This window comes from Streptomyces sp. NPDC085927, from assembly GCF_044540975.1.
GTDB classification, from domain to species: domain Bacteria; phylum Actinomycetota; class Actinomycetes; order Streptomycetales; family Streptomycetaceae; genus Streptomyces; species Streptomyces hirsutus.
This window is the reverse complement of record NZ_JBITSN010000007.1, coordinates 285355-371935: the sequence shown is the minus strand read 5'-3', so window position 1 is coordinate 371935 and position 86581 is coordinate 285355. Positions and strand designations below refer to the sequence as shown.

The window sequence follows — 86581 nt, the reverse complement described above, 5'->3', positions numbered from 1 at the left end:
GCGGGGCCCCCGCCCGCCCCCCCGATTCTGGGGTTGCCCGCGGGCCGCGGGGCGGGGGGCAAACCCCCCCCCCCCCCCCCCCGGGCCGGGGGGCGCCCCCCCCGGGGGCGCCCCCCCCCCGCGGTCCTCTGCGTGTCCGATCGAGCTGCCGGCGCCGGCGCCCCGTGGCTCTCAGCGGGAGAGCGGCGGGCGGGGTCCTTGCGGGAAGTCGCCCGGCGTGGCCCCGGGCTCGTCCCGGATCACCTCGCCCTGGACGACCTTGCCGTCGGGCCGGTGGATACGCGCCTGCTGGAAGGCGTCGCCCAGGGAGCCCCGGGTGGCCTCGCGGAGCTTGTGCTCGAGAGTGCGCTCGGCGTAGCGGCTCACGGCCTTCTGCACCGGGGGCACGAGCAGGAGCAGACCGACCGCGTCGGAGATCAGGCCGGGGATGATCAGCAGCAGTCCGCCCAGCATCATCAGGCCGTTGCCCTCGCTGCTCGGCCGCGGCTCGGCCAGCACGCCGTTCTGCTGCTGTTGCAGCGTCTCGGTGAGGCTCTTGAAGGCGCGCCGGCCGGCCCGCTTGATGACCACCGAGCCGAGAGCCAGACCGGCCAGCAGCACCAGAAGGACCACCAGCCCGTTCGACGCCCCGGCGACGACCGTGAGCAGCCAGATCTCCAGCACCAGCCACGCGGCGACGCCGAGCGGCAGGAAGGTACGCAGCCTGGAGCGTCGGGGCCGGGCGGTGTTCGGGGTCTGAGCGCCAGTCGTCATACTCCCAGTGTGCCGAACGCCGGCTCAGTACGGGATAAGCGGGACCTCCGGAACAGCGGGCCGCCCGGGGCACGCCCCGCGGGACGGTCCGACCGAACAGGCGGGGCCTACGACTTGGCCTGCTCCGTATGTCCGGACCGCTCCTTATGTCCGGACCGCTCCGCCTCCGTCGGCCCCGCGGTCCGCTCGCCCGGCTTCGGCTGCCCGGCCCGCCTGTCGTCCTCGCGTCCGAGGACCTTGCCGACCCTCTCCCCCACACCCCACGCCGTGACCCGCCACAGCGCCTCGACGAGGATGTCGCGGCTCATCTTCGAATCGCCGAGTTCCCGCTCGACGAAGGTGATGGGCACCTCGACGACGTGGTAGCCGGCCTTGACCGCGCGACGGGCGAGGTCGACCTGGAAGCAGTAGCCCTGGGAGGCCACCTCGTCCAGGCCGAGACCCTCCAGGGTCTCGCGCCGGAACGCGCGGAAGCCGCCGGTGATGTCACGCAGCGGCAGATCGAGCGCCATGCGCGAGTAGAGGCTGCCGCCGCGCGAGATGTACTCACGGGACTTGGGCCAGTTGACCACCCGGCCGCCGGGCACCCAGCGCGAACCGAGCACCAGGTCGGCGCCCTTGAGCGCGGTGAGCAGCCGGGGCAGTTCCTCGGGCTGGTGGGAGCCGTCGGCGTCCATCTCGACCAGTACGCCGTAGCCGTGCTCCGCGCCCCAGTGGAAGCCCGCGAGGTAGGCGGCGCCCAGGCCCTCCTTGCCCTTGCGGTGCAGCACCTGGACCTGGTCGTCCTCGGCGGCCAGTTCGTCGGCGAGCGCGCCGGTGCCGTCGGGGCTGTTGTCGTCGGCCACGAGAACGTCCGCCTCGGGAACGGCCTTGCGCACCCGTCCGACGATCGCCTTGATGTTGTCCGCCTCGTTGTAGGTCGGAATGATCACCAAGGCCTTGCCGAGCGGGCCGAAGGTCCTCCCCTGGGCATCCGCCGCGCGGGTCCCGTCGCCGTCGTTCACTGCAGCCCCTTCATCTCCTGTGCAGGGTCCCACCATAGTGGTCGCAGCACCTGCGATGACGTGAAAGGACGTTCGTACGGTGCTGTGGATTTCCGAGGGTCTGCCGGGGGCCGGGCAGCAGCGTGTTGTTGCGTGTACGGCGGAGGGGGCCCGGCGCCCTTCGGGCCGACCTGGGACCCGCTGGCTGCGAGTCGACCTGAAGCCGTTGTCTACTGAGCGACCGGGCCCCACCCGGGGTCACACCTTCCCGACCCGCCGGAACGTTCCCTCGGCGTCGCGCCGGCGCTGAGCCGGCTCCCAGTGGCGATGGACCGTGCGGCACACCGTCCCTGACCCAGCGGCGCCGCCGCGAGTGAGCGGAAGTTCCCGGTCGGGCGTCGGTGTCCCCGGCCGAACCTACCGGCCCCCCGCCGCCGTCTGTCAACAACCGTGCGACCCGCGCCCCGTGGTTCCCTGCCCGGTCGCCGGGAGGACGCGCAGGTCGCGCGGCGGGGGTACGCCACATGCTCGTCGCCGGACGACCGGCGTGGATCACTCGCCCGGCCGTACGAAGACCGTGCGTCCGCCGACCACCGTGCGCCGGCAGACGGGCAGGTCACCGCCCGGGGTCAGGTCCGGCAGGCCGGGGGTGCCGGAGCGGGGGTCGGTGGACCAGCGTGCCACCCGGTCGTCCGGCGCCTGCACCACGAGAGCGCCGGTGTGCCAGACGGCGTAGTCGGCGGGCGCGCCCGGCACCAGGACGCCCGCGTCGTCACGCCCGATCGCCCGCCAGCCGCCGCGCGTGTGCGCGGTGAACGCGGCGCGCACGGAGACGCGGTGCTCCGGCGTGCGGTGGAAGGCGGCAGCCCGGACGGTGCCCCACGGGTCGAGAGGGGTGACCGGGCTGTCGGAGCCGAAGGCGAGCGGGACACCGGCGCGCAGCAGGGCCGCGAAGGGGTTCAGGGTGCGGGCCCGCTCCGTGCCCAGGCGCCGGGCGTACATGCCGTCCTCGCCGCCCCACAGGGCGTCGAAGGCGGGCTGGACGGAGGCGGTCAGGCCGAGTTCGGCGAAGGCGGCGATGGTCGAGGGGGTGAGCATCTCGGCGTGTTCGACACGGTGCCGGGCGGCGCGGATGCGGTCGAGGCCGACCTTCCCTGCGGCGGCGCGCATTCCCCCGGTCACCGCGGCGACGGCGGCGTCGCCGATGGCGTGGAAGCCCGCCTGGAGGCCCGCCTCGGTGCAGTCGACGACGTGGTCGGCGATCGCGGCGGCATCGAGGTGGGCGGTGCCGGTGTGGCCGGCGTCGGCGTACGGGGCGTGCAGGCACGCGGTGTGCGAGCCGAGGGCGCCGTCGGCGAACAGGTCGCCCGCGGCGCCGGCCGCGCCCAGTTCCCGCGCCTTGGCGACGTTCCGCTCGGCCCAGTAGCCGACGACGCGCGGGCCGGGGCCCTCGGCGGCGAGCCGCAGCAGGCCGGTGAAGTCGTCCTCGAAGGAGATCTCCGGCCCGCCGCACTCGTGGACGGTGCCGATGCCGAGTGAGGCGGCGTGCGCCAGCGCGGCGCGCTGGGCCTCGGTGCGCTGGGCGGACCTGACGGCGCCCAGGGCGGCGGCGCGGACGGCGTGGTGGGCGTCGCCGGTGAGAGGTCCGTCCTCGCGGGCGACCTCGCCGGCGCCCTCGCGGGCGACGAGGTCGAGCAGCGCGGTGCTGACCACCGCGGAGTGGACGTCGATCCGGCTCAGGTACAGGGGGCGCCCGCCGGTGGCCGCGTCGAGTTCGGCACGGGTCGGCGGACGGCCGCCGGGCCAGCGGGCGGCGTCCCAGCCGTGGCCGAGCAGGACCCTGTCGGCCGGCCGGGCGACGGCGAACTCCCGCACCCCGGCCAGCGCGGCCTCCAGGGAGGGTGCCCCGGACAGGTCGAGGCCGGTGAGCGCCAGTCCGGTGGCCGTGGTGTGCACATGAGCGTCGGTGAACGCCGGGGTGACCAGCGCCCCGTCGAGGTCGATCACCTCGTCCACCCCGTCCGCGAAGGAGTCGGCGGCACCCTCGGAACCGACCCAGGCGACCTGACCGCCCTCGACGACCATCGCGGTGGCGAAGGGGTCGGCGGGGCTGTGGACCTCTCCGCGGCGGAGCAGGACGGTGCGCGGCGGGTCTGTGTGCTGCGGGGCGGTGCGTTCGCTCATAGCCCTCAGTCTCGCCCCTCGGAGGGCCCGGCCCGCACCCAGGGCCGCCGTTCACGCCCTGGGCGCGTCCTGTACGCCCGCGCACACCGGCGCTCCCGCGTGGGTGACGGTTTCAGACGCGTGGCGGCCGGGCCTCGTACGGCGTGGACAGGACCACGGTCGTCCGGGTGGAGACACCCGCCAGCGAACGCACCCGCGCGAGCAGTTCCTCCAGTTGGTGCGGGGTGGCCACGCGCACCTTGAGGATGTAGTTCTCGTCGCCCGCGACGCTGTGGCAGGCCTCGATCTCGGGCACGCCGGCGAGGCGGTCCGCGATGTCGTCGGGGGCACTGGGATCGAACGGTTTGACCGAGATGAAGGCGGTCATGGGCAGGCCGACGGCATCCGGGTCGACCACTGCGGCGTAGCCGCGGATGACTCCACGCTGTTCCAGTCTGCGCACCCGCTGGTGCACGGCCGACGTGGACAGGCCCGTGGCCTTGCCCAGGTCTGTGTAGCTCATCCGCCCGTCCTTGACGAGCAGCTGCACGATCTGTCGGTCCAGCTCCTCCATGGCGCAAGAACCTACAGTGCCGTTGATCCCGTCGGATACCTGAGCTGTCCAGGTCATGGCCGGTTCGTGATGTGCCGGGCGCCCGTCCCGTCCCGGACGGGGGACAAAGCCGTCGCAGGGGGCACCTGAGGTCGACGTGTGACGAACACCACAGCGTTCGAACGTTCTCCGTGATGTTCTCGTGATTACCCCCCACGGGGGACGGGAAGTGCTTGCTGTGGTCGAGGCCGCAGCGCCTTCACGGCCCAGCCCGAGGGGGAGAACCCATGCAGAGTCTTAAGCGCCCTGATCGCAGCACGCCCAAGCGGCAGCCGGTCGTCGAACTCGTCCCGGAGTACGTCGATCCCGACGCGCTCGACGACGAACTCGACGCGTACGACACCTTCGAGATGTACCGGGTCGTGTGCCCGGACTGCGCGCAGCCGATCGCCCTGCTCGCGGACGAGGAGGTCCTGCCGGAGCACGCGCTGTGCGCCACCCCGTGGAACCCGTTCGGGCTGACGGTCTGCGCCGGTACGGGCCGCAGCGCCGACGACGCCCGGCCGGCGGACGAGTCCGCGACGCCCCAGGAGCAGGACACCGCCCTGCTGCTGACGCTCCCTCAGGGACTCGACTGGCGCACCCAGCCGTTCTCGCACGTCGGAGGCCCGGCTTCGCGCCCGATGAGGGTCCCCGCCATGCGGCGCCACGCGGCCTGAGCCGCCCCGGCCGCCCCGCCCGGCGCCGAGTCGGCCCACGGACGCGCGCCGGACCTGCCGGGCGCACCCGGCGCACGCGCGTCGCTCCCGCCGCGCGCACCGCGACCGGCACTGCGGTGCGCCACCGGGCTCCGGGTGCGCCCGGGGCCGTCCGGTCGGCCGCGAACGCACGCACTATTCGGGCGGTCGGTGACCTGCCCGGCCGCTCCCGCGTTGCCCAGGCATGACGACCCCCACGCACTCGAGGACCGGGCGTCAACGACTCGCCCTCGCCCCGCCGTCCGCACCGCGGCCCGTGGCCCGCACCGCGGTCGCGCCGCTGACCGTGCCCGTTGCGCCGCCGCCACCGCCCCGGCTGCCGGATCCGCCGATCTACCGGGAACTGATGCGGGCCTGGGCCGACGAGGGCCGCGCCCTGCCCGGACGGCACGACCCGGAGTGGGCCCGGCTCGCGGCGCCCTGGCGGGGACTCGGCCGGTTCAGCTCGTCTGCGGCCCCGCGAGATGGCGGGCGATGACCATGCGCTGGATCTGGTTCGTTCCCTCGACGATCTGCAGGACCTTGGCCTCACGCATGTAGCGCTCGGCCGGGAAGTCCGCGGTGTAGCCGTAGCCGCCGAGGATCTGGACGGCGTCGGTGGTGACCCGCATCGCCGTGTCGGTGCAGTGCAGCTTCGCCATGGCCGCCTGCTTGGCGAACGGCCGTCCGGCGTCGCGCAGTCGGGCCGCTGCGAGATACAGCGCGCGCCCGGCCTCGATCTGGGTGGCCATGTCCGCGAGCATGAACCGCAGCCCCTGGAAGTCGGCGATCGGCCGTCCGAACTGCCGTCGCCCGGACGCGTAACCGAGCGCCTCGTCGAGTGCGGCCTGCGCCAGGCCGATCGCACAGGCCGCGATGCCGAGCCGCCCGCCGTCCAGCGCAGACAGGGCGATCGCGAAGCCCTGCCCCTCCTCGCCGATCCGCCGGTCGTCGGAGACCCGTACGCCGTCGAAGTGGACCTGCGCGGTGGGCGAACCCTTCATGCCCATCTTCTTCTCCGGCACGGCCGCGCTCAGCCCTTCGGCGTCGCCGGGGACCAGGAACGCGGTGATTCCGCGCGGGCCCTCCTCACCGGTGCGGGCCATGACGGTGTAGAAGTCCGCGATGCCGCCGTGCGTGATCCACGCCTTGGTGCCGGTGAGCGTCCAGTCTCCCCCGCCGTCACGCACCGCCCTGGTACGCAGTGAGGCCGCGTCCGACCCGGAGGAGGGCTCGGAGAGGCAGTAGGCGCCGAGCAGATCCCCGCCGAGCATCGCCGGCAGGTACTCGGCCTGCTGCTCCTTGGTTCCGTGGGTGGCGAGCGCGTAACAGGCGAGGGTGTGCACGCTGACCCCGAGGCCGACGGTCAGGCGGGCCGCGGCAAGCTCCTCGAGGACCTGGAGGTAGACCTCGTACGGCTGCTCCCCGCCGCCGTACGCGGAGTCGTAGGGCAGGCCGAGCAGTCCGGAGCCGGAGAGCAGGGCGAAGGCCTCGCGCGGGAAGCGGGCCGCGTCCTCCTCCTCCGCCGCCTTCGGGGCGATCTCGCGCTGCGCGATGTCGCGGACGAGCGAGATCAGGTCCCGCGCCTCGTCCGTGGGCAGTTGCCGGTCCACCGGCTGCGGGGCGTGGTCGGACATGGCGACGCTCTCCTCCCTGTTCGGGAACGCCGGCGGCTCTGCGCCTCGGGTGGGGGCGGCTCCGCCGGGGTCGTTCCGGCGCCTGGCCGAGGGATGGTCTCCGGGTCTCGGAGGCAGCCGACCAGCCGCTGTGAGCTGTGAGTATGCCCGATCGAGCAGGGCACGTCACTTGTTAACGACCGCTTACTCCAAGAATTTTCCGGACGCCGAAATTGGTCCGCACCATTGACCACACTGGTCTAGTCCTCCTACTGTTTCGCTCCACCGAGTCACCGCGTTCATGCCAAGCGACTCGCGTTTCCCCTCCCCCACGAGGAGACACACCGGATGCCGTCCCCCCACCGCCACCGCCCCCTGCGGGCACTCGTGTCCGCCGCCTGCGCCGCCGCGCTCGGCGCCGGACTGCTCGCCGGCGCGGGCACCTCGACCGTCGCCGCGGCGGCCCCGGCTCAGGAGGCCGCCGCAGGTTCCAAGGTCATCGGGTACTTCACCGAATGGGGTACCTACGACCGCGCGTACCACGTCAAGAACATCGAGACCTCGGGCTCCGCGGACAGGCTCACGCACATCAACTACGCCTTCGGCAACGTCACCGGCGGCAAGTGCGCGATGGGCGACAACTACGCGGCCACCGAGCGGGCCTACACCGCCGCCGAGTCCGTCGACGGCGTGGCCGACACCTGGGACCAGCCGCTGCGCGGCACCTTCAACCAGCTGCGCGAGCTGAAGCGGAAGCACCCCGACCTGAAGGTGCTGTGGTCGTTCGGCGGCTGGACCTGGTCCGGCGGCTTCGGCGAGGCCGCGAAGGACCCGGCCGCGTTCGCCCGGTCCTGCTACGACCTGGTCGAGAACTCGAAGTGGGCCGACGTCTTCGACGGCATCGACATCGACTGGGAGTACCCGAACGCCTGCGGCGCCACCTGCGACACCAGCGGCCGGGAGTCCTTCACGGACCTGATGTCCGCGCTGCGCTCCACGTTCGGCTCCGGCAACCTGGTCACCGCGGCGATCACCGCCGACGCCACGGCCGGCGGCAGGATCGACGCGGCGGACTACGCCGGCGCCGCCGGGTACGTCGACTGGTACAACCCGATGACGTACGACTTCTTCGGCGCCTGGGACGCCGCCGGCCCCACCGCCCCGCACTCGCCGCTGACCGCCTACGACGGCATCCCCAAGGCCGACACGCACACCGCGGCGACCATCGCGAAGCTCAAGGGCCTCGGCATCCCGGCCTCCAAGCTGCTGCTCGGCATCGGCTTCTACGGCCGCGGCTGGACGGGCGTCACGCGGTCCGAGCCCGGCGGCACCGCGACCGGTCCGGCGACGGGTACGTACGAGCCGGGCATCGACGACTACAAGGTGCTCAAGGAGAAGTGCCCGGCGACCGGCACGGTGGGCGGCACCGCCTACGCCAAGTGCGGCGACGACTGGTGGAGTTACGACACCCCGGCCACCGTCGCGACCAAGATGGACTACAAGGACCGGCAGGGTCTCGCCGGCACCTTCTTCTGGGAACTGAGCGGCGACACCCCGGACGGTGAACTGATCGACGCGATCAGGTAACCGCGGGCGGGCGCGCCGGGGGCGGAGGTTCCACGGGGGGCCCTCCGCCCCCGGCGCGGCGCCCGTCGTGTCAGGCGTCGCGGCGGGCGGGCTCCGGGGCCGGATGCGCGGGGTCCAGTTCCTCGATGGCGCGCATGGCTCCGCCGAGCGTCTTCACCAGCAGCTCGCACATGGTCTCGCGGGGCAGCCCGGGGCGGCCGATCCAGTCGAGGGTGGCGCCCTCGACGCTGCAGACCCAGGACAGCAGGCCCATCCGCGCCACGGGCGTGATGTCGGCGGTCCCGTACGCGCCTTCGGCGATGGTCGCGACGATCGCCTCGCGCACCCCGTCCCGGACGGCGTGCACCTCGGCGTCGAAGCCGACGCCGCCGCTGACGATCGTGCGGTACGCGGCCTGGTTGTGCTCGGCGTAGCGCAGATAGCTGTCGACGGTGCGGTGCACCCGCTGGGCGGGCGGCAGTTCGACGCCGCCCGCGGCGAAGGCGACCAGGCCTGCGACCGAGTCCTGGATGATGGCGAGGTAGTAGCCCCGCTTGGAGTGGAAGTAGTAGTAGATCAGCCCTTTGGCAACATGCGCCTGACGTGCGATGTCGTCCATGGAGAGCGCGTCGTACGAGGTGTCGGCGAACAGTTTCCTGCCGATGGCGATGAGTTCGGCACGACGTGCCAGCGAACGCTCGGTGCTGCGCGCTCCGGAACGCACGGCGGATTGCTGACTGATGTTCAATCCTCACCTGGTTTCCTGCGGAGGGCGGGACATCCGCAGTATGGCAGGCCGGCCTCGGGGGAGGCCGGAACGGTCCGAAGGCCGGAACGGTCCGAAGGTCAGAGCAGTCCGAGCTGCGTCACGAACATCGCGACGACCACGACGAGGGTCCATCCCATGAGGTGCTCGAGGATCTTCGGGCCGTCCTCCCGGGGGCCTCCGGTGCGGGCACCGGGGACGGCGGCAGGGGCGGTGACGGCGGCTGCGTTCACGGTCATGGCTTCTCGCTGGTCTCGGAGGAGGCCGTGGACTCCCCCACGGCGCTGTCCACCTTGCCACCGCGAGCGGCTTTTGCGGCCGAGAGCTTGGTCACACGGTATGCGCCGGGCGGGCTCCAGTCCGCGGTGGGCCGCGCTTGCCGACGGCCCACCGCACGCCGTCGTGCCGGAGGAGCATCGACTCGCCGGCCGGGACGCACCCGGCCTCAGCGAGCCGGCGGCCGGTCCCCGGGCATCCGGCCGCGTCAAGACCGAGGTGCGTCCACAGCGCTACGCCGAGCACGCGGGCTTCGCCCCGGAGGTGTGCGGCACCACCACCGACCGGTGGTCAGGTCAGTCCGAGCGACCGCAGAACGCGCTGCTGACGCGGTGTCGGGCGGACGGGCCAGAAGATGTAGCAGACTCCACCCGTACCCCCTCTGACCTGTCCGTTCGCGTCGTACCGCTTCGTCCGCAGCCAGATGTTCTCCCACTCGCGGCGCCGGTAGACGCGGCGGACCGACGCGTTGTCCGGGGATGCGGGGTCGTTGGCGATGACGTCGCCGTCGGGAGTGAAGCCGATCACGGTCATGAGGTGCCCGGCGGTGCCGTACCCCGCTCCGGTCAGCTCCTCCTCCCGGAAGGACTGGGACGTGATGACCGGGATGCCCGCCGCGATCAGCGTCTCCAGGTCGGTCAGCGAACCGAGCCGGGTGACGACGCCCTGAAGGCCCTCGAAGGTGGCCGCGTAGGCCGCGTTGAACGGCCAGTTGCCACAGCCCGCGTACTGGTGGTCGTAGGTGTGGCGGGCCGCGTGGCACACCTGCGGGTCGGCGTAGGACGGGTCGACCCAGGCCAGTTGCTCCTCGGTGAGCCGGCCGCCCCAGTACTCGACGATCATCTGCGAGGAGGTCGGACTGCACCAGGCCTCGCCGCCGTTGTCGTACTCCGGGTACTGGCCCTTGTGGATCTCCTGCGAGTAGCGCGGGACGGTCAGCTCCCGGGCCGTGCCGGGCGTGGAGGCCGGGACGGTGAAGCGGTCGGGGACGTCGGAGCCCATCGCCCCGAGCCGCCACACGGTCGGGGTGAGCTTCATGCCGGGACGGCGGTAAAGGGTCAGCCGCAGCCGGTACGAGACCAGGCGCAGGCCCGAGGCCGCGTCGTCGACGGCGAGGGTGTCGGTCCACACCGTGCTCCGGCCGTCGCTCTGGTCGTCCACCGAGGTGCGCCGGATGTCCTGGTCGCCGGCCGCCCAACGGCCCATCACGTACCAGGGTGTGCCGGTGCCGTCCGTGTACGTGCCCTGCAGCTCGGCCTGGATCCAGGTGCCGTCGGGAGTGCGCGCGTTCCAGGAGACGATGGCCTCCGTCGCCGGCACGGCGAGCCGGTGGACGGGCGAGGTCCAGGTCGCGTACTCCCATGCGGCGGTGCGGCCGGTGTGCGGATCGGTGTAGTCGGTGGTGCCGGCCGGCTTCGCGACCACCAGGCCGGGGCGGACGCCCGCGACGGCGCGGGTACCCTCGGCACGGCCGGCGCGCCAGTCGCCGTACGAGGTCCAGGCCCGGTTGTCGACGCGGCGGGCCGCGGCCGCTCCGGGGTCCGCGGAGCCGCCTGCCGTGCCGGCGGACCGGCCGGTCGCGGTGCCGGCGGAGGCCGGGCTCGCGCTCGACGCGACGGCGGCGACGACCGCGGCGGCCAGGAGGGTTCTGCGGGACGGCTGTTCGGCTCTGCTCATGGGTGAAGAACCCCCCAGGTGTCGGAGTCGGACTCGGAATCGCCCCACCCGGTGGACGCGGGTCGGAGGGACCGTGTCCACCGGGTGGAGCGACGCCCGCCCACTATGGACGTACCGGAGCGGGCCCGCCAGCACCCCGGACCGTGCCGCGCCGACCGTCATCGGACTCGACCAATGGCACGCGCGGCGGCAGCCGGTGTTTCGGTGAGTCCGGCGGCCCGGCGGCCCGTCGGCCCGTCGGCCCGTCGGCCCGTCGGCCGTGCGGATCGTTCCGGGAGGGCGGGCAGGTCCTAGAGTGGGACTCCGTCACCGTCTCTCCCTCGCCCCGACCCGTCTCACCCCGGAACCCGTCATGCACGCTCTCGTCTCCCGCATTCGCCGGCTCGCCCCCTCCTGCGGACCGGTCCGGCTGGTCGGTGTCGACGGCCACGCCGGCTCCGGGAAGTCCACGTTCGCCGGGCGGCTGGCCGACGGACTGGACGGCGCCCCCGTGCTGCGGCTCGACGACATCGCCAGCCACGAGGAGCTGTTCGGCTGGACCGGGCGGCTGTTGAGCCAGGTGATCGGTCCGCTCGGCCGCGGAGAGCAGGCGTCCTACACCCCCTACGACTGGCGGGCCCGTGCCTTCGGGCCGCCGTTCCCGCTGCCGCCCGCCCCGGTGGTCGTCGTCGAGGGCGTCGGCGCGGGACGGCGGGCGCTCCGGCCGCATCTGGCGCTGCTGCTGTGGATGGATCTGTCCGCGGAGGCCTCCTGGTCGCGGGGGCGGGCGCGGGACGGTGAGGAGCAGCGGGGCTTCTGGGACGGCTGGGTCGGGGCGGAGCAGCGGCACTTCGCCGACGACCCGTCACGTCCCTTTGCCGACCATCTGGTTCGGGAGCGCGGGAAGGGATATGAGGTGCTTCCCGGACCTGCCGGGACTGCCGATCCGAACCCGCCCCTCACGCACGGTGACGGGTCGTCCGCGGTGTGTTGAACTTGTGAAGATCCTCTCCCGGCAAGTCGCCGGAGTGCTCCAACTCCGCTTGACCGGGGGACCGTGCAGGTCTTACGTTCTCAATGTGCGGCCATTCGGAGCCGCCCGCAGACACGAAGCCCCCGGTTGTTCCCCCGTGATCGGGGGCTTCGTTCTGCCTTCTTCCCCTCTTCCGGGCGCCGAGCGGCATATGACGATCACCCTCGGTCACGGTGCGGTGCGGACGTTCTCCTTCCCCCGTCGTCCCCCTGCGGGTACGGCCCTCTACGGAGGTCGCGGCGCCGCAGGTACGATGCCTTCGGTGCGACCTACGGACGCTGCTTCGCGCACCGTGCAACTCCGGTCCGCGGCACAGCGGTTCGCCCCAGGGCAGCCGGCGGGCGAGGGCCGGTAAGGCATACCGACGGGGCACGGTTTGTGGGGGACGTGATGGACTTCGGCACGCAGGGCCCGCAGGCCCCTGCCGACCTCGCCTGGCTGCGGGGCGTGGACGCCTACACGATGGGCGCCTATCCACAGGCCGAGGAGGAGTTCCGGGCCGCGGTGCGGATCGACCCGGGGATGGCGGACGGCTGGCTCGGGCTGCACGCGCTGCGTGTCGACACGACGGCCTCGCTGCTGCGGATGTTCCGGCACCGGGACCGCTTCGGCGAACAGCGCGCCCGGCACCACCGCACCCTCAACTCCTGGTACTGGCTCGGCTGGTGGGTGCAGCCGGTGCTGGAGAGCCCGCGCGATCTGCTGCTCGCGCACGCCTCCCACTGGCTGGACGGCCGCCATGTCCCCGAGCTGGACCGCGCCCTTGCCGGACTCCCTCCGGTGGACACCGACCCGCAGGTCCGCTTCCTGCACGCCTGCCGCGCCTATCTGGTCAAGGACTGGGAGCAGTTGGTCCGGCACACCGACCCACTGCACGGTGATCCGCTGCTCGGGATCGAGACGGGTCTGTTCGGCGGGATGGCCCGGGTGCGTCTGGAGATGTACGGACAGGCCGAACCGTTGCTGTCGGCGGCCCTGATGCGCTGCCGCAGCGAGCAGCCGCAGCGCAAGGAACTGCGCTACTGGCTGGCGCGCGCCCACGAGGGCACCGGCCGCAGCGCCGCCGCGCTCCCCCTGTACCGGGCGGTGCACCGGGTCGATCCCGCGTTCATGGACACGTCGGCCCGGCTCGCCGCCATCGCCGAAGGGGACGGCTACGACGACTCGGCCGACCTCGGCACGGTCCCGCTCGGCGGTGCGGGCGGGGATCTGCTGGACGGCCCGGACACCCTCGACCCGCTGTTCGACACCGAGGGCCGCGATCTGATGCTGTCCGAGGAGGAGCCGCCCGCGCCCGTGCTGCCGGTCACGGGCCCCTCGGTGCGCGCGAGGACGGGCGACCCGGTGACGCCGCTGCCGACCGGCCCCACCGATCCCGCCTTACTGGAGGAAGCGCTCGCCGAGCTGGAGCGCATGGTCGGCCTGGAACCGGTGAAGCGCCAGGTCAAGGCGTTGTCGGCGCAGCTGAACATGGCGCGGCTGCGGGCCGGGCAGGGGCTGCCGGTGCAGCCGCCGAAACGGCACTTCGTCTTCTCCGGGCCGTCCGGCACCGGCAAGACCACCGTGGCCCGCATCCTGGGCCGGGTCTTCTACGCTCTCGGGCTGCTCGGCGGTGACCATCTCGTGGAGGCCCAGCGGGCAGATCTGGTCGGCGAGTACCTGGGACAGACGGCGGTGAAGGCCAACGAGCTGATCGACTCCGCGCTCGGCGGGGTCCTCTTCGTCGACGAGGCCTACGCACTCTCCAACTCCGGCTACGGCAAGGGCGACGCCTACGGCGACGAGGCTCTCCAGGTCCTGCTGAAGCGGGCCGAGGACAACCGCGACCATCTGGTGGTCATACTGGCCGGCTATCCGGAGGGCATGGACCGCCTCCTGGGTGCCAACCCCGGTCTGTCCTCCCGTTTCACCACCCGCGTCGATTTCCCCTCCTACCGGCCCCTCGAACTCACCGCGATCGGCGAGGTACTGGCCACCGAGAACGGCGACGTGTGGGACGAGGAGGCGCTGGACGAACTGCGGTCCATCGCCGGACACGTGGTGGACCAGGGGTGGATCGACGAGTTGGGCAACGGGCGCTTCCTGCGGACCCTGTACGAGAAGAGCTGCGCGTACCGGGATCTGCGGCTGTCGGCGTATCCGGCGTATCCGGGCACGCTGACCCGGGAGGACCTGGCGACGCTGCGGCTGCCGGATCTGATGCAGGCGTACGGCGAGGTGCTGTCCGGGCGGGGGCCGCAGGACCCTCCGGCGGCGTGACACCGACGGGTCCCCACGGCTCCTGCCCGGCCTCCCCGCCGGTGCGCACTCCGGCGCTTGCTTCCGGAGCACCGCGCTCCTGACGTCAGCCGGCGAGCGCTCCCTTCTGGGCGCCCTCCCTGGGTTCGGTCACCCCGACAGCCGCTCCCGTGCCGGACTGCGCCCCGTTGTCCGGCGGCGATCCGGTGCCGGGACGCGTTCCGGGGTCCGGCCGCGGTCCGGTGCCGGGACGCGTCGCGCCGTTCGCCCGCGTGCCCGGTCCCTCGCGGTGCGCCGGGTCCCGGACCTCGCCCACCAGCAGTTCCAGGACGTCCTCCAGGGCCACCAGGCCCCGTACCCGGCCGGACGTGTCGGCCACCTGGGCGAGGTGGGTGGCGGCGCGGCGCATCACGGTGAGGGCGTCGTCGAGCGGGACTTCGGGCCCGAGGGTCGGCATGCGCCGCCAGAGGCGCTGCGGCACCGCCCGGTCGGGCTCCTCCAGGTCGAGTACGTCCTTGACGTGCAGGTAGCCCATGAAGGCGCCGTCGGGTACGGCGACCGGGAACCGGGAGTAGCCGGTACGGGCGGTGAGTTCCACGATCCGGGCCGGGGTGACCCCGGGACCGACCGTCACCAGTGACTCGCGGGGCAGCAGTACGTCCGTCACCGGGCGGGAGCCCAGTTCCAGGGCGTCCTCCAGGCGCTCCGCCTCCTCGGGGTCGAGGAGACCCGCCTGGCCGGCGTCCTCGACGAGCCGGTTGAGCTGCTCGCTGGTGAAGACGGCCTCGATCTCGTCCTTCGGCTCGACGCGGAAGGCCCGCAGGACGGTCCGGGCGCAGGCACCGAGGGCGACCGTGACGGGTCCGCACAGGCGGGCGAACCAGACCAGTCCGGGGCTCAGCCACAGCGCGGCCTTCTCCGGGGCCGCCATCGCGAGGTTCTTCGGAACCATCTCGCCGATGACGAGGTGGAAGAAGACCACGGCGGCGAGCGCGACGACGTAGCCGAGCGGATGAACCATGCCGTGCGGCAGACGCATCCATCCGAAGACCGGCTCCAGCAGGCGGGCGACCGTCGGTTCGGCGACCGCGCCGAGGGTCAGCGAGCAGACGGTGATGCCGAACTGGGCCGCCGCCATCATCTGCGGCAGGTGCTCGAGCCCGTACAGGACCTGGCGGGCCCGTGCGGTGCCGAGCGGTTCGATCTGGCTGCGGCGCACGGAGACCAGCGCGAACTCGGCGCCCACGAAGAAGCCGTTGGTGAGGACGAGCAGCGCGGCGAACAGGAGGTGCAGCAGACTCATCCGGCTGCCTCCACGAGCGGCGGGGCCGCCTCGGCCGCTTGGACCAGGCGGACGCGCTCGGCGCGGTTGTGTCCGACGCGGCGCACCGAGAGCCGCCAGCCGGGCAGTTCCGCGCGGTCGCCGACGGCCGGGATCCGGCCGAGCCGATCGGCGACCAGGCCGGCGACGGTCTCGTAGGGCCCCTCGGGCACGAGGAGGCCTATGCGGAGCAGAACGTCGACGCGGACGCTGCCGTCGACGTCCCAGGCAGGGCTGCCGTCCTCCGGCGGAACGGGGACGGGCTCGGAGGCTTCGCCGAGCAGGTCGTCGTGTTCGTCGAGGACCTCGCCGACGATCTCCTCGACGATGTCCTCCAGGGTGACGACGCCGGCCGTGCCGCCGTACTCGTCGACGACGACCGCGAGGGGCTGCCCGCTGCGCAGCCGTGCCAGCAGCGGCCGTACGGGCAGGGATTCGGGGACGAGCAGCGCGGGGCGGGCGATGCCGCCGACGGGGGTGCGCAGCCGGTCGGGCGGGGGCACCGCGAGGGCGTCCTTGAGGTGGACCGTGCCGACGACCTCGTCGATCCGCTCCCGGTAGACGGGGAAGCGGGACAGGCCGGTGGCCCGGGTCAGGTTCACCACGTCCTCGGCGGTCGCGGAGTCCTGCAGGGCGCTGACCTTCACGCGCGGGGTCATGACGTGCTGCGCGGTCAGCCCGGCCAGGGACAGGGTCCGTACGAAGAGGTCCGCGGTGTCCTGTTCCAGGGCGCCGGCCCGCGCGGAGTGCCGGGCCAGGGAGACGAGTTCGCCGGGGCTGCGGGCGGAGGCGAGTTCCGCGGTCGGCTCGATGCCCAGGGTGCGCACGAGCCGGTTGGCCACGGCGTTGAGCCCGGCGATGACCGGGCGGAACACGCGGGCGAAGGCGTGCTGCGGGCCGGCGACGAACCGCGCGACCTGCAGGGGGCGGGACACCGCCCAGTTCTTGGGCACGAGTTCACCGATGACCATCTGCACGGCGGAGGCCAGCAGCATGCCGATGACCACGGCGACGGTGGAGACCGCGCCGGTGGGGACGCCGGTGCCGGTGATGGGGCCGTGCAGCAGTTCGGCGAGTGCGGGTTCGGCGAGCATGCCGACGACCAGGGAGGTGAGGGTGATGCCGAGCTGGGTGCCGGAGAGCTGGAAGGACAGCTCCTTGAGTGACTCGACGACCCGGTGGGCGCGCCGGTCTCCGTCGGCGGCGGCCTGTTCGGCGTCCGGTCTCTCGACGGTGACCAGGCCGAACTCGGCGGCCACGAAGAACCCGTTGGCGAGAATCAGCAGGAATGCGGCTGCGAGGAGCAGCAGGGGGGTGGTCATGATGCCGCCGCTTGTGCACGGTCGCGGACCTCGGGGAGCGGGTCCGCGCTATGTCGACAGGGGGCGGCGCACGTACTGCAGGACGATCCGTCCATCGCCGGAGAGGGTCACTCCTCGGATAGCTGGAGCCCCTGGGGCACCGGGCGGGGCGGCAGGGGCGGGGGCGCGGTCGTCGCGCCTGTGTCCTACAGATTAATCAGGACAGGGGCGACCGCGGCAGGGTGGACGGCCCCGAGGTGTCCCCGACGTGTTCCCGAGGTGCCCCTGACGCGTTCCCGGATCAGCCCTGGGAGGTTCCGGGGCCGGTGGCCGTGGGCCGTGCCGCGGCGAGCGCCCGCAGGGCCCGCGCGTCGGCGATGGCGTGCTCCCGGGCGATGCCCGGCTGGATGCCGAGCACCGGCAGGCTGGTGCCGTCGCTGAGGTCGAGGAAGACCCAGGGGTCACCCGGACGGAGGTTCACCTGAAGGATCTGGGCCCACTCCAGCCGGCGCCGGTTCACGATGTTGACGACGGTGACGCCCGTCTCGTCGGCGTCGACCCTGGGCCGGGCCAGCAGGACCAGGGTTCCGGCCAGGAGGGCGGCGGTGAACACGAAGCTGAGGCGCTCGCCCGGGCTGAGCTGCTTCAGCAGCAGCGCGATCAGGGAGATGGCCACGAAGAGCGCGGCGGCCGCGATGAGCAGCACCGCGCGGGTGCGGCCCGGCCGGAAGGTGACGGGCAGGGCGGGCAGTTGGTCCGACGGGGTGGCCGGGGTGGGACCCGGGGTGGCGTCGGGGGTGGTGTCCGGCATGGTGCGGCTCCGGGATCGGTCCGGGTCAGAGACGGCAGGCGTGGATGGCCGTGGTGAGGATGGCGCGGGCGCCGAGGTCGTAGAGGTCGTCCATGATCCGCTGGGCCTCCTTGGAGGGGACCATGGCGCGGACGGCGACCCAGCCCTCGTTGTGCAGCGGGGACACGGTCGGGGACTCCAGGCCGGGGGTCAGCGCGACGGCCTTCTCCAGCTGCTCGACCCGGCAGTCGTAGTCCATCATCACGTAGGTGCGGGCGACGAGGACGCCCTGGAGGCGCCGCAGGAACTGGCCCACCTTGGACTCGACGGTGTCGTCGGCCCCGGCCTCGGCGCCGGTGCGGCGGATGACGACGGCCTCGGAGGTCATGATCGGTTCGCCGATGACCTCCAGGCCCGCGTTGCGCAGGGAGGTGCCGGTCTCGACGACGTCCGCGATGACCTCGGCGACGCCGAGTTCGATGGCGGTCTCGACGGCGCCGTCGAGGTGGACCACGGAGGCGTCGATGCCCTGCTCGGCGAGGTGCCGCGCGACGATGCCCTCGTAGGAGGTGGCGACCGTGCTGCCGTTCAGGTCCGCGACGCTCCTGGCGGCGCTGGGCTTGGCGGCGAAGCGGAAGGTGGAGCGGGCGAAGCCGAGGGGCAGGATCTCCTCGGCCTCGGCGCCGGAGTCGACCAGGAGGTCGCGGCCGGTGATGCCGATGTCGAGGCGGCCGGACGAGACGTAGATGGCGATGTCGCGGGGGCGGAGGTAGAAGAACTCGACCTCGTTGACCGGGTCGACGATCCTCAGTTCCTTCGACTCCCGGCGCTGCTGGTAGCCGGCCTCATGCAGCATCTCCGCCGCAGGGCCTGCCAGTGAACCCTTGTTGGGGAGTGCGATGCGCAGCATGAGGTCGGCTTCCTTTGCGGTCCGGCGGTGTCAGGGGTGGTGGGGGGCCCGCGCTCACAGGTGGGCGTAGACGTCGTCGAGGGAGATGCCTCGGGCGACCATCATCACCTGGACGTGGTAGAGCAGCTGCGAGATCTCCTCGGCGGCCGCTTCCTTGCCCTCGTGCTCGGCGGCCATCCAGACCTCGGCGGCCTCCTCGACGACCTTCTTGCCGATGGCATGGACGCCCTTTTCCACCAGTTCGGCGGTGCGGGAGGTGGCGGGGTCGCCGTGCGCGGCCTTGTGCTGGAGCTCGGTGAAGAGCTCCTCGAACGTCTTCTTGGACATGGTGGTCCTTACCCTACGCGGTGTCGGGGGCAGCTCACCGCCAGGGTTCGGATACCGAACGCAGCGTGGCCGCGGTCGCCACCGCCGCCGTGACCGCCTCGTGCCCCTTGTCCTCGGTGGAGCCGGGCAGTCCGGCGCGGTCCAGCGCCTGCTCCTCGGTGTCGCAGGTGAGCAGGCCGAAGCCGACGGGCACGCCGGTGTCGGTACTGACCTGGGTGAGTCCCTGGGTGACGCCCTGGCACACGTACTCGAAGTGGGGCGTGCCGCCCCGGATGACGACGCCGAGGGCGACGACCGCGTCGTAGCCGCGGCCGGCGAGGACCTTCGCCAAGACCGGGAGTTCCCAGCTGCCGGGGACCCGCAGCAGGGTCGGCTCGTCGATGCCGAGGTCGTGCAGGGCGCGCAGGGCGCCGTCGACCAGTCCGTCCATCACCTTCTCGTGCCACTGTGCCGCGACGACGGCGACGCGGAGGTCCCCCACGTTGCGTACGGACAGTTCCGGTGCACCCTTGCCGCTCACATCTCTCCTCGGTGGTTCTCTTGCCGGCCGCCGCGGTGGGGCTCTCCCGCCGGTCGCCGTGGTGGTTGGTCGTCCCGGGTGGGCGCTGTCACTGGTTGCCGCAGGCGGGCACGGTCGGCGTGTCCAGCCAGGGCAGGTCGTGGCCCATCCGGTCGCGCTTGGTGCGCAGGTAGCGGATGTTGTGCTCGCCGGCGGTGACGGGCATCGGCTCGCGGCCGGTGACCTCGATGCCGTACCGGACGAGGGCCTGGGACTTGTCGGGGTTGTTGGTCAGCAGGCGGACTCCGCGTACCCCGAGGTCGGCGAGTATCCGCGCGCCGGCGGCGTAGTCGCGGGCGTCGGCGGGCAGGCCGAGTTCGAGGTTGGCGTCGAGGGTGTCGCGTCCGCGTTCCTGGAGTTCGTAGGCGCGCAGCTTGGACATCAGGCCGATGCCGCGCCCCTCGTGTCCGCGCAGGTAGACGAGGACGCCCCGTCCCTCCGCCTGGATGCGGTCCATGGAGGCGTCCAGCTGGGGGCCGCAGTCGCAGCGCTGGGAGCCGAAGATGTCGCCGGTGAGGCATTCGGAGTGGACGCGCACGAGGACGTCCCGGCCGTCGCCGATGTCTCCGTGGACGAGGGCGACGTGTTCGACGCCGTCGATGACGGAGCGGTAGCCGTAGGCGGTGAACACGCCGTGGGAGGTGGGCAGCCGGACCTCGGCCTCGCGGCGGACGGTGGGCTCGGAGCTGCGGCGGTAGGCGATCAGGTCCTCGATGGAGATGATCGTCAGGCCGTGCTTGCGGGCGAACGGGACCAGTTCGGGCAGGCGCAGCATCCGGCCGTCCTCGCCGGCGATCTCGACGATGGCGCCGGCCGGGCGCAGTCCCGCGAGACGGGCGAGGTCGACGGCGGCCTCGGTGTGGCCGTTGCGTACGAGGACGCCGCCGGAGCGGGCGCGCAGCGGGAAGACATGGCCGGGGCGGACGAGGTCGGCGGGCTCGGCGGTGCCGCTCGCGAGCAGCTGGAGCGTGGTGGCCCGGTCGGCCGCCGAGATGCCGGTGCTCACACCGTGGGCGGCGGAGGCGTCGACGGAGACGGTGAACGCCGTCTTCATCGACTCGGTGTTGTCCTCGACCATTTGCGGGAGGCGGAGCCGGTCCAGTTCGTCGCTCTCCATGGGGGCGCAGATCAGTCCGCGGCATTCGCTCATCATGAAGGCGACGATCTCGGGGGTCGCCTTCTCGGCGGCGACGACGAGGTCGCCCTCGTTCTCGCGGTCCTCGTCGTCGACGACCACGACGGGGCGGCCGGCCGCGATGTCGGCGATGGCCTGTTCGACCGGGTCGAGCATGGGGTCCTCGAACTCCTCGGTGCGGTAAAGGATCGGTGCCGTGCTCATACCGGCGCTCCTTCCAGGGCGGGGCGCGCGTCCTCGCGGGAGCGCAGCCACCAGTCGCGCAGTCCCCACAGGACCAGCGCGCCGTAGATGACGTAGACGAAGCCGGAGAAGGCGAAGCCGTTGGCGAAGTTCAGCGGTACACCGACGAGGTCGACCAGCAGCCAGGCGAACCAGAACTCGACCATGCCGCGGGCCTGGGCGTACATGGCGACGATGGTGCCGACGAAGATGTAGGCGTCCGGCCAGGGGTCCCAGGACAGGGACGGGTACAGCGTGAACAGCCCGCCCACCGCGAGGGTGCCGACCGCCGCGGCGCCCACCATGAGCGCGCGCTCGCGCCAGGTGGCGAACCGCACCGCGAGGGAGCCGTCCTGCGCCTGCTGCCGGCCGCGGTTCCACTGGTGGAAGCCCCACGCGGCGACGAGCATGACGACGATCTGCTTGCCCGCGCTGCCGGAGAGGTGGGCGGTGGCGAAGGCCGTGAAGAGGATCAGGCCCGAGACGAACTGGGCGGGCCAGGTCCAGATGGAGCGGCGCCAGCCGAGGGCCAGGGCGACCAGGCCGATCACGTTGCCGATCATGTCCGACCATTTGATGTGCTGGTCGAAGAGGGTGAACGCCTCGGAGTTCAGCCAGTTCACTTGGTGGCCCCCTCACCGATCGTCCGGTCGCCGATCGTCCGGTCCCCGATCAGCCGCTCGACGTATTTGGCGATGACGTCCACCTCGAGGTTGACCGGGTCGCCGCTCTGCTTGAGTCCGAGGGTGGTCAGGGCGAGGGTGGTGGGGATCAGGCTGACGGTGAAGAAGTCCTGCCCGGCCTCCACGACGGTGAGGCTGATGCCGTCGACCGTGATGGAGCCCTTCTCCACGACGTAGCGGGAGAGTTCGGCGGGGAGCGAGATCCTGACGATCTCCCAGTTCTCGGACGGCTCGCGGCCGAGGATCCGGCCGGTGCCGTCGACGTGCCCCTGCACGATGTGGCCGCCGAGGCGGGCGCCCAGGGCCATGGGGCGTTCGAGGTTGACGCGGGAGCCGACGGCGAGGGCGCCGAGGCTGGAGCGGTTCAGGGTCTCGGCCATGACGTCCGCGGTGAACTCGTCGCCCTCGTGGGCCACGACGGTGAGGCAGACACCGTTGACGGCGATCGAGTCGCCGTGCTTCGCGCCCTCGGTGACGGCGGGGCCGCGCAGCCGGAAGCGACAGGCGTCGTCGAGGGTCTCGACGGCGGTGATCTCGCCCAGTTCTTCGACGATTCCGGTGAACACTTCCCGGGTCCTCCTGCCTCTTCGGGCACGGACTCCGGGGCTGCCGACGACGACAGAAGTACGGGCGAAGCACCGGGAGCGACGCCGGACGGAGTCCGCCACGAGGACGGACCGGTACGGCGGCGCGCATGGATGCCCGCCCGCCGCGCACTGCCTCCCATCCGGACTTTAACCGTCGGTCCAGGAATTTCACCTGGTCAACCGGCCACTGGAAGCGGCCGGGTCGCGGACTGTAACCGCCGGTTCGGACTTTCACCGACCCCGGAGTGCGCTGCTGCTGGTACAGGGCCAGTGTGCCACGCCCGCCCGCCGTCCATACAGGCACCGGGTGTGGGCTGCCTCACAGAAGGTGACACCGTGCGCCGTCACCGCGGGACGGGTCCCCGGAGGACGGCCCGCGATCAGCCGCCCGCTTTCACCCCCTTGGACGCCACCGGAACGCGCGGGGACACGCTCTGCGGCTGGTCCATACCTATTGACGAAGTGGTCTAGTCCTCTTACCGTCTGCTTCAGCCTCCCCAGAGACCGGCCCGGCGGCGGTGACGACGGCCCTTGCCCGCCGCCGGGCCTCACCACCGCTTCCGCCGCGCCCGCCGCTTCCGCCCGCCGGGCCGGTCCGCGGCCCCGTGTCACGTTTCCGGCGGCCGTTCCGTCTCCCTCCTGATGAACTGGGCAAAGGTGCACCGGCAGGAATGCCGGCGTCCGACGACAGGACCTGAGGAGCTGAACGGCATGACCACGATTCTGGTGACCGGTGGTACGGGAACCCTCGGCCGGCATGTCATCGAGCGGTTGCGGACGGACGCGCAGGAGGTGCGGGCGCTCAGCCGGCACTCCCAGCCGTACGCCGTCGACCTGCGCCGGGGCGGCAGTGCGCTGGACGCGGCCGTCACGGGGGTGGACACGGTCGTCCACTGCGCGAGCACGCCGCGCGGCGGCGACGAGGAGGCGGCGAAGAACCTCGTGGCGGCGGCGCGGCGGGCCGGGGTGGGGCACGTCGTCTACATCTCGATCGTCGGGGTCGACCAGGTGCCGTTCGGCTACTACAGGACCAAGTTCGCGGTGGAGCGGCTGATCGAGGAGTCGGGGCTCGGCTGGACCGTGCTCCGTGCGACCCAGTTCCACGATCTGGTGCTCACCCTCCTCCAGGGGCTGGGCAAGGCTCCGGTGATGCTGCTGCCGGCCCGTGTGAAGGACCAGCCGGTCGAGGTGACCGAGGTCGCGGACCGTCTGGCGGAGCTGGCCCGGAGCGGGCCCGCGGGGCGCGTCGCGGACATGGGCGGGCCGGAGGTGCGCACGTTGGAGTCCCTGGCGCGCTCCTACCTGGAGGCCGCGGGCCGTCGCCGCGCGGTGGTCAAGGTGCCCCTCCGGGGCGCGGCGTACCGCGCCTTCCGGGCCGGCGGTCATCTCGCTCCGGAGCACGCGGTGGGCAAGGGCACCTTCGAGGAGTTCCTGGCGGCACGGGCGGAGCGCGTACGCGCGGGCAGGTGAGCACGCGCCGGGCAGAGGGCAGGTGAGCACACGCCGGGCAAGTGAGCGCCTCCCGGGTGAATGACCGCGGGCGCAGAGGCGCGTACGCGGTGCCGAGAGGCGCGTCAGCGGGCGTGCCCCTGCGCGGTGGGGCCGAAGAGCTCGTCCTGGGCGTGGTCGCGGGCCGTCAGGAGGGCGCCTCGCAGCACCGCTCCGCCGCCCAGGACGCTCGCCCGCACCTCGGTGGACAGCGGTGACATCCGGGCCGTCCGGTCCTGCACGCGGGCGGCGAGTTCCTCGCCGCCCGCCTGTCCGATCTCCCCGCCGAGCACCACGCACCCGGGGTCCAGCAGCGCGGCCACCGACGCGACTCCCACGGCGACGCAGCCCGCGAGGGCGTCGAGGAAGCGCGCGTCCGCGGAGCCCGGCTCCTCCCCCGCCCGCGCGACGGCCGCCCGTACCGCTCCCGCCGCCGCCGGTTCCCCTCCCGGCTCGGCCACGACCCCGTACTCCCCCGCCAGTTCCGCGACCGCCGCCGCCGACGCGAGGGAGTGGAAGCCGCCGCCGCAGTCCGTGGCCGACGGCAGGCCGGGCGTGCCCGGAACCGGCAGGAAGCCGATCTCACCCGTGCCGCCGGAAGCACCCCGGCGCAGGGCGCCGTCCAGGATCACGGCCGCGCCGGTGCCGTGGCCGAGCCACAGCAGGACGAAGGTGGCGCGGTCACGGGCGGCCCCGTCGCGCTGCTCGGCCAGGGCGGCGAGGTTGGTCTCGTTCTCGAGGCTGACCCGCGCCCCGGGCAGCCGCTCCTGAAGCGCGGCGACCAGTCGGCGGTGCCATTGCGGCAGCCCTGTGGAGTCGCGCAGGTCGCCGCTCGCGGGGTCGATCAGCCCGGGGGCGCCGACGCCGACGGTGTGCAGCCGGTCGGCTCCCGCCTCTTTCAGGGTCCGCTCGACCAGGGTCACCGCCCGCTCCACGGCCGGGCCCGTCCCGGCGGCCGGCGCGATCGGCGCGGAGGCCTCGGCCAGGACCGTGCCGACGAGGTCGGACACGACCACGGCGACGCCCTCGGTCCGCACGTCGAGTGCGGCCAGGTGTGCCCGGTCGGCGACGATCCCGTACACCTTCGCGTTCGGCCCGCGCCGTTGTTCCCCGGCCTCTCCGACCACGGTGATCAGCCCGGCCGCGGTCAGCCGCTCGGTGAGGTCGGCGACGGTCGGCCGGGACAGTCCGGTCAGCTGCTTCAACTGCCCGGCCGTCAGCGGGCCTTCCTGCTGGAGCAGCCGCAGGGCGAGCCGGTCGTTGATGGCTCGGGCGGTGCTCGGGGATGCGGCCATGGCGTGATCCTTCCAGATCGGCGGTCCGCCGGCGGGCGGTCGGCGGCGGTCGGTCGGCGACGGCAGCAGGACCGGACCGGCCGGGCAAGCGGATCGGCGGGGCGAGCAGACCAGGGGCGAGGGGCGCCGGACCGGGTGGGGCCGGACCGGCGAGAATCCCCTTATCTTTCAGGCAGGGTGCCTGATAGTTTACCCCGCGCGACAGGGAAGCCTTGGGCGACCGGGAGGGGCGGGACCATGAGTGCAGAGGTGTACGGGCAGCACGAGGTGCGGCGGGCGCGGTACGCCGTGGGGGCGGTGTTCGCCGTGCACGGCGCCGTCACGGGCTCGTTCGCCACCCGCGTGCCGTGGATCCAGGACCATGCCGGCGTGAGCCCCGGGCAGTTGGGGCTCGCGCTCGCCTTCCCCGCGCTCGGCGCGTCCGTCGCGATGCCGCTGGCGGGGCGGATCAGCCACCGCTTCGGCGCCCGGGCCGCACTGCGCGGGCTGATCGCGCTGTGGACGCTCGCGCTGGTCCTGCCGTCCGTCGCCCCGAACCTGCTCACCCTCTGCCTGGCCCTGTTCGTCTACGGCGCCACGGCCGGCATGTCCGACGTGGCGATGAACGCCCTGGGCGTGGAGGTGGAGAACCGGCTCGACCGGTCGATCATGTCCGGGCTGCACGGCATGTGGAGCGCCGGCGCCCTGATCGGTTCGGCGGCCGGCACGCTCGCCGCGCACCTCGGTGCGGACGCCCGGCTGCACCACACGCTCGCGGCCGGTGTGCTGACCGTGGTGGGCGTCGCCGCGGCCGGCCACGTCCTCGATCTGCGGTCCACCGCGGACGAGGAGCCGCCGCCGAGGTTCGCGCTGCCGCCCCGCTCCGCGCTGGTGATCGGCGCGATCGGCTTCTGCGCCGTCTTCGCGGAGGGCGCGAGCCTCGACTGGTCGGCGGTCTATCTGCGCGACCGGCTGGAGGCCTCGGCCGGTCTCGCGGCGGCCTGCACCACCGGGTTCACGCTCACCATGGCGGTCGCCCGGATCGCCGGGGACCGGGTGGTGGACCGCTACGGTGCGGTGCGCACGGTCCGCGCGAGCGGTGTCGTCGCCGTCAGCGGCGGACTGCTGATCGTCCTCGCGCAGCACCCCGCGGCGGCGATGGCCGGCTTCGCGCTGATGGGATTCGGCATCGCGGTGGTGGTGCCGCTGTGCTTCGCCGCGGCCGGCCGCAGCGGCAGCAACCCGAGCCTCGCCATCGCGGGCGTCGCGACCATCACGTACACCTCGGGGCTGATCGCTCCGAGCGCGATCGGGCTGCTGGCCCAGGCGACCAGTCTGATGGTGTCGTTCGTCCTGGTCACGGTGTTGTCGTGCGGTCTGGCCGGCTTCGCGGGCGTGCTGCGCGGCGGGGACCGGGTGAAGACCGTCCGGCCGGACGCGGCCGTTCCCGGCCCACGGACCTGAAAGCCCCGCGGGCCGTCTCGCCGAACCCCCCTCCCCGGGGCCGCGGATCACGCCCGGGGGCGGGCCCGGCCGGCCCCGTCCGCCCGCGTGGACGGAGCATGCCTGATCAGCCCCCACAATGGTCCGGACACGCTGCACGAACGACGAAAGCGACAGCCCATGGATCTCGGCGTCCGCTGGACACTGCACGGCGACGGACGCACACCGGCCCCCGGTGCGGTGGTCCGTCCCGACGAACGGCTCTCGTGGCCCCGCACCGCGGGACTGGGGGCCCAGCACGTCGTCGCGATGTTCGGGGCGTCGTTCGTCGCGCCGGTCCTCATGGGCCTGGACCCCAACCTCGCGATCATGATGTCGGGTGTCGCGACCATCGTCTTCCTGCTGGCCACGCGCGGCCGGGTGCCCAGTTATCTGGGCTGCTCGCTCTCCTTCGTCGGCGTCGCCGCGGTCATCCGGGCCCAGGGCGGGTCCAGCGCCACCGTCACCGGCGCGGTGTTCGTGGTCGGGGCCGCACTGTTCCTGGTGGGGCTCGCGGTACGGCACTTCGGAGCGCGGATCATCCACGCCGCGATGCCGCCGATCGTCACCGGTGCGGTGGTGATGCTGATCGGCTTCAACCTGGCGCCGGTCACCGCCGCCACCTACTGGCCGCAGGACCAGTGGACCGCCCTGTTCGTGATGCTGTTCACCGGTCTGGCGGTGGTGTGCCTGCGCGGCTTCTGGTCCCGCATCGCGATCTTCCTCGGGCTGGTCTTCGGGTACGTCCTGTCCTGGGGCCTCGACCGGGTCTTCGGGCAGATCCACTCCGCGGACGCGAGCGGTGAGGTCACCGATCACTGGCGCCTGGACCTGTCGGGCATCGGCCGGGCCGACTGGATCGGCCTGCCGACCCTGCACGGCCCGTCGTTCGAGTGGTCGGCGATCCTGGTCGCCCTGCCGGTCGTCATCGCGCTGATCGCCGAGAACGCCGGGCACGTCAAGGCCGTCGGCGAGATGACCGGCGACAACCTCGACGACAAGCTGGGCACGGCCATCTCCGCCGACGGTGTCGGCTCCATGCTGTCCACCGCCGTCGGCGGCCCGCCCAACACCACGTACTCCGAGAACATCGGCGTGATGGCGGCGACCCGCGTCTACTCGACCGCCGCGTACTGGGCGGCCGCGGGTTTCGCCCTGCTGTTCGGCCTCTGCCCGAAGTTCGGCGCGGTCGTGGCGGCCATCCCCGGAGGTGTGCTCGGCGGCATCACCGTCATCCTGTACGGCATGATCGGCCTGCTCGGCGCCCAGATCTGGATCAACGCCAAGGTGGACCTGCGCAATCCGCTGAACCTGGTGCCGGCCGCCGCGGGCATCATCATCGGCGTCGGCAACGTCACGCTGGAGTTCACCGACACCTTCTCGCTCAGCGGCATCGCGCTCGGCACGCTCGTCGTCATCACGGGGTACCACGCGCTGCGCGCCTTCGCGCCCGCCCACCTCAAGACGCAGGAGCCGCTGCTCGACGAGGGCACCTCGTCCTACGACACGGGCGGCGAAGGCGCCGATGCCGGCACCAGCGGCGGGAAGGGCCGCGGCGAGGCGGACGGCGAAGGCGGTCAGCGCGCCAAGTCGTAGGCGTACGACGGGGCGAAGGTGCCCGGTGCCCCCCTGCAGCCGTCCGACTCCCCCGGCAGCTTGACCCACAGGTAGGCGTCGATCCCGGCCTCGCCGGTGCCGAGCGTCGGGGCCCGGCCGAGGGTGCGGCCCGCGGGGTCGCACCACTCGCCGGCGGCCGGGGCGCCGTTGCCGTTGCGGCTGGTGTCGATCACGGCGCCGAGGCCCGGCGGGCCGCCGAGGGCGTCGAGCACCCGCCGGTCGTAGGCGATCTCGTCGGCGGTGGCGTGGAAGTTGGAGACGTTGCTGAAGATGCCGTCGGAGGAGGCCGCCGACGCGGCCCCGGCCTGCCGCAGCCAGCCGGCCTGTTTCGCGGGCGCGTTCCACCCGGAGTGTCCGGCGTCGTAGTAGACGCGGGCCCGGGGGTTGGCCTCCTTCAGCACCCGTCCGGCGCGGGCCAGCGAGGCGAAGCGGGCGGTGCGCTCGCCCGCGGAGAGGCATTCGGCCTGGGCGAGGGAGTCCGGCTCCAGGATCACGACGACCTCGCCGGACCCCAGCCCGGCGGCGAACCGGTCGATCCAGCCGTCGTAGGCGTCCAGGTCGGGCGCTCCCCCCTGGGAGTGCCCGCCGCAGTCACGGTCGGGTATCGCGTACGGCACGACGACGGGCACCTGCCCCCGCGCGGCACCGCCCGAGGTGACCGCGCGCACCCGCGCGGTCAGGGTGTCCGGTGAGTAGTCCGCGAACCACACCGCCGCGGGCCGGTCGCCGATGCGGGACTCTATGACCGCCCGGCGCGGATCGCCGGGGTTGGCCCGCACCCAGTCCAGGACCTGGGACTCGGGGTGGCGGTAGAGCCGGGTGGAGGCCGTGCCGGACCGCTGCTCCGGCACGCTCCCGGACGCGGACGCCGTGGCACTCGCCTTCCCCCGCTTCCCCTCCCTCTCGGCCTTCTCGGCCTTCCCTTCCTTCTCAGGACCGGGCTTCGGGGAGGCGGACGGGGAGGGTTCGGCGGGCGACGGCGACGGCACGGCGGGCAGTGGTTCCAGCCGGGGCGACGCGGTCACCTCGGCCGGCCGGGCCTCGTCCGAGCCGCGGTCCTCGCCGAGGGCCGAGAGCATCCCGGTGGCGGTGCCGACGGCGACCACGACGGAGGCGGCCGCGACCATGGTGCCGCGCCGGGCCACGCCTCTGCGCGCGGATCGCCGGGCGGCCAGGCGTTGGGCACGCGAGCCTGACACGTACTGCTCCCCCTCCCCCACGGCGGGCGTGTTCCCCCGTTCCGGGGAAGCGTCGGGCCCGCCGCCACGGGCACCACACTAAAGGTGCGACTCTGCGCTCATGGCGCGATGCGAGCAAGTCCACACCCCCGTAGACACGGTCGTCTCCCGCATGCGCGCCCTCGACTCCGCCCTGCCCCGCCGGGACGGGATCGCGGTCTTCAACCGGGTCTATCTCACGGTGACGACGGAGGCCGACCGGCACATCGACGCGGGTCTGCTCGGGGACACGCAGGCGGCGGTCGCCCTGAACACGGTGTTCGCCGAGCGCTATCTGGCCGCCGTCGAAGCGGTGTCCGAGGGGCGCCGCCCGCCGGCCTGCTGGCGTCCGCTGTTCCAGTTCCGCCATCATCCCGGCGTACGTCCGCTGCAGTTCGCGCTGGCGGGCATCCATGCGCACATCGGTCATGACCTGGCGCTCGCCGTCGTGGACACCTGCCGTACGCTCGGCTGCGAACCCGCGCGGCTGGAGGACGAGTTCGAGCAGGTGGGCGATCTGCTGGTCGCGCTGGAGGAGCGCATCCGCGAGGACCTGATGCCCGGTCCCGACCTCCTCCAGCTCGCCGATCCCCTCACCCATCTGGCCGGCGCGTGGAGCCTGGACCGCGCCCGGGACGCCGCGTGGACGACGGCCCGCGCGCTGTGGGCGCTGCGCGGACTGCCGGACGTCGCCGAGGAGTTCGCCGCACGCCTCGACACGGCCGTGGGTTTCGCCGGGCGCATGCTGCTCACACCGCTGCCCGGCTGAGCGGAACCGGGGCCGGCCGGCCGCAGCGCCCGCGGTGCGGCCGGGTTCAGTCGTCGGAGAGTTCCACCGGCGCGATCTCGTCGTACACGTCACCGGGCCCGGGGTTGGACGCGTCGGTCCCGCCGCCGAAGTGGTGCATCACGCCCCAGACGGCGTTGAGCGCGGTCTGGACGGCGCCCTCCGCCCAGCCGGCCGTCCAGGAGATGTCGTCGCCGGCGAGGAAGACGCCCCGCTTGTCCTCCGGCAGCCGGTCCTGCATGAAGTGCGTGAACAGGCGCCGCTGGTAGCGGTAGTGACCGGGCAGGTTGGCCTTGAACGCGCCCATGAAGTAGGGCTCGTTCTCCCAGGAGACGGTGACCGGGTTGCCGATGATGTGCTTCCTGATGTCGACCTTCGGGTAGATCTCGCCCAGCGACTTCAGCATGACCTCCATCCGCTCGTTCGGTGACAGCGGCAGCCACTTCAGGCTGTCGTCGCACCAGGTGTAGGACAGGCAGATGACGGCGGGCCGGTCCGGGCCGTCGTCCAGCAGATAGGTGCCCCGGGTCATGCGGTCGGTCAGCGTCATCGACATGACGTCCCGTCCCGTGTCCTCGTCCTTGTCGAGCCAGAAGGGCCGGTCGACGGGCACGAAGAGCTTGCTGGACTCCATGTAGTGGGTGCGCTCGATGGCGGTCCAGTGGTCGATCGGGAAGAGCGCGTCGTCACAGGCGATCTTGGACAGCAGCATCCAGGACTGGGCGGTGAAGACGGCCGCCCTGTAGGTGCGGACGTCTCCGTTCGCGTCCGTCACCGTGACGCGGTGGCCCGCGGTGCGGTGCAGCCGCGTCACCGCCGGGCGCGGCTCGCCGTCCACGTGCAGGGTCTTCAGCGAGGTGCCGTAGGGCCAGTGGACGAGCTTCTCCGGTTCGCGCTCCCACAGGCGCAGCGGCAGCTGCTGCGAGCCGCCGACGATGCCCCGGTGATGGTCGTCGGCCTCGGTGTAGACGACGCGCAGGATCTCCAGGATGGAGTTGGGGAAGTCGGTGTCCCAGCCGCCGGTGCCGAAGCCGACCTGGCCGAAGATCTCGCGGTGCCGGAAGGACCTGAAGGCCTCGGAGCCGCAGAGGAAGCCGTAGAAGGTCTGGTTGTCGAGCTTCTCGACGAGCCGGGACCAGATCTCGCGGATGCGCGGGACGTCGCGCTCGCGCAGGGCGCGGTTCATGTCGGAGAAGTCGGCGCCCTCCTCCAGGCACCGGGCCCAGGCGTCGGCCACGTCCCGGTAGACCTGCGGGAGGTCGTCGGGGGTCTCGGCGTAGTGGGACTCGCCCTTGAGGTCGACGACGGTCGACGGTGTCGACGCGGCGAGGGGGTTGGGGAACGGGCGGGTCTCGAGGCCCACCAGGTCGATGTAGTGCTGGAGGGCCGTGGAGGACGGCGGGAAGCGCATCGCGCCCATCTCGGCGGTGAGCGCGGGGTCGCAGCCCTCGAATCCGACGGTGCGCAGCCGGCCGCCGATCCGGTCGGCCTCGTACACGACGGGCTTGAGGCCCATCTTCATCAGCTCGTAGGCGGTGATGATGCCGGACAGGCCGCCGCCGATCACCGCGACCTCGGTGCCGTGTTCCGTCGCGGGGATCTGGCCGAGGCCCGCGGGGTGGGCGAGGAAGTCGTCGTACGCGTACGGGAAGTCCGGGCCGAACATGGTGATCGGCGGCTGCTGCTCGTCGGCGTGCTCGACGGCGTTGGGCACCGTGGACGTCATGGGGTACGGACTCCTTGCGCGGAAGATGTCGAAGAGGGCGAAGAGGAGGAGCGGGCGGGGTTCAGCCGAGGGGCCCGTACAGGGAGGGGCGGCGGTGCCGCAGATACGGGTTGTGCTCGCGGGAGGCGGCGAGGAGCACGGGGTCCGCGTCGGCGAGAACCAGTTCCTCTCCGCGCCCCGCCCGGGTCCGGGCGATCCCGTCGGGTCCGGCGAGGGTGGAGAGCCCCGCGAACTCCCACTCGCCCTCGTGGCCGGCCCGGTTGACGTACGCGATGTACATCTGGTTCTCGAACGCCCGTACCGGCACGAGGGACTCGGCGACGAACTGGAACGGATGCATCAGCGCGGTGGGCACCAGCAGGAGGTCGGTGCCGGCCAGGGCGTGGGCGCGCGCGTTCTCGGGGAACTCGATGTCGTAGCAGGTCAGCAGGCCGACGGTGAGGCCGTGCAGCTCGGCCTGGACGACCTGTTGGCCGCCGGGGGTGAAGTGGTCCTGCTCGAAGGAGCCGAAGAGGTGGGTCTTGCGGTAGTTCGCGAGGCGGGTGCCGTCCGCGGAGACGAGCTGGGTGGAGTTGTGGACCGTGTCGCCCGCGCGCTCCGGGTAGCTGTAGGCGATGGCGAGCCCGTGCCGGGTGGCGGTCCGGGCGATCGCGTCGGCCGCGTCGCCGTCGGCGGGCTCGGCGAGCGCCGCGATGTCGTCGCCGATCGCGTACCCGGTCAGGAACAGCTCCGATGTGACGAGCAGCCCGGCGCCGGCCGTGGCGGCACGGCCGGCGGCCTCGTCGAGGACCTTGAGGTTCTCGCTGACGGAACCGGGCCGTCCGGAGCTCTGGAGCAGGGCGGTGCGCATGCGTGTTCCTCGTCGGTACGCGGGAGGGCAGGGGAGACGGGCGGAGGGCCGCCGGGAGGGATCGCATAGACGGTACGGTCGGCCGGCTCGGCCGGACAAGCGGGAGCCGTTGCGTGCCGGTGAGCGGATCGTTGCGTCCTGGGCGACCCCGGCGGCGATTCGTTGCACGTGCCGCCCGGGGCCGCTCCGGCGGGACGGAGTCGCGGGGCCGGACCCGCCTCACCGGAGGACAACGGGAGGGGTGGCCCCGGTCCTCCGGAAGGCTTCCGGCGCACCCCGCCGTGCTCGTCCCCGCGCCCTTGTGCACGCGCGACGGCAGGGCGGGGCGGCTCACACGCGGTCTTCCGCCGCCCGGGTTCCCGCGGCCCCTTCCCGGGCTCCGGTCCGCGCCGTCGCCCGCGCTCCCGCCACCAGCACCGCCGTCACCAGATACGGCACCGCGAACACGGCGAAGGCCGTGCTGTGCGGGCTGTGCGAGGCGATCAGGGCGTAGCCGCCGAACACCGCGACCGTGGCCAGCTCGGTGCCCAGGCCCGCGAGCGAGGTCAGGGTGGCCCGCCCGGTGTCCCCGATGCGCCGCTGGAGCCGTGCGTCGGCCAGGACGGTCGCCGCCTGGAAACCTCCGAAGGCGAGGGCGACCAGGACCAGACCAACCGGCGTGCCGGTGAGCGTGCCGGCGGCGAGAGCGAGTCCGGCGCCGGCGAGCAGGGCCGCGAATCCGTTCGTACCGAGGCGTTCACCCTCGCCGGCCAGCAGGCTTCCGGCGGTGGCACCGGCCCAGATCAGCAGCAGGAGGTACGGGACGGTCCCGTCCGCGACACCGGTGTCCCGCACCAGCAGCGGCGTGTACTCGTCGAGGGCGCCCCACACCGCGCCGACGGCCGGTACGAGCAGCAGCGCGCCGCGCACCGACCGGTCGGCGCGTGCCTCGGCGAGTCCGGCGCGCAGGGGGGCGGTCCAGCGGCGGTGGCCTGCCGCCGGGGACCGGTGCTCCGGGAACCGGAGGGCGGTGGCCGCGGTCAGCAGGCAGGCCAGGATGCTGGCGGCGCCGACGGCGGTGTGGCCGCCCCGGTCGAGCACCGGACCGGCGAGTGCCATGGCCGCCATCACGGCCACCAGGCCTGCCGCGCGGGCCCGGCCCATGACCCGGGCGTAGCGGCCGGCCGCGTCGAGCCGCTCCAGCTCGTCGTGGACCAGGGCCTCCAGCGCCCCGGAGGCGAGTGCTCCGCCGGCGCCCCACAGGACGAAGCCGGCCGCGAAGGCGCCGTACGAGGGCGCCAGGACCCACAGGGCGAAGCCGGCCGCGGTGAGCAGCGGGCCGAGCCACAGGAGCAGACGGCGGGAAACGGCGTCGGCCCAGACGCCGGAGGGGACCTCCAGCAGGACGCCGGTGACCGACCAGAGGGCGAACAGGGAGGAGATCTGCCAGACGGTGAGGCCGGTGTCGCTGAACAGCAGCGCGTACACCGGGTAGAGCAGCACGAAGTCTTCGAGGAACGCGTAGCCGTACAGCGTGGTCGTCAGCCGTCGGACGCGGGGGTCGGGCGCACGCGTGGGCGTGGAGGTCATGAGGCCTTCCCGTAAGGGCGGTTCGGACACCGGACGTGGAGGACGTACGGCATCCGGGGCGGCCCTCGGGAGGCGTTACCGGTGAATCAATGTCGCCAGGTCATGACATCGAGGATAGTGCGGGCGGCCGTCAGGCGGGCGGTCCTGACGAGAATCGTCGCAGCAGCGGTGACAGCACCAGCACGGACTTGGTCCGCTCGACGAAGGGCTCCCCCGCGATCCGTTCCAGGACCCGTTCGAAGTGCCGCATGTCGGCGGCGAAGACCTGGGCGACCGCGTCCGCCTCCCCGGTGACGGTGGAGGCGGACACGACCTCCTGGTAGCGCTCCAGGCCCCGCTGGATGGTCTCCGGGGAGGTGTTGCCGCGGCAGTAGATCTCGACGAAGCCCTCGGTCTCCCAGCCGAGGGCGGCGGGGTCCACCCGTACGGTGAAGCCGGTGATGGCGCCGGTGGCGCGCAGCCGGTCCACGCGCCGCTTGACGGCGGGCGCGGACAGGCCGACGAGCTTGCCGATGTCCGCGTAGGAGCGGCGGGCGTCCTCGGCGAGGGCGTGCACGATGCGTTCGTCGAGATCGTTCAGCACTGCGGGCGGTTCACTTCGCTTCTGGGAGGTCCGGGACGGGACCGGCGGGTTCGGCGGGGCGGCGGGGAGCGGGAAGGGGCGGCGGGACCGGCGGGGTTCGCGATGGCCGCCCGGGGGGGGCGGGCGGCCGGACGGGCCGGGCCCGGTCAGGTCCAGCTGGCGTGCAGCGGCTTGCCCTCGGCGTACCCGGCGGCGCTCTGGATGCCGACGACGGCCTTCTCCCCGAACTCCTCCAGGGAGCCGGCACCCGCGTAGGTGCAGGAGGAGCGGACCCCCGCGATGACCGAGTCGATCAGGTCCTCGACGCCGGGCCGGGTCGGGTCGAGGAACATGCGGGAGGTGGAGATGCCCTCCTCGAACAGCGCCTTGCGGGCCCGGTCGTAGGCCGATTCCTCCGAGGTGCGGTTGCGTACGGCGCGCGCGGAGGCCATGCCGAAGGACTCCTTGTAGGGGCGTCCGTCCGCGTCGTGCTGGAGGTCGCCCGGGGACTCGAAGGTCCCGGCGAACCAGGAGCCGACCATCACATTGGACGCACCGGCCGCGAGGGCCATCGCCACGTCGCGCGGGTGGCGGACACCGCCGTCGGCCCACACGTGCTTGCCGTACTTCTTCGCCTCCGCCGCGCACTCCAGGACCGCGGAGAACTGCGGCCGGCCGACGCCGGTCATCATGCGGGTGGTGCACATGGCGCCGGGGCCGACGCCGACCTTGACGATGTCCGCGCCGGCCTCGATCAGGTCGCGGACGCCCGCGGCGGAGACCACGTTGCCCGCGGCGATCGGGACCTGCGGGTCGAGGTCGCGGACCAGCTTGAGGGCGCTGATCATCGACTCCTGGTGCCCGTGCGCCGTGTCGATGACGAGCGTGTCGACGCCCGCGTCCAGCAGCTGCTGGGCCTTGCCCGCGACGTCGCCGTTGATGCCGACGGCCGCGGCGATGCGCAGCCGCCCCCGGTCGTCGGTGGCCGGCCTGTACAGGGTGGCGCGCAGGGCGCCCTTGCGGGTGAGGATGCCGGCGAGGCGGCCGTCCTTGTCCACGGCGGGCGCGTAGCGCCGGTTGGCGCCGTCGAGGGTGTTGAAGGCCTCGCGCGGGTCCATGTCGGCGTCGACGAGCAGCAGGTCGCGGGACATGACCTCGCTGAGCTGCGTGAAGCGGTCCACACCGGACAGGTCGGCGTCGGTGACCACACCGACCGGCCGGTGCCCGTCGTCGACGACGACGCCCGCGTTGTGCGCGCGCTTGGGCAGCAGGGCGAGCGCGTCGGCGACGGTCTGGTGCGGGGCCAGCACGATGGGGGTGTCGAGGACCAGGTGGCGGCTCTTGACCCAGGCGACGACCTCGGTGACGACCTCGATCGGGATGTCCTGCGGGATGACCACGAGCCCGCCGCGGCGGGCCACCGTCTCGGCCATGCGGCGGCCGGCGATGGCCGTCATGTTGGCGACGACGAGCGGGATGGTGGTGCCCGTGCCGTCCGGGGAGCTGAGGTCCACGTCCTGACGCGATGCGACGGCGGACCGGTTCGGCACCATGAAGACGTCGTCGTAGGTCAGGTCGTACGGGGGCTGGATGTCGTTGAGGAAACGCACGTGCTGCACATCCCAGTCGATCAGAGGTGGCCCCCGGACAGGTCAGCCAGGGGGAAGAGCACGTACTTCATTGTCCCATGGCGACTGGATCGCCCGTGCCGGTGCGATCATCCAGGCAGGCCGGCACGCGGCTGGGAGGAACCTCCGAGGGTGAGGGCCACGGTGAGCGCCGGGGTCCGCCGCACCGCTTCGGCGAACACCTCCCGCGCCGTCTCCCACTCCGCGGGGCGTGCCGTCGCGTAGGGCAGCCAGCCGTCCACGACGATCAGCAGTCCGCGTTCGACGGCTCCCTCGGGCCAGACCGTGTGGTCGGCCAGGGAGTCCGCGAGGGCGTCCCAGTTGCGGCCGAACCAGCCCGGCAGGTCCAGGGCGCGGGCGCAGCGGTCCATCAGGCCGGCCTTGTCGGTGGCCCCGTCGAGGTCGAGCACGACCACGAGCCGGCCCGCCAGTTCGTGCGTCATCCCGGTACCCGTCCTGAGCGATGCGTAGGGGGCGTCGGTGCAGCACCTCTCACCCCCGCGTCCGGTGACGGTGCGCCGGGCCCCACGGCCGGCCGAGCGGCCCGCGAGGAGCGGGTCCGCCGGCAGTGCGAGGAGGCGGACCGGGAGACGAGGGAGGAGCAGCGGCACCGTACGGCCGATGCTGCCACACCCGCCCTCGTCCCTCGCCCGGTCAGGGACCGTCCGGGTCGGACCGGTTGAGGGCGGACCTCGGGGCGGGCCCCGCCGCCATCAGGTAGTCGGCGGCCGAGGTGTCCGTCACCAGGCTGGTGACCAGCCCGGAGCGCAGCACCGCGTCGATCGCGGGGCCCTTGCGCTGCCCGCCGGCGATCGCGACGACCTCGGGGACCCGGCGGAGCTGGTCGGTCTTGACCGTGATGCACCGCTCCCCGAGGTCGCGGCCGACCCGGCGCCCGTCGGTGTCGAAGAGGTGCGCGGACATCTCGGCGGCGACACCGAGGGAGGCGTAGTGCTCCCGCTCCTCGTCCGTGAGCATGTCGTGCACCGTCGAGATGCCCGGCTCCCAGGAGCCGATGGAGACACAGGCGACCGTGACCTTGTCGAAGTACTCGAAGGCCCGTGCGATACCGGTCTGGTGGCGCAGCGCCTCGGCGGTCGCCACGTCCGGCAGCAGCATCGGCGCGTAGATGGGGTGGGCGTCGCCGCCCGACACCTGCGCGGCCCGCCGTACGGCCTCCACCGAGCCGCGCTCGGCGGTCCCGGCGTCGTACACGCCCGTCAGCTGCACGACCGTGCAGGGCGCCAGCCGGTCCAGGGCCGCCGCCATGTGGATGGTGGACCGGCCCCAGGCCAGCCCCAGTACGTCTCCCTCGTTGACCAGTTCGCCGAGCAGGTCGGCGGCCACCTCTCCCAGGTTCTCGGGGTCGGGTGTCTCCGCGGCCTCGGCCGGGGACTCCACCACGACGGCGTGCCTGAGGCCGTAGCGGGCGCGCAGCGCGTCGGAGCGCTCCGCGTCCAGCTCGGCGGGCACACGGATCTCGATGCGTACGAGATCCCGTTCGAGGGCGGTCTCCAGGACCCGGGCCACCTTGAAGCGGCTGACGCCGAACTCCTCGGCAATCTGGATCTTGGACTTGCCCTCTAGGTAGAAGCGGCGGGCCATGGCCGCCGCCTGCACCAGCTCAGCGGGTCCCATCCGCATGGCTGAACGGCCCGCCGCCGACATACCCGACACGGCGATCTCCTCACTGCTGTTCACACTCTGGATTCGCCGTTCATCCTTGCAGATCCGGCGCGGTCGAACGGCCCTGCTGGAGAGCCGTTCATGTTCCCGTGGCTCAGTGGTCGCACGCCCAGGATGCCTTGTCCGTGGCGGCTTCGGCCCGGTTGCGCAATGCACGTACCGCCTCGGCCGGGTCCTCCGCCCCGTACACGGCGGATCCCGCGACGAAGACATCGGCTCCGGCCTCGGCGCACCGCTCGATGGTGGACGCCGAGACGCCGCCGTCGACCTGGAGCCAGAGGTCCAGGCCGTGCTTGCTGATCAACTCGCGGGTGCGGCGAATCTTCGGAAGCATGATGTCGAGGAAGGCCTGGCCCCCGAAGCCCGGCTCGACCGTCATGATCAGCAGCATGTCGAGCTCGGGGAGCAGGTCCTCGTACGGCTCGATCGGCGTCGCGGGCCGCAGCGCCATGGAGGCCCTGGCCCCCTTGGCCCGGATCTCCCGGGCCAGCCGCACGGGTGCGGCGGCCGCCTCCACGTGGAAGGTGACGGAGCCGGCTCCCGCCTCGACGTACTGGGGCGCCCAGCGGTCGGGGGCCTCGATCATCAGATGGCAGTCCAGCGGGGTGTCCGTCGCACGGGCCAGCGACTCCACGACCGGCACACCGAGCGTGAGGTTCGGGACGAAATGGTTGTCCATGACGTCGACGTGGAGCCAGTCGGCTCCCGCCACCGCCTGCGCCTCGTCCGCGAGGCGGGCGAAGTCGGCGGAGAGAATACTGGGGTTGATCTGCGCGGCCATGCCCCAAGCCTGCCATGCCCTCCGGGGTACGGCGGCACCGGTCCGGGACGGATACGGGCATATCCGCCTCCCGTGTCCCGGGCCGGCCGGCTCCGGGGGCGGCCGTGAGCTCGACCCGCGGCGCACCCGGGGCGGGCGGGGCATCCGGAGAACGCGGGGCACCTGAGCCGGGTGGGACACCCGAGACACCGGGGACGCAGGCCGCGCACGGAGCATCCGACGCGGACGGGGCTCCCCACGCGGACGGGCCGCGCGGTTTTGGCGGGAAGTACGGGAAACACGGCGTCGGGCATCTGGTCTGCGGACGCCGCGCGAAGTGGCTGGTCCTGGCGCTGTGGCTGGTGGTGCTGTTCCTGGCGGCGCCCCTGGCACAGAAGCTGACCGACGCCCAGGACAACGACGCGGCGTCCTGGCTGCCGGGGTCCGCGGAGTCCACGCAGGTCCTGGAGATCTCCGAGGACTTCCGGCCCGAGCAGATCCCCGCGATCGTGGTCTACGCGCGCGAGAGCGGGCTGACGGCCGCCGACCGGGAACGGATCACCGAGGACGCGGCGCAGTTGGGACAGCTGTCCGGCCACGGTATCCGGGGTGCCGAGACCCGGGGCCCGGTCTACGACCGCGGGACCGGTCCGCGGGCGGCGCAGATCCTCGTACCGATCACGATGGACGAGCAGGGCTGGCAGCGGATCGCGCCCGCCGTCGACTCCGTGCGGGACGAGGTGGGCGGGAGCGACGGCGGGCTCGCCGTGCACATCACGGGGCCGGGCGGCACCTCGGCGGACTTCGCCGAGGCGTTCGAGGGCATCGACTCGACGCTGCTGTTCGCCGCGACGGGCGTGGTCGTCGTGATGCTGCTGCTCACCTATCGCAGCCCCACCCTCCTGCTGGTCCCGCTGCTGTCGGTGATCTGCGCCCTGTTCACCGCGCAGGCGCTGATCTACCTGCTGGCCGAGCACACCGGTCTGACCGTCAACGGACAGAGCGCCGGCATCCTCACCGTGCTGGTCTTCGGCGCGGGCACCGACTACGCGCTGCTGCTGGTCGCCCGCTACCGGGAGGAACTGCGCCGGCACGAGGACCGGCACGAGGCGATGGCCCGGGCCCTGCACCGCGCGGGCCCCGCGGTGCTGGCCTCGGGCGCGACCGTCGTGCTGAGCATGCTGGTGCTGGTGGCCGCGCAGATGAACTCCACCAGCGGCCTCGGCCCGGTCGCCGCGATCGGTGTCGCGGTGGCCCTGCTGGCCATGCTGAGCCTCTTCCCGGCGCTGCTGGTCGTCTTCGGCCGGTGGATCTTCTGGCCGGTGATCCCGCGCCACGGCGCGCCCGACCCTGCGGAGCGCGGTGTGTGGGCGCGCATGGGGCGCCGGATCGCACGCCGTCCGCGCATGGTCTGGGGCGTGACGGCGGCGGTCCTGGTGGTCTGCTCGCTGGGTCTGGTCCAGCTGCGCGCCGAGGGCATCGGCAACGCGGACGCGTTCACCGGGAAGCCCGACTCGATCGCGGGGCAGGAGGTCTCCGCACGCCACTTCCCCGGGGGCAGCGGTGATCCGCTGGTCGTCGTCGGCGACCGGTCCCGGGCCGGCGAACTGCGCCGCGCGGTCTCCTCGACGGAGGGCGTCGTGCCCGGGTCCCCGGGCGTGCCGCCGGGCAGCAGACCGTACGCCGGGGACACGGTGCTGTTCGAGGCGACCATGACCGCCCCCGCGGACAGCGAGGCGGCGAAGCAGACCGTGGAGCGGGTCCGGGACGCCGTGCACGCGGTGCCGGACGCGGACGCCCGGGTGGGCGGTGGAACGGCGGCGCTGCTGGACATGGACCGAGCGACCACGCACGACAACCTGCTGCTCATTCCGCTGGTGCTGCTGGTCGTCCTGCTGATCCTGTGCGCGCTGCTGCGCGCCCTGATCGCCCCGCTGCTGCTCGTCGGGACGGTGATCCTGTCGTTCGCCGCCGCGCTCGGCCTCAGCGCCCTGGCCTTCCGGTACGTGTTCGGCTACGCGGGCGAGTCGACGGACTTCCCGCTGTTCGTCTTCGTCTTCCTGGTGGCGCTGGGCATCGACTACAACATCTTCCTGACCACCCGGATCCGCGAGGAGGCGGGCGTGCGCGGCACCCGGCGGGGCGTGGTCACCGGTCTCGCCACCACGGGCACCGTGATCACCTCGGCGGGCCTGGTCCTGGCGGGCACCTTCGCCGCGCTCGGCACCCTGCCCATGGTCGCCTTCGCCGAGATCGGTTTCGCGGTCGCCCTCGGCGTGCTCCTGGACACCTTCATCGTGCGGTCGGTGCTGGTCACGTCCCTGTTCCTGGACGTGGGCCCCCAGGTGTGGTGGCCGCACCGGCTCGCCCGCGAGGACGGCGCCGGCGCGGTGCGCGAAGCGGAGGGGGCGGGCGTCAGCCGGTCCGGCGGATGAGCGCCAGATACATGGCGTCGGTCCCGTGCACATGCGGCCACAGCTGGACGTCGGGGCCCTCGCCCAGCTCCGGGACGCCCGGCAGCAGCGGCCGGGCGTCGAGGAGTTCGGCGTCCGGGAACTGCTTGAGGAGGTCGGCGACCACGGCCCGGGTCTCCGCCAGGTGCGGCGAGCAGGTGGCGTAGCCGACGACACCGCCGACCCGTACGGACTCCAGGGCGGTGCGCAGCAGCCCGCGCTGCAGCGGGGCGAACCCCTCCAGGTCGTCCGGCCGGCGCCGCCAGCGCGCCTCGGGGCGCCGGCGCAGGGCGCCGAGGCCGGTGCAGGGCACGTCGACCAGCACCCGGTCGAAGGCGCCGGGCCGCCACGGCGGCCGGGTCCCGTCGGCCGTGACGACCTGGTACGGCCCGGGGTTCCCCGCCAGCGCCTTGGCGACCAGTCCGGCCCGGTGCGGCTGCTTCTCGGAGGCCAGCAGGACGGCACCGCGCTCGGCGGCGAGGGCGGCGAGCAGCGCGGCCTTGCCGCCGGGACCGGCGCAGCCGTCCAGCCACATCCGGTCGGGCCCGTCCAGCGGGGCGTTGGCCAGGGCGAGCGCGACGAGCTGACTGCCCTCGTCCTGCACGCCGGCCCTGCCGTCCGCCACGGCCGGGATCGCGCCCGGCTCGCCGCCCTCGCTCAGCCGCACCGCGTACGGCGACCAGCGGCCGGGCAGAGCGGCCTCCTCGTCGAGCAGTTCCCCGGTGGTGGCCCGGCCGGGACGGGCGACGAGCGTGACCTCGGGCCGCTCGTTGTCGGCCCGCAGCAGTTCCTCGATGCCGGCGCGACCGCCGCCGAGGGAGTCCCACAGCGCGGAGACGACCCAGCGCGGGTGCGAGTGCACCACGGCGAGATGGTCCTCGGGGTCTTCGTCGTACGGCGGCGCGACCCGCTCGATCCAGCCGTCGAGGTCGTGCTGCGCGACCTTGCGCAGCACGGCGTTGACGAACTTGGCCCGTCCGTCGCCGAGCACCACGCGCGCGAGTTCGACGGAGGCGGACACGGCGGCGTGGGTCGGGATCCGGGTCCCCAGCAGCTGGTGCGCGCCGAGGCTCAGCACGTCCAGCACGGGCGGGTCCACCTCGCGCAGCGGCCGGTCGACACAGGCGGCGACGACCGCGTCGTACGTGCCCTGCCGGCGCAGCGTGCCGTACACCAGCTCGGTGGCGAGCGCCGCGTCCCGGGCGTCGAAGTCACCGCCCTCGCGCGCCTTGCGCAACAGCGGCGGCAGGACGAGGTTGGCGTAGGCGTCCCGCTCGTCCACGGCCCGCAGGGCCTCGAAGGCGAGGATGCGGACGGGGTCCTTCTGGGGCCGGCGGTAGGGCTTGCCGGGCTTGCGGGGACGGCGGGGCTGGTCACTCACGAAAAGGTGCTCCGGGTGTGGGATGAAGTGCGCGGTCCAGCGTACGTCGTCGGGACGGGCCGGGGCCGCGAGGCGCCGGGCACCCGGCCGGGGTGCGGCGGCGCCGGACGCGGGGCGGGGGTTCCGCGGCGTCAGCCGCCGACGGTCTCCTCGGCGCCGATCCGTACACCGCGTGCCCAGTCGGCCGCGCGCATCGGCTTCTTGCCCTGGGCCTGCACCCACAGCAGTTCCACGGCGTGCGAGCCGGTGCCGACGTGCACGTTGTTCTTGCCCGCGGCCAGCCGGCCGGGCGCGAGATCCGTGCGGTCGGGGGCGGGCGTGACCTGGACGAGCTTGAGCCGCTCGCCCCGGAAGGTGGTCCAGGCCCCGGGCGCGGGGGTGCAGCCGCGCACGAGGCGGTCGACGCGCAGGGCCGGGGCGCTCCAGTCGACGTGGGCGTCCTCCACGGAGACCTTCGGGGCGAGGGTGATCCCGTCGGCGGGCTGCGGTACGGCCTTCAGGCTGCCGTCCTCGATGCCGTCCATGGTGGCGGCGAGCAGTCCGGCGCCGGCGAAGGCGAGCCGGGTGAGCAGGTCGCCGCTGGTGTCGGCGGGGCGGATCTCCTCGGTGACGGTGCCGTAGACCGGCCCCGAGTCGAGCCCTTCCTCGATGAGGAAGGTGGACGCGCCGGTGATCTCGTCGCCCGCCATGATCGCGTGCTGCACGGGCGCCGCCCCGCGCCAGGCGGGCAGCAGCGAGAAGTGCAGGTTGACCCAGCCCCGGCCCGGGATGTCGAGGGCGGCCCGGGGCAGCAGGGCACCGTAGGCGACGACGGGGCAGCAGTCGGGGGCGATCTCGCGCAGCCGCTCGAGGAACTCCGGGTCCCGGGGCTTCACGGGCCTGAGCACCTCGATCCCGGCCTCCTGCGCCCGCTCGGCGACCGGAGAGGCCACCAGCCTGCGGCCCCGCCCGGCCGGCGCGTCGGGCCGGGTGACCACGGCGGCCACCTCGTGCCGCTCCGAGGCGAGAAGAGCGTCCAGGGCGGGAACGGCGACCTCGGGGGTGCCGGCGAAGACGAGCTTCATGGGGTGGATTCGGGCCTCTCGGGCGGGGACGTTGCGGGCAGCGCACCAGTCTATGGGGGGGACGGCCGAGGGTGTGCGGGCGGCGTAGGGGCGGCACGGCGGGCCGGCACACGGGCGACGCAGGAGCGGCACGGCGGGCCGGCACACGGGCGACAGTTCGGATGCGGCAGTGGGGCGTACGGGGGCGGGCCCGCGGACGGGCGCCGGGCCAGGGTCCGGGCCTGGGCTCGCAGCCCTCCGCAGGGGCGTGCGCGGGAACCGCCACGCCCCCAGCCCGTGACCCCCGGAGCTGATCCGCGTTGGTCAAGAAAGAGTTGACCACACCGGGCCGCTCCGACGCGGCCCATTCCTTTCAACGCCGGTTCGAGAGGCTTGTTCATGGCCGACCACGCAACCCACGACGCCCAGGCTCGCGCCAGCCTGCACTTGCTGGTGCGGGACATCGAGCGGGTCCGCCGGCAGGTGGACGCACTGCGCACGCTCACCGCCCAGCTCGGCAACGTCTACCGCCCGCGCCGCACCGGCCCCTCCACGGGCTTCGTCGTCTACGGACGCGCCCCCGCCCCCACGGTCCGTCTCGCCCAGGAACTGCGGGACAGCGTCGAGACCCTGGTCACCGCGGCCGTGGACTTCGACCGGTCGCTGGGCTTCTCGTGGGACGCGGTGGGTTCCGCGCTCGGCGTGACCAAGCAGGCGGTCCACCGTCGTTACGGCGCCCGCCGTGCCGCGGCCGCCCAGAACCAGGCCCCGGAGACGGAGCACACCGCGGAGCCGTCGGGAACGCGCACGGTCAACGTGGGTGCGGGGGTCTCCGGCGTGCCGACGGTTCCCGCCGCCCGTTCCATGCCGACCCAGCCGACGGCGGGCAGCTCGGCCCTCCGCGACGACCCGCGTCCCACGGCCTTCCCCGGCCCCACCACTTTCCCGGGTCCCCGCAACGGCTGAGCGCCCGCCCTCGGCCTTCCCCGACGCGACCGTGCCCGGGAGGCCGGCACTCCCCGGCCCGCTCGCTCCGGCCGTTCCCCGGCCCGTACTCCTCAGCCGATGTCGGGCGGGTCGATCCGTACCCACACCGGTTCGTCGTCGGCGCGGGCCGTGCGGGCCGCCTGGGCGGACTTCAGGGCGGCGGTCAGCGCGGCCCCCCTGCCCGGGGGCACCCGGATCAGGGCCCGCTCCCAGTGGTCCCCGGGCGGCGGGCCGCCGGGGCGCCGCGGACGGCCCACGGGGGTGACGGGCAGCGGGACGGGTCCCAGCACCTCCGCCTCCCCGGGAAGTTCGGCCGCGCGGAGGAACCCGGCCACGGCCTCCCCCGGCCCGGAGACCGCCGCCATCCTCGACACCGGGGGGAAGCCCAGTTCGGCCCGCTCCCCCAGTTCCCGTACCGCGTGTCCGACGGGGTCCCACCGCACCAGCGCCTGCACGGGCCGCAGGGTCGGCTCGGCGACCACCACGACCGTGCCGCCCTCCGCCTGCGGGCGCACCAGCGCCGCCGCGCCGATCCAGCGGCGCAGCGCGTCCTCCCCGGCCCGCAGATCGGGCCGGCTCAGCATCGCCCAGCCGTCCAGCAGCAGCGCCGCCGCGTATCCGCCCTCGGCGACCGGCTCGGCCCCCGGCGTGCTCACCACCAGCGCGGGCGCGGCCGGCACCGTGTCCAGCACATGCTCACGGCCGGAGGTGCGCACCGGCACTGCGGGGAAGGCCCGGCCCAGTTCCTCGGCGGTCCGGCGCGCCCCCACGACCTGGGCCCGCAGCCGGAACCCGCCGCACTCCGGGCAGTGCCAGCCGCTCTCCTCGCGCCGCCCGCACCAGCCGCACCGCAGATCGCCGGCGCCGGGCGCCTCCATCGGCCCGGCGCAGTGCCGGCACCGCGCCGGGGTACGGCAGCCCGCGCACGCCATCCGCGGGACATAGCCGCGCCGGGGCACCTGCACGAGGACCGGTCCGTGCCGCAGCCCCTCCCTGACGGCCTGCCAGGCGAGCGACGGCAGCCGGGCGGCGCGGGCGGCCTCGTCCCGCGCGAGGTCCCCGTCCCCGACGGTCCGTACCAGCGGGGCGGTGGTCCGTACCCGGTCCCTTCCGGGGACCAGGGGGCCGGCCCAGCCGGTCTCCACCAGCTGGGCGGCCTCCACCGTGCAGCTCCAGCCGCCCAGCAGGAAACCGCACTGGTCCTGTGCCGCCCGCAGCAGCAGCACCTCACGCGCGTGCGGCTGCGGGGCGTGCTGCTCACTGTGGCTGTCGTCACCGTCGTCCCAGAGCGCGACCAGGCCGAGGTCCTGGACGGGCGCGAACATGGCCGCCCGGGTGCCGATCACGGCGCGCACGGAGCCGCGGCGCACGGCGAGCCACTGCGCGTACCGCTTCTCGGGCCCGGCGTCGGCGGTCAGCACCGCGTGCCGCCCCTTGCCCAGGAGCTCGGTGAGCGCGGCGTCGACGCGGGCGACGGTCCGTCCGTCCGGCAGGACGACGAGGGCGCCGCGGCCGGAGGCCAGCGTCGCCGCGACCGCGCGGGCCAGTTCCTCGCTCCAGAGCGGTCCGGGCAGCGCGTTCCACACGGCGCGCGGAGCGCCGCCGGAGGCCAGCGACCCAAGGAAGGCGGACCCCTGCTCGTACCGGGCCCAGGAGCCCGGCTCGGGGGCCGGGGGCGGCGGCGCCGGGTCGGGCGAGGGCCGCCGCTCGGCGCGTGCGCTGCGCGGCGGTACGGCGAGCTGGAGCACGTCGGCGAGGCTGCCCGCGTACCGGTCGGCGACCGCGCGGGCCAGCCCCAGCAGTTCCTCGCTCAGGACCGGCTCGGGCGAGACCACCTGGGCGAGGGCGGCCAGCGGCCCCGAGTAGTCGGACTCGGCGAGCCGCTCGATCAGGAACCCGTCGATGAGCCCGCCGCCCTCGCGGCGCCCCTCACGCACCCGGTGCCGGCCGGCCCCGAACCGCACCCGCACCCGGACGCCCGGCTGTGCGTCGGCGTCGAGTTCCTCGGGCACGGCGTAGTCGAAGTACCGGTCGAGGTGCAGGACGCCCTTGTCGACGAGGACGCGCGCGACCGGCAGGTTCCCGGCGAGTGCGGCGCCCCGCCAGGTCCGCGGCTTGGCCCGGGGCGTGTCGGCCTTGCGCACGGTCTCCCGGATGAGCGCGAGCTGCTCGGGCGGCGCGCCCCGGGCACCGCCGTCCGTCTGTCCGCTTCCGCCGTTCTCGCTGCTCACGCCTGCATTCCTACCAAACACGACTGACACCCGACCGACAACGGCCACCACCCGCCCCGCGCCGTACGCCCCGGGGCCGCGCGCACGCCGAGGCCCGGCGCTCCCGAAGGGGCGCCGGGCCTCGGTGAAGGCGCCGGAGCTCGGACTACAGCCCCGCCGCCTTGCGCAGCGCGTCCACGCGGTCGGTGCGCTCCCAGGTGAAGTCGGGCAGCTCACGGCCGAAGTGGCCGTAGGCGGCGGTCTGGGAGTAGATCGGGCGGAGCAGGTCCAGGTCACGGATGATGGCGGCCGGACGGAGGTCGAACACGTCCTCGATCGCCCGCTCGATCCGCTCGGTGTCGACCTTGGCGGTGCCGAAGGTCTCCACGAACAGACCGACCGGCTCGGCCTTGCCGATGGCGTACGCCACCTGGACCTCGCAGCGGGAGGCCAGGCCGGCCGCGACCACGTTCTTGGCGACCCAGCGCATCGCGTACGCCGCCGAGCGGTCCACCTTGGACGGGTCCTTGCCGGAGAAGGCGCCGCCGCCGTGCCGGGCCATGCCGCCGTACGTGTCGATGATGATCTTGCGGCCGGTGAGGCCCGCGTCGCCCATCGGGCCGCCGATCTCGAAGCGGCCGGTGGGGTTGACCAGCAGACGGTACTTCTCGGTGTCCAGCTTGATGCCCTCGTCCAGCAGCGCCTTCAGCTCCGGCTCCACGACGAACTCGCGGATGTCGGGGGCGAGCAGCGACTCGAGGTCGATGTCGGAGGCGTGCTGCGAGGAGACCACGACCGTGTCGAGGCGGACGGCCTTGTCGCCGTCGTACTCGATGGTGACCTGGGTCTTCCCGTCCGGACGCAGGTAGGGGATGGTGCCGTTCTTACGCACCTCGGACAGGCGCTTGGACAGGCGGTGCGCGAGGAAGACCGGCAGCGGCATCAGCGTCGGCGTCTCGTCCGTCGCGTAACCGAACATCAGGCCCTGGTCACCGGCGCCCTGCCGGTCCAGCTCGTCCTCGTCGCCCTCGACCCGGTTCTCGTACGCCGTGTCGACGCCCTGGGCGATGTCCGGGGACTGGGAGCCGATGGACACCGACACGCCGCAGGAGGCGCCGTCGAAGCCCTTCTTCGAGGAGTCGTAGCCGATCTCCAGGATCTTGTCGCGCACCAGCTGCGGGATCGGCGCGTAGGCCTTGGTCGTGACCTCGCCGGCCACGTGCACCAGGCCGGTGGTGATGAGGGTCTCGACGGCGACGCGGGAATGGGGGTCCTCGCGGAGCAGCGCGTCGAGGATGGTGTCGCTGATCTGGTCAGCGATCTTGTCGGGGTGACCCTCGGTCACGGACTCCGAGGTGAACAGACGACGGGACACAACGCTCCCTGTGGTTGCAGCGGCTGCTGGCTGATCATTGGCGGACGGCAGGGGCTGCACCGCACACCGTCCGTGGAACAGTTTATCGGTCGCGCCTCGTCACGGGTTCCCCTGTCTCGCCTCTCGGGAACCCCCGTGACCTGCGGCACGGGCATTCTGCCCATGCCAGGGCGTGTTGGCCAGAGGCGCCACGCCCTGACGGCGATGTTTGGGGATCCTCACGGATCCGGACCCCGCCGCGGACCGTTCAGCCCAGGCGCGCCGCCACCAGGTCCCAGACCGTGTCGGCCAGGGCTTCCTTGGGGCCGTGCGCCACGGGCGTCTCGCTGCCGTCGGCGCCCAGCACCACGGCCTCGTTCTCCTCGGAGCCGAACGTCTTGCGCTCGCCCACCTCGTTGACCACGAGCAGATCGCAGCCCTTGCGCTTCAGCTTGGCGCGTCCGTTGGCGAGCACGTCGTCCGTCTCCGCGGCGAAGCCGACGACCACCTGGCCGGGACGGGCCCGGCCGGCGGAGATCTCGGCGAGGACGTCCGGGTTGCGCACCAGGGCGACGGGCTCGGGGTCCCGGCCGTCCTGCTTCTTGATCTTCCCGGTCGCGTACGCCGCGGGGCGGAAGTCGGCGACCGCGGCGGCCATGACCACCGCGTCGGCGTCGGCGGCGGCCCGGAGCACTTCCTCGCGCAGGTGCAGGGCGGTCTCGACGGGGACGACGTCCACCCCCGCCGGGTCGGGCAGCGCGGCGTTGGCGGCGATCAGGGTGACCCGTGCGCCCCGCGCGGCGGCGGTCCGGGCGAGGGCGTAGCCCTGCTTGCCGGAGGAACGGTTGCCGAGGAAGCGGACGGGGTCGAGGGGCTCCCGGGTGCCGCCGGCGCTGACCACGACGTGCCTGCCCCTCAGGTCGGGCTCGGTGACGCCCCGGGCCAGCACCCGGCGGCAGACCTCGAAGATCTCGCCCGGGTCGGGCAGCCGGCCCTTGCCGGTGTCGACGCCGGTGAGCCGGCCCACCGCCGGTTCGACGACGACGGCACCGCGCCGGCGCAGGGTCGCCACATTCTCCTGTGTGGCCGGGTGCTCCCACATCTCGGTGTGCATGGCGGGGGCGAAGACCACGGGACAGCGGGCGGTGAGCAGGGTGTTGGTGAGGAGGTCGTCGGCCAGGCCGTGCGCCGCCTTCGCCAGCATGTCCGCGGTGGCCGGGGCGACCACGACCAGGTCGGCGTGCTGCCCGATGCGGACGTGCGGCACCTCGTGGACGGCGTCCCACACCTCGGTCGAGACCGGGTGGCCGGAGAGCGCCGACCAGGTGGCGGCGCCGACGAAGTGCAGCGCGGAGGCGGTGGGGACGACGCGGACGTCGTGCCCCGACTCCGTCAGCCGCCTGAGCAGCTCGCAGGCCTTGTACGCGGCGATGCCGCCGCTGACGCCCAGAACGACCTTCGGCTTGTCCACGTCTCTCCCGTCTCTCCCCGGAATACCGGCCCTGTGCGCGCCGGGGACGGCCGCACACCCCTCATGCTCGCACCACCGCGGGAACGGCCCCGCGCCCCGACCACACCACAGGCCCGGCAGACGTGCTGCCGGGCCTGTGGAGAAGTCGACCGAAAGTCATTGGTACGACTTCCGACACCGTGCGACTCACTGAACTGCGACTTACTGAGCGGGGCCTTCGATGGCCTCGGAGGTCAGCAGTCCCGCGTTGATCTCGCGCAGGGCGATCGAGAGCGGCTTCTCGTGGACGTGGGTGTCGACGAGGGGACCGACGTACTCGAGGAGACCCTCGCCGAGCTGCGAGTAGTACGCGTTGATCTGGCGAGCCCGCTTGGCCGCGTAGATCACGAGGCTGTACTTCGAGTCCGTGGCCTCGAGGAGCTCGTCGATCGGCGGGTTGATGATGCCCTCGGGCGTGGAGATGGAAGAGGACACGCTCTACCTTCCGATGGATGGGAAAGAATCGGTCTGCATGATCGCTGAATGACCGCTGGGGAAACGCTGACGATCACACGACGTTCATCAAGGCTAGCAGCTCGCTGGCCACGTCCTCGACGGAGGTGTTGACCAGGGTCGTGTCGAACTCCGGCTCGGCCGCCAGCTCGATCTTCGCGGCCTCCAGCCGGCGCTCGACCACCTCGGGCGACTCGGTGCCCCGGCCGGTGAGCCGGCGCACCAGCTCCTCCCAGGAGGGAGGGGCGAGGAAGACCAGCTGGGCCTCGGTCATGGACTCGCGGACCTGACGGGCGCCCTGCAGGTCGATCTCCAGGAGGACGGGCAGGCCCGACTCCAGGTGCTCGAGCACCGCCGCGCGCGGTGTGCCGTAGCGGTTGCCGGCGAACTCGGCCCACTCGAGCAGTTCACCGTTGGCGATCAGCTTGTCCATCTCGTCGTCGGTGACGAAGAAGTAGTGGACCCCGTCCCGCTCACCGGGGCGCGGCTTGCGGGTCGTCGCCGACACCGAGAGCCAGACCTCGGGGTGCGCCTTGCGCATATGCGCGACGACCGTGCTCTTGCCGACCCCCGAGGGGCCGGAGAGCACGGTCAGCCGCGGACGTACGTCCGGGGGTACGGGGGTCGTCCCCCGGGGTGTTGCAGCCATGCGGCGATTATTCCAGCAATCCCGGTATGCCCGGGACTCAGGAGCCGGTACTGCCGAACTCACGCTCCAGGGAGGCGATCTGGTTCGAGCCGAGACCCCGCACACGGCGGCTCTCGGAGATCCCCAGTCGCTCCATGATCTGCTTGGCGCGGACCTTGCCCACGCCCGGCAGGGACTCGAGCAGGGCGGAGACCTTCATCTTGCCGATGACGTCGTTCTCCTGGCCCTGCTTGATGACCTCGTGCAGGGAGGCGCCGGAGTGCTTGAGTCGATTCTTGACCTCGGCCCGCTCCCGGCGAGCCGCGGCGGCCTTTTCGAGCGCGGCTGCGCGCTGTTCAGGGGTAAGGGGCGGAAGAGCCACGCCTACGTCACCTCGGATGTCGAACTGTCGGATACGGACCGGTGAGGAACCTAGTCGCCCCACACCAGGGGAGCCACGAGCAACACGCTTGCCCGTTCACTCTCCGTCGGAGACTAGCGGCCAACTCCGTCTGAGTCAGCGAGAACAGCGGAAAAGTCCAGGTCAGGATCGATGATGGCGGACATTTAAGGGCATAGCGACCGGGTTTTTTTGTCGAATGCGGTCCCGGCGCGTTCCTGTTTCCCTCGTCAAAGGCTCAGACCGCCGTCACCGCCGTCCTGATCTCCTCCGCGAATCGCTCCGCGGCGTCACGCAGCGCGACCACGTCGGCACCGTGACGCAACACTCCCCGGCTGACGTTCGGCACGACGTTGCGCACCGCCGGGCCGAAGACCGCCGGGAGGTCCGCCGCCGTGGCTCCCTGAGCTCCGATGCCGGGTGCGAGCAGCGGACCGTTGATGTCGAGATCGTACGACGACAAGTCGCCGAGCGTCGCGCCGACGACCGCGCCGAAGGATCCCAGGGGCGTCTCCCCCGCGTTCTCGGCGGCCAGGTGCCGGAGCATGGTCGCGCCCACGCTGCGCCCGTCGGCCCGTACCGCGTGCTGCACCTCGCCGCCCTCCGGGTTGGAGGTCAGCGCCAGGACGAACAGTCCCGTGCCGCTCTCCCGGGCCAGGGCCACCGCCGGGCTCAGCGAGCCGTAGCCGAGGTACGGGGAGACGGTCAGCGCGTCCGAGAACAGCGGGGAGTCCGGGCGCAGGAAGGACTCGGCGTAGGCGGCCATGGTGGAGCCGATGTCGCCGCGCTTGGCGTCCATGACGACCAGCGCGCCGGCCGCCCGTGCCTGAGCGACCGACCTCTCCAGCACCGCGACGCCGCGCGAGCCGAAGCGCTCGAAGAACGCGCTCTGCGGCTTGAGCACGGCGACCCGGTCCGCGACCGCCTCGACGACCGTGCGGCTGAACCGCTCCAGGCCGGCCACGTCGTCGTTCAGGCCCCACTCGGCGAGCAGGGCGGGGTGCGGGTCGATGCCGACGCACAGCGGGCCGCGCGTGTCCATGGCCCGGCGCAGGCGCGCGCCGAAGGGTTCCGGTCCGCTCATGCCGTTGTCCTCACGTCGGCGCCCACCGCGTCGGCGAGCGTGGCATACGGGCTGGTGCGCAGACGCGCGGCGAGCCCCTTGCGGAGGGTGCGGGCCCAGAAGGGGCCCTCGTAGACGAACGCGCTGTAGCCCTGGACCAGCGTGGCACCCGCCAGGATGCGCTGCCAGGCGTCCTCGGCGTTCTCGATGCCGCCGACACCGACCAGGGTGATCCGGTCGCCCACGCGGGCGTACAGGCGGCGCAGTACCTGGAGGGAGCGTGCCTTCAGGGGCGCGCCGGACAGGCCGCCGGTCTCCTGGACGGCGGCGGGGCCGGACCGCAGACCGAGTCCCGCGCGCGCGATGGTGGTGTTCGTGGCGATGATCCCGTCCAGGCCGAGCTCCACGGCCAGGTCGGCGACCGCGTCGATGTCCTCGTCGGCGAGGTCCGGGGCGATCTTCACCAGCAGCGGCACCCGGCGGGCGGGGACGGCGCGGTCGGCGGCCTCGCGGACGGCGGTGAGCAGCGGGCGCAGATGGCCGACGGCCTGGAGGTCGCGCAGGCCGGGGGTGTTCGGCGAGGAGACGTTGACCACCAGGTAGTCGGCGTACGGCGCCAGCCGCTCGGCGGACTTCACGTAGTCGCCGACGGCCTCGTCCTCGGGTACGGCCTTGGTCTTGCCGATGTTGACGCCGACGACCGTCCTGAAGACGGGCGTGCGGGAGGCCAGGCGGGCGGCGACGGCCAGCGAGCCCTCGTTGTTGAAGCCCATGCGGTTGATCAGCGCGCGGTCCGCCACCAGCCGGAACAGCCGCTTCTTCGGGTTGCCGGGCTGCGGCTCGCCGGTCACGGTGCCGATCTCGACGTGGTCGAAGCCGAGCATCGCCATGCCGTCGACACCGACGGCGTTCTTGTCGAAGCCGGCGGCGAGCCCGAAGGGACTGTGCAGGCGCAGGCCGAGGGCCTCGGTGCGCAGTTCCCTGTGGCGGGGTGCGAGCGCGGCGGCGACGAAGGTGCGCAGGCCGGGGACGCGCGCGACGAGACGGATCCAGCGGAAGGCGAGGTGATGGGCCCGCTCCGGATCCATCCGCCGGAACACCAGATGGAAGAAGTACTTGTACATGCCTGTGTCCTCGTGAAGGGCCTGAAGAGCCTCGTGAAGAGGGGGACACCGTTTCCGGTGTCCCCCTCGGGCCGTCAGTCGCGGGCCGCTGTCAGGTGCTGCGCGTGTTCCTGGAGCGAGCGGACGCCGACCTCGCCGCGGTTGAGGGCGTCGATGCCCTGGACCGCGGCGGCGAGCGCCTGGACCGTCGTCAGGCACGGCACGGACCGCGCCACGGCGGCCGTACGGATGTCGTAGCCGTCGAGGCGTCCGCCGGTGCCGTACGGCGTGTTGACGATGAGGTCGACCTCGCCGTCGTGGATCAGCTGGACGATGGTCTTCTCGCCGTTCGGGCCGGTGCCCTCGGACTGCTTGCGCACGACGGTGGCGTTGATGCCGTTGCGCTTGAGGACCTCGGCGGTGCCGGAGGTGGCGAACAGGTCGAAGCCGTGGGCGACGAGCTCGCGCGCGGGGAAGATCATCGAGCGCTTGTCGCGGTTGGCGACCGAGATGAAGGCGCGGCCCTTGGTGGGCAGCGGCCCGTAGGCGCCCGCCTGCGACTTGGCGTACGCGGTGCCGAAGGCGGAGTCGATGCCCATGACCTCGCCGGTGGAGCGCATCTCCGGGCCCAGGACCGTGTCGACGCCGCGGCCGTGGATGTCGCGGAAGCGCGACCACGGCAGCACGGCCTCCTTGACGGAGATCGGCGCGTCGAGCGGGAGGTCGCCGCCGTCGCCCCGGGCCGGGAGCAGGCCCTCCGCGCGGAGCCCGGCGACGGTCGCGCCGAGCGAGATCCGGGCGGCCGCCTTGGCCAGCGGCACCGCGGTCGCCTTCGAGGTGAAGGGGACGGTGCGCGAGGCGCGCGGGTTGGCCTCCAGGACGTAGAGGATGTCCCCGGACAGCGCGAACTGGATGTTGATCAGGCCGCGCACCCCGACACCGCGCGCGATGGCCTCGGTGGAGGCGCGCAGCCGCTTGATGTCGTGGCCGCCCAGGGTGATCGGGGGCAGGGCGCACGCCGAGTCGCCGGAGTGGATGCCGGCCTCCTCGATGTGCTCCATGACACCGCCGAGGTAGAGCTCCTCGCCGTCGTAGAGCGCGTCGACGTCGATCTCGATGGCGTCGTCGAGGAACCGGTCGACCAGCACCGGCCGGGAGGGGCTGATCTCGGTCGATTCGGCGATGTAGGACTCGAGGCGGGTCTCGTCGTAGACGATCTCCATGCCGCGGCCGCCGAGCACGTAGGACGGGCGGACGAGGACCGGGTAGCCGATCTCGTCGGCGATGGCCCTGGCCTCGGTGAAGGTGGTGGCGGTGCCGTGCTTGGGGGCCGGCAGGCCGGCCTCCTTGAGGACCTGGCCGAAGGCGCCCCGGTCCTCGGCCGCGTGGATGGCCTCGGGAGGCGTGCCGACGACCGGTACGCCGTTGTCCTTGAGGGCCTGGGAGAGACCCAGCGGGGTCTGGCCGCCGAGCTGGACGATCACGCCCGCGACCGGTCCGGCCTGCTGCTCGGCGTGGACGATCTCCAGGACGTCCTCCAGGGTGAGCGGCTCGAAGTACAGCCGGTCGGAGGTGTCGTAGTCGGTGGAGACGGTCTCCGGGTTGCAGTTGACCATCACGGTCTCGTACCCGGCGTCGCTCAGCGCGAAGGAGGCGTGGACGCAGGAGTAGTCGAACTCGATGCCCTGGCCGATGCGGTTCGGGCCGGAGCCGAGGATGATCACCGCGGGCTTCTCGCGCGGGGCGACCTCGGTCTCCTCGTCGTAGGAGGAGTAGAAGTACGGCGTGTTCGCGGCGAACTCGGCGGCGCAGGTGTCGACGGTCTTGTAGACCGGGCGGATGCCGAGGGCGTGCCGGACCTCGCGGACGACGTCCTCGCGCAGGCCGCGGATCTCGGCGACCTGCTGGTCGGAGAAGCCGTGCCGCTTGGCCTCGGCGAGCAGGCCGGCGGTCAGTTCGGGCGCCTCGGACAGCTCGTCGGCGATCTCCTTGATGAGGAAGAGCTGGTCGACGAACCAGGGGTCGATCTTCGTGTGCGCGAAGACCTCCTCGGGCGTGGCGCCCGCGCGGATGGCCTGCATGACGGCGTTGATGCGGCCGTCGGTCGGGCGGACGGCTTCGCGCAGCCGCTCGGCCTTGTCGCCGGGCTCGCCGACGAAGGTGAAGTGGCTGCCCTTCTTCTCCAGCGAGCGCAGCGCCTTCTGGAACGCCTCGGTGAAGTTGCGGCCGATGGCCATGGCCTCGCCGACCGACTTCATGGTGGTGGTGAGGGTGGAGTCGGCGCTCGGGAACTTCTCGAAGGCGAACCGCGGGGCCTTGACGACCACGTAGTCGAGGGTCGGCTCGAAGGAGGCCGGGGTCACCCGCGTGATGTCGTTCGGGATCTCGTCGAGGGTGTAGCCGACGGCGAGCTTGGCGGCGATCTTGGCGATGGGGAAACCGGTCGCCTTGGAGGCCAGCGCCGAGGACCGTGACACGCGCGGGTTCATCTCGATGACGATCACCCGGCCGTCCTCCGGGTTCACCGCGAACTGGATGTTGCAGCCGCCGGTGTCGACACCGACCTCGCGGATGACGGCGATGCCGATGTCGCGCAGGATCTGGTACTCGCGGTCGGTCAGCGTCATCGCGGGCGCGACGGTGATGGAGTCGCCGGTGTGCACGCCCATGGGGTCGAAGTTCTCGATGGAGCAGACGACGACCACGTTGTCGTGCTTGTCGCGCATCAGCTCCAGCTCGTACTCCTTCCAGCCGAGGATGGACTCCTCGAGGAGCACCTCGGTGGTCGGCGAGAGGGTGAGGCCCTGTCCGGCGATGCGGCGCAGCTCGTCCTCGTCGTGGGCGAAACCGGAGCCGGCGCCGCCCATGGTGAAGGAGGGGCGGACCACGACCGGGTAGCCGCCGAGCTCGTCGACGCCGGCCACCACCTCGTCCATGGTGTGGCAGATGACCGAGCGGGCGGACTCGCCGTGCCCGGTCTTCCTGCGGACCTCCTCCACGACGTCCTTGAACAGCTCGCGGTCCTCGCCCTTGTTGATGGCCTCCACGTTGGCGCCGATCAGCTCGACGCCGTACTTCTCCAGGACGCCGTTCTCGTGCAGGGAGATCGCGGTGTTCAGGGCCGTCTGGCCGCCCAGGGTGGGCAGCAGGGCGTCCGGCTGCTCCTTGGCGATGATCTTCTCTACGAACTCCGGGGTGATCGGTTCGACGTAGGTGGCGTCGGCGATCTCCGGGTCGGTCATGATCGTCGCCGGGTTGGAGTTGACCAGGACGACGCGCAGGCCCTCGGCCTTCAGGACCCGGCACGCCTGGGTGCCGGAGTAGTCGAACTCGGCGGCCTGGCCGATGACGATCGGGCCGGAGCCGATGACCAGGACGGACTGGATATCGGTGCGCTTAGGCACGCTGGCCCTCCATCAGGGAAACGAAGCGGTCGAACAGGTAGGCGGCGTCGTGCGGGCCCGCTGCCGCTTCCGGGTGGTACTGGACGCTGAAGGCCGGCCGGTCGAGCAGCCGGAGTCCTTCCACCACGTTGTCGTTGAGGCAGACGTGGGACACCTCGGCGCGGCCGAACGGGGTGTCGGAGACCTTGTCGAGGGGGGCGTCGACGGCGAAGCCGTGGTTGTGCGAGGTGACCTCGACCTTGCCGGTCGTACGGTCCTGGACCGGCTGGTTGATGCCGCGGTGGCCGTACTTCAGTTTGAAGGTGCCGAAGCCGAGGGCGCGGCCGAGGATCTGGTTGCCGAAGCAGATGCCGAACAGCGGGGTGCCGCGCTCCAGGACGGCCCGCATCACGGAGACGGGGTGGTCGGCGGTGGCGGGGTCTCCGGGGCCGTTGGAGAAGAACACGCCGTCCGGGTTCACGGCGTAGACGTCGTCGGCGGTCGCGGTGGCGGGCAGGACGTGCACCTCGATGCCGCGCTCTGCCATGCGGTGCGGGGTCATGCCCTTGATGCCGAGGTCGACCGCGGCGACGGTGAACCGCTTCTCGCCGATCGCCGGGACGACGTACGGCTCGGTGGTGGCGACCTCGGCGGCGAGGTCGGCGCCCTTCATCGGGGGGACCTCCTGGACGCGGGCCACCAGGGCGGCGTCGTCCGGCACGGTGTCGCCGCTGAAGATGCCCACGCGCATGGCGCCCCGCTCGCGCAGGTGGCGGGTGAGCGCGCGGGTGTCGATGCCGCTGATGCCGACGACGCCCTGGGCGGCGAGTTCCTCGTCCAGGGAGCGGCGGGAGCGCCAGTTGGACGGCACGCGCGCGGGGTCGCGCACGACGTAGCCGGCGACCCAGATCCGCCGGGACTCGGGGTCGTCGTCGTTGACGCCGGTGTTGCCGATGTGCGGGGCGGTCATGACCACGACCTGGCGGTGGTAGGACGGGTCGGTGAGGGTCTCCTGGTAGCCGGTCATTCCGGTGGAGAACACGGCTTCGCCGAAGGTCTCCCCCACTGCCCCGTAGGCGCGGCCGCGGAAGATCCGGCCGTCCTCGAGGACGAGTACGGCGGGAGTCTTGGCGACTCCCCTGGTGGAGGTCGTCATCGTGCGCCTTCCGTTTCCGTCTTGCTGATCATGTCGTTCAGGGTCTCGACCCATGCGGTGTGCTCGGCCGCGTGGTCGGAGCGGAAGCCGGAGTCGATCAGCTTGTCGCCGTGCGCCCAGGTCACGACGAGCAGACCGCCTTCGGTGAGGACCTTGCCGGCGATGCCCTTGTCGAGCCGGGCCTCGCGCAGCGCGGCGACGGGGACGAAGAAATCGCTCGCGCCGGGGCGTACGACGTCCAGTCCCGCGTCCGTCAGGGTGAGCTCGGCCCGGCTGCGGGTGCCCAGACCACGGGCCACGATGCGGTCCAGCCACTGCCCGGCGGTGGTGGAGCCGTGGTAGCGGCCGCTCATCGTCAGTTTCGCCGCCCCCGGCGACTCCGGCATTCCGGTCAGCGGCGGCTCGCCGCCTCGGTCGAGGGTGGTGGGAGGAGACGGGCGGGTGGGCAGTTCGGGCAGGTCGCCCTGGAGGGTGCCGCGCCACTTCCAGCCCTCGCGCATCAGCCAGTAGACGAGGGCGACGAAGAGGACGAGTCCGACGACCCAGCCGATCCGGGCGGCCCAGTCGGTCACTTCCGCCGATTTCTTCTCGGCGGCCAGCAGGATTACAGGTGTCACGTGAGCTTCCCGTCGATGAGCGTGGCCGTGCCCCGGAGCCAGGTGTGCGTGACACGGCCCGGCAGCTCGCGGCCCTCGTACGGGGTGTTGCGGCTGCGCGAGGCGAAGCCCGCGGGGTCCACGGAACCACGGTATGCCGTGTCGACGAGTGTGAGGTTGGCCGGTTCACCCGCCGAGACGGGGCGGCCGTGGCCCTCGGCCCGTCCGATGCGCGCGGGCGTGAAGGACATCCGGTCGGCGACCCCGGCCCAGTCCAGCAGGCCCGTGTCCACCATTGTCTCCTGGACCACGGACAGCGCGGTCTCCAGACCGACCATGCCCATGGCCGCGGCGGCCCACTCGCAGTCCTTGTCCTCGTGCGGGTGCGGGGCGTGGTCGGTGGCGACGATGTCGATCGTGCCGTCGGCGAGCGCCTCGCGCAGCGCCATGACGTCCCGCTCGGTGCGCAGCGGCGGGTTGACCTTGTAGACCGGGTTGTACGACCGGACCAGCTCGTCGGTGAGCAGGAGGTGGTGCGGGGTGACCTCGGCGGTGACGTCGATGCCGCGGGACTTGGCCCAGCGGACGATCTCGACGCTGCCCGCGGTCGACAGGTGGCAGATGTGGACGCGGGAGCCGACGTGCTCGGCGAGCAGCACGTCCCGGGCGATGATCGACTCCTCGGCGACGGCCGGCCAGCCGCCCAGGCCCAGCTCGGCGGAGACGACGCCCTCGTTCATCTGGGCGCCCTCGGTCAGCCGTGGCTCCTGCGCGTGCTGGGCGACGACGCCGTCGAAGGCCTTCACGTACTCCAGGGCGCGCCGCATGATCACGGCGTCGTGGACGCACTTGCCGTCGTCGGAGAAGACGGTGACGCCGGCCGCGGACTCGTGCATGGCGCCCAGTTCGGCGAGCGTGCTGCCCTCCAGGCCTACGGTGACGGCGCCGACGGGACGTACGTCGCAGTATCCGTGCTCCTTACCGAGCCGCCAGACCTGCTCGACGACGCCGGCGGTGTCGGCGACGGGGAAGGTGTTGGCCATGGCGAACACGGCGGTGTAGCCGCCGCTCGCCGCCGCGCGGGTGCCGGTCAGCACGGTCTCGGAGTCCTCGCGGCCGGGCTCGCGCAGATGGGTGTGCAGGTCGACCAGGCCGGGCAGCAGCACCTTGCCGTCCGCCTCGACGACGGTGACCTCCTGTGCGGCTCCTCCGGCGTTCTCGGCGCTCAGCCCGGTGCCGACGGCCGCGACGGTCCCGCCGTCGATCAGCACGTCCTGCGGGTCGCCGCCGAGCACCTTCGCACCGCGGATCAGGGTCTTGCTCATCGTGTTACTTCTCCTCCGTGGTGCGGGCGGCGTGGGTGAGGGCGGGTTCGTTGCCCCCGAGCAGCAGGTACAGGACGGCCATCCGGATGGAGACCCCGTTGGTGACCTGTTCGACGACGGTGCAGCGCTCGGAGTCGGCCACCTCGGCGGTGATCTCCATGCCGCGGACCATGGGGCCGGGGTGCATCACGATCGCGTGTTCGGGCATCCGCCGCATGCGCTCGCCGTCGAGGCCGTAGCGCCGTGAGTACTCGCGCTCGGTCGGGAAGAACGCGGCCTTCATGCGCTCGCGCTGCACGCGCAGCATCATCACGGCGTCGGACTTGGGCAGGATGCGGTCGAGGTCGTAGGAGACCTCGCAGGGCCAGGCCTCGACGCCGACCGGCAGCAGCGTCGGCGGGGCGACGAGGGTGACCTCGGCGCCGAGGGTGTGCAGCAGGTCGACGTTGGAGCGGGCGACCCGGCTGTGCAGGACGTCGCCGACCAGCGTGATGCGCCGGCCGGAGAGGTCCTGGCCGATCCCGGTGTCCCGGCCGACGAGCCGTCGCCGCATGGTGAAGGCGTCGAGCAGGGCCTGGGTGGGGTGCTGGTGGGTTCCGTCGCCGGCGTTGATGACGTGCGCGTCGATCCAGCCGGAGGTGGCCAGCCGGTACGGGGCCCCGGAGGCGCCGTGCCGGATGACGACGGCGTCGACGCCCATGGCCTCCAGGGTCTGGGCGGTGTCCTTGAGGGACTCGCCCTTGGAGACGCTGGACCCCTTGGCGGTGAAGTTGATGACGTCCGCGGACAGCCGCTTCTCCGCGGCCTCGAAGGAGATCCGGGTCCGGGTGGAGTCCTCGAAGAAGAGGTTGACGACGGTCCGGCCGCGCAGGGTCGGCAGTTTCTTGATCGGCCGGTCGGCGACCCGGGCCATCTCCTCGGCGGTGTCGAGGATCAGGACGGCGTCGTCGCGGGTGAGGTCGGCGGCCGAGATGAGATGACGCTGCATCTTTCAGGCTCCGTAAGGCAGTTCAATCGGAAGAACGGGAGAATCCGGGCAGCCCGGGGCATGACGGCACGCCGGGCCGGCGCACGCGAGGGGGCGCGCGCCCGGATCGCTACGGGGCGGGCTGCTTGGCGCCGAGCAGCACGGTGTCGCGACCGTCCTCCTCGGCGAGCAGGACCTTGACCGTCTCCCGCAACGACGTGGGGAGGTTCTTGCCGACGTAGTCGGCGCGGATGGGCAGTTCGCGGTGGCCGCGGTCGACGAGGACGGCGAGCTGCACCGCGCGCGGGCGCCCGATGTCGTTCAGCGCGTCGAGGGCGGCGCGGATGGTGCGTCCGGAGAAGAGCACGTCGTCGACGAGGACGACCAGCCGGCCGTCGATGCCGTCGCCGGGGATCTCGGTGCGGGCCAGCGCGCGCGGCGGGTGCATGCGCAGGTCGTCGCGGTACATGGTGATGTCGAGCGAGCCGACCGGGACCTTGCGCTCGGTGACCTGCTCGAGCTTGGCGGCGAGCCGCTGGGCGAGGAAGACGCCCCGGGTCGGGATGCCGAGGAGCACCACGTCGTCGGCGCCCTTGGCGCGCTCGACGATCTCGTGGGCGATGCGGGTCAGTACCCGCGCGATGTCGGGGCCTTCGAGAACGGGCCGCGCATCGGAGTGCGTGTCCATGTGAACGGACCTCCTTCTCCGCCTCACGGGACGGACCTTAAAGGACGTCGGGATTACGTCGGCCACGCTATCAGGTGGGGAGCGACACCCCTGATTCCCCCTCCCGCCACCGCCGCCCACTCCATCGGCGCAACGGTCCGCGCCGGCTCCGGAAGAGTCGGTGTGGACCATTCGGCTTGACGGGCGAGAGTAACTCTGCGTAACCTCACAGTGAGTTACCAGCCGCGCGGCCCGGAAATCATGCCGGTCGCGTCGACACAGTGCCGGGGAGCTATATGTCCAGCGAATACGCCAAACAGCTCGGGGCCAAGCTCCGCGCGATCCGCACCCAGCAGGGCCTTTCCCTCCACGGTGTCGAGGAGAAGTCCCAGGGCCGCTGGAAGGCGGTCGTGGTCGGTTCGTACGAGCGCGGCGACCGCGCAGTGACCGTGCAGCGTCTTGCCGAGCTGGCGGACTTCTACGGCGTTCCGGTGCAGGAACTGCTTCCCGGTACCACGCCGGGCGGCGCCGCCGAGCCGCCGCCGAAGCTGGTCCTCGACCTGGAGCGGCTGGCCACGGTGCCGCCGGAGAAGGCCGGCCCGTTGCAGCGGTACGCGGCGACGATCCAGTCCCAGCGCGGTGACTACAACGGCAAGGTGCTCTCGATCCGCCAGGACGACCTGCGCACGCTCGCCGTGATCTACGACCAGTCGCCCTCGGTTCTCACCGAGCAGCTGATCAGCTGGGGCGTGCTGGACCCGGACGCGCGTCGCGCGGTCGCCTCGCACGACGAGGGCTGATCGCACCACCGCCCGAGCAGAAACGTACCGCCGGGGTGGCCCGACCTGCAGAGGTCGGGCCCCCCCCCCGCCCGGGCGGGGGGCGGGCGCGGGGGCGGGCCCGGGGGCCGGGGGGGGGCCCCCCCCGCCCCGGGGGGGCCCCCCCCCGGCGGCGTTCGTTCTGCGGGCCGAGGGGCAGGCCAGGGGTCCGGGGGCCCGGTCCCGGACACGCCGGAGGGCCCGCAGCGGTCGTGCTGCGGGCCCTCCGGCGTGTCTGTGCCGGTCCGGGAGCCGTGCGGCTGGCCGGTGCCGGATCAGACCTCGTCGCGGCGGAGCGAGGGCTTGAGCTCCTTGAACCGGCCGAGGAGCCCGTTGACGAACGAGGGCGACTCGTCCGTGGAGAACTCCTTGGCCAGCTGCACCATCTCGTCGAGGACGACGGCGTCCGGGGTCTCGTCGACCCAGACCAGCTCGTACGCGCCGAGACGCAGGATGTTGCGGTCGACGACCGGCATACGGTCCAGGGTCCAGCCGACCGAGTACTGGGCGATCAGCTCGTCGATGCGCGTCGCGTGTTCCGCGTAGCCCTCGACCAGCTGCATCGTGTACTCGCTCACCGGCGGCTGCCGGGTGTCGGACCGGGAGTGCCGGATCCAGTCCGCGAGGACCGTCAGGACGTCGGCGCCGCGCTGGTCGCCCTCGAAGAGGATCTGGAAGGCGCGCTTGCGGGCCGTGTTGCGGGCAGCCACGGTTAGCTGTTCACCCGGCCGAGGTAGTCGCTCGTGCGGGTGTCGACCTTGATCTTCTCACCGGTGGTGATGAAGAGCGGGACCTGGATCTGGTGCCCGGTCTCCAGCGTGGCCGGCTTGGTGCCGCCCGTGGAGCGGTCGCCCTGGACGCCCGGCTCGGTCTCGGCGATGGTCAGCTCGACGGCGGCCGGAAGCTCGACGAAGAGCACCTCGCCCTCGTGCTGCGCGACGGTGGCCTCGAAGCCCTCGACGAGGAAGTGGGCGGCGTCGCCGACGACCTTGCGGTCGATGTGCAGCTGGTCGTAGGTCTCCATGTCCATGAAGACGAAGTAGTCGCCGTCCATGTAGGAGAACTGCATGTCCCGCTTGTCGACGGTGGCCGTTTCGACCTTCACACCGGCGTTGAAGGTCTTGTCGACGGTCTTGCCGGAGAGCACGTTCTTGAGCTTGGTGCGCACGAAGGCCGGGCCCTTGCCGGGCTTGACGTGCTGGAACTCGACGACGGACCAGAGCTGGCCGCCTTCGAGCTTGAGCACCATGCCGTTCTTGAGGTCGTTCGTGGAAGCCACGTTGCGGAATCTCCTGGACTGACGTGAGACGACTCGGGGCCGGCACTCGGCGCGAAGCTAGAGCGCCAGCAGCTCCTTGGTCGTGATGGTGAGTAGCTCGGGTCCGCCGTCCGCCTCGGGGCGCACGACGAGCGTGTCATCGATCCGGACACCGCCCCGGCCCGGGAGGTGGACCCCCGGTTCGACGGTGACCGGCACACAAGCGTCCAGTTTACCCATGGTCCCGGGGGTCAATTGAGGGTCCTCGTCGATTTCGAGTCCGACCCCGTGTCCGATGAGCGCCGGAAGGGCCGCCGCGTACCCCGCGCTGTCCAGTACCTGGCGGGCCGCGCGGTCCACGTCGCGGCAGGCGGCGCCGGGTACGAGGGACTCCCGGCCGGCCCGCTGAGCGGTGAAGACGAGGTTGTACAGCTCGATCTGCCAGTCCGCGGGAGCGGTGCCGATGACGAACGTACGGCCGATCTCACAACGGTACCCGCGGTAGGCGGCGCCGAGACAGACGGAGAGGAAGTCGCCCTCCTCCACCCTCCGGTCGGTGGGCCGGTGACCGGGCCGCCCGGCGTTCGGGCCGGTGGCGACGGAGGTGGCGAAGGCGGGGCCGTCGGCGCCGTGGTCGACCAGGCGGCGCTCCAGTTCCAGTGCGAGATGGCGTTCGGTGCGGCCGACGAGGATGGATTCCAGCAGCTCGCCGAGGGCCTGGTCGGCGATCTCCGCGCCGATGCGCAGGCAGGAGATCTCCTCCTCGTCCTTGACCACCCGGAGCTGTTCGACGGCGCCGCCGACGTTGGCCAGGCGCAGTCCCGGGGCGACCGAGCCGAGGGCGCGGTGCCGGGTCACGGTGAGGTGGTGCTCCTCGACGGCGAGGGAGTCGGCTCCCCCGGTGGCGGCGAGCCCGGCGGCCTCGACGGCGGGATCACCGCCGGTGCCGGGCACGGCGTGCACCCGCAGCGCCTCGTCGGGCCGGGTCTGCTCGCAACGGTCGTCGGGCAGCCCGGCGCACACCAGGAAGTCCTCGGCCGGGCCCAGCAGCAGTACGGCGCCCTCGGGAGCGGGGCCCGCGAGATAGCGCACATTGGCGGGCCGGGTGACCAGCGCCGCCGCGCTGCCACCCGCGTTGCAGCTTTCCCTCAGCCGCGTCCGGCGGAGCGCGTACACCTCAGACATGTCCCGAGCCTATGAGCGGTGGCCGGAAACCGCCGGTCGAGAGGTCCGAGTGGGCGGCCGGTGCGCGGCGGCGTCCCGGGGCGGCACGACGGGGTGCCGGCCCTCGGCGACGAGGCGGCCGTGGCCTGGCAGGCGCACGGCCGGCGCCGGTGGCGCCCGGGACGCCCGGGACACCGGGGACGCCACCTCAGCGAGCCGGAGACCGCGGGCCGGGCGGCCCTCAGGGCCAGGCCGACGGATCCGGCCGGGGGGGAACACACCGCGCCCGCCCGCGGCAGGCGGGCGGGCGCTGCTGGTGGGGCGGGCCGCACCGCGTGGCTCACCAGGACGGAGGGCTGGCGATGGACCTGGCGAGGACGTCGTCCAGGACGTCGGCCGTTTCCGGTATGCCGAGCTGGGAGTTGTCGATGATCGGGAGGCCCGAGCCGTACCAGCCGGCCATGCGGCCGTGGATGCGGGCGACCTCCTCGTCGCCGAGGCGGCGGTTGCCGGACCGCTCGGCGTTGCGTTCCAGGACGATGTCCAGACCGGGCAGCAGCACGACCGGCAGCAGGCCGGGCCCCACATGCCGTTTCCAGCCACCGAGGCCGACGACCGGGCGGTCGGGGAAGACGGCGTCGTCGAGAATGCAGGAGATCCCGTTGGCGAGGAAGTTGCGCGCGGCGAAGCCGCAGGTGCGGCGGGCCAGGCGGTACTGCGCCTCCGAGTGGTCGTTCCACCCGGTCTGCGGGTCGGCGAAGCCGGACCGCACCCACTCCCGTACGTCGTCCAGGCTGATGTGCGCGGTCGGCACCCGGCGGTGGTCCGCCCAGTACTTGGCGACGCTGGTCTTCCCGGCGCCCGCGGGGCCTATGAGCAGGACCGCGAGGGTCGTGCCGGCCGGGTCGGCCGCCGCGGGGGCCTGCGGGGCACGGGGCATGGCGACGGGGCCGCCGGGCGGCAGCGGCACATGCCCGGTGGTGTCCGGTGGCGGATGCGGGGACTGCGGGACGCCCGGGGGCTGCGGCGCCGGTCCGGGATAGCCGGGGGCCGGCGGCGGCCCGGGCACCGGGGCGGGCCCCTGGTGCGCTCCCGGGGGGTGCGCTCCCGGATGATGTGCGGCCGGTGACCAGCCGTCGGCCGGTCCGTGCCCCGGTCGGTGGGGCGGCGGCAGCGGAGAACCCACTGCGTGCTGCATCCGGTGCCACTCCGTCTCGGTCTGCTGGGCTCGGTCCACTCGCCGCGGGCGACAAGCGCTGAGGGCAGGGTGGCCCCCCGCGCTCTCCGACAGCCTAGAGCGTCGGAGCGGCTGTTCGAACGGTTACCGCCCCTGCCGCTGTCCGGTGAACGGCCGAAAGTGGCCCTGAGTGCCCTGACCCGCCGGGCCGATCACCCGGCGAGGCAGGGAGCCCGCCCCCGCCGGGCATCGGTCTGCCCGGCGGGGGCGGGTCCGCGGGTGCTACTCCGCGATTTCTCCGTACGCGGCGAGCAGCACCGCCGGGTCCGGGCCCTCCAGCACGGTGGGCTTGGCGAGGCCGTCGAGGACGATGAAACGCAGCAGGTCACCGCGTGACTTCTTGTCGACCCTCATGTTCTCCAGCAGCCTGGGCCACTGGTCGTGGCGGTAGTGCAGGGGCAGCCCGACCGATTCGAGGACGGCGCGGTGCCGGTCGGCGGTGGCGTCGTCCAAGCGGCCGGCGAGCCGGCCGAGTTCGGCGGCGAAGTGCATGCCCACCGACACCGCCGCGCCGTGGCGCCACTTGTAGCGCTCGTTCTTCTCGATGGCGTGCCCGAGCGTGTGACCGTAGTTGAGGATCTCCCGGCGGCCCGCCTCCTTCAGGTCGGAGGAGACGACGTCGGCCTTGACCCGGATCGAGCGCTCGATGAGCTCGGCGGTGTGCGGGCCCGCCGGGGTGCGGGCGGCCTGCGGATCGGCCTCGATCAGGTCGAGGATCACCGGGTCGGCGATGAAGCCGGCCTTGATGACCTCCGCCAGCCCGGAGACGTAGTCGTTGGTCTGGAGGGAGTCCAGGGCGGCGAGGTCGCACAGCACGCCGGCGGGCGGGTGGAAGGCGCCCACGAGGTTCTTGCCCTCGGCGGTGTTGATGCCGGTCTTGCCCCCGACGGCCGCGTCGACCATGGCCAGCACCGTGGTCGGCACCGCGATCCAGCGCACCCCGCGCAGCCAGGTGGCGGCCACGAACCCGGCCAGGTCGGTGCTGGCGCCGCCGCCCACGCCGACGATGACGTCGGTGCGGGTGAACCCGGACTGGCCCAGCGCCTTCCAGCAGTAGGCGGCGACCTCGGCGGTCTTGGCCTCCTCCGCGTTCGGCACCTGGATGGCGATGGCCTCGTAGCCCTGCTCGGCGAGATCGGCGCGGAGCGCCTCGCCGGTCTCGGCCAGGGCCTCGGGGTGCACGACCGCGACCCGCTTGGCGGCGGTCCCGATCAGCCCGCCGAGCTCACCCAGGAGCTGCCGGCCCACCAGGACCTCGTACGGGTCGGTGCCCGCGGTGCCCCCGATGTGGATCCGCGTCACTGCCTCGCTGCTCATGCTTGCTTCATCTCCAGTGCGTCCAGGGCGGAGCGGGTGACCTCTTCCGGCGTGCGGCCGTCCGTGGCCACGACGACCGTGGCGGCCTCCTCGTACAGATGGCGCCGGGCCTCCATCAGCTCGCGCCACTGCTTGCGCGGATTGACGGCGAGCAGCGGCCGGGCGACGTTGAGGCCGGTGCGCTTGACCGCCTCCTCGACGTCCATCGACAGGTAGACGACCCGCTGCCCGGCGAGCAGCGCGCGCGTGTCGGCGTCGAGGACGGCGCCGCCGCCCAGGGCCAGGACGCCCTCGTGCTCGGCGAGCGCGGTGCGCACCGCCTGCTTCTCGAGGGTGCGGAAGGCGGGCTCGCCCTCGTCCACGAAGATCTCGGCGATGCTGCGGCCCGTCCCGGCGACGACGTCCTCGTCGGTGTCCCGGTAGCCGACGCCCAGGTGCTCGGCCAGCAGGTGCCCGACGGTGGACTTGCCGACGCCCATCGGGCCGATCAGCACGATCAGAGGAGTCACCGGATGGCCAGGTTCTCGAGGTAGGAGGTCACATTGCGGCGGGTCTCGGGGACGCTGTCGCCGCCGAACTTCTCCGCCACCGCGTCCGCGAGGACCAGGGCGACCATGGCCTCGGCGACGATGCCGGCCGCCGGTACGGCGCACACGTCGGAGCGCTGGTGGTGGGCGGCGGTCTCCTCGCCGGTGACGACGTCCACGGTCTTCAGCGCCCGCGGCACGGTCGCGATCGGCTTCATCGCCGCCCGTACCCTCAGCAGCTCACCGGTGGTCAGGCCGCCCTCGGTGCCGCCGGAGCGGCCCGAGGAGCGCTTGATGCCCTCGTCGGTGGCGACGATCTCGTCGTGCGCCTTCGAGCCGGGCACCCGGGCCAGGTCGAAGCCGTCGCCGACCTCCACCCCCTTGATCGCCTGGATGCCCATGAGGGCGGCGGCCAGCCGGGCGTCGAGCCGCCGGTCCCAGTGCACGTGCGAGCCGAGGCCGACCGGTACGCCGTACGCCAGCACCTCGACGACTCCGCCGAGGGTGTCGCCGTCCTTGTGGGCCTGGTCGATCTCCGCGACCATCGCCTTCGACGCGTCCGCGTCCAGGCAGCGCACCGGGTCCTCGTCCAGCCGCTCCACGTCGGCCGGGGCCGGGTACACGCCGTAGGGGGCCTTGGCGGCCGCGAGCTCCACGACGTGGGAGACGATCTCGATGCCGGCCGTCTCCTTCAGGTACGAGCGGGCCACGGCGCCCAGCGCCACGCGGGCCGCGGTCTCGCGCGCGGAGGCCCGCTCCAGGATCGGACGAGCCTCGTCGAAGCCGTACTTCTGCATGCCGGCGAGGTCGGCGTGGCCGGGGCGCGGGCGGGTCAGCGGGGCGTTGCGGGCGAGGCCGGCCAGCACCTCGGGGTCGACCGGGTCGGCCGCCATGACCTGTTCCCACTTCGGCCACTCGGTGTTGCCCACCATGACCGCGACCGGGGAGCCGAGGGTGAGGCCGTGCCGCACGCCGCCGAGGAAGGTGACCTCGTCCCGTTCGAACTTCATCCGGGCACCGCGGCCGTAGCCCAGCCGCCGCCTCGCGAGATGGTCCGCCACCATGTCCGTGGTGATCGGCACGCCGGCGGGAAGACCCTCCAGCGTCGCGACGAGTGCGGGACCGTGGGACTCCCCCGCGGTCAGCCAGCGCAACCTGCTCAACGGTGCTCCTTCATGCTCGCGCCCGGCACTGCCCTGCGCACGCGGCGTCGCGTACGGCTGTGGCGCGACGGGGTGCGCGGCCCCGGCCCGCCACGTCCGATCCTCCCACGTTCGGGCGGCGTGTCCGGTCGCCGGTCCATCAGTCGGACGAGCGGCGACGGGGCGGGAGGGCCGCCGGTACCAGGGTTCTGGCGGACCGGGGCCCCCGGTCCGGCGGCCCCGGTCTCCGGCGGCCGGTCCTGGGCGTCAGGCCCGGCCGTCACCCGGACGCTGCTGCCCGGGCGCGTAGGACCCGAGGAAGTCGGCACCGCTCTGCCCCGCCGTGACCTGCGCGGGAGCGTGCGGTGCGGGCCGGCCGGCCTGGCCGGGCTGCGGCGCGTACTGGCCCAGGTGGTCGGCTCCGCTGCCCTGTCCGTACTGGGCTGCCGCGTGGACCGGCCGGCCCTCGCGGGTGGCGCGCCGGTGTGCGACCCTGTGCCTGATCTTGACGGCCCAGGACGCGACGACGACGAGAACGATCAGGGCCAGCACCGTGATCTGCACCCAGTCGGGCAGGAAGCCCAGCACGGACTCGAAGATCTGGGACTTCACGGATGCCAGTGGCGTGCCTGCGGACATGAACGCGTACCCCTCCCCCGGTTCCGCCCCCTGCGGAACCGGACGGGATCCTAGCGGGCCGCGAGCGCCCGCTCTCCTGCTTTTCGCATGGCGTCCAGCGGGGCCGGAGAGCGTCCCGTCATCTGCTCGACCTGGAGCACCGCTTGGTGCACCAGCAGGTCGAGGCCGCCGACCACCGCGCCGCCGTACGCCGACCAGCGGGCCGCGAGAACGGTCGGCCAGGGGTCGTAGAGCACGTCGAAGAGGGCCGCGGGACGTTCCGGGACGGCCCGGGCGAGGCCGTCGGTGACGCCTGCCGGGGTGGTGGTGACCACCAGCGGGGCGTGCAGGGCCTGCTCGGCGTCGCCCCAGTCGGCGATGCGTACCGCCACGTCCAGGCGTTCGGCCCACTGCCGCATCTCGGCGGCGCGCGCGGTGCTGCGCACGTAGACGACGATCTCGCCGGCGCAGATCCGGGACAGCGCGGCGAGCGCGGACGACGCGGTGGCTCCGGCACCGAGGATCGCGGCGGTGTCCACCTTGTCGATGCCGTGTTCGCGCAGTGCGGCGACCATGCCGGGGATGTCGGTGTTGTCGCCCGTCCGGCGGCCGTCCTCGGTGAGGACGACGGTGTTGACCGCGTCGACCGAGGCCGCGGTCTCGCTGATCCCGTCCAGCAGCGGGATCACGGCCCGCTTCAGCGGCATGGTCAGCGACAGCCCGGCCCAGTCGTCCCCGAGCGTCTCGAAGAAGTCCGGCAGGGCCTGCTCGTCGACGTCGAAGCGGTCGTACGTCCAGCCCTCCAGCCCCAGCTCCGCGTAGGCGGTGCGGTGCAGCACCGGGGAGAGGGAGTGGGCGATCGGGGAGCCGAGGACGGCGGCGCGGCGGGGTGCGGCCATCAGTTGCCCCTCGACGCGTTCCACTTGTCGACCAGCTTCTGGTGCTCGGCGTTGGTCTTGGTGAACTCGCTCGTCTTTCCGTCGAGCGAGATGAAGTAGTACCAGCCCTCGTCCGTCGGACTGAGCGCGCCCTTGATGGCGTCCTCGCCCGGGTTGCTGATCGGTCCGGGCGGCAGGCCCTTGTAGAAGTACGTGTTGTAGGGGTTGTCATAGTTCCTGAGCTCGCTGAGGCTCAGGTCGAGCTTGCTCTGGTTCTTGACGTAGTTGTAGGTGGAGTCGAACTCCAGCATGCCGTTGGTCTCGGTGTTGCCCGGCTTGAGCCGGTTGTAGATGACCTCGGACATCTTGCGGAAGTCGCTGTGGCTGGTGCCCTCGGCCTGGACGAGACTCGCCACGGTGACCAGCTGCCACGGGTCCTCGAGCCCGAGGCTCTCGGCTTTCTTCTCGACACCGAGCTTCTCGTAGGTCGCTGTGGCCTGCTCGACCATGCCCTTCAGCACGTCCTCGGGCGTCTGCCCCTTGGACACGCCGTAGCTGGAGGGGAACAGGAACCCTTCCAGCGGGTCCTTGACGTCCCCGCCGTTCACCGCCCAGTCGGGCAGGCCGAGCTTCTCCCAGTCCGCCTTGGCGACCTTCGCGGTGGTCCCGTCCTCGACCTTGAGGCGCTTGTCGATGAGTTTGTAGATGTCGGCGTTGCGAGCGCCCTCGATAATGACCAGGTTGCTGCGGCTCTTCGGGCTGAGCATCAGCTCGACCGCGCTCTCGGCCGACATCTCCAGCTCGAGCGTGTAGACGCCGTCCTGGATCGTCTTGCCCTGCGCGTTGCCGGCCTGGGCCGCGACGAAGGCGTCGACGCTCTTGACCACGCCTTCCTTCTTGAGCACCTGGCCGATGGCGTACCCGGTCGAGCCCTTGGGGATCGTGACGGTCACCTTCTCGCCGTTCCCGTCACCGGCGAAGTCCGGGGGGCTGCCGAAACGATCCTTGACGAACTGCCAGCCGACATAGCTCACACCGGCCACACCGCCGCCGAGGACCACCACCACCACGAGGCAGGCGAACCCACTGCGTCGCTTCTTGTCCTTGGCACCCTTGCCGCCCTTGCCGCCCCTGGCGCTTTTGCCCCGGCGGTCGCCGCGACCGCCCGGCTCGTCGGCCTCGTCCTCGTCGTCGCCCGAGAAGAAGGCGTGCTCCCCCTGGTCCGGTCCCGGATCCCAGTCGGTCCGCGACTCCGGTTCCTCGTCCCGCTCCGGCCGCCGTTCGGGCTCGGCGCCGCGCCGGGCGGGCGGCTCGGGCGGCGGGTAGGCCTCGGAGGTCGCGTAGTAGTCGGACTGCTGGGCACCGTACGCCCCGCCCTGCTGCCCGTACGGGTCCGTGGGGTCGGCCGCCGCGTACGGGTCCTGCGGGTGGCCGTGGGCGCCGGTCTGCCAGCCGCCCGTGTCGTACTGCTGCTGGTCCGGGTGCTGCTGGTCCGGGTGCTGCGCCTGCTGGGAGGCGTACTGCTGACCGTAGTGCTGCTCGCCGTACTGCTGCTGGTCGTACTGCTGGTGACCTTGCTGTGGGTGACCCTGCTGCTGGTCGTACTGCGCGTACTGCTGCTGCCCGTACCCGCCCTGCTGCTCGGCGGTGCCCCAGTCGCCGTACTGCTGCTGGTGCTGCTGCGGCTGCTGCGGGTAGTGCTGCGCCTGGCCGTCGTAGGGGGGCTGCTGACCCTGCTGGGTCTGCTGCCCTGCCCATCCGCCGTCCCCGTACAACGGGTCGTCCGGATGCCACGGTTCGGAGCCTCGGCCCCGGCCATACTCAGTCATCGATCCCCTAGAGCCGCGAGGCGGCGGTCACGCGGCTGTGGGGGTGGCCGGCGTCCGTTCCGCCTCTCTTTTGCGGCGGCTGTTCGAACACCACCGCATCGCGCGGAACGTTACCGTACCGCGATCACCTCTCCACTTCGACGCCCTCACCGGGTGCATTGCCTGACACCCGTTCGGATTCAAGGGCCTGCTGGAGGATGATCACGGCGGCGGCCTGGTCGATGACGGAACGTCCCTTCTTCGACTTCACGCCCGAGGCACGCAGCCCCTGGCTCGCCGTCACCGTCGTCATGCGCTCGTCGATGAGGCGCACGGGCACCGGTGCGATCCCGCGGGCCAGTTCCTGCGCGAAGCCGCGGACCTTGACCGCGGCGGGGCCCTCTCCCCCTTTGAGGGAGCGGGGGAGGCCGACGACGACCTCGATCGGCTCGTACTCCTCCACGAGCAGGCGAAGGCGCCGGTGGGCCGCCGGGACGTCCCGGCCGGGGACGGTCTCGACCGGGGTGGCGAGGATCCCGTCGGGGTCGCACGAGGCGACCCCGATCCGGGCGTCCCCGACGTCGATCGCGAGCCGGCGGCCGCGGCGCATGGCCCGGCCGCCCGAGGGATCGTTCACCGGTCCGCTCACTTGGCCGTGTCCGCCACGAGCCGCTCGACGGCGTCCGCGGCGTCACCGATGGCGGCCGGGTTCTGGCCGCCGCCCTGGGCGACGTCCGGCTTGCCGCCTCCGCCGCCGCCGAGGGTCTTGGCGGCGGCGCGGACCAGGTCACCGGCCTTGAGGCCGCGTTCGCGGGCGGCCTCGTTGGTGGCGATGACCGTGAGGGGCTTGCCGTTGACGGTGGTGAACAGGGCGACGACGGCGGCCCGGCCGCCCTGGATCCGGCCGCGCACGTCGAGCACCAGCTTGCGCAGGTCGTCGGCGGTGGTGCCGTCCGGGACCCGGCCGGTCACCAGGGCGACGCCGTGGACGTCCTTGGCGGACTCGGCGAGGCCTCCGGCGGCCTGGAGCACCTTCTCGGCGCGGAACTTCTCGATCTCCTTCTCGGCGTCCTTGAGCTTGCCGAGCATGGCGGAGACCTTCTCCGGGAGCTCCTCCGGGCGGCCCTTGATCAGCTCCTGGAGCTGGGCGACGACCGTGTGCTCGCGGGCGAGGAAGTTGTAGGCGTCCACGCCGACCAGGGCCTCGATGCGGCGCACACCGGAACCGATGGAGGACTCGCCGAGCAGCTTCACCAGGCCCAGCTGGGCGGTGTTGTGCACGTGGGTGCCGCCGCACAGCTCCTTGGAGAAGTCTCCGATGGTCACCACGCGCACGCGCTCGCCGTACTTCTCGCCGAACTCGGCGATGGCACCCTGCTTCTTCGCCTCGTCGATGCCCATGACGTCGGCGCGCACGTCCAGGTCGCGGGCGAGCACCTCGTTGATCTTCTGCTCGACATCGGTCATCACGGCCGTCGGAACTGCGGACGGCGAGCCGAAGTCGAAGCGGAAGCGGCCGGGCTGGTTCTCGGAACCGGCCTGGGCGGCCGTCGGGCCGAGGGCGTCGCGCAGGGCCTGGTGGGTGAGGTGGGTGGCCGAGTGGGCGCGGGCGATGGCCTTGCGGCGGCGCTCGTCGATGGAGGCGTGGGCCTTGGCGCCGAGGGTGATCTCGCCGACCTGGACGACGCCCTTGTGCACGTAGACGCCCGGGACCGGCTTCTGGCAGTCGCGGATCTCGATGACGGCGCCGGAGTCGGCCCTGATCCGCCCGGTGTCGCCGATCTGGCCGCCGCCCTCGGCGTAGAAGGGGGTGCGGTCGAGGACGATCTCCACCTCGTCGCCCTCGGTGGCGGCCGGGGAGGAGACACCGTCGACCAGGATGCCCACGACGGTGGACTCGCCCTCGGTGTCGCTGTAGCCGGTGAAGTCGGTGGCACCGGCCCGGTCGGCGATCTCGCGGTAGGCACCGAGGTCGGCGTGGCCGGTCTTCTTGGCCCGGGCGTCGGCCTTGGCCCGCTCCCGCTGCTCCTTCATCAGGCGGCGGAAGCCGTCCTCGTCCACGGAGAGGCCCTGCTCGGCGGCCATCTCCAGGGTGAGGTCGATCGGGAAGCCCCAGGTGTCGTGCAGCAGGAAGGCCCGGTCGCCGGACAGGACCGTGCCACCGGACCGCTTGGTCTCGGTGACGGCGGTGTCGAGGATGTTGGTGCCGGCCTTCAGCGTCTTGAGGAAGGCGTTCTCCTCGGCGACGGCGACCTTCTCGATCCGCTCGCGGTCGGTGACGAGCTCGGGGTACTGCTGTCCCATCATGCCGATGACGACGTCGACCAGGTCCTTGACGACCGGGCCGGTGGCGCCGAGGAGGCGCATGTTGCGGATGGCGCGGCGCATGATGCGGCGCAGCACGTAGCCGCGGCCCTCGTTGCCGGGGGTGACGCCGTCGCCGATGAGCATGACCGAGGTGCGCATGTGGTCGGTGACCACGCGCAGCGAGACGTCCGAGTCCTGGGCGTCGCCGTAGCGGACCCCGGTCAGGGCGGTGGCCTTGTCGATGACGGCCATGGAGGTGTCGATCTCGTACAGGTTCTGCACGTCCTGCAGAATCATGGCGAGCCGCTCGAGGCCGAGACCGGTGTCGATGTTCTGGCTCGGCAGGTCTCCGAGGATCGGGTAGTCCTTGCCCGGCCCCTCGCCCCGCTCGTACTGCATGAAGACGAGGTTCCAGATCTCCACGTACCGCTCGTCGTTGACGGCGGGGCCGCCCTCGGCGCCGAACTCGGGGCCGCGGTCGTAGTTGATCTCGGAGCAGGGACCGCAGGGGCCGGGGACGCCCATGTCCCAGTAGTTGTCCTTCTTGCCCAGGCGCTGGATGCGCTCGGCGGGCACGCCGACGACGTCGCGCCAGATGCGCTCGGCCTCGTCGTCGTCCTTGTAGACGGTGATCCACAGGCGCTCGGGGTCGAGGCCGTAGCCGCCGTTGTCCTGGGAGCTGGTGAGCAGCTCCCAGGCGAGCTTGATGGCGCCTTCCTTGAAGTAGTCGCCGAAGGAGAAGTTGCCGCACATCTGGAAGAACGTGCCGTGCCGGGTGGTCTTGCCGACCTCTTCGATGTCCGGCGTGCGCACGCACTTCTGGACGCTGGTGGCGCGCGCGAAGGGCGGCTTGACCTCACCCAGGAAGTAGGGCTTGAAGGGCACCATGCCGGCCGGGACGAGCAGCAGAGTCGGGTCGTCCGCGATGAGCGACGCCGAAGGGACGACGGTGTGCCCGCGCTCCTCGAAGAAGCTCAGCCAGCGGCGGCGGATCTCGGCCGACTCCATCAGTGGTCCTCATTCCGGTTGTACGGGTTCGTCAGGTACGCCGAGCCCTCGGCGTACCGCGGGTTGTTCTTCGGGCTGTTCCGGTTCTCGATGGCGGCGTACCGGCCGGAGCTCGGGAGTTCCCGGTCGACGGGGGCGTCGAGGCCGAGGGCGTCGCCCAGTTCGGCTTCGCGCCGGGCCATGTTGTCGCGGACGTCGAGTGCGAAGTCCACCGCCCGGTCCTTGATGCGGCCGCCTGCTTCGATCGCCTTGTTCGCCGCGGTCGCGGCGAGGCTCTCGGGCGTCAGCTGCCTCAGTTTCCGGTTGACCTTGGTGGTGGCCCACACACCTGCGGCGACGCCGGTGGTGAACCAGAACGTACGGCGGAACATCGCTGGGTCAGTCCTTCTTTCCCCGGGTGCGCCTCGCCCGCCGCGTGCCCGGGACGGTGCGGCCCACGATCACGGTGCGGCCCGGCGCCTTCGCGGGCTCGGTCCTGGCGGAGTCCGCCCTGGCGGGCGCGTCCTCCCTGCGTCCGCTGACGGCCCGGCGGACGCCGTAGCCGAACGCGGCGACCTTGACCAGCGGGCCGCCGAAGGTGGAGGCGACGGTGGTCGACAGGGCGGAGGCGTTGGAGGTGACCTCCTGGACGTCGGAGGCGATCGCGTCGACCCGCTCGATCTGGGTCTGCGCGGAACGCACCGCGGTGGAGGCGTCGGCCAGCAGCGGGACGGCCTGGTCGGTCACGTCCGCCACGAGCTTGGTGGTCGCCCGGAGCGTCTGGGCCAGCCTCGCCAGTGCGACGGCGAGGAAGGAGACCAGGATCGCCCAGAACACGGCCACCAGGATTCCGGCCACCTCTCCACCGGACACTGTGCGCACCTGCTCCCTGAGAAACGTGCCTGAACATCGAGAAAATCGTGCACCGAGCCTATCGCGCCACCGGCGGGACTCCGTACCGGATTACCGCCCGCCGCGGGCGGAGTCGGGGGAAGCGATTGTACGGACTGAACACGGTTCAGTACGCTCCGTGTTCCATGGGGGACATTGGGTGCGACGGCGCTCCGGCGGACGGCGGCCCGCCGCGGGGCGTGGAGGGCAACCTGCCGCTGGAGCCGGACGCGTTCGTGGGCCGTGCGGCGGAACTGGACGAACTGTCCCGGGCCCTTGCCGCTTCGCGGCTGGTGACGGTGACCGGGTCCGGCGGGGTCGGCAAGTCGCGGCTGGCCGCCCGGGCGGCCGCGCGGTGCGCGCCGCGGGACGGGGTCTGGCGGGTGGAGCTGGCGGCGCTCGGGGACGCGGAGTTCGTCGACCACGTGGTGGTGGAGGCGCTGGGCCTGACGGACCACACCACCCGGCTGCCGCGCGAGACGCTGCGGGGACATCTGGCGGAGCGCCGGCTGCTGCTGGTACTGGACGGGTTCGAGCACCTGGTGGACGCCTGTGCCGAGCTGGTGGCCGATCTGCTGCGCCGGGCGCCGGGGCTGCGGGTGCTCGCCGTGGGACGCCGTGCGCTGTCCGTGGCCGGGGAGCGGCTGGTACCGCTGGCTCCGCTCGGCGAGGACGAGGCGGTCCGGCTGCTGGCGGTGCGGGCGGGGCAGCGTGCGGTGGGTGCCGGGGACGAGGGGCAGATGCGGGAGCTGTGCCGGCGTCTCGACGGCATCCCGCTCGCGATCGAGCTGGCCGCCGGCCGGCTGGGCGCGCTGTCGCCGGGGCAGGTGCTGGAGCGGCTCGGCGACCGGTTCCGGCTGCTGACCGGCGGCGGCCGGGACGCCCTGCCCCGGCACCGGACGCTGCGGACGGCGATCGGCTGGAGCCACGAACTGTGCACGCCCGAGGAGCGGTTGCTGTGGGCACGGCTTTCGGTGTTCGCGGGGCACTTCGACCTCGAGGCCGCCGAGTACGTGTGCGGGGGGAACGGTCTGGCCGCCGGGGACGTCCTCGACGTCCTGTCGGCGCTGCTCGCGCAGTCGGTGGTGACCCGCGAGGAGACCCCGGCCGGGGCGCGCTACCGGATGCTGGACACGCTGCGCGCGTACGGCGCCGAGTGGCTGGAGAGCGTGGGCGACGCGGAGCGGCTCGCGCGGCGGCACCGGGACTGGTACGTGGGACTCGCCACCTGGTGCGAGCTGGACTGGTTCTCGTCCCGGCAGCGTGAGATCGCCGCGCGCGTCGAGGCGGATCTGCCGAATCTGCGCCGTGCCCTGGAGGTGGGCCTGACGGACCCGGACGAGGCGCATCTGGGGCAGCACCTGGCGGGCTCGCTGTGGTTCTCCTGGGTGGGCTGCGGGCGGCTGGCGGAGGGCCGGCACTGGCTGGAGCAGGCGGTGCGGATCGACTCCGGTCATGAACAGCCCCGGCTCAAGGCCCTGTGGGTACTCGCTCACGTGGCGATCCTCCAGGGCGACACGGTGCCCGCGCTGGCCGCGCTCCAGGAGTGCCGCCGTCAGGCGGAGCGGGCGGCGAACCCCGCGGCGCTGGCGTACGCGGAGCACCGCGCCGGCTGCCTGGCGCTGATCACGGACGACGTGCCCCGCGCGGAGACGCTGCTGCGCTCGGCGCTGGAGCGTTACGAGGAGATCGGGGAGCTCAACAGCAATGTGCTGATGGCCCGGATCGAGCTGGCGATGGCCCGCGCCTTCCAGGAGGACCTGCCGGACGCGGTGCGGATGTGCGAGGACGTCCGCCGGGTGTGCGAGGAGCACGGCGAGCGGTGGGCCCGCACCTACGCGCTGTACGTGCTGGCGTACGCGGCCTGGTGCGAGGGCGATCCGGCCAGGGCCCGGGAGCTGCTCACCGACTCCCTGGACGGCGCCCACGGCTTCAGCGACCTGCTCGGTTCGGTGCTGGCGCTGGAGCTGCTCGCCCTGGTCACGGTGGCGGAGGGGAAGGCGGCCGAGGCGGCGGTGCTTCAGGGGGCGGCGGACCGGATGTGGCTGTCGGTGGGGCTGCGGCTGTTCGGTTCGGCCCACTACAACACGCCGCACGAGCTGTGCGAGGCGCTGGCCCGGGAGCAGCTGGGCGACGAACGGTACGAGGAGAGCGTGCGGCGGGGGGCGCGGCTCGGCCGGGACGAGGCGGTCCGCCGGGCGCTGCGCGGGGCCGAGGCGGGTGATCCGGCGCCGGGCGGGAGCGTACGGCGGGCGGCGGCCGGGGCGCCCACGCAGCAGCCCGCCGTCTCGCCCACCCGTAAGGGCGGGGAGACGGCGGGCTGAGTCACCGCGCGCCTGCTGGGGTCAGCGGGCGTAGTACTCGACGACGAGCTGCTCGTCGCAGATCACCGGGATCTCCTTGCGGTTCGGCTCACGGTCCAGGCGGAACGCCAGGGACTTGAGGTTCACCTGGAGGTAGCGCGGGGTCTCGCCGTCGGGGGCGAAGCCACCCTCGCGGGCGATCGTGAACAGCGTCTTGTCCTTGCTGCGCTCACGGACCTGCACGACGTCGTCCGGGCGGACACGGAAGGAGGGCTTGTCGACCTTCTTGCCGTTGACCTGGATGTGGCCGTGGGTGACCATCTGGCGGGCCTGGTAGATCGTGCGGGCGATGCCCGAACGCAGGACCAGGGCGTCGAGACGGCGCTCGAGCTCGATGACGAGGGCGTCACCGGTCTTGATCGTCGTCTTGGCGGCACGCTCGTACGCGCGGACGAGCTGGCGCTCGCTGACGTCGTACTGGGCGCGCAGACGCTGCTTCTCCAGCAGACGGACCTTGTAGTCCGAGTTCTGCTTGCGGCCGCGGCCGTGCTCACCCGGCGGGTAGGGGCGGGCCTCGAAGTACTTGACGGCCTTCGGGGTCAGTGCGATACCCAGGGCACGCGACTTCTTGACCTTGGGGCGGGGCTGATTCGCCACTGTATCTGTCTCTTTTCCAAAGTTTCCGGCTCACCAGGGTTAAGGGAGGTCGCATCCGCAGTCGGGGAAACCCCGCGGGTCCGCTCGGGACCTGCCGGGCAGCCGCTCCCCTGGTCTGGGCACATACGTGCAGCACGCGAGTGGCCCACCGGCCGGTCCCGGGACTCCGGGTGGTGGTGGGCTGCCCGCGACACCGTTCGACGGTGCGCGACGCTCCTGGATTCCCTGCCCCGGGGGGCGGGTCTCCGGCTGGATGTCCCGCTCTGGTGGTGCCGGTTTCCCTTGCGGGGCCGGACGCGGGACGCAGCTTCGGCAGATTCTACAGGGTGCTCACGGTTGCTTCCGACCGAGGTGCTTCCTGGTCCACTCGACCGCGTCGGCGTACCGGGCCTCGGCGCCGTGCCGGGAGGGGTCGTAGTACGCGCGGTCCTTCAGGGCGTCCGGGGCGTACTGCTGCTGGGCGATGCCCTCGGGCAGGTCGTGCGGGTACACGTACCCCTGGGCATGGCCCAGCTTGGCCGCGCCCTTGTAGTGCCCGTCGCGCAGATGGGCCGGCACGGGCCCGGCCAGTCCCTTGCGGACGTCGTCGAGGGCGGCGCCGATCGCGGTGGTGGCCGCGTTGGACTTGGGGGCGAGGGCGAGGGCGATGGTGGCGTGGCTGAGAGTGAGGGCGGCCTCGGGGAAGCCGATCATGGCGACGGCCTGGGCGGCCGCGACCGCGATGGGCAGCGCGTTCGGATCGGCGAGGCCGATGTCCTCGCTGGCGGAGATCATCAGGCGGCGGGCGATGAAGCGGGGGTCCTCGCCGGCCTCGATCATCCGGGCGAGGTAGTGCAGGGCGGCGTCCACGTCGGAGCCGCGGATGGACTTGATCAGGGCGCTGGCGACGTCGTAGTGCTGGTCGCCGGAGCGGTCGTACTTCACGGCGGCCCGGTCGACCGTCTCCTCCAGGGTGGCCAGGGAGATCTCCGTCTCGCCCTTGTCCAGCGCGGCCCCCGCGGCGGCCTCCAGGGCGGTCAGGGCGCGGCGGGCGTCCCCGCCGGCGATGCGCACCAGGTGGTCGCCGGTGTCCTCGGGGAGGGTGAGGGCGTCCTTCAGGCCCCGCTCGTCGCCGAGCGCCCGGTGGAGCAGGTCCCGGATGTCGTCGTCGGTGAGGGGTTCGAGGGTGAGCAGGAGCGAGCGGGACAGCAGCGGGGAGATGACCGAGAAGTAGGGGTTCTCGGTGGTCGCGGCGATCAGCGTGACCCAGCGGTTCTCGACCGCGGGGAGCAGGGAGTCCTGCTGGGCCTTGCTGAAGCGGTGGATCTCGTCGAGGAAGAGGACGGTCTCCTTGCCGTACCCGCCGGAGGCGCGGCGGGCACCGTCGATGACCGCGCGGACCTCCTTGACGCCCGCGGTGATCGCCGACAGTTCGACGAAGCGCCGGTCGGTGGCCCTGGACACGACGTGCGCCAGGGTCGTCTTGCCGGTGCCGGGCGGTCCCCACAGGAACACCGAGGACGGGCCCGCGGGGCCGGAGGCACCCTCGCCGACCAGCCGGCGCAGGGGTGAGCCGGGCTTCAGCAGATGCTGCTGGCCCACCACCTCGTCAAGGGTGCGCGGGCGCATCCGGACGGCGAGAGGGCTGCCGGTCGGGTCCTTCTCCTGGCGGTCTTCGGCTGCGGCGGTGAACAGGTCGGGCTCCACACCGAAACCCTAAAGGACCGCACCGACAACGCGGTCGGCGCGGTCCTGGTGACCCCGGGGCCGGTGCGGTACCGGCGGTCAGCTGGTCCAGAACTCCCACCAGCGGGTCAGGATCAGCATGCCGATGATGCCGATGTGCAGTACGGGCATGACCCAGGTGAACTCGTCGAAGAAGCTCTTGACCCGGCCGGGGGCGGGCAGGAAGCCCTTGCGGACGTTGAACGACGTGACGTACCAGAACATGATGATCGTGGCGACCCAGGCCAGGCAGCACCACAGGCACAGGGCGTTGATCCGGTACAGGGACTGGGCCATCAGCCAGGCGCAGAAGACGGTGCCGAAGAGGGTGCCCGCGTTGAGGGTGAGCCAGTACCAGCGCGGGAAGCGGGCCCCGGCGAGCAGGCTCATGCCCACGCAGACGACGATGCCGTAGGTGACGAGGCCCAGCATCGGGTTGGGGAAGCCGAAGACGCTCGCCTGGTCGCTCTCCATCACGCTGCCGCAGGAGACCACCGGGTTGAGGCTGCAGCCGGGGACGTACGTCTCGCCCCTGACCTTGGCCTCGAGCAGCTTGAACTTGTCCAGTGTGATGACCCACGCGGCGAGCACACCGGCGGCACCGGTGATGACCAACAGCAGGGCGAACGCACGGCCGGCGCCCTCGCGCACCGGCCCGGCGGCCGGCCCCTGCGCGGGGTCGGGCTCGGTGGAGATGTCCTTCACTGTCGTGTTGCTCATCACGCCGATTCCGTCACTGGAGAGTGTGGACCTGCTTCGGGCAGGGTCATTGTGCCGTACGTGACTGTGGGTTCACCGTCCACCGGCCACAAGAACGTATGAACAGTCCCCCGCGGGCGTACGGTTTCGGCCGCAGTATGTGCCCCGGCCGTACATACACTCCAGCCTAAAACCCCGATCGAGGGAATCGCCGTTCACAGGGTTGACGTGACGAGGCCGTGGCGACGCCGAAGGCGCCGGGCCCGCTGGGGCACACCGGCGCCTTCATGTACGTGAGGGGAAGGACGGGTCAGCCGCGCCGGGCCTCCAGCTCGGCCACGATCTCGTTGACACCCACCGCGGTCTGCTCGCCGGACTCCATGTCCTTGAGCTGGACGACGCCCTCGGCGAGATCGCGCTCGCCGAGCACCAGGGCGTAGCGCGCGCCCGAGCGGTTGGCCGCCTTCATCGCCGCCTTCAGTCCCTTGCCGCCGTAGGCGAAGTCGGCGGCGACGCCGTTCTTGCGCAGTTCGGTGACCTTGGCGAACAGCACCCGGCGCGCCTCCTCGCCGAGCGGGACGGCGAACACGCTGGTGGTGGCCGGGAGCTCGAGTTCGACACCCTCCGCCTCCAGGGCCAGCACGGTGCGGTCGACACCGAGCGCCCAGCCGACGGACGGCAGCGCGGGGCCGCCGATCATCTCCGAGAGACCGTCGTAGCGGCCGCCGCCGCCCACCGCGGACTGGGAGCCCAGACCGTCGTGGACGAACTCGAAGGTGGTGCGCGTGTAGTAGTCCAGCCCCCGCACCAGCCTGGGGTCGTCCTCGAAGGCGACGCCCGCGGCCGTGACCAGCTCGCGGACCTCCTCGTGGTACGTCTTGCAGGCGTCGCACAGGTAGTCGCGCAGCAGCGGGGCGCCGGTCAGCTGCTTCTGCACCGCCTCGCGCTTGTCGTCCAGGATGCGCAGCGGGTTGATCTCCGCGCGGCGCAGGGTGTCCTCGTCCAGGTCCAGTCCGCGCAGGAAGTCCTGGAGCGCGGCCCGGTAGACGGGGCGGCACTCCTTGTCGCCCAGGGAGTTCAGCAGGATGCGGAATTCGCTGAGCCCCAGGGAGCGGTACGCCTGGTCGGCCAGGATGATCAGCTCGGCGTCGAGCGCCGGGTCCTCGGCACCGATCGCCTCGGCGCCGACCTGGGAGAAGTGACGGTAGCGCCCCTTCTGGGGGCGCTCGTAGCGGTAGTACGAACCGGAGTACCAGAGCTTGACCGGGAGGTTGCCCGCCTTGTGCAGGTTGGCCTCCAGGGCCGCGCGCAGCACGGAGGCCGTGCCCTCGGGCCGCAGGGCGAGCCGGTCGCCGCCCTTGGTCTCGAAGGCGTACATCTCCTTGGTGACGATGTCGGTGGACTCACCGACACCGCGCGCGAACAGTTCGACGTTCTCGAAGCCGGGCGTCTCGATGTAGCCGTAGCCGGAGCCGCGCAGCGGGGCGGCGATGGCCTCGCGGACGGCGAGGTACTTGGCGCTGTCCGGCGGGATCAGGTCGTAGGTGCCCTTGGGGGCCTTGAAGGTGCTCACGGAAGGTCTTGTCACATTCCTCGTCGGGGAGCGTCGGCGGCGCCGCGTCCTTGGCGGCCTGCCGCCACCTGCCGCAGATACGGGTTGGTGGCGCGCTCCTGGCCGATGGTCGTCTGGGGGCCGTGTCCGGCCAGCACCACGGTCGAGTCGTCGAGCGGCAGGCACACGCGGGCCAGCGAGTCGAGCAGTTCGGCCGTGTCACCGCCGGGCAGGTCGGTGCGTCCGACGGAGCCGGCGAACAGCAGGTCTCCCGAGAAGAACACCGGCGGGATGTCCGCCGCCTCGGGCAGGCCGAAGGTCACCGACCCCTTGGTATGGCCCGGCGCGTGCGCGACCGTCAGCTGCAGCCCGGCCAGGTCGAGCTTCGCTCCGTCGGCCAGTTCCTTGACGTCGGCCGGTTCCCCGACGGTCAGCTCGCCCATCAGCGGCATGCCGATGGTGCGGCCGATGCCCTTCTCGGGGTCGCTCATCATGTACCGGTCGTCGGGGTGGATCCAGGCCGGTACGTCGTGCGCCCCGCACACGGGGACGACGGAGGCCACGTGGTCGATGTGTCCGTGGGTGAGGACGACGGCGACGGGCTTCAGCCGGTGCTTGCGGACCGCCTCCTCGACTCCGGGGGCGGCCTGATGGCCGGGATCGATGATCACGCACTCCTCGCCGGCGGCGGGGGCGACGAGATAACAGTTCGTCCCCCAGGCCCCGGCGGGGAACCCGGCAATGAGCACGTTCGTCCTTCGTTGTGTCGGTACGGGAGGCTTGTCACGGGGCTTCGCCCGTGGTCAGAGCCTACCGGCGCTGCCGTTTCCTCAGCCAACCCATATACGGTACGGGGCACACGCAGTCAGTCGGTCCGCCGCCCGCACGCGTATTCGGTCGGCACACGAGAGGCATGAGGAGTCACCCGGTGGTCAGCCAGGAGCAGCGGCGGCGTCAGCTCGCCCGGGAGAAGTTCTTGCGGCAGCAGCAGCGGCGTACCGAGGCGCGCCGCAAGTCGCGGGTCCGCAACTCTGTGATCGCGTCCGTCCTCGGTGTGGTCCTGGTCGGCAGCCTCGGGCTGTACACGGCCGGGGCGTTCGACCGGGACGAGGACACGTCCAACGCGAACGCGGAGGTCACGCCCAGCGCCGAGGCGCCGAGCAAGGCGCCCGACCCGTGCGAGAAGCCCGCGGAGGGCAAGGTCGCCTCGAAGACCTGGAAGAAGGAGCCGGCGCTCTCCGTCGACAAGTCGGCGAAGTACACGATGACGCTCGAGACGACCTGCGGCACCATCGACATGGCGCTGAAGGCGTCGGCGGCCCCGCACACCGTCAACTCGTTCGAGTTCCTCGCCGGTGAGGGCTACTTCGACCACAGCAGGTGCCACCGGATCACCACCAACGGCATCTACGTGCTGCAGTGCGGCGACCCGACGGCCGCCGGCACCGGCGGCCCCGGCTACACGATCCCGGACGAGAACCTGAAGGACAAGAGCCTCAAGGACAACACCTACCCGGCGGGCACCGTCGCCATGGCGAACACCGGGCAGAAGGACAGCGGCGGCAGCCAGTTCTTCCTGGTGTACGAGGACAGCCCGCTCCCGCCGAGCTACACGCCGTTCGGCACCGTCTCGGAGGCGGGCCTGAAGGTCCTGAAGAAGATCGCCGGAGCCGGGGACACCACCGGAGCGGGTGACGGACCCCCCAACGCGACGGTCGTGATCAACAAGGCGACCGTCACGAAATCCTGACTGCCCAGCCGGGGAATTTCGGTCGCGCGGGATGCGGACAGGCATCCCGTCGGTCGCCTAGATTGGCCGTGACGAAAACTGTGGACGATGCCCGGGGGCAGCAGAGCCCTCCGCAGGCATCATGTGGAGGAGGCGCTGTGAGCAGCGACCCGTGGGGCCGCGTCGACGAGACGGGGACCGTGTACGTGCGTACGGCCGACGGAGAGCAGGTCGTCGGTTCCTGGCAGGCGGGCTCCCCCGAGGAGGCTCTGGCCTACTTCGAGCGCAAGTACGAGGGCCTGGTGGTCGAGATCGGCCTCCTCGAGAAGCGAGTGAAGACCACCGACCTGTCCTCGAAGGACGCCATGACGGCGATCGGGCACCTGCGGGAGCAGGTCGACGCCCATCACGCGGTCGGTGACCTGGCCGCCCTGCGGGTGCGGCTGGACAAGCTCGTGGAGCTGGTGGGCGCCCGGCGCGAGGAGCGCAGGGCACAGCGGGCGAAGCAGTCCGACGAGGCGCGCCACGCCAAGGAGGCGCTGGTCGCCGAGGCGGAGGAGCTGGCGGGCTCGGACCAGTGGCGGGCGGCCGGTGAGCGGCTGCGGGCGCTGGTGGACACCTGGAAGGGCCTGCCTCGGCTGGACCGCAAGTCCGACGACGAGCTGTGGCACCGCTTCTCGCACGCGCGGTCGGCGTTCTCCAAGCGGCGCAAGCAGCACTTCGCGCACCTGGACGCGCAGCGCGAGGAGGCCCGCAAGACCAAGGAGCGTCTGGTCGCCGAGGCCGAGGGGCTGTCGAAGTCGACGGACTGGGGTGTGACGGCGGCGCGCTACCGGGACCTGATGTCGGAGTGGAAGGCCGCGGGCCGCGCCCAGCGCGAGCACGAGGAGGACCTGTGGAACCGCTTCCGCGGCGCCCAGGACGTCTTCTTCGCCGCCCGCGGCTCGGTCTTCGCCGAGCGTGACGCGGAGCAGACGGAGAACCTCAAGCTCAAGGAGGAGCTGGCCGGGGAGGCCGAGAAGCTCCTGCCGATCACGGACCTGAAGGCCGCCCGCGCCGCGTTCCGCGCGCTCAACGAGCGGTGGGAGGCCATCGGCCATGTGCCGCGGGACGCCCGGCCGAAGGTCGAGGGCCGGATGCACGCCGTGGAGCGGGCCATGCAGGAGGCCGAGGAGGCCGAGTGGCGCCGGACCAACCCGGAGGCACGCGCGCGTGCCGAGGGTCTGACCGGCCAGCTCCAGGCCGCCGTGGACAAGCTGAAGGGCCAGATCGAGCAGGCGCGGGCGCAGGGCAACGACGCCAGGGCCCAGAAGCTCGAGCGGGAACTGGAGGGCCGCCAGGCGCTCCTGGACCAGGCCCTGAAGGGCCTGCAGGAGTTCGGCGGCTGACGCCGGGGCCGGGGGGGGGGGGGGGGGGGCCGCCCCCCCGGGGGGGGGGCCCCCCCCGCGCCCCCCGCCCCCCCCCGGGGGGGCCCCCCGGGGGCCG

General features: G+C 72.5%; 76 protein-coding genes and 1 riboswitch. Of the genes, 14 read left to right on the top strand and 62 right to left on the bottom strand.

All coding sequences use genetic code 11. The annotated features are described in order from the left end of the window. Positions 1-171 precede the first annotated feature (171 nt). The 4 genes from fxsA to ACIF80_RS21355 form a co-directional block, all read right to left on the bottom strand. Positions 172-753, bottom strand: a complete 582-nt coding sequence (gene fxsA / locus ACIF80_RS21370) for an FxsA family membrane protein (protein ID WP_399806783.1) — start codon at positions 751-753, stop codon at positions 172-174. Positions 754-860: 107 nt separating this feature from the next. Beyond that, positions 861-1757 carry a polyprenol monophosphomannose synthase gene (locus ACIF80_RS21365; RefSeq protein ID WP_399806781.1) on the bottom strand — a complete coding sequence of 299 codons (897 nt, stop codon included), beginning with the start codon at positions 1755-1757 and terminating at the stop codon, positions 861-863. Positions 1758-2288: 531 nt separating this feature from the next. Beyond that, positions 2289-3920, bottom strand: a complete 1632-nt coding sequence (locus ACIF80_RS21360; protein WP_399806779.1) for an amidohydrolase — start codon at positions 3918-3920, stop codon at positions 2289-2291. 112 nt (positions 3921-4032) lie between these two features. Next, complete coding sequence (locus ACIF80_RS21355) at positions 4033-4473, bottom strand: Lrp/AsnC family transcriptional regulator (RefSeq protein WP_042173992.1); 441 nt, start codon at positions 4471-4473, stop codon at positions 4033-4035. Positions 4474-4739: 266 nt separating this feature from the next. Between ACIF80_RS21355 and ACIF80_RS21350 the strand changes: the two genes are divergently transcribed. Then, positions 4740-5171, top strand: a complete 432-nt coding sequence (locus tag ACIF80_RS21350) for a hypothetical protein (protein WP_399806776.1) — start codon at positions 4740-4742, stop codon at positions 5169-5171. 479 nt (positions 5172-5650) lie between these two features. On the opposite strand, the gene ACIF80_RS21345 is transcribed toward ACIF80_RS21350, so the two are convergent. Beyond that, positions 5651-6826 carry an acyl-CoA dehydrogenase family protein gene (locus ACIF80_RS21345; RefSeq protein ID WP_399806773.1) on the bottom strand — a complete coding sequence of 392 codons (1176 nt, stop codon included), beginning with the start codon at positions 6824-6826 and terminating at the stop codon, positions 5651-5653. A gap of 327 nt (positions 6827-7153) precedes the next feature. Here ACIF80_RS21345 and ACIF80_RS21340 point away from each other — a divergent pair, with 327 nt between their 5' ends. After that, the gene (locus ACIF80_RS21340) at positions 7154-8392 is read left to right on the top strand and encodes a glycoside hydrolase family 18 protein (RefSeq protein ID WP_399806771.1); all 1239 of its coding nucleotides are present in this window, start codon (positions 7154-7156) and stop codon (positions 8390-8392) included. A gap of 70 nt (positions 8393-8462) precedes the next feature. Here the strand turns inward: ACIF80_RS21340 and ACIF80_RS21335 are convergent, their stop codons facing one another. The 3 genes from ACIF80_RS21335 to ACIF80_RS21325 all read right to left on the bottom strand — a co-directional run bounded on the left by ACIF80_RS21335 (position 8463) and on the right by ACIF80_RS21325 (position 11090). Further along, positions 8463-9119 carry a TetR/AcrR family transcriptional regulator gene (locus ACIF80_RS21335; protein WP_399806769.1) on the bottom strand — a complete coding sequence of 219 codons (657 nt, stop codon included), beginning with the start codon at positions 9117-9119 and terminating at the stop codon, positions 8463-8465. Between the two features lie 98 nt (positions 9120-9217). Then, positions 9218-9376: an SCO1431 family membrane protein gene (locus ACIF80_RS21330; RefSeq protein ID WP_399806766.1), complete on the bottom strand. Its 159-nt coding sequence runs from the start codon at positions 9374-9376 to the stop codon at positions 9218-9220. Between the two features lie 328 nt (positions 9377-9704). Beyond that, the gene (locus tag ACIF80_RS21325) at positions 9705-11090 is read right to left on the bottom strand and encodes a peptidase C39 family protein (RefSeq protein WP_399806763.1); all 1386 of its coding nucleotides are present in this window, start codon (positions 11088-11090) and stop codon (positions 9705-9707) included. A gap of 352 nt (positions 11091-11442) precedes the next feature. On the opposite strand from ACIF80_RS21325, the gene ACIF80_RS21320 reads away from it, so the two are divergent. Further along, complete coding sequence (locus tag ACIF80_RS21320) at positions 11443-12063, top strand: hypothetical protein (protein WP_399806760.1); 621 nt, start codon at positions 11443-11445, stop codon at positions 12061-12063. Between the two features lie 429 nt (positions 12064-12492). After that, positions 12493-14361: an AAA family ATPase gene (locus ACIF80_RS21315; protein WP_399806758.1), complete on the top strand. Its 1869-nt coding sequence runs from the start codon at positions 12493-12495 to the stop codon at positions 14359-14361. A gap of 85 nt (positions 14362-14446) precedes the next feature. Here ACIF80_RS21315 and ACIF80_RS21310 read toward each other — a convergent pair whose 3' ends face one another. The 9 genes from ACIF80_RS21310 to ACIF80_RS21270 all read right to left on the bottom strand — a co-directional run bounded on the left by ACIF80_RS21310 (position 14447) and on the right by ACIF80_RS21270 (position 22154). Beyond that, positions 14447-15643, bottom strand: a complete 1197-nt coding sequence (locus tag ACIF80_RS21310) for a hemolysin family protein (protein ID WP_399806755.1) — start codon at positions 15641-15643, stop codon at positions 14447-14449. Further along, positions 15640-16983 (bottom strand): hemolysin family protein, encoded by a 1344-nt coding sequence (locus ACIF80_RS21305; RefSeq protein WP_399806753.1) that lies wholly within the window; start codon positions 16981-16983, stop codon positions 15640-15642. Before ACIF80_RS21305 ends, ACIF80_RS21310 begins: the two co-directional genes overlap by 4 nt. A 280-nt stretch (positions 16984-17263) precedes the next feature. Then, positions 17264-17773 carry a PH domain-containing protein gene (locus ACIF80_RS21300; protein ID WP_399806750.1) on the bottom strand — a complete coding sequence of 170 codons (510 nt, stop codon included), beginning with the start codon at positions 17771-17773 and terminating at the stop codon, positions 17264-17266. 25 nt (positions 17774-17798) lie between these two features. Beyond that, the gene (hisG, locus tag ACIF80_RS21295; RefSeq protein ID WP_399806747.1) at positions 17799-18662 is read right to left on the bottom strand and encodes an ATP phosphoribosyltransferase; all 864 of its coding nucleotides are present in this window, start codon (positions 18660-18662) and stop codon (positions 17799-17801) included. Positions 18663-18716: 54 nt separating this feature from the next. Next, complete coding sequence (locus ACIF80_RS21290) at positions 18717-18989, bottom strand: phosphoribosyl-ATP diphosphatase (RefSeq protein WP_010046365.1); 273 nt, start codon at positions 18987-18989, stop codon at positions 18717-18719. A 34-nt stretch (positions 18990-19023) separates the two neighbouring features. Then, entirely contained in the window at positions 19024-19509 is a 486-nt protein-coding gene (gene ribH / locus ACIF80_RS21285; protein ID WP_399806744.1) for a 6,7-dimethyl-8-ribityllumazine synthase, read from the bottom strand. Positions 19510-19597: 88 nt separating this feature from the next. Beyond that, on the bottom strand, positions 19598-20887 hold the full coding sequence (locus ACIF80_RS21280) for a bifunctional 3,4-dihydroxy-2-butanone-4-phosphate synthase/GTP cyclohydrolase II (protein ID WP_399806741.1): 1290 nt from the start codon (positions 20885-20887) through the stop codon (positions 19598-19600). Further along, positions 20884-21528 carry a nicotinamide riboside transporter PnuC gene (locus ACIF80_RS21275; RefSeq protein ID WP_399806738.1) on the bottom strand — a complete coding sequence of 215 codons (645 nt, stop codon included), beginning with the start codon at positions 21526-21528 and terminating at the stop codon, positions 20884-20886. The genes ACIF80_RS21280 and ACIF80_RS21275 overlap by 4 nt, the downstream gene beginning before the upstream one ends. Beyond that, positions 21525-22154, bottom strand: a complete 630-nt coding sequence (locus ACIF80_RS21270) for a riboflavin synthase (RefSeq protein WP_399806735.1) — start codon at positions 22152-22154, stop codon at positions 21525-21527. Before ACIF80_RS21270 ends, ACIF80_RS21275 begins: the two co-directional genes overlap by 4 nt. Positions 22155-22297: 143 nt before the next feature. Next, a riboswitch (FMN riboswitch) is annotated at positions 22298-22428 on the bottom strand. A 458-nt stretch (positions 22429-22886) separates the two neighbouring features. On the opposite strand from ACIF80_RS21270, the gene ACIF80_RS21265 reads away from it, so the two are divergent. Then, positions 22887-23645: an SDR family oxidoreductase gene (locus ACIF80_RS21265; RefSeq protein ID WP_399806732.1), complete on the top strand. Its 759-nt coding sequence runs from the start codon at positions 22887-22889 to the stop codon at positions 23643-23645. A gap of 104 nt (positions 23646-23749) precedes the next feature. Here ACIF80_RS21265 and ACIF80_RS21260 read toward each other — a convergent pair whose 3' ends face one another. Further along, on the bottom strand, positions 23750-24958 hold the full coding sequence (locus tag ACIF80_RS21260; RefSeq protein WP_399806730.1) for an ROK family transcriptional regulator: 1209 nt from the start codon (positions 24956-24958) through the stop codon (positions 23750-23752). Between the two features lie 237 nt (positions 24959-25195). Between ACIF80_RS21260 and ACIF80_RS21255 the strand changes: the two genes are divergently transcribed. Further along, entirely contained in the window at positions 25196-26401 is a 1206-nt protein-coding gene (locus tag ACIF80_RS21255; RefSeq protein ID WP_399806727.1) for an MFS transporter, read from the top strand. Between the two features lie 159 nt (positions 26402-26560). After that, positions 26561-28015, top strand: coding sequence for a uracil-xanthine permease family protein (locus ACIF80_RS21250; protein ID WP_399806724.1), 1455 nt, complete (start codon positions 26561-26563; stop codon positions 28013-28015). On the opposite strand, the gene ACIF80_RS21245 is transcribed toward ACIF80_RS21250, so the two are convergent. After that, the gene (locus tag ACIF80_RS21245) at positions 27997-29163 is read right to left on the bottom strand and encodes a glycoside hydrolase family 6 protein (protein WP_399806895.1); all 1167 of its coding nucleotides are present in this window, start codon (positions 29161-29163) and stop codon (positions 27997-27999) included. The two genes, ACIF80_RS21250 and ACIF80_RS21245, sit on opposite strands and share 19 nt — an antisense overlap. Before the next feature lie 172 nt (positions 29164-29335). On the opposite strand from ACIF80_RS21245, the gene ACIF80_RS21240 reads away from it, so the two are divergent. After that, the gene (locus ACIF80_RS21240) at positions 29336-30022 is read left to right on the top strand and encodes a DUF5995 family protein (protein ID WP_399806721.1); all 687 of its coding nucleotides are present in this window, start codon (positions 29336-29338) and stop codon (positions 30020-30022) included. 46 nt (positions 30023-30068) lie between these two features. Here the strand turns inward: ACIF80_RS21240 and ACIF80_RS21235 are convergent, their stop codons facing one another. The 8 genes from ACIF80_RS21235 to rpe form a co-directional block, all read right to left on the bottom strand. Further along, complete coding sequence (locus ACIF80_RS21235; RefSeq protein WP_399806718.1) at positions 30069-31766, bottom strand: flavin monoamine oxidase family protein; 1698 nt, start codon at positions 31764-31766, stop codon at positions 30069-30071. 61 nt (positions 31767-31827) lie between these two features. After that, entirely contained in the window at positions 31828-32616 is a 789-nt protein-coding gene (locus ACIF80_RS21230; RefSeq protein ID WP_399806716.1) for a carbon-nitrogen hydrolase family protein, read from the bottom strand. Between the two features lie 330 nt (positions 32617-32946). Further along, a complete protein-coding gene (locus ACIF80_RS21225; RefSeq protein ID WP_399806713.1) occupies positions 32947-34185 on the bottom strand; it encodes an MFS transporter in 1239 nt (412 codons plus the stop codon). Between the two features lie 130 nt (positions 34186-34315). Continuing rightward, a complete protein-coding gene (locus tag ACIF80_RS21220) occupies positions 34316-34768 on the bottom strand; it encodes an Lrp/AsnC family transcriptional regulator (RefSeq protein WP_055630134.1) in 453 nt (150 codons plus the stop codon). A 146-nt stretch (positions 34769-34914) separates the two neighbouring features. Then, entirely contained in the window at positions 34915-36357 is a 1443-nt protein-coding gene (locus ACIF80_RS21215; protein WP_399806892.1) for a GuaB1 family IMP dehydrogenase-related protein, read from the bottom strand. 107 nt (positions 36358-36464) lie between these two features. Then, positions 36465-36818 (bottom strand): barstar family protein, encoded by a 354-nt coding sequence (locus tag ACIF80_RS21210; protein WP_399806710.1) that lies wholly within the window; start codon positions 36816-36818, stop codon positions 36465-36467. A gap of 211 nt (positions 36819-37029) precedes the next feature. Then, on the bottom strand, positions 37030-38076 hold the full coding sequence (locus ACIF80_RS21205; protein ID WP_399806708.1) for a sugar-binding transcriptional regulator: 1047 nt from the start codon (positions 38074-38076) through the stop codon (positions 37030-37032). A 79-nt stretch (positions 38077-38155) separates the two neighbouring features. Next, positions 38156-38842, bottom strand: a complete 687-nt coding sequence (gene rpe / locus ACIF80_RS21200; RefSeq protein WP_399806705.1) for a ribulose-phosphate 3-epimerase — start codon at positions 38840-38842, stop codon at positions 38156-38158. Between the two features lie 293 nt (positions 38843-39135). On the opposite strand from rpe, the gene ACIF80_RS21195 reads away from it, so the two are divergent. After that, positions 39136-41256: an MMPL family transporter gene (locus ACIF80_RS21195; RefSeq protein WP_399806889.1), complete on the top strand. Its 2121-nt coding sequence runs from the start codon at positions 39136-39138 to the stop codon at positions 41254-41256. On the opposite strand, the gene ACIF80_RS21190 is transcribed toward ACIF80_RS21195, so the two are convergent. Together ACIF80_RS21190 and fmt are read right to left on the bottom strand one after the other, a co-directional pair. Continuing rightward, the gene (locus ACIF80_RS21190; protein ID WP_399806702.1) at positions 41237-42655 is read right to left on the bottom strand and encodes an RsmB/NOP family class I SAM-dependent RNA methyltransferase; all 1419 of its coding nucleotides are present in this window, start codon (positions 42653-42655) and stop codon (positions 41237-41239) included. The genes ACIF80_RS21195 and ACIF80_RS21190 overlap by 20 nt on opposite strands. 131 nt (positions 42656-42786) lie before the next feature. Next, on the bottom strand, positions 42787-43719 hold the full coding sequence (gene fmt / locus ACIF80_RS21185) for a methionyl-tRNA formyltransferase (protein WP_399806699.1): 933 nt from the start codon (positions 43717-43719) through the stop codon (positions 42787-42789). Between the two features lie 378 nt (positions 43720-44097). Here fmt and ACIF80_RS21180 point away from each other — a divergent pair, with 378 nt between their 5' ends. Beyond that, the gene (locus ACIF80_RS21180) at positions 44098-44664 is read left to right on the top strand and encodes a hypothetical protein (RefSeq protein WP_399806696.1); all 567 of its coding nucleotides are present in this window, start codon (positions 44098-44100) and stop codon (positions 44662-44664) included. Positions 44665-44756: 92 nt separating this feature from the next. On the opposite strand, the gene ACIF80_RS21175 is transcribed toward ACIF80_RS21180, so the two are convergent. The 14 genes from ACIF80_RS21175 to pyrR form a co-directional block, all read right to left on the bottom strand. Continuing rightward, positions 44757-46916 (bottom strand): primosomal protein N', encoded by a 2160-nt coding sequence (locus ACIF80_RS21175; protein ID WP_399806693.1) that lies wholly within the window; start codon positions 46914-46916, stop codon positions 44757-44759. Between the two features lie 145 nt (positions 46917-47061). Further along, entirely contained in the window at positions 47062-48270 is a 1209-nt protein-coding gene (metK, locus tag ACIF80_RS21170; RefSeq protein WP_399806691.1) for a methionine adenosyltransferase, read from the bottom strand. A 247-nt stretch (positions 48271-48517) separates the two neighbouring features. Beyond that, positions 48518-49720 (bottom strand): bifunctional phosphopantothenoylcysteine decarboxylase/phosphopantothenate--cysteine ligase CoaBC, encoded by a 1203-nt coding sequence (coaBC, locus tag ACIF80_RS21165; RefSeq protein ID WP_399806688.1) that lies wholly within the window; start codon positions 49718-49720, stop codon positions 48518-48520. A 201-nt stretch (positions 49721-49921) separates the two neighbouring features. Beyond that, positions 49922-50194 (bottom strand): DNA-directed RNA polymerase subunit omega, encoded by a 273-nt coding sequence (rpoZ, locus tag ACIF80_RS21160; protein WP_028814064.1) that lies wholly within the window; start codon positions 50192-50194, stop codon positions 49922-49924. Positions 50195-50267: 73 nt separating this feature from the next. Continuing rightward, on the bottom strand, positions 50268-50861 hold the full coding sequence (gmk, locus tag ACIF80_RS21155; RefSeq protein WP_399806686.1) for a guanylate kinase: 594 nt from the start codon (positions 50859-50861) through the stop codon (positions 50268-50270). Positions 50862-50898: 37 nt separating this feature from the next. Then, entirely contained in the window at positions 50899-51222 is a 324-nt protein-coding gene (locus ACIF80_RS21150) for an integration host factor (RefSeq protein WP_003977346.1), read from the bottom strand. A 256-nt stretch (positions 51223-51478) separates the two neighbouring features. Continuing rightward, the gene (gene pyrF / locus ACIF80_RS21145; protein ID WP_399806684.1) at positions 51479-52324 is read right to left on the bottom strand and encodes an orotidine-5'-phosphate decarboxylase; all 846 of its coding nucleotides are present in this window, start codon (positions 52322-52324) and stop codon (positions 51479-51481) included. Beyond that, complete coding sequence (locus ACIF80_RS21140) at positions 52321-53427, bottom strand: quinone-dependent dihydroorotate dehydrogenase (RefSeq protein ID WP_399806681.1); 1107 nt, start codon at positions 53425-53427, stop codon at positions 52321-52323. Before ACIF80_RS21140 ends, pyrF begins: the two co-directional genes overlap by 4 nt. 74 nt (positions 53428-53501) lie before the next feature. Beyond that, positions 53502-56810 (bottom strand): carbamoyl-phosphate synthase large subunit, encoded by a 3309-nt coding sequence (gene carB / locus ACIF80_RS21135; protein WP_399806679.1) that lies wholly within the window; start codon positions 56808-56810, stop codon positions 53502-53504. After that, positions 56803-57945, bottom strand: coding sequence for a glutamine-hydrolyzing carbamoyl-phosphate synthase small subunit (gene carA / locus ACIF80_RS21130; RefSeq protein WP_399806676.1), 1143 nt, complete (start codon positions 57943-57945; stop codon positions 56803-56805). Before carA ends, carB begins: the two co-directional genes overlap by 8 nt. Continuing rightward, complete coding sequence (locus ACIF80_RS21125; protein WP_399806673.1) at positions 57942-58562, bottom strand: hypothetical protein; 621 nt, start codon at positions 58560-58562, stop codon at positions 57942-57944. The genes carA and ACIF80_RS21125 overlap by 4 nt, the downstream gene beginning before the upstream one ends. Next, positions 58559-59866: a dihydroorotase gene (locus tag ACIF80_RS21120; RefSeq protein WP_399806671.1), complete on the bottom strand. Its 1308-nt coding sequence runs from the start codon at positions 59864-59866 to the stop codon at positions 58559-58561. The genes ACIF80_RS21125 and ACIF80_RS21120 overlap by 4 nt, the downstream gene beginning before the upstream one ends. A 4-nt stretch (positions 59867-59870) precedes the next feature. Continuing rightward, positions 59871-60854, bottom strand: coding sequence for an aspartate carbamoyltransferase catalytic subunit (locus ACIF80_RS21115; protein WP_399806668.1), 984 nt, complete (start codon positions 60852-60854; stop codon positions 59871-59873). Between the two features lie 109 nt (positions 60855-60963). Next, positions 60964-61521: a bifunctional pyr operon transcriptional regulator/uracil phosphoribosyltransferase PyrR gene (gene pyrR / locus ACIF80_RS21110; RefSeq protein ID WP_055690454.1), complete on the bottom strand. Its 558-nt coding sequence runs from the start codon at positions 61519-61521 to the stop codon at positions 60964-60966. A gap of 275 nt (positions 61522-61796) precedes the next feature. Between pyrR and bldD the strand changes: the two genes are divergently transcribed. After that, a complete protein-coding gene (gene bldD, locus ACIF80_RS21105) occupies positions 61797-62300 on the top strand; it encodes a transcriptional regulator BldD (protein WP_055572227.1) in 504 nt (167 codons plus the stop codon). A 293-nt stretch (positions 62301-62593) separates the two neighbouring features. Here bldD and nusB read toward each other — a convergent pair whose 3' ends face one another. From nusB to ACIF80_RS21035, 14 genes are all read right to left on the bottom strand, one after another. After that, positions 62594-63028: a transcription antitermination factor NusB gene (gene nusB / locus ACIF80_RS21100; RefSeq protein WP_399806664.1), complete on the bottom strand. Its 435-nt coding sequence runs from the start codon at positions 63026-63028 to the stop codon at positions 62594-62596. Between the two features lie 2 nt (positions 63029-63030). Next, a complete protein-coding gene (efp, locus tag ACIF80_RS21095) occupies positions 63031-63597 on the bottom strand; it encodes an elongation factor P (RefSeq protein WP_399806661.1) in 567 nt (188 codons plus the stop codon). Positions 63598-63654: 57 nt separating this feature from the next. Next, positions 63655-64761 carry an aminopeptidase P family protein gene (locus ACIF80_RS21090; protein WP_399806658.1) on the bottom strand — a complete coding sequence of 369 codons (1107 nt, stop codon included), beginning with the start codon at positions 64759-64761 and terminating at the stop codon, positions 63655-63657. A 319-nt stretch (positions 64762-65080) separates the two neighbouring features. Then, a complete protein-coding gene (locus ACIF80_RS21085) occupies positions 65081-65938 on the bottom strand; it encodes a Pro-rich N-terminal domain-containing protein (protein ID WP_399806655.1) in 858 nt (285 codons plus the stop codon). A gap of 261 nt (positions 65939-66199) precedes the next feature. Then, the gene (gene aroB, locus ACIF80_RS21080; RefSeq protein ID WP_399806653.1) at positions 66200-67294 is read right to left on the bottom strand and encodes a 3-dehydroquinate synthase; all 1095 of its coding nucleotides are present in this window, start codon (positions 67292-67294) and stop codon (positions 66200-66202) included. Next, positions 67291-67773, bottom strand: a complete 483-nt coding sequence (locus ACIF80_RS21075) for a shikimate kinase (protein WP_399806886.1) — start codon at positions 67771-67773, stop codon at positions 67291-67293. Before ACIF80_RS21075 ends, aroB begins: the two co-directional genes overlap by 4 nt. A 26-nt stretch (positions 67774-67799) precedes the next feature. After that, positions 67800-68984, bottom strand: a complete 1185-nt coding sequence (gene aroC, locus ACIF80_RS21070; protein ID WP_399806651.1) for a chorismate synthase — start codon at positions 68982-68984, stop codon at positions 67800-67802. A 246-nt stretch (positions 68985-69230) separates the two neighbouring features. Beyond that, positions 69231-69602 (bottom strand): hypothetical protein, encoded by a 372-nt coding sequence (locus ACIF80_RS21065; protein ID WP_399806649.1) that lies wholly within the window; start codon positions 69600-69602, stop codon positions 69231-69233. A gap of 50 nt (positions 69603-69652) precedes the next feature. Continuing rightward, positions 69653-70480: a shikimate dehydrogenase gene (locus ACIF80_RS21060; protein WP_399806647.1), complete on the bottom strand. Its 828-nt coding sequence runs from the start codon at positions 70478-70480 to the stop codon at positions 69653-69655. Continuing rightward, entirely contained in the window at positions 70480-72288 is a 1809-nt protein-coding gene (gene mltG / locus ACIF80_RS21055; RefSeq protein ID WP_399806645.1) for an endolytic transglycosylase MltG, read from the bottom strand. Before mltG ends, ACIF80_RS21060 begins: the two co-directional genes overlap by 1 nt. Before the next feature lie 124 nt (positions 72289-72412). Further along, the gene (gene ruvX / locus ACIF80_RS21050; RefSeq protein WP_399806884.1) at positions 72413-72877 is read right to left on the bottom strand and encodes a Holliday junction resolvase RuvX; all 465 of its coding nucleotides are present in this window, start codon (positions 72875-72877) and stop codon (positions 72413-72415) included. Between the two features lie 35 nt (positions 72878-72912). Continuing rightward, a complete protein-coding gene (alaS, locus tag ACIF80_RS21045; RefSeq protein WP_399806642.1) occupies positions 72913-75582 on the bottom strand; it encodes an alanine--tRNA ligase in 2670 nt (889 codons plus the stop codon). Continuing rightward, positions 75582-75953 carry a hypothetical protein gene (locus ACIF80_RS21040; RefSeq protein WP_399806639.1) on the bottom strand — a complete coding sequence of 124 codons (372 nt, stop codon included), beginning with the start codon at positions 75951-75953 and terminating at the stop codon, positions 75582-75584. Before ACIF80_RS21040 ends, alaS begins: the two co-directional genes overlap by 1 nt. Positions 75954-75960: 7 nt before the next feature. Beyond that, positions 75961-76434 (bottom strand): DUF948 domain-containing protein, encoded by a 474-nt coding sequence (locus ACIF80_RS21035; RefSeq protein ID WP_399806637.1) that lies wholly within the window; start codon positions 76432-76434, stop codon positions 75961-75963. 164 nt (positions 76435-76598) lie between these two features. Here ACIF80_RS21035 and ACIF80_RS21030 point away from each other — a divergent pair, with 164 nt between their 5' ends. Continuing rightward, a complete protein-coding gene (locus ACIF80_RS21030) occupies positions 76599-78776 on the top strand; it encodes an ATP-binding protein (protein WP_399806634.1) in 2178 nt (725 codons plus the stop codon). Positions 78777-78797: 21 nt separating this feature from the next. Here the strand turns inward: ACIF80_RS21030 and rpsD are convergent, their stop codons facing one another. The 5 genes from rpsD to ACIF80_RS21005 form a co-directional block, all read right to left on the bottom strand. Next, positions 78798-79412 carry a 30S ribosomal protein S4 gene (rpsD, locus tag ACIF80_RS21025; protein WP_055573891.1) on the bottom strand — a complete coding sequence of 205 codons (615 nt, stop codon included), beginning with the start codon at positions 79410-79412 and terminating at the stop codon, positions 78798-78800. A gap of 330 nt (positions 79413-79742) precedes the next feature. Then, on the bottom strand, positions 79743-81098 hold the full coding sequence (locus ACIF80_RS21020) for a replication-associated recombination protein A (protein ID WP_399806631.1): 1356 nt from the start codon (positions 81096-81098) through the stop codon (positions 79743-79745). A 78-nt stretch (positions 81099-81176) separates the two neighbouring features. Next, a complete protein-coding gene (locus tag ACIF80_RS21015; RefSeq protein WP_399806629.1) occupies positions 81177-81836 on the bottom strand; it encodes a vitamin K epoxide reductase family protein in 660 nt (219 codons plus the stop codon). Between the two features lie 289 nt (positions 81837-82125). Continuing rightward, complete coding sequence (gene hisS, locus ACIF80_RS21010; RefSeq protein WP_399806626.1) at positions 82126-83388, bottom strand: histidine--tRNA ligase; 1263 nt, start codon at positions 83386-83388, stop codon at positions 82126-82128. 11 nt (positions 83389-83399) lie between these two features. Beyond that, positions 83400-84116: an MBL fold metallo-hydrolase gene (locus tag ACIF80_RS21005; protein ID WP_399806624.1), complete on the bottom strand. Its 717-nt coding sequence runs from the start codon at positions 84114-84116 to the stop codon at positions 83400-83402. A gap of 179 nt (positions 84117-84295) precedes the next feature. On the opposite strand from ACIF80_RS21005, the gene ACIF80_RS21000 reads away from it, so the two are divergent. Further along, the gene (locus ACIF80_RS21000; protein WP_399806621.1) at positions 84296-85117 is read left to right on the top strand and encodes a peptidylprolyl isomerase; all 822 of its coding nucleotides are present in this window, start codon (positions 84296-84298) and stop codon (positions 85115-85117) included. Between the two features lie 137 nt (positions 85118-85254). Further along, positions 85255-86484: a DUF349 domain-containing protein gene (locus ACIF80_RS20995; RefSeq protein WP_399806619.1), complete on the top strand. Its 1230-nt coding sequence runs from the start codon at positions 85255-85257 to the stop codon at positions 86482-86484. Positions 86485-86581: the final 97 nt, after the last annotated feature.

Coding starts and splice junctions, on each gene's coding strand:
- ACIF80_RS21330 (WP_399806766.1), bottom strand. CDS start 9,376: ATGACCGTGAACGCAGCCGCCGTCACCGCCCCTGCCGCCGTCCCCGGT.
- bldD (WP_055572227.1), top strand. CDS start 61,797: ATGTCCAGCGAATACGCCAAACAGCTCGGGGCCAAGCTCCGCGCGATC.
- ACIF80_RS21075 (WP_399806886.1), bottom strand. CDS start 67,773: ATGGGCGTCGGCAAGTCCACCGTCGGGCACCTGCTGGCCGAGCACCTG.
- ACIF80_RS21340 (WP_399806771.1), top strand. CDS start 7,154: ATGCCGTCCCCCCACCGCCACCGCCCCCTGCGGGCACTCGTGTCCGCC.
- pyrR (WP_055690454.1), bottom strand. CDS start 61,521: ATGGACACGCACTCCGATGCGCGGCCCGTTCTCGAAGGCCCCGACATC.
- ACIF80_RS21030 (WP_399806634.1), top strand. CDS start 76,599: ATGGGGGACATTGGGTGCGACGGCGCTCCGGCGGACGGCGGCCCGCCG.
- ACIF80_RS21360 (WP_399806779.1), bottom strand. CDS start 3,920: ATGAGCGAACGCACCGCCCCGCAGCACACAGACCCGCCGCGCACCGTC.
- ACIF80_RS21085 (WP_399806655.1), bottom strand. CDS start 65,938: ATGCAGCACGCAGTGGGTTCTCCGCTGCCGCCGCCCCACCGACCGGGG.
- ACIF80_RS21230 (WP_399806716.1), bottom strand. CDS start 32,616: ATGCGCACCGCCCTGCTCCAGAGCTCCGGACGGCCCGGTTCCGTCAGC.
- carA (WP_399806676.1), bottom strand. CDS start 57,945: ATGACGACCTCCACCAGGGGAGTCGCCAAGACTCCCGCCGTACTCGTC.
- alaS (WP_399806642.1), bottom strand. CDS start 75,582: ATGGAGTCGGCCGAGATCCGCCGCCGCTGGCTGAGCTTCTTCGAGGAG.
- ACIF80_RS21120 (WP_399806671.1), bottom strand. CDS start 59,866: ATGAGCAAGACCCTGATCCGCGGTGCGAAGGTGCTCGGCGGCGACCCG.
- ACIF80_RS21090 (WP_399806658.1), bottom strand. CDS start 64,761: ATGTCTGAGGTGTACGCGCTCCGCCGGACGCGGCTGAGGGAAAGCTGC.
- ACIF80_RS21320 (WP_399806760.1), top strand. CDS start 11,443: ATGCACGCTCTCGTCTCCCGCATTCGCCGGCTCGCCCCCTCCTGCGGA.
- ACIF80_RS21060 (WP_399806647.1), bottom strand. CDS start 70,480: ATGGCCGCACCCCGCCGCGCCGCCGTCCTCGGCTCCCCGATCGCCCAC.
- ACIF80_RS21140 (WP_399806681.1), bottom strand. CDS start 53,427: ATGTACAAGTACTTCTTCCATCTGGTGTTCCGGCGGATGGATCCGGAG.
- ACIF80_RS21115 (WP_399806668.1), bottom strand. CDS start 60,854: ATGCAGCGTCATCTCATCTCGGCCGCCGACCTCACCCGCGACGACGCC.
- ACIF80_RS21065 (WP_399806649.1), bottom strand. CDS start 69,602: ATGTCCGCAGGCACGCCACTGGCATCCGTGAAGTCCCAGATCTTCGAG.
- ACIF80_RS21250 (WP_399806724.1), top strand. CDS start 26,561: ATGGATCTCGGCGTCCGCTGGACACTGCACGGCGACGGACGCACACCG.
- ACIF80_RS21235 (WP_399806718.1), bottom strand. CDS start 31,766: ATGACGTCCACGGTGCCCAACGCCGTCGAGCACGCCGACGAGCAGCAG.
- fmt (WP_399806699.1), bottom strand. CDS start 43,719: ATGAAGCTCGTCTTCGCCGGCACCCCCGAGGTCGCCGTTCCCGCCCTG.
- mltG (WP_399806645.1), bottom strand. CDS start 72,288: ATGACTGAGTATGGCCGGGGCCGAGGCTCCGAACCGTGGCATCCGGAC.
- ACIF80_RS21280 (WP_399806741.1), bottom strand. CDS start 20,887: ATGAGCACGGCACCGATCCTTTACCGCACCGAGGAGTTCGAGGACCCC.
- ACIF80_RS21040 (WP_399806639.1), bottom strand. CDS start 75,953: ATGTTCCGCCGTACGTTCTGGTTCACCACCGGCGTCGCCGCAGGTGTG.
- aroB (WP_399806653.1), bottom strand. CDS start 67,294: ATGAGCAGCGAGGCAGTGACGCGGATCCACATCGGGGGCACCGCGGGC.
- ACIF80_RS21315 (WP_399806758.1), top strand. CDS start 12,493: ATGGACTTCGGCACGCAGGGCCCGCAGGCCCCTGCCGACCTCGCCTGG.
- ACIF80_RS21325 (WP_399806763.1), bottom strand. CDS start 11,090: ATGAGCAGAGCCGAACAGCCGTCCCGCAGAACCCTCCTGGCCGCCGCG.
- ACIF80_RS21300 (WP_399806750.1), bottom strand. CDS start 17,773: ATGCCGGACACCACCCCCGACGCCACCCCGGGTCCCACCCCGGCCACC.
- ACIF80_RS21350 (WP_399806776.1), top strand. CDS start 4,740: ATGCAGAGTCTTAAGCGCCCTGATCGCAGCACGCCCAAGCGGCAGCCG.
- ACIF80_RS21260 (WP_399806730.1), bottom strand. CDS start 24,958: ATGGCCGCATCCCCGAGCACCGCCCGAGCCATCAACGACCGGCTCGCC.
- rpe (WP_399806705.1), bottom strand. CDS start 38,842: ATGGCCGCGCAGATCAACCCCAGTATTCTCTCCGCCGACTTCGCCCGC.
- ACIF80_RS21290 (WP_010046365.1), bottom strand. CDS start 18,989: ATGTCCAAGAAGACGTTCGAGGAGCTCTTCACCGAGCTCCAGCACAAG.
- ACIF80_RS21265 (WP_399806732.1), top strand. CDS start 22,887: ATGACCACGATTCTGGTGACCGGTGGTACGGGAACCCTCGGCCGGCAT.
- ACIF80_RS21305 (WP_399806753.1), bottom strand. CDS start 16,983: ATGACCACCCCCCTGCTGCTCCTCGCAGCCGCATTCCTGCTGATTCTC.
- gmk (WP_399806686.1), bottom strand. CDS start 50,861: ATGGCTGCAACACCCCGGGGGACGACCCCCGTACCCCCGGACGTACGT.
- ACIF80_RS21345 (WP_399806773.1), bottom strand. CDS start 6,826: ATGTCCGACCACGCCCCGCAGCCGGTGGACCGGCAACTGCCCACGGAC.
- ACIF80_RS21355 (WP_042173992.1), bottom strand. CDS start 4,473: ATGGAGGAGCTGGACCGACAGATCGTGCAGCTGCTCGTCAAGGACGGG.
- pyrF (WP_399806684.1), bottom strand. CDS start 52,324: ATGAGCGGACCGGAACCCTTCGGCGCGCGCCTGCGCCGGGCCATGGAC.
- ACIF80_RS21180 (WP_399806696.1), top strand. CDS start 44,098: ATGGCCGACCACGCAACCCACGACGCCCAGGCTCGCGCCAGCCTGCAC.
- ACIF80_RS21015 (WP_399806629.1), bottom strand. CDS start 81,836: ATGAGCAACACGACAGTGAAGGACATCTCCACCGAGCCCGACCCCGCG.
- fxsA (WP_399806783.1), bottom strand. CDS start 753: ATGACGACTGGCGCTCAGACCCCGAACACCGCCCGGCCCCGACGCTCC.
- ACIF80_RS21245 (WP_399806895.1), bottom strand. CDS start 29,163: ATGGTCGCGGCCGCCTCCGTCGTGGTCGCCGTCGGCACCGCCACCGGG.
- ruvX (WP_399806884.1), bottom strand. CDS start 72,877: ATGCGCCGCGGCCGCCGGCTCGCGATCGACGTCGGGGACGCCCGGATC.
- ACIF80_RS21310 (WP_399806755.1), bottom strand. CDS start 15,643: ATGAGTCTGCTGCACCTCCTGTTCGCCGCGCTGCTCGTCCTCACCAAC.
- hisG (WP_399806747.1), bottom strand. CDS start 18,662: ATGCTGCGCATCGCACTCCCCAACAAGGGTTCACTGGCAGGCCCTGCG.
- ACIF80_RS21210 (WP_399806710.1), bottom strand. CDS start 36,818: ATGACGCACGAACTGGCGGGCCGGCTCGTGGTCGTGCTCGACCTCGAC.
- ACIF80_RS21255 (WP_399806727.1), top strand. CDS start 25,196: ATGAGTGCAGAGGTGTACGGGCAGCACGAGGTGCGGCGGGCGCGGTAC.
- ACIF80_RS21240 (WP_399806721.1), top strand. CDS start 29,336: ATGGCGCGATGCGAGCAAGTCCACACCCCCGTAGACACGGTCGTCTCC.
- ACIF80_RS21225 (WP_399806713.1), bottom strand. CDS start 34,185: ATGACCTCCACGCCCACGCGTGCGCCCGACCCCCGCGTCCGACGGCTG.